Raw genomic sequence first — 111,899 nt, 5'->3', positions numbered from 1 at the left:
TTTAGGCAGCAGGCCGGCGATGTTGACCCGGCCGGGCATCGGCACGGGCTGGGCGCCCGGCTTGGGCAGCGTGCGGAACAGCGTGGCCAGTTGCGGGTTGGGTTTGCCCATCCTGAACATGACCGCGACCACGGCGACGACGCGCCCTTTATCGTCCTGGTGGACAAAGTGCACGGACAGCGGGTAGGCCTTGCCGTTGAAGCGGGTCTCGCTGGGCGTGTGAAAGTGGAATTGCGCCAGCCGATAGGTGCCCGAAGCCGTGGTCAGCGTCTCGGCGCCAGCGGGCCGCACCTCGATCGTATGTCCGGTATTGGCGACCTTGACCCGCGTGGGCCGATAGTGAAACGCGAGCGCCGGAAGGTGCGCCGGTGTCGCACCATGGATATCCACGGGCGATTGCAGTTTGCCCGTCGCGCATCGGAAAAATCCGGGGTCCAATTCGCCCCAGTGAGAGGGGTCCGTCGCGCCTTCGTAGGACCAGGCGTGAGGGTCGTGGCCAGGCGGGTCGGCGGCGATTGCGCTGGCTGACCCCATGACGATGGCGCCGCAGAAGGCGGCTGCTCGTAGCGTGTGTGTCATTTGGCGAAGCTCCGATGGTCGAGCGTGTCCGCGCGCAACATGCGCGGGGATGGCTCGGGCCAGTCTACGAAGCCGCCATCGATGCCGAAATGGCGCTCCTACGAAAGCGAGTCGGCCCTGGGACGTTTCCTTGACTTGGTTGACAGTGCCGGCTCGGCGAGGGGCTTTACGGAACGCCGTTCCGCACCCGGGAACCGCAGCGGGCAACGCAGAAACAGAAACGCCCGGCACATGGTTCACATGGGCCGGGCGTTTTTCCGGATGCTTGGCGTACGCGCTTGGCGCGTGCCCCGGACTGGCATTGCCAGCCGTGGCACTGGATCCCGTTCCGAAGGAAGTTTCCCCCCTTCACATCCGCATTGGCCGACGCCGCTCTGTATGGCGTGTTCGGCCGCGGCGCACTTTACTGGGCGGCGTCCTGGATGTTCGTGGCTTGCTTGCCCTTCGGGCCTTGCACCACCTCGAACGAAACGCGCTGGCCTTCCTTCAGCGTCTTGAAGCCCGCCATCTGGATTGCCGAAAAGTGCGCAAACAGTTCTTCCTCGCCATCGTCCGGCTTGATAAATCCGAAACCCTTGGCGTCATTGAACCATTTGACGATACCGCTTGCCATAAACTCCCCCAACGAAAAAGCTGATTTCAAGCGGGGAAACCAATGGCCAGCTGAAAACCACCCTGGCGGGCCCAGCGTGCCGTTCCTGACGGACCGGCCGCGTAAAGCGCCGCGCAAATGAAATTCGCGTGGCCAGCCGCCGCGCCCCTCCGGAAACGAAACCGCCTCCGGAAACGCGCCGCAAATGGCTGACCTACGCCGGTCGTGGGCCTCCCTGCTCACGGATACATCCGGTCTGGACTTTTTGCTTCGGCTCGCTGCCCAGGCCCCGATGTGCAAACGATTTTTCTGGCAAACCTACATACTGTCAAGCTGGCAGATTCCCCACTGGGCGTGGGGTGTGGCGGGATTGAAACGGCGCCAGATGGTACCTTTGTCGCCGTGGTGCATGGATTTTTGAAAATGCCGTCTGGCGGCCCGTCAGGTGCCCCGGCAAGGGTCGGCGGGCGCGTACCATGCACCGAGAACGTGCGCCGGGCGCCCTTTGTGCGGTTGCCCACGCCAGGATTTTTCCGAAGGGCTGCCCTTGAATACCGGGCCAGTTCCCCAAATTGCAGACTTGTGAGTAAGGGTTAGAATAAAAGCCATGGCGACACGGCTGGCGAACACCCCCCAACGCGAAGCAGGCACAGTCATCGAGCGGAAAGAGCAGCAGCTCAAGCCGCCGGCGATGTACAAGGTGCTCCTGCTCAATGACGACTACACTCCGATGGAGTTTGTCGTGATGATCCTGCAGCAGTATTTCAGCAGGGACCGGGAAACGGCGACGCAGATCATGCTCACCGTCCACCGGGAAGGTAAAGGCGTTTGTGGTATCTACACGCGGGATATTGCGGCGACCAAGGTCGAGCTTGTATCAACCCATGCGCGGCAGGCGGGCCACCCCCTGCAGTGCGTGATGGAGGAAGCATGATTGCGCAAGAATTGGAAGTAAGTCTGCACATGGCCTTTGTCGAGGCTCGCCAGGCACGCCACGAATTCATTACGGTGGAGCACCTGCTGCAGGCGCTGCTCGACAACCCCACAGCAGCTGAAGTGCTGCGCGCCTGCGCGGCCAATATCGAGGACTTGCGCACCAGTCTGAAGAATTTCATCGCAGACAACACGCCTGTCGTACCGGGCACCGATGAAGTGGACACGCAGCCCACACTGGGCTTCCAGCGTGTGATCCAGCGCGCCATCATGCACGTGCAGTCGACGTCGAATGGCAAGAAGGAGGTGACCGGCGCCAACGTGCTGGTGGCCATCTTCGGCGAAAAGGACTCCCACGCGGTGTACTACCTGCAGCAGCAGGGCGTGACGCGCCTGGACGTGGTCAACTTCATCAGCCATGGCATCCGCAAGGACCAGGCCGAACCGGCCAAGCACGGCGAGGGCAACCCCGAAGGCGAGGGCGGCGACGGCAAGGAAAGCCCGCTCGAGCAATACACCCAGAACCTGAACGCGCTGGCCAAGGCCGGCAAGATCGATCCGCTGATCGGCCGCGACAGCGAGGTGGAGCGCGTGGTGCAGGTGCTGTGCCGCCGGCGCAAGAACAACCCGCTGCTGGTGGGCGAAGCCGGCGTGGGCAAGACCGCCATTGCGGAAGGCCTGGCCTGGCGCATCACCAAGAACGAGGTGCCCGATATCCTGGAAAAGGCTACCGTGTACTCGCTCGACATGGGCGCGCTGCTGGCTGGCACCAAGTACCGCGGCGACTTCGAACAGCGGCTCAAGGGCGTGCTGAAGTCGCTCAAGGACAATCCGCACGCGATCCTGTTCATCGACGAAATCCACACGCTGATCGGCGCGGGCGCCGCATCGGGGGGCACGCTGGACGCCAGCAACCTGCTCAAGCCGGCGCTGTCGTCGGGCCAGCTCAAGTGCGTGGGTGCCACCACGTTCACGGAATATCGCGGCATTTTCGAGAAGGATGCGGCCCTGTCGCGTCGTTTCCAGAAGATCGACGTGGTCGAGCCGTCGGTGGACCAGACCGTGCAGATCCTGCGCGGTCTGAAGTCGCGCTTCGAAGAGCACCATGGTGTCAAGTACGCGGCGTCGGCGCTGACCGCGGCGGCCGAACTGTCCGCCCGCTTCATCACCGACCGCCATCTGCCTGACAAGGCCATCGATGTGATCGATGAGGCAGGTGCCGCGCAGCGTATTCTGCCGAAGTCGAAGCAGAAGAAGACCATTGGCAAGGGCGAGATCGAGGACATTGTGTCGCGCATTGCCCGCATCCCGCCGCAGAGCGTGAACCAGGACGACCGCAGCAAGCTGCAGACGCTGGAGCGCGACCTGAAGTCGGTGGTGTTCGGCCAGGACCCGGCCATCGAGGCGCTGGCATCGGCAATCAAGATGTCGCGCGCCGGCCTGGGCAAGACCGACAAGCCCATCGGCTCGTTCCTGTTCTCGGGCCCCACGGGCGTGGGCAAGACCGAAGTGGCCAAGCAGCTCGCGTTCATCATGGGCATCGAACTGCTGCGCTTCGACATGTCGGAATACATGGAGCGCCATGCGGTCAGCCGTCTGATCGGCGCGCCGCCGGGCTATGTCGGGTTTGACCAGGGTGGCCTGCTGACCGAGGCCGTCACCAAGAAGCCGCACTGCGTGCTGCTGCTTGATGAGATCGAGAAGGCACATCCGGATATTTTCAATATCCTGCTGCAGGTGATGGACCACGGTTCGCTGACCGACAACAACGGTCGTCGTGCCGACTTCCGCAACGTGATCATCATCATGACCACGAACGCGGGGGCCGAGACGATGAACCGGGCCACCATCGGCTTCACCACGGCACGCGAACAGGGCGACGAGATGGCCGACATCAAGCGCATGTTCACGCCGGAGTTCCGCAACCGTCTGGATGCGACCATCAGCTTCCGGGCGCTGGACGAGGAAATCATCCTGCGCGTGGTGGACAAGTTCCTGATGCAGCTGGAAGAGCAGTTGCACGAGAAGAAGGTGGAAGCCAGCTTCTCGGAAAAGCTGCGCAAGTACCTGGCCAAGAAGGGCTTCGATCCGCTGATGGGCGCGCGTCCGATGCAGCGTCTGATCCAGGACATGATCCGCAAGGCACTCGCGGACGAGTTGCTGTTCGGCAAGCTGGTCACCGGTGGCAAGGTGGCCGTGGACCTGGACGAAGCGGACCAGATCAAGCTGACCTTCTCGGAAGCCGATCCGGAGCCGCCCGAGGCGCCGGAAAGCGAGCAGCGCGCGGAAGTCTGAGCGCGCCCCGATTGCGCCACGCCGCAACGCAAAAATGGCCGGGTTTCCCCCGGCCATTTTTTTGTCCGTTTTCCGGCAAATCGGGGTGCGATTGTTCCATTTTTGGGCGATAAGCGAAGGGCAATCCTGCAAGTTGCGCGATCATCGGGCAAAATACGCGGCTGGTGGCATGCCGCCTTTTCCTGATTCCGCGGCCATCCGGCCGCCCAGCCCGAGTCTCTGATGTCTTCTCCCGACCGCATGCGGCTGCGCCGCCTGCTGCTCAAGTCCCTGCCGATGGGCGCCATGCCCGTGGCGTCATTCGCGGGCCTCGCCCAGGTTTCCCATGCAGCCGAGCCCTCGGCAACCAGCCGGCCGATTTCGATGGTCCTGCCGTTCCCGCCCGGGGGCAGCGTCGATATCGTGGCCCGACAGCTGCAACCGGGATTGAAGACGATCCTGGGACAGACCGTGGTGGTGGACAACAAGCCCGGCGCCGGCGGCCTGATTGCCAGCAGCACCGTGGCGCGGGCCAAGCCGGACGGCAACACGCTGTTGATGGCTTTCGACACGCACGCCATCAACCCGTTTGCGTACAAGAACCTGCCGTACGATACCTTCAAGGATTTCACGCCGATCACCCAACTCGTGCGCTTCCCGCTTGTTATCGCCGCCAACCCGGCGCTATCGGCTTCGAACGTGCGTGAATTGATCGAGCTGGCGAAGTCGAACCCGAACGCGGTGCGCTTTGCGTCGTCGGGCATCGGCAGCCTGAACCAGCTGGCCGCCGAAGCCCTGGCCACCGAGGCCGGCGTACATTTCCTGCACGTGCCCTACAAGGGCGGCGGACCGGCTGTGCAGGCCGTGCTGGCAGGGGAGGTAGACCTGTTCTTCAGCAGCTACGCGGCCGTACAGGCCCACGTGGCGGCCAGGACGATCAAGGTGCTTGGCGTCACCGGGACGAGCCGGATCAAGCAGATGCCGCAGGTGCCGACCGTGGCCGAACAAGGCTACAAGGGCTTTGAAGCCTATTCGTGGATTGGCGTTTTCGGGCCGGCGCAGATGCAGCAGGACACCGTGATGCGCCTGCACGACGCGTTGGGCGCATCGATCAAGCAGCCCCGCGTGGTGGAGGCGCTGACCGCGCAGGGATTCGAAATCGCCGTGGGGTCGCCGGCCGACCTGGGCAACCTGGTCCGTCACGAGCACGACAAGTGGCAGGCCGTGGCCCGCAAGGCCAACATCCAGTTCGACTGATCCGATGCCGACGTTACCCGAACCGTTCGACCACGCCGTCATCGTCTGCGCAGACCTGGACGCTGCCGCAGACCGCTGGCGCGCGCTGGGTTTCACGCTGACGCCGCGCGGCTATCACACGCTGGGATCGCAGAACCACTGCATCATGCTGGCGCGCGACTACCTGGAATTGCTGCATGTGACGGCGCCCAGCCCGAGCCGCCAGTATTACTGGAATGCCCAGCAGCGCGGTGGCGGTTGCGCAGCCATGTCGTGCAAGAGCCGCGATGCGTTTGCCACGGCCGACCGGCTGCGTGCAGCCGGCTTTCATCCTTCGGACCCCATCGAATTCTCTCGCCCGGTGCGTCTGGACGATGGTTCGGAGCACCCCGCCACGTTCCGCGTGACGGCGTTGGACCAGGCGCCAGGCGCCCGCTATTTCGTCTGCGAGCATCGCACGCCGGAACTGCTGTGGCGGCCGGAATGGCTGACGCACGCGAATGGCGCAACGGCGATTGCGGCGACGTATCTGGTGGTGGAAGCGGATCGGGTGGCGGCCACGGCCGAAGCCTATGCCACGCTGACCGGCGCGACGATTGCGCGTGCCAGTGGCGAAACGGCGATGCTCGATATCGATGGTGCATCGTTCGTGGTCACGGCGCCGCAGGCGCTGGCCGATGCTGCCGACGTGCCGGGGCTCCGGCATGGCGCCACGGGCTATGCAGCGATCCGGCTTGCCACTGACGATCTGAAGAAAGCCCGCGCGCACTGGCGGGCCAATGGGGTGCAGGCCACCGACCTGTCGCCGTCCATCACGTGGATCCCGGCCGCGCAGGCCAATGGTGTGGCGCTGATCTTCGAGCAGCGCTGATTCTTGCTCCCCTCTCCCATTTCACGGGAGAGGGGAGAACACCGATCTGGCCTTACGCCTTCGCGTGTGCCACGCCGGTCGAGCCGAAGCCGCCGGCGCCGCGCGCGGAATCTTCCGAAAACGCTTCCACCGTTGTGAACACCGGACGCAGTACCGGCACAAACATCATCTGGGCAATGCGTTCGCCGGGCTGGATCACGATCGGCTCGGTGCCCGGCGCGTTGCGGTTCCACACGCTCACCATGATCTGGCCCTGGTAGTCGGCATCGATCACGCCGATCGAGTTGCCCAGGACCAGGCCCTTCTTGTGACCCAGGCCCGAGCGCGGCACGATGGTCGCGCACATGAACGGGTTGGCCATATGCACCGCGAAGCCGGCCGGCACCAGTTGCGCCGGCGTGCCGGGTTCGATGGTCACCGGGCCGTCCACGCAGGCGTGCAGGTCGATGGCGGCGGCCATGTCGCTCTGGTAGGCGGGCAGGCCCCAGTCGTTCAGGCGGGCGTCGAGCACCTTGATTTCGACAGTCGGATTCGCGGCTACGGTCATGGATGTGGATTCGTACGAGGGGACAAAGGCGGCATGATACCGCGCCGCCTTTGCTGATCCGCCACTTCGATCCGCCACGTGATGTCGCGCCCCGCGATCAGCCTTGCAGGTCGAAGGCCTCGGCCAGCAGTTCATACGTGCGCATGCGCGCCTGGTATGACGCCGTCACGCTCAGCACCACCAGTTCGTCGGCCGCGAAGCGGTCCTTCAGCGCCAGCATGCGCTCGGCCACCTGCGCGGGCGTGCCGCAGATCGTCCGGGGCCGCTCGCGTTCGATGATCAGGCGGTCGCGCTCGGTGGGCGTGAAATCGGCGGCCTGGGCCAGCGACGGAATCGGCGCGTTGACGCCATAGGCCATCTGCAGCCGGCGGATATCGACGGCGCGCTCCAGCGCCGAGGCCTCGGCCTCGGTATCGGCGCAGATCACGAACACCGCAGCCGCGCTGTATGGCTTGTCTTCGTACCCGGCCTCGAAATCCTCGCGGTACTGCCGCGCCACCATATCGCCGCCATGGGCGTTGATGAAATGAGCGAAGGCGAATCGCAGCCCCAGCCGTGCGGCCAGCGCGCCACCGAAGTCGCTGGAACCGAGCACCCAGATCTCGGGCCGGGTATCGATGGCCGGCTGCAGCAGCACGCCTTCGGCCAGATGGTCGGGCGGCACCTCGCCGCGCAGCAGGAAGGCCAGGTCCTGCACCTGCTGCGGGAACCGGTCGCCCCGGTTGTACTGGCCCATGGCCACCGCCTGCGCGGTGCGCATGTCGCCGCCTGGGGCACGACCCACGCCAAGGTCGATCCGGTTCGGAAACAGCGCCTCGAGCATGCGGAACTGCTCAGCCACCTTGAACGGGCTGTAGTAGGGCAGCATCACGCCCCCCGACCCCAGCCGGATGCGCCGGGTCACGCTGCCCAGCCGCGCCAGCATGACTTCGGGGGCCGGGTTGCACACGCCTTGCAGGCCGTGATGCTCGGCGCACCAGTAGCGGGTGAAGCCGAGGCTGTCGGCCATCTGGGCCAGGTCGACGGTGGCCGCGATGGCGTCGCGGGCCGTATGGCCGTGGATGACCGGGCTCTGGTCCAGCACGGACAGGCGCAGCTTGGGACGGGTATTACTCATGGCTGTGGGTGCGGCGGTGTGACACGGACTTGTGCGGCAGGCGCTGGCCGATGGCGGCCACCAGCTCGCGGGCCAGCGACAGCTTGTCGGCACGCGGCAGGCGCGTCATGCCGTTGGCATCGAACAGCACGATCTCGTTGTCGTCGAGGCCGAAGGTGTGGTGGCCGATATTGCCCACCAGCAGCGGCACGCCCTTGCGCTGGCGCTTCTGCTCGCCGTACTGCTCCAGGTTCTCGCTTTCGGCCGCGAATCCCACGCAGTAGGGCGCATCCGCGCGGGCTGCCACGGCGGCCAGGATGTCGGGGTTCTGCACGAACTGCAGCGTCGGCGTGTCGGTGTCGTTGGCCTTCTTCAGCTTCTGCTGGGCCACGTCGGCCGGGCGCCAGTCGGCCACGGCGGCCACGGCGACGAACACATCGACATCGCGCAGTTGCGCCATGACCGCATCGTGCATCTGCTGGGCGCTGCGGATATCGGTGCGCGCCACGCCGCGCGGCGTGGGCAGCGATGTGGGTCCGGCCACCAGCAGCACGTCGGCACCGGCTTCGCGGGCCGCGCGGGCGATCGAGAAGCCCATCTTGCCCGACGACAGGTTGGTGATGCCGCGCACCGGATCGATGGCCTCGAACGTCGGGCCGGCGGTAATCAGCACCCGCTTGCCCTGCAGCGGCTTGGGCTGGAAGAACGCGATCAGGTCTTCCACCAGTTCCTCGGGCTCCAGCATCCGGCCGTCGCCGATTTCGCCGCAGGCCTGGTCGCCGGTGCCGGGGCCCAGGATCGCCACGCCATCGGCGCGCAGCTGGGCCGCATTGCGTTGCGTCGGCGCGGCGGCCCACATCTGGCGGTTCATGGCTGGTGCCACCAGCAGCGGGCACTCGCGCGCGATGCACAGCGTGGTGAGCAGATCGTCACAGAGGCCGTTGGCCACCTTGGCCAGGAAGTCGGTGGAAGCCGGGGCGATCAGGATGGCGTCGGCCTCGCGCGAGAGGTCGATATGCGCCATGTTGTTGTCGATGCGCGCGTCCCATTGCGACAGGAACACCGGGCGCCCGGACAGCGCCTGCATCGTAACCGGGGTGATGAAATGCGTTGCCGCTTCGGTCATGGCCACCTGCACGGTGGCACCTGCCTTGGTCAGCAGCCGTACCAGCTCGGCCGACTTGTAGCAGGCGATGCCGCCGGTCAGGCCAAGGACAATGTGCTTGCCGCGCAGATCCATGGGGAAGGCTCTTCAGGGAACGGGAATCTGTGCATGATACCGCCGGGTGAGGGGGGGCGCTGGGAGGATGCGACAGGTTTGCGCCCCTCTCCCACTTCTGAGAGAGGGGCCGGGGGAGAGGGGCGGGCGGCTCAAACTGCAACGAGTGGCAAGCAGAGCCTCCGAGCCCTCTCCCCCAACCCCTCTCCCGCGGCCGGGAGAGGGGAGTACGACGAGCCCTCAGTGACGTCGCACGCGTCGCAATTCGTCCACGATCAGCAGGATCGCGCCGACCGTGATTGCGCAATCGGCCACGTTGAAGGCCGGAAAATGCGTGTTGCGCCAGTGGAAGTCCAGGAAGTCGATCACATGGCCGTGGATCACGCGGTCCACCACGTTGCCCACCGCGCCGCCCAGGACCAGCGACACGGCCAGGCAGAACATCTTCTGCCCGGTATGGCGATACAGCAGCCAGACGATGAAGCCGCCCACCGCCACGCCCAGCACCGTGAAGAACCAGCGTTGCCAGCCGCCGGCGTCAGCCAGAAAGCTGAACGCCGCGCCCTTGTTGTAGACCAGCACCAGGTTGAAGAAGCTGGTGACGGGCCGCGATTCGGCGTACTGGAACGACCGGGTGATCACGACCTTGAAGAACTGGTCGATCATCACCACCAGCAGCGCAAACGCCATCCACAGCCACGGCGTGACGTTGGCGCTGGGCTTGCCGCCGGACTTGCTCTTGCTGCGCGGCGAGGACGAACGCGACGAACGGGTCGAGGACGATGCCATCAGGCGTGGCTCCTGTGTTCACCGGCGCCGAACAGGTTGCTGTCGCAGCGGCCGCAAAGGGTGGGATGCGCCGGGTTGTGGCCCACGTCGGCGCGATAGTGCCAGCAACGTTCGCACTTGGCGTGCTGCGACGGCGTGACCGTCACCAGCAGGTCGCCGCCTTCCGGCGCCGGTGTGACCTTGGCCGCCGACGTGAGCAGCACGAAGCGCAGGTCGTCGGACAGGCTCTGCAGCGCGGCCAGCACCGGACCGCCGGCGGCGATCGTGACCTCGGCCTGCAGCGACGAACCAATGTCGCCTTCCACGCGCACCGCTTCCAGCTGGCGCGTGACTTCGGCGCGCACCGCGCGGATCTCGTGCCACTTCTGCAGCAGGTCGTCGGCTTCGCTGACCGGGGGCAGGTCGTAGTACGTGCTCGTGAAGATCGTGTCGGTGTGCTCGGTGCCATGCGCGAACACCTGCCAGGCTTCCTCGGCCGTGAACGACAGGAACGGCGCCATCCAGTGCAGCATCGCCTGGGTGATGTGGTACAGCGCGTTCTGCGCGGCACGGCGCGCCTGCGAATCGGGGGCCGTCGTGTACAGGCGGTCCTTCAGCACGTCGAGGTAGAAGCCGCCCAGGTCTTCCGAGCAGAATGTCTGCAGCTTGGCCACCACCGGGTGGAACTCGTACGCCTGGTAGTGCGACAGCACTTCCTTCTGCAGGCGGTCGGTCAGGGCCACCGCGTAGCGGTCGATTTCCAGCCATTCCGCGGCCGGCAGCGCATGCTTCGCGTGGTCGTAGTCGGTCAGGTTGGCCAGCAGGAAGCGCAGCGTGTTGCGGATGCGGCGATAGCCTTCCACCACGCGCTTGAGGATTTCCTCGGAGATCGACAGCTCGCCGGAATAGTCGGTCGAAGCGACCCACAGGCGGATGATTTCCGCGCCCATCTTGTTCGAGATGTCCTGCGGCGCCACCGTGTTGCCCACCGACTTCGACATCTTGCGGCCTTCGCCGTCCACCGTGAAACCGTGCGTCAGCAGCGCCTTGTAGGGCGGCTTGCCGTACAGCATCGAGGCGGTCAGCAGCGACGAATGGAACCAGCCGCGGTGCTGGTCCGAGCCTTCCAGGTAGAGGTCGGCCAGACGGCCATCGGGCGTGTCGGCCGACGGATCGTAGAGTTCGTCGCGATGCGAGCCACGGATCACGGTCCAGTGCGTGGTGCCGGAGTCGAACCAGACGTCCAGCGTGTCGCGGTTCTTCTCATAGAGCGCGGCTTCGTCGCCCAGCAGGTCCTTCGGGTCCAGCGACTGCCAGGCCTCGATGCCGTGCTGCTCCACGCGCCGGGCCACTTCTTCCAGCAGCTCCGGCGTACGCGGATGCAGCGCGCCGGTTTCCTTGTGGATGAAGAAGGCCATCGGCACGCCCCATTGGCGCTGGCGCGACAGCGTCCAGTCCGGGCGGTTGGCGATCATGTTGTGCAGGCGCTGCTTGCCCCACGACGGGTAGAACTCGGTGCCCTCGATGCCGGCCAGCGCGCTCTCGCGCAGCGTCGGGCCGTTGTCGGCCGGGTCCACGTCCATGCCCGCGAACCACTGCGACGTGGCGCGGTAGATGATCGGCGTCTTGTGGCGCCAGCAATGCATGTAGCTGTGCTCGTACTTGTGCGAGTTGAACAGGTTGCCCGACTCACTTAGTACTTCGACGATTTTCGGGTTGGCATCCCAGATCGACAGGCCGCCGAACAGCGGCAGCGTGCTGGCATAGACGCCATCGCCCATCACCGGGCTGATGATTTCCGAATCCGGCATGCCGTGCGCCTTGCACGACTGGAAATCCTCCACGCCGTAGGCGGGGGCCGAGTGGACGATGCCGGTGCCGGTGTCGGTGGTCACGTAGTCGCCCAGGTACACCGGCGACGTGCGCGCGTAGCCGGCGTCCATCCTGGACAGCGGATGGTGGAAGCGCACCTCGGTCAGCGCATCGCCGCGCGCGGTAGCCACGATCCGGCCTTCCAGCGCATAGGTCTTCAGCTGTTCCTCGACGCGATCCTTTGCCAGGATCAGGAAGCCGCGCGGGGTCTCGACCAGCGCGTATTCCACTTCCGGGTGCATGTTCAGCGCCTGGTTGGACGGGATCGTCCATGGCGTGGTGGTCCAGATCACGATCCAGCCCGGCTTGCCTTCGAGCTGCGCCAGCGGCACGTGGAACGCGTGGGCGATCTTGTCGGTCTCCGCGAACGGGAAGCCCACGTCGATCGACAGGTCGACCTTGTCCTTGTATTCGACTTCGGCCTCGGCCAGTGCCGAACCGCAGTCGAAGCACCAGTTCACCGGCTTCAGGCCGCGGAACACATAGCCTTTTTCCATGATCTTGCCCAGCGCACGCAGCTCGTCGGCTTCGTTGCTGAAGTTCATGGTCAGGTACGGATTGTCCCAGTCGCCCAGCACGCCCAGGCGCTCGAAGTCCTTCTTCTGGCGGGCGATCTGCTCGGTGGCGTAGGCGCGTGCCTTGGCCTGGACTTCCTGCACCGGCAGGCCCTTGCCGAACTGCTTCTCGATCTGGATCTCGATCGGCATGCCGTGACAGTCCCAGCCCGGCACGTAGACGGCGTCCAGGCCGGTCAGGCCGCGCGCCTTGATGATCATGTCCTTCAGGACCTTGTTCACCGCATGGCCGATGTGGATGTCACCGTTGGCGTACGGGGGGCCGTCGTGCAGCACGAACTTCTTCGCCCCCTTGCGCGCGGCGCGGATCTTCTTGTAGAGCTGCTTGTCCTGCCATTGCTTGACCCACAGCGGCTCGCGCTTGGGCAGGTCGCCGCGCATCGGGAACGGGGTATCCAGCAGGTTGACCGGATACTTGCTTTTTTCAGGCTTGGCGCGTTTGTCGTCGGACATGGTTGATTCTCGGGGCAATTCGTTTGGGCGCGGACCGGGGGATGACCGCCGCGCGCGTGTCATTTCGGGGCAAGGCAGGGCGGGTCCCGGCGGCGCGCATGCATGGGCGCGCCGCCGGCCGCTAGCTAATTCGGTCGGTGGCGGAGGTGGCGAAGTCGCGCCGGTCGCCGGCCGGATTGGCGGCCTCCAGGCCGAAGAACGCCCGGGCTTCGCGGGCATCCTTGGCGATGGCCTCGGTCAGCGCCTCGAGCGTGTGAAAACGCTCTTCGTCGCGCAGCTTCTTCATGAATTCCACGCGCACCAGCTTGCCGTAGAGGTTCGCGTTGAAGTCGAACAAATGCACCTCCAGCAGCACGCGGCCGGCGTCTTCCACGGTGGGTCGCACGCCAATGCTGGCCACGCCTGGCAGCGGGTGGTCGGCAATGCCATGGACCTGCACCACGAAGATGCCGTTCACGGCCGGGCGCTTGTGCGTGATCCGCAGGTTCAGGGTCGGAAACCCCAGGTTGCGGCCCAGCTTGCGGCCGTGAATCACGTGGCCGCTGATGGCATAGCCGTGGCCCAGCAGGCGACGCGCGTGTTCCAGGTCGCCATCGGCCAGCGCCTGGCGCACGGCCGAACTCGAAATGCGGATGCCGCCTTCGGAGACCGAGCCCATCTGCTCCACATCGAAGCCAAACTGGCCGCCGGCCTGCTGCAGGTAGCCGAAGTCGCCGGCGCGCTTGGCGCCAAAGCGAAAATCGTCGCCCACCAGCACCCAGCGCGCATGCAGGCCGTGCCAGAGCACGTTCTCGACGAACTGCTGCGGCGACTGGGCGGCAAAATGGGCGTTGAAGTGTTCCACCACCACGCGGTCCACGCCGTTGCGGCGCAGGGCATCGAGCTTGTCGCGCAGCAGGGCAATGCGGGTGGGGGCGTGCTCCGGCGCAAAGAATTCGCGCGGGTGCGGCTCGAACGTCATGACGCATAGCGGCAGGCCGCGCGCGTCGGCGGCCGCACGGGCGCGCGCGAGCAGCGACTGGTGGCCGCGATGCACACCGTCGAAATTGCCGATGGTGAGCGCGCAGGGCGCCCGGCTTTCGGCGTTGGGCAGGCCGCGGAAGACTTTCACGAGGACGGCGGACGAGCTTTTCAGGGAAAGCGAGCATTATAAGGCGAATGGCCCCGCGTGCCGCCGGATTGCCTCTTTTGACGGCACCGGCCTTGTGCCGTTGTAGGCAAGCTGCCCACAAATGGCGAATTTGTGGGCCTATCCGCCACTCCGCCATGGCGCAGCGCCGCAAAAGGCGGCATGATATGCCCAATTCAGAACAAGAACCGCGCGATTCCTGCAACAGTCGCCGCTCCCCGGGTCTGTCGCAGCGGAATGTCGTCGCCTTACATGCCAGGCCACACTTGAACGCGCTGCTTAACAAGATATTGCCGCCCCCCGGGCCGCAACTGGACACCGAGACGCGGGCCAAGCTGCTGGCCACGGTCCATCGCGTCTCCCCCACCGCCATTGCCTCGTCCGTGCTCCTGCCGGGCCTGACCGCCTGGGCGTTCTGGAACGAAGCCAGCCATGCCGCGCTACTGGTCTGGTGCGCAATCATGCTGCTGCTGACGGCTGGCGGCAGCTGGTTCTACCTCGGATACCAGCGCGACAGCGGCAAGATGAGCCGTTCGGCGCACACGCGCAAGTGGTGGAACAACATGCGGGCGATAGCCTTCCTGACAGGCCTGACCTGGGGAAGCTCGGCGCTGCTGCATTTGTATACAGGCTCGGTGGTGTTTTCCAGCGTGCTGTACCTGCTGACGCTGGGAGTGCTGGCGGGCGGCGCCACGTCGCAGTCGCCGATCCCTTCGAATCTGGTTTTTGCCGGCGTGCCGATCCTGGTGCCCAATATCCTGCTGGCCGAGATCGCCTTTCCGGCCCATGGCGGCTACGTGCAGCTGCTGCTGGTGGTCTATGCGCTGATGCTGGCGCGCCATTCGCTGAACCTGCAGCATACGCTGGTGCGCGCCATCCAGCTCGAATCGGAAAGCCGCCGGCTGGCCAAGCAGTTCCAGGAGGAAAAGGAGCGGGCGCTCCATGCCAGCGAGGAAAAATCTCGCTTCCTGGCTGCCGCCAGCCACGACCTGCGCCAGCCCGTGCACGCGCTGGTGATGCTGGTCGAGGCGCTGCGCGCGCGCAACCAGTCCAGCGCGCTGCATCCGCTGGTGGAGCAGGTGGCGGCCGGCACGCAGACCATCGACCTGCTGTTCCGCTCGCTGCTGGACTTGTCCAAGCTCGAAGGGCGCAAGGTGCTGCCCACGCTGGAGCCATGCGAGCTGCACTCGTTGATCCACGACGTCATGAGCCAGTTCGCCGCCGATGCGCGCGAGAGCGGTCTGACGCTGACGCCGCGCGTGCCTGACGAACTTTACGCGATGGCCGAACCTGTGCTGCTGCGGCGCGCGCTGTTCAACCTCGTGCAGAACGCGCTGCGCTATACCAGGCGCGGGGGCATCCTGGTCACCGCGCGGCAGCGCCGCAAGCATGTGCGCGTGGAAGTCTGGGACACCGGCGCGGGTATCACGCCGGAACACTTGCCCGAGATTTTTTCGCCTTATTACCAGGTGCATAACCCCCAGCGCGATCCGTCGCAGGGCCTGGGGCTGGGGCTGGCCATCTTCAAGGAATGCGTGCGATTGATGCGCGGCACCTATGGCGTGCGCTCGGTGCCGGGCAAGGGTTCGGTGTTCTGGTTCGCGCTGGCGCCGGTGCCGGCCGAGACCGTGGCCAACGTCCGTGCCATGCGCGCCAATGCGCAGGCCGAGGAAGCGCGGCAGGATCGGCTGCGCGGCACGGTACTGGTGGTGGACGATGACAGCCAGATCCGCAAGGCGTGGATCGCGCTGATGGAGGCATGGGGTATCCGCGTCGCCTGTGCCGCGCACGGGCAGGAGGCCGATGCACTGTTCGCCAAGGGCCTGAAGCCGGACATCATCTTCTGCGACTTGCGCCTGCCGGGCAACGAGAACGGCCTGGACCTGCTGGAACGCTGGCAGACCACGCAGCCGCAGGCGCGCAGCGCCTTGCTGACTGGCGACCTGAAATCGGCGGCGCTGCTGGCGGCCGAGGATGCCGGCTATTTCGTGCTGCCCAAGCCGGTGGACCCGGCCAATCTGCGCATGCTGCTGCGCCGCTGGCTGCAGGTTGGCTGAAGCGGTCGCCGTCTGTTCCGTCTATCTGTCTGTCCGGTCCGTTCAACGACGCGTCGAAAGGCATCATCCAGACAAAAACGCCGCCCTGGATACCAGAGGCGGCGTTTCCTTATTGTGGCTGGCAGGGCAGGGCGCTTACTGGCGCAGGCGGAAGCGCTCCATGCGCGACATCACCTGCATGCGCGTACGCACGCCCAGGCGCTGCAGAATGGCAGACACGTGTTCCTTGACCGTGTTTTCGGTCAGCCCCAGCTTGCGTGCGATGACCTTGTTCGGCAGCCCTTCCAGCACCAGTGCCAGCACCGAGCCCTGGCGCGGCGTCAGGCCCAGTTCGGCCGGGGTGACGGGGATGCCGTGCGCCGGGCCGAACGACTGCGAGCGACCGGACAGCGCTTCGTCCGACGGAAAGCTCGTATCGCCGGCCAGCACCTTGCGCACGGCGGCCGTAAAGGCATTGGCATCGAGATGCTTGCCGACGAAGCCGCATGCGGACAGCGCACGCGCACGGCCCACGATCTCGGGCGTGGCCTCGGCGGACATGAAGATGAAACGTGCGCCCGGAATCACGGTCTTGAACGCCTGCATGGCATCGAAGCCAGTGCCGTCATTCAACCAGATATCGAGCAGCACGATATCGGGACGAAGTCCCTGGTTCAGCGAGTGGAGAGCCTCCTTGGCGCTCCCGGCAGCGTGGACAGCAACGTCGGGCATCACCTCCGCCAGGAAGGCGGTGGTGCCGGAAAGAGCCATAGGATGATCATCGACCACCAACAAAGTCGGTGCAGCGTTCGACATGCGTATTCCCGTCTAATTTCCCGTTTCGTCCTTGTTGTCACCGTTTTCCGAGAAAGCGGCGCGTGGACGTAGGACCCACTCTAACAGAGCGGGGTGCGCGTCACAATCGGTGGCACTTGGGTATTTCTTCTTGCAGGCGTGCCCAAAAGCGTTGTGGGAGGCGCGTTTCGCGGTAATTAAGTACCTATTGAGCACGGATTGCAAGCGTTTGCACCACAGCTTGGTAGAATCGCGGCGATGAAAAATATTGTCATATTGATTTCCGGGCGCGGCTCCAATATGGAAGCCATTGTCCGGGCCTGCGCGGCCGAGCGGTGGCCGGCGCGCGTGGCCGCAGTGCTGTCGAACCGGCCCGATGCCTCGGGCCTGCAGTTTGCCGCCGATCACGGTATCGCCACGGGCGTGGTGGATCACAAGCAGTTTCCCGATCGTTCCAGTTTCGACGCGGAGATGCGCGACGCCATCGACGCGTACCAGCCCGACCTGGTGGTGCTGGCCGGCTTCATGCGTATCCTGACCGACGACTTCGTCGAGCATTACGCGGGCCGGATGCTGAATATCCATCCGTCGCTGCTGCCGAGCTTTCCGGGCATGCATACGCACCGGCAAGCCCTGGAGGCGGGCGTCAAGCTGCATGGCGCGACCGTGCATTTCGTCACGCCCGAACTCGATCACGGCCCGATTGTGGTACAGGCTGCGCTCGACGTTCTGCCTGGCGATACGCCAGACTCCCTGGCCGATCGTTTGCTCGATAGCGAACATGTCATTTACCCGCGCGCCGTGCGCTGGTTTGTCGAAGACCGCCTGCATGTGCAGGACGGCGTAGTTCAAGTTCAACCGGCCGAACCCCAATGGTTCATGGCCATCTCGCCCGCAGCGGCAGGAAAACAGCCATGAGTCGCCAACAAGAAAACACGACCTCCCGCGACAACCGCCAGCGTTCGCGCGGCAGCAAGGGCAAGGCCAGCCCGATCCGCAGGTCTCAGGGTGACCAGGCCAATCACGCGCCGCGTACGCCGGGCGCGCTGCAGGCGTTTCACCTGCAGCACATCGACCGCCTGATCGGCAAGGTGCTGCTGTTCGCGCGTCCGGCCGATGCCGTGGTGAGCCACTACTTCCGTGAAAATAACAAACTTGGCCATCGTGATCGCGGAATCATTGCCGAAGCAGTTTTCGCAGTGTTGCGCCGACGCGTCGAATTTGGTCAATTTGCCGAAAGCGGCACCGGCGCGGCCACGCGCCGCCTGGGCCTGCTGGGCCTCGCCGCCACGCTGGGTCGCGACACGCTGACGCCGTTCCTGTATCCCGACGAAGCCGAGTGGCTGGACCGCCTGACCACGATCGAGCGATCGAGCCTGGCGCCGCGCGTGCGTGCCAACCTCCCGGAGTGGCTGTACGACGACCTGGTGGCGCATCATGGCGAAGCGTTCACGGCCGCCCTGGGCGATGCCTGGCTGCGCCCGGCACCGCTGGACCTGCGCGTCAACACGGCCAAGCTCTCCCGCGAGGAGGCGCTGGCCGAACTGCAGACCGCTGGTATCGCGGCCGAACCGGCGCCGATGGCCCCCGCCGGTATCCGCCTGAAGGGCAAGCCCGCGCTGAACCAGCTGCCGCTGTTCATCAACGGCGGCGTCGAAGTACAGGACGAAGGCAGCCAACTGCTGTGCCATCTGCTGGCACCGAAGCGTCGCGAAATGGTCGTCGACTTTTGCGCGGGTGCAGGCGGCAAGACGCTGGCGCTGGGTGTGGCCATGCGTTCGACGGGCCGCCTCTATGCGTTCGATGTGTCGGAAAAGCGCCTGGCCAACCTGAAGCCCCGCCTGGCACGTAGCGGTTTGTCCAACGTTCATCCGGTGCTGATCGACTCCGAGCGCGATGTCAAGGTCAAGCGTCTTGCCGGCAAGATCGACCGCGTGCTGGTCGATGCACCGTGCAGCGGCCTGGGCACCCTGCGCCGTAATCCGGACCTGAAGTGGCGTCAGACGCCCGAATCGGTGCTGGAACTGACCGCCAAGCAAGCGGCGATCCTGGAGGCTGCTGCCAAGCTGGTGAAGGGCGGCGGACGTGTCGTGTACGCCACTTGCAGCGTGCTGGAGGCCGAAAACGAAGCCATCGTCCGTGATTTCCTGGCCAGGAACGAGAACTTCCGCCTCGTGCCGGCGGCGGAGGTTTTCGCGGAGCAGAAGATCACGGTGCCCGATTTGCCGGCAGAAGGCGGCATGTTGGCGCTGTATCCGCACATCCACCAGACCGACGGCTTCTTCGCGGCCGTGCTGGAACGCACGCGCTAAGGGAGTAAAAGGTTGAAGCGGGAGATGCGCAAAACCATGCAGAAGGCGGCACGATGAACCCCGATACGCTCGCGGCGCTGACCCGCTCGCATTCGGTCATGGGCAAGATGCTCGACGACCTGATCCACGATGCAGGCGGGCAAGGGTTCTTCTGGCAGATCGGCATCCTGGCCGCGTGCCTGCTGGTGGCGTGGCCGCTGGCGCGCAACGTGGTCAAGCGGCTCGAAGCGCGGCACCAGACGTCGAGCTTCGCGCTGCGCCTGGCGGCCGTCAGCCTGGAGCGGGCCATGTTCCCGCTGTTCGCGTGGCTGCTGGTGCTGATGGCGCGGTACGCGCTGGCGCCGTTCGCGTCGATCAGCGTGCTGCGGCTGGCGCTGGTGCCGTTGTTCGGCATCACGGGCCTGTATTTCACCTTCTATATCCTTCGCCGGGTGATGTCCGCCAACGGACAGCTCCACGGCATGCTGGTGCTGGTGGAGAAGGTGCTGACCACGCTGGTGTGGATCGGCATGGCGCTGTATGTGGTAGGCCTGCTCCCAGACGTGGTGCGGTGGATGGAGTCCGTGCGGTTCTCGGTGGGCGGCAAGCACCCGATCAGCATTGCCGACGCGCTGATGGGTGTGGTCTGGATCCTGCTGACCGTGCTGGTGGCGATGTGGTTCGGCTCCTGGCTCGAAGACCGCCTGATGCGCGCCCAGACCCTGGACGCCAATCTCAAGGTGGTGCTGACGCGGATCACCAAGGCGCTGCTGTTGCTGGTATCGCTGCTGGTGAGCCTGTCACTGGTGGGAATCGACCTGACCGTGCTGTCGGTGTTCGGCGGCGCGCTGGGCGTGGGCCTCGGCCTGGGCCTGCAGAAGATCGCCAGCAATTACATCTCCGGGTTCATCATCCTGCTGGACCGCTCGATCGCGCTCGGGGACCAGATCACCGTGGACAAGTACACCGGGATCGTGTCGCAGATCCGCACGCGCTACACGGTGCTGCGCAACGGCGACGGCGAAACGCTGCTGCCAAACGAGCAGCTGGTGGCCCAGTCGGTGCAGAACCATTCGTTCTCGGGCACCAATGTGCGGGTGGCGGTGCGGGTGCAGGCCGACTACAACACGGACCCCGAAACGGTGATCGGGCTGCTGCAGGAATGTGTGCGCGATATTCCGCGTGTGCTGGATGCCCCGGCGCCCGCCGCCTTCCTGGTGGCGTTTGCCGATAGCGGTATCGAGTACGAAGCCGCCGTCTACATCGCCGATCCGCAGAACGGCAAGCTGGGCGTGCAATCGGCGATGAACCGCGCCATTTGGCGAACTTTCCAGCAACATGGCGTGTCCATACCGTTCCCGCAGCGAGAATTGCGGGTGCTGAACCCCACTCCGGGTGCCTTGTCCGTCACCGCAGCCAACGCCGAGTAAGTTCCTCGCGCATCACCTGCGGAACAAAGGCCGCTGGCAGGTATCGAAGTCGGGGAAAAAGCGGATGTCCCTCTCGCGCCGATCCGGTAGAATGCCGGGTTGTCGCGGGGTATACGGATGACCCGCAGCCCCACACCAGACAACCGCCAGATTGCAGCGGTTCGTGCCTCGGCCAGGCTCCCTCAGGGATACAGCCCGCGCCAGAAAGCTATCGCAATCGATAAATTTGCAGTCTTTTTTCTGCGCGACAGGTGCGCCGCACGGTGGTGCCGCGCTGCAAACACTCGTTTTACGACGGAGAACATAGTTTGTTCGACACAATTCTTGACTGGGCCGCCAACGGCCTCGCCAACTGGTCCTGGTGGGAGATCGTGATCTACACGCTCGTGGTGACGCACATCACGATTGCCGGTGTCACGATCTTCCTGCACCGCTGCATGGCGCACCGGTCGCTGGACCTGCATCCCATTGCCCAGCATTTCTTCCGCTTCTGGCTCTGGCTGACGACGGGCATGGTGACCAAGGAATGGACCGCCATTCACCGCAAGCACCACGCCAAGTGCGAAACCGAGGACGATCCGCACAGCCCGCAGACTCGCGGCATCCGCAAGGTGCTGCTGGAAGGCGCGGAGCTGTATCGCGCCGAGGCCAAGAACAAGGAAACCATCGCCAAGTTCGGTCACGGCACGCCCGATGACTGGGTCGAGCGCAATGTGTATTCGCGCTTTGGCTGGCAGGGCGTGGGCCTGATGCTGATCATCGACCTGGCGCTGTTCGGCGTGGTCGGCATGAGCGTGTGGGCCGTGCAGATGCTGTGGATCCCGATCCACGCCGCCGGCATCATCAACGGCCTTGGCCACTGGTGGGGTTATCGCAACTACGATTGCGAGGACGCATCGACCAACGTGTCGCCGTGGGGCTTCATCATTGGTGGCGAAGAGCTGCACAACAACCACCACACGTATCCGACGTCGGCCAAGTTCTCGATCAAGTGGTACGAGATCGACGTGGGCTGGTGGTACATCCGCGCGATGCAGTCGGTCGGCCTGGCCAAGGTCAAGAAGACCCCGCCCAAGGCTCGCCTGGTGGAAGCGCGTCCGGTGGATCACAACACGCTGGAAGCGATCATCGCCAACCGCTACGACGTGATGGCGCGCTACGCCAAGGCGCTCAAGAACGCGTACAAGGCCGAGCTGCGCAAGCACAAGGAAGGCAATTCGCCCGAGTACAAGAGCTACAAGCCGGCCCGCAAGTGGATCCACCGCGAGGAAGTGAAGCTGGGAGCGCCGCAGCGCCAGCAGCTGGCCAGCATCACCGAGAAGAACAAGATGCTGCACACCTACGTGGAAATGCGCCGCGAGCTGGCCGTGATCTGGGGCCGCTCGAACATGACGCGCGAGCAACTGCTGGCCCAGCTGCAGGCGTGGTGCCATCGCGCCGAAGCCAGCGGCATCCAGGCACTGCAGGAGTTTTCGCTGCGCCTGCGCCGGTACGCCTGATACAATCGCCGACGCGCCCGTCATGGCTAAAAGCCCCGCCCCAGGCGGGGCTTTTCTTTTGGCTACACTCCCCCATGTTCGCGGCATAGATCGCGCGCTCAAGCGCGGCGGCCACCGGGTGCCCCGAGGAGTACTGCACAGATGACCCCACAATCGATCAAGACCGTCGAGTTCGAAAAGCCGAACCTCGCGGATGCCGACAACGCCGCCGGCGGTAGCTGCGTGGCCCATGCCTGGGCCAAGGTGCCGCCGGCACTGACGCCGGATGAGCGCGGCGCCCTCAAGGACCGTATCCGCAAGCTGCTCAAGGAGCGCAACGCGGTGCTGGTGGCGCATTACTACGTCGATGCCGACCTGCAGGACCTGGCCGAGGAAACGGGCGGCTGTGTGTCCGATTCGCTGGAAATGGCGCGTTTCGGCCGCGATCACGCGGCGCAGACGCTGGTCGTGGCCGGCGTGCGCTTCATGGGCGAGACGGCCAAGATCCTGAGCCCCGAAAAGACCATCCTGATGCCGGACCTCGACGCGACGTGTTCGCTCGACCTGGGCTGCCCGGCCGACGAATTCACCGCGTTCTGCGACGCGCATCCGGACCGGACCGTGGTGGTCTACGCGAACACCAGCGCCGCCGTGAAGGCGCGCGCCGACTGGATGGTGACGTCCAGCATCGGCCTGAAGATCGTCGAGCATCTGCACGCGCGCGGCGAGAAGATCCTGTGGGCACCGGACAAGCACCTGGGCAGCTATATCCAGAAGCAGACTGGCGCCGACATGCTGCTGTGGCAGGGCTCGTGCCTGGTGCATGACGAGTTCAAGGGCATCGAACTCGACCTGCTGCGCCGCGAACACCCGCAGGCGAAGATCCTGGTGCATCCGGAGTCGCCCGCGAACGTGGTCGAGCAGGCCGATGTGGTGGGCTCCACCAGCCAGCTGATTGCCGCTGCCCAGCAGCTCGATGCGAACGAATTCATCGTGGCCACCGACAACGGCATCCTGCACAAGATGCGCATGGCCGCGCCGGGCAAGCTGTTCATCGAGGCGCCCACGGCCGGCAACAGCGCCACCTGCAAGAGCTGCGCGCACTGCCCGTGGATGGCCATGAACGCACTGACCAATCTGGCCGAAGTGCTAGAGACCGGCCGCAATGAAATCCACGTCGATGCCGATATCGGCCGGCGTGCCGTCACCTGCATCGACCGCATGCTCGATTTCGCTGCGCAGCAGAAGACCAATGTGCGTCCTGCCGCAGACCTGGCCAAGGCGGCCGCGCTGTTCCAGGGGGTGGGCCCGGCATGAGCGTGAATCCGGTATTCGACAGCTACGGCCCGGCACTCAAGGCGGCGCTGGAAGCCAATGTTCGCGCCGCCATTGCCGAGGATGTGGGCACCGGCGACCTGACCGGCCTGCTGGTGCCGGCCGACAAGCCGGTGCAGGCGCGCGTGATCGTGCGCGAAGCCGCCGTGCTGTGCGGGCGCCCGTGGTTCGAGGCGTGCATGAAGGCCGTGGACGAGCGCCTGCAGGTGACGTGGCGCAAGGAAGAGGGCGCGCGCATGGCGCCCGACGACGTGGTCTGCGAGATCACGGGCCCGGCCCGGGCGCTGCTGACCGCCGAGCGTCCGTCGCTGAACTTCCTGCAGCTGCTGTCGGGCGTGGCCACGGCCACGCGCCGCTACGCCGATCTGATCGCCGATACGCGCGCACGCGTGCTCGATACGCGCAAGACGCTGCCTGGCCTGCGGCTGGCGCAGAAGTATGCGGTAAAGGTGGGTGGCGGAGAGAATCAGCGCCTGGCGTTGTACGACGGCATTTTGATCAAGGAAAACCACATTGCCGCGGCGGGCAGCATCACGGCGGCGATGGAGGCCGCGCTGGCGCTGCGTACCGAGGCGTCGATCCAGATCGAGGTGGAATCGATCGCCGAACTTGAAGAAGCCCTGGCAGCGGGCGCGAAGTCGGTGCTGATCGACAACTTCACGCTGGAGATGATGCGCGAGGCCGTGGCGCTGAACCACGACCGTGCGTTGCTGGAAGTCTCCGGCGGCGTGAACTACGAGACGATCCGCCGGTCCGCCGAAACCGGTGTCGACCGCATCTCGGTGGGCGCGCTCACCAAGGATGTGCGCGCGACCGACTACTCGCTGCGCATCATCGGCTAAGGGCCAACCAGGGGCCGAGCCTCGGCCCTTTGGTCAGCGCCGGTGCTGACGGTGGCGGGCCGCCCGGCCCGTTTCCGGCTGCAGCACCGTGGGCAGCGCCTTCGGCAGCGTTTCCGGATAGTCCCGGCTGTAGTGCAGCCCGCGGCTCTCGTGGCGCGAGTACGCGCCATCGACGATCAGCGATGCCACTTCCACCAGGTTACGCAGCTCCAGCAGGTCGCGCGTGACGCGGAAGTTCGCGTAGTACTCGGCGATCTCCTCGCGCAGCAGGCCGATGCGGTGCTGGGCGCGCTCCAGGCGCTTGTCGGTGCGCACGATGCCCACGTAATTCCACATCATCCGGCGCAGCTCATCCCAGTTGTGCGATACCACCACTTCTTCGTCCGCATCCGAGACCCGGCTTTCGTCCCAGGCGGGCAGCGCGATATCGGGCGCGCCGGACTTGCCCTGTGACGCGATGTCCAAGGCTGCGGCCTGGCCGATCACCATGCATTCGAGCAGCGAATTGGATGCCAGGCGGTTGGCGCCATGCAGGCCCGTGCAGCCGGTCTCGCCGACCGCGTACAGGTTGCCGATATCGGTGCGACCCGCGGTATCCGTGACCACGCCGCCGCAGGTGTAGTGCGCGGCCGGCACCACCGGAATCGGCTCGCGCGCGATGTCGATGCCCAGTTCCAGGCAGCGTGCGTGGATGGTGGGAAAGTGCTCCTTCAGGAACGACTCGGGCTGGTGCGTGATGTCGAGATAGACGCAGTCGATGCCGCGCTTTTTCATTTCGAAGTCGATGGCGCGGGCCACCACGTCGCGCGGCGCCAGTTCGGCACGCTCGTCGTGTTCGGGCATGAAACGGGTCCCGTCGGGCAGCTTCAGCAGGCCGCCTTCGCCGCGCACCGCCTCGGAGATCAGGAACGACTTGGCGTAGGGGTGATAGAGGCAGGTCGGGTGGAACTGGATGAATTCCATGTTCGCCACACGGCAGCCCGCGCGCCAGGCCATGGCGATGCCGTCGCCGGTGGCCGTGTCGGGATTGGTTGTATAGAGATAGACCTTGCCCGCGCCGCCGGCCGCCAGCACCGTATGCGTGGCCGTGATGGTGCGCACCTCGTCCGTGGTCACATCCAGCACGTAGAGGCCGTAGCAGCGGTTGCCCGGCAGTCCCAGCTTGGCCGACGTGATCAGGTCGATCGCGAACTGGTCTTCCAGGATCGTGATGTTCGGATGCTTGCGCGCCTGCTCGGCCAGCGTGGTGACCACGGCGTGGCCCGTGGCATCGGCCGCGTGGATGATCCGGCGGCGGCTGTGGCCGCCCTCGCGCGTCAGGTGGAAGCCCAGTTCCGCCTGCTCGTCGCGCGTGAACGGCACGCCGCGATCGATCAACCACTGGATTGCCTCGCGCCCATGCTCCACGATGAAGCGCGTGGCTTCCTCGTCGCAGAGTCCGGCACCGGCGACGAGCGTGTCCTGCGTATGCTCGTCGTGGCTGTCACCGGAATCGAGCACTGCCGCAATGCCGCCCTGCGCCCAGTCGCTGGCCCCCGTTGTCATGGCGCGCTTGCTGAGGATGACAACCCGGTGGGTGTCGGCCAGTTGCAGCGCGACGGTAAGGCCGGCCAGACCGCTGCCGACAATCGCGACATCGAAGTTCATGGTGCAGGGGGATCGCTTCGGGGGCGAAAGCGTGATGGGGAAAGCTGGCAAGTCTACACCGGCTTGCCACGAAACTGACATCTTTCCCTTGTCTGACAAGGGTTGGCGGGGCGTGGGAAGGCAGGGGCCACAACGCCGGCGGCGCCCAAGCCCGGTGCAGGCGGATGCCCCAAAGCAAAAAGCCCCGCGAGGGCGGGGCTTTCGGCTGAAGACCAGGGATCAATTACTTGATCTTGGTTTCCTTGTAAGGCACGTGCTTGCGGGCGATGGGATCGAACTTCGAGATCTCCATCTTTTCCGGCATGGTGCGCTTGTTCTTGGTGGTCGTGTAGAAATGACCGGTACCCGCGGTCGATTCCAGCTTGATCTTGTCGCGTCCGCCTTTGCTGGCCATGATTTACTCCTTATTAGACTTCGCCGCGTGCGCGCAGGTCTGCGAGCACGGCGTCGATGCCTTTCTTGTCGATCAGGCGCAGACCGGCGTTCGAGACGCGCAGGCTCACCCAGCGGTTTTCCGATTCAACGAAGAAGCGGCGGTTCTGCAGGTTGGGCAGAAAACGGCGCTTGGTCTTGTTGTTTGCGTGGGAAACGTTGTTGCCGACCATCGGCGCTTTCCCGGTCACTTGACAGACGCGTGCCATGAAGCACTCCTAAATCTTATTCGTGGACAATGTTCGCAACAGATCAACAAAAGGCGCACGGGCCCGGACTGCAGCGGATTGGTACTTCAGCGAAACGAACATTATAGACCGGAATCGAGCGGCGAATCAATGCCTTCCGGCAGATTCGGAAGGGGGCTGTTGCGCCGTGCCGCCTGCGTCACGTGGGATGACGCCCGGAAGCCGGTCCTGCTCTGGACGCACCACGGACGAACAGTGGTGCGGGCCACACTGTAATGGGGCTGGGGCGGCCTGTCCAGCGCGGCGACGGCGGAACAACTTCGTCGATTTCCGACACAGGGGCGCGGCCGTACCCGGCGGCGGACGGTCCAGTCGCATACAATGGCGGCTGTTGACCGGTTGACTCCCATGACTTTGCAAACTTCTTCGGCGCAAGCCGCCGCTGGTGGCGCGTCCGCGCGCAAGACCGTCCAGGCCGATTCCTTCCTGACGCTTCATTACAGTATCGCCCTCGAAAACGGCACCGAAGTGGTGAGCACGTTCGAGGAAAAGCCCGCCACGCTGCTGCTGGGCCAGGGCCAGCTGGCCCCGACGCTGGAGCAGGCGCTGCTGGGCATGCCCGAGGGCGACCGCATGACGTACCGGCTGGATGCCGAGCACGCATTCGGCCCGCGCAATCCTGAACTGCTGCAGTGGGTCTCGCTGGCCACGCTGCGCGAGAACAGCTCGTTCGAAGAGGAATACACCCCCGGCGATCTCGTCGAATTCAACGCGCCCGGCGGCGGCAAGTACGCCGGCGTGCTGAAGGAATACGGCGACACCGCGGCGCTCTTCGATTTCAACCACCCGCTGGCCGGACAGACGATCCTGTTCGACGTCCAGCTGATCGGAATTCTCTGATGTCCGCCGTGGCGATGGAACGCAGCATGACCGAACTCACTACCTCTGCAGACGCCGAAATCCTGATGGCGCAGCCGCGCGGCTTCTGCGCCGGCGTGGACCGCGCCATCGAAATCGTCGAACGCGCGCTGTCGCGGTTCGGCGCACCGATCTACGTGCGTCACGAGATCGTGCACAACGCCTACGTGGTGGCCGACCTGCGCAAGAAGGGTGCGATCTTCATCGACGAACTGGACGAAGTGCCAGCCGGTTCGACCGTTATCTTCAGTGCGCACGGCGTGTCGAAGGAAGTGCGCGCCGATGCCACGCGCCGTGGCCTCACGGTATTCGATGCCACCTGCCCGCTGGTGACCAAGGTCCACGTCGAAGTGGGCAAGATGCGCGCCGAAGGCTGCGAGATCATCATGATCGGCCACAAGGGGCACCCCGAGGTGGAAGGCACGATGGGCCAGTCCGAGCAGGGCATGCTACTGGTGGAATCGGTGGAAGACGTGAACCGCCTTGAGGTTGCCAACCCGGCCCAGCTGGCGTACGTCACGCAGACCACGCTGTCGGTGGACGAGACGGCCGAAATCGTGGCCGCGCTCAAGTCGCGCTTCCCGCAGATCCGCGAGCCCAAGAAGCAGGACATCTGCTATGCCACGCAGAACCGCCAGGACGCCGTGAAGTTCATGGTGCCCCAGGTGGAAGTGGTGATCGTGGTGGGCAGCCCGAACAGCTCGAACTCGAACCGCCTGCGCGAACTGGCCGACCGCCTTGGCGTGCCGGCCTACATGGTGGACGACCCCGAGCAGCTCAAGCCCGAGTGGGTGGCCGGCAAGCGCCGGATCGGCCTGACCGCCGGCGCGTCGGCGCCCGAGGCGCTGGCCCAGGCCATCGTCGAACGCCTGCGCACGTTCGGCGTCAAGAGCGTGCGGGCCCTGGAGGGCGTGGAAGAGAACATGTCGTTCCCGCTGCCGCGCGGCCTGGCGAGCGTGTCGGTCCAGTCCTGACGACCCCGCCTGCTTTCTGACTTTTCCGAACGCCGCTGGCCAGCCGCCAGCGGCGTTTTGCGTTTCCAGGGCACCTCCTCCCGACCGCGCCCCCTTTCTGGCGCGCTTCTCCGTATTCCATCGCCACCGGTTGCACCGCGCCGGTGCGTCGAGCCGTATCTTCGCGAATACATTGCAATACGCCTTGCGCGGCGCAATGCCTTATTTTGCGTGATTATCCGGGGGTACCTGTACGAACACGCAGACAATATCAGGGTAATCCCGGGGAATGGGGTTTTCCCTATTATGGTGCGGCGCTACATTCTGCACATTAGAGCAGGCGTCCGGTAAATCGAATGAAATGCCTAATTAATAGCACGGCATTATGGGTGGCGCCGGGACGGCTTAATTCGTGCCCTGTGCGGCGCCACAGGCGCTGCAGGCATGATTCTTGAAAGGGAAGGAGACGGGTCTGCCAAGTGGGCGGAGATTGCCCCAATCTGTGCATTGGGGAAATTCCCTAGCTCATTTGGCGGGTAAATGGTTCAGGTTGTTGCGTCGCGTATTGCATCCGCAAAGAAAGGGGATACAATGCGCGCGTTTCAAATTGAAACTAAACAAAGGCGGTCCAGGGAATACGTCCGGGAGGCGTAGTTATTTCCCTGTTTTTGTGAATCCTAGGAGATCACTCATGCAATTCACGTTTGCCAAGATTCTGCCGATCGCGGCCGCTGTGGCGCTGGTCGCTGCATGTGGCAAGAAGGAAGAAAAGCCGGCTGATGCGGCAGCATCTGCACCGGCGGCCGCCGCGGCGCCTGCCGCCGCCGGTGGCGGTGAAACCGTCGTCAAGATCGGCCACGCCGCTCCGCTGACGGGCGGCATCGCCCACCTTGGCAAGGACAACGAAAACGGCGCGCGCCTGGCCGTCGAGGAAGTGAACAAGACCGGTCTGGAGATCGGCGGCAAGAAGATCAAGCTGGAGCTGGTGGGCGAAGACGACGCCGCCGATCCGAAGACCGGCACCGCCGTGGCCCAGAAGCTGGTGGATGCCAAGGTCGTGGCCGTGGTGGGTCACCTGAATTCGGGCGTGTCGATCCCGGCCTCGAAGATCTACAGCGACGCCGGCATCACGCAGATCTCGCCGTCGTCGACCAACCCCGACTACACCAAGCAAGGCTTCAAGACCACGTACCGCGTGGTGGCCACCGACGCCCAGCAGGGCCCGGCACTGGCCAACTACGCCGCCAAGAGCCTGCACGCCAAGAGCGTGGCGATCGTCGACGACGCCACCGCCTACGGCAAGGGCCTGGCCGACGAGTTCGAGAAGACTGCCAAGGCCGCCGGCGTGAACGTGGTGGCACGTGAAGCCACCAACGACAAGGCCACCGACTTCAAGGCCATTCTGACCAAGATCAAGGGCAAGAAGCCGGACGTGATCATGTACGGCGGCATGGACGCCACCGGCGGCCCGTTCGCCAAGCAGGCCAAGGAACTGGGCATCACGTCCAAGATCGTTGGCGGCGACGGCGTGTGTACCGACAAGGTGGCCGAACTGGCTGGCGACGCAGTGACCAACATCATCTGCTCGGAAGCCGGCCTGGCCCTGTCGAAGATGGAAACGGGCGCCGATTTCGAGAAGCGCTACCAGGCCCGTTTCAACTCGCCGGTGCAGATCTACGCACCGTTCACCTATGACGCCGTGATGGTGATCGTGGATGCGATGAAGCGCGCCAACTCGACCGAACCGGCTGCCATCCTGGCCGAAATGCCCAAGACGAACTACAAGGGCGTGATCGGCAACATCGCCTTCGACGAGAAGGGCGACATGAAGGAAGGCACCATCACGCTGTACGAGTACAAGGACAAGAAGAAGTCCGTCCTCGACGTCGTGAAGATGTAATCCGGGGCTTACCGTCCCAGACGAACGGCACCGTGAGTACCTTGCGGTGCCGTTCTTTTTAGTCTCGCCAACGTGTTATGAGCATCCTTACCATGGGTGGAACAGGGCGGGCAGCACACCAGCAAAACTGATTACCAACCTACCCGACCTATCCAACATTACCGTCCCTTCCGCGGCATCCACACCATGCCGGCCGGAGCGGGGCTGAAGCAGGAGTTTTCATGGATATCTTTATCCAGCAGATCGTGAACGGTCTGGTGCTCGGCAGCATCTATGCGCTGATCGCACTGGGCTACACCATGGTCTACGGCATTCTGGGCATCATCAACTTCGCGCATGGCGACGTCCTGATGATTGGCGCGCTGACCGCTTTGTCGGCAATCATGGGGCTGCAGAAATTCGCCCCCGGCCTGCCCGAATGGCTGACGCTGGTGATCGCCACGCTGATCGCCATGCCCGTCTGTGCAGTGCTTGCCTATACCATTGAACGCGTGGCCTACCGGCCGTTGCGCAACGCGCCGCGCCTGGCCCCGCTGATTACCGCGATCGGTGTCTCGATCATCCTCCAGACCATGGGGATGCTGATCTGGTCGCGCAACCCGCTGACGTTCCCGCAACTGCTGCCTTCGGACCCGATCGACATCGGTTCCACCGGCGCCACCATTACCGGCAAGGAAATGGTCATCATCGGCCTGGCCGTGATGGTCATGGCAGGCCTGCTGGCCCTGGTCAACCGCACCAAGCTCGGCCGCGCCATGCGCGCCACCGCCGAGAACCAGAAGGTGGCGGGCCTGATGGGCGTGAACCCCAACTTCGTGATCTCGGCCACATTCATGATCGGCGCCACGCTGGCGGCGCTGGCAGGCGTGATGATGGCCACCAACTACGGCAACGCCCACTTCTACATGGGCTTCATCCCCGGCCTGAAGGCGTTCACCGCCGCCGTGCTGGGCGGCATCGGCAACCTGGCGGGCGCCATGGTGGGCGGCATGCTGCTGGGGCTGATCGAGGCACTGGGCGCCGGCTATATCGGCGACCTGACCAATGGTGTGTTCGGCTCGAACTACCAGGACGTGTTTGCCTTCATCGTGCTGATTACCGTACTTGTGTTCCGTCCGTCCGGCATCATGGGCGAACGCGTGGCCGACCGGGCCTGAGGGGAGAGAATCCATGAATACTCCGATTCCATCCACGGCCGTGGCGGCACCGTCGCGTGTCCCGGCCAAGACCCTGGCGGCCTTGCTGGCCTTCCTGGTGGTGGCGCTGTGCGCGCCGTTCTTCGTCCAGACCTTCGGCGGCAACTACTGGGTGCGCGTGCTCGACTTCGCGCTGCTCTACATCATGCTGGCGCTGGGCCTGAACATCGTGGTGGGCTTTGCCGGCCTGCTTGACCTGGGCTACATCGCGTTCTACGCGGTGGGGGCCTACAGCATGGCGCTGCTCGGTTCGCCGCACCTGGCCAACCAGTTCGAGTGGATCCACCAGCTGTTCCCGAACGGCCTGCACCTGACGATGTGGCTCGTATTGCCATGCGCGGTGCTGATCGCGGCTACCTTCGGGGTGCTGCTGGGGGCGCCGACGCTGAAGCTGCGCGGCGACTACCTGGCCATCGTGACCCTGGGCTTCGGCGAGATCATCCGGATCTTCATGAACAACCTGGACCGTCCGGTGAACATCACCAACGGCCCCAAGGGCATCACGGCGGTGGACCCGGTGCATATCTTCGGCTTCGACTTCTCGAAATCGCACGAGATCTTCGGGATGAAGTTCACGCCGGTCTTCATGTACTACTACCTGGTGGTGTTCCTGGTCATCGTGATCGTGTTCATCTGCCTGCGCCTGCAGAACTCGCGCATCGGCCGGGCCTGGGTGGCCATCCGCGAAGACGAGATCGCGGCCAAGGCCATGGGCATCAACACCCGCAACATGAAGCTGCTGGCCTTTGCTATGGGTGCGTCGTTCGGCGGCGCCTCGGGTGCGGTGTTCGGCGCGTTCCAGGGCTTTGTCTCGCCGGAATCGTTCACGCTGTGGGAATCGATCTACATCCTGGCCATCGTGGTGCTGGGCGGCATGGGCCATATCCCGGGCGTGATCCTGGGCGGCGTCCTGCTGGTGGGTTTCCAGGAACTGCTGCGCGTGGTGGCGGAGCCGATCCAGACCGGCCTGTTCGGCCACGTGATCGTCGATGCCGAAGTGCTGCGTCAGCTGCTGTTCGGCCTGGCCCTGGTGGCGGTGATGCTGTACCGCCCGGCAGGCATCTGGCCATCGCCGCGCAAGGAAGATCGCCCGGTGGTGCGCCGCGCGGGCAACGTCGGCCGTTTCTGAACAGGAGGACAACATGAGCAATTCCGAATTCCTCCTGTCCGTACAGGGGGTCAACAAGCGTTTCGGCGGCCTGCAGGCGCTGTCCGATGTGGGCCTGCAGATCAAGCCCGGTGAGATTTACGGCCTGATCGGCCCGAACGGCGCGGGCAAGACCACGTTCTTCAACGTGATCACGGGCCTGTACACGCCCGATTCGGGCGAGTTCGTGCTGGGCGGCAAGCCGTACCAGCCGACCGCCGTGCACGAGGTGGCCAAGACCGGTATCGCGCGGACGTTCCAGAACATCCGCCTGTTCGGCGACATGACCGCGCTGGAAAACGTGATGGTGGGCCGCCATGTGCGGACCAAGGCCGGCCTGTTCGGCGCCGTGTTCCGTCCGCCTGCGGTGCGCCGCGAGGAAGAAGGCATCGAGGACATGGCGCACGACCTGCTGGACTACGTCGGCATTGGCAAATACGCCAATTTCACGTCGAAGAACCTGTCGTACGGCCACCAGCGCCGTCTGGAGATCGCCCGCGCGCTGGCCACCGAGCCCAAGCTGCTGGCCCTGGACGAGCCCGCGGCCGGCATGAACGCCACCGAGAAGGTGGAACTGCGCGGCCTGCTGGAAAAGATCAAGAACGATGGCAAGACCATCCTGCTGATCGAGCACGACGTGAAACTGGTGATGGGCCTGTGCAACCGCCTGACCGTGCTGGACTACGGCAAGGTCATCGCGCAGGGCCTGCCGCATGAAGTCCAGAGCAATCCTGCCGTGATCGAGGCCTACCTCGGCGCGTCGGCGCACTAAGGCGGGAGAGAAGCAATGCCACAAACGATTCTGAAGATTGCGGGCCTGAAGGTGGCCTATGGCGGCATCCAGGCCGTCAAGGGTGTCGATCTGGAGATCCAGGACGGCGAACTCGTGACGTTGATCGGTGCCAACGGCGCCGGCAAGACCACGACCATGAAGGCCATCACCGGCCTGCAGGGCTGGGCCGGCGGCGACGTGCAGTACATGGGCAAGTCCATCAAGGGCGTGCCCAGCTACACGCTGCTCAAGCAGGGCCTGGCGATGGTGCCGGAAGGCCGCGGCGTGTTCGCGCGCATGACGATCACCGAGAACCTGCAGATGGGTGCGTACACGCGCAACGACGAGGCCGGCATCAAGGCCGACATCGACCGCATGTTCGAGACGTTCCCGCGCCTGAAGGAACGCGCCAACCAGCTGGCCGGCACGATGTCCGGCGGCGAGCAGCAGATGCTGGCCATGGCGCGTGCGCTGATGAGCCAGCCCAAGCTGCTGCTGCTGGACGAACCGTCGATGGGTCTGTCGCCGATCATGGTCGAGAAGATCTTCGAGGTGGTGCGTACCGTGTCGGGACAGGGCGTGACCGTGCTGCTGGTCGAGCAGAACGCGCGCCTGGCGCTGCAGGCCGCCCACCGCGGCTACGTGATGGAGTCGGGCCTGATCACGATGAGCGGCGACGCCAAGCAGATGCTGGACGATCCGAAGGTGCGTGCCGCGTATCTGGGCGAGTGAGGTAGTCGCCCCTCTCCCGCGCGCGGGAGAGGGGCGGGGGAGAGGGCCCGCGGTTCAAATTGCAACAGACTGCAAGCAGAACCGCATTACCCTCTCCCCCAACCCCTCTCCCGCGCGCGGGAGAGGGGCGCAAACACCTGCTGCTTCCAACGAAAAAGCCTCGCTTTCGCGAGGCTTTTTTGCTTACGCCAGCTTCTTCAGCAACTCGCGCAGCATGCCGATCATCTGGTCGATCTCTTCGTGCGTTACGTTCAGGGCCGGCATGAAGCGCAGCAGGTTCGGCCGCGGGGCGTTCAGCAGCAGGCCGGTCGGGTTCATCTCGCGCGCTTCCTCCACGATCTGCGGGCCGATGTCCTTGCCCAGCACCAGCGCGCGCAGCAGGCCTTCGCCGCGTTCGCCGCCCAGGCCGAACTCGGCCGACAGCGCCAGCAGCTGCTCGCGCAGGTATTCGCCCTTGGCCTTCACGTCGTCCAGGAAGCCCGGCGCGGTCAGCTGCGAGATCACCGAGCTGCCCACGGCCGTCATCAGCGGGTTGCCGTTGTACGTGCCGCCCTGGTCGCCGGCCTCGAAGCTGGCCACGTCGGCCTTGCACAGCAGCGCCGACAGCGGTACGCCGCCGCCAATGCCCTTGCCCAGCGTCATGATGTCCGGCTCCACGCCCGACAGTTCGTACGCGAACAGCGTGCCGCAGCGGCCGCAGCCGGTCTGTACTTCATCGACGATCAGCAGCAGCTTGTGCTTGTCGGCCAGCGCGCGCAGGCCCTGCATGAACTCGCGGCTGGCGGGGATCACGCCGCCTTCGCCCTGCACCGGTTCCAGCATGATGCCGACGGTCTTGTCGTTGATCAGCTTTTCCACCGAAGCCAGATCGTTCAGGTTGGCCTTCGGGAAGCCCGGCACCTGCGGCGCGAAGATGGTGTCCCAGCCGGCCTTGCCCGATGCGCTCATGGTCGCCAGCGTGCGGCCGTGGAAGCTGTGGTCCATCGTGATGATCTCGAACGCGCCGTCCTTGTGCTTGCGGCCCCATTTGCGCGCCAGCTTGATCGCGCCTTCGTTGGCTTCGGCGCCGCTGTTGGCGAAGAACACCTTGTCGAAGCAGCTGTTGTCGGTCAGCTGCTGCGCGAGCTTGAGCATCGGCTCGTTGTAGAAGGCCGGGCTCGGGTTCAGCAGCTTGCGGGCCTGCGTCTCCAGCGCCTGGATCATGCCCTCGTTGGAATGCCCCAGCGCGTTGACTGCCCAGCCCTGCACGAAATCGAGATAGCGCTTGCCGTTATGGTCCGTCAGCCACGAACCCTTGCCTTCGGTGAAGACCAGTTCGGGGCGGTTGGTGATGTACATCAGCGATTGGACGGGAAACTCAGCAAATGCCATGGCGGACTCCTGGGATCGGCACGAAAAGAGGGACGGAGAAAAGCAAAAAGCCACGGGGGCTGCCCGTGGCTTGTTGACCTGAACAAACGCTGTCTGCGGTCAGCCGCGCGGCACCCCGGAGGGGAGCAACGTACGTGCGCGGCGTCGGATCATGGCGGTGTTCATGGCGGCCAATATAAGACGCATGCGCCCGGGTGTCAAAGCGAAATTTGGCAGACCCGGGTGGCATTGTTGTGTCGACGCCAACGGCGGCGGGGCCGGTCAGGCGCTGCCGGCCGCGTGCAGATCGGCCTCGGACGTGAACGAATCGGCGAAGAACGCGTCCTCGTGCAGGCGGCACTGGGCCGTGAAATCGGTGCGCGCGGCGTTGACCATGACCGGCGCGCCGCAGGCGTAGACCTCGTGGCCCGACAGGTCCGGATGGTCGGCCATCACGGCCTGGTGGACAAAGCCGGTACGGCCCGTCCAGTTGTCGCCGGCCTGCGCGTCGGACACCACCGGCACGTACTTGAAGTTCGGCAGGTCGCGCGCCCACTGCTCGCACAGCGCGTGCATGTACAGGTCGGCCGGACGGCGGCCGCCCCAGTACAGCGTCATCGGGCGCGTGATGCCGGTGTAGGCGGCATGCTCGACGATGGCCTTGATCGGCGCGAAGCCGGTGCCCGATGCCAGCAGGATGATCGGCTTGTCCGAATCCTCCCGCAGGAAGAAGCTGCCCAGCGGGCCCTCGAAGCGCAGGATGTCGCGTTCCTTCATGGCCGGCATGCCTTCCTTCGCGCCGAACACGTAGTCGGTGAACGCGCCGCCGGGCATGTGGCGGATATGCAGTTCGATCGGGCCTTCCTCGTGCGGCGGCGTGGCGATCGAATAGCTGCGGCGCTTGCCGTCGCGCAGCAGGAATTCCACGTACTGGCCGGCCAGGAACTGCATGCGCTCGGTGGCGGGCAGTTGCAGCCGGACCGAGATCACGTCGTCGGCCAGGCGCTCCATGGTGGCCACGCGGCACGGGATCTTCTTGATGGGGATGTCGCCGGCGCCATGCACCTCGCGGCATTCGATCGTGATGTCCGACGTGGCGTTGGCGCAGCAGAACAGCGCGCGGCCCTCGGTCTTTTCCTGGGCGGTCAGCGCCGATGCGGCATGGTCGCCCTGGTGGATCGTACCCTCGACCACGCGGCCCTTGCACGACCCGCAGGCGCCGTTCTTGCAGCCGTAGGGCAGGCCGATGCTATGGCGCAGCGCGGCGCCCAGGATGGTTTCGTCGGCGGCCACTTCGAACTTGTGGCCACTCGGCATGACGGTAACTTGATAAGCCATAATCGGGTCTATGAACCAAATTCTGTCGCCGCAAGCGGCGTTGTCTTCCCCACGGGGCGTCCGGCGTCGGCGGCTGGGCCGTCCGCGCCTGCTGATCGTTGGCTGCGGCGATGTGGGCACCCGCATCCTGCGCGTGCTGGCCACGCGCATGCGCGTGTTCGCCGTGACTTCGCAACCATCGCGCCAGGCGGCACTGCGCGAAGCCGGCGCGATACCGCTGGTGGCCAACCTGGATCAGCCGGCCACGCTGGCACGGCTGTCGCGGCTGGCCAGCCGGGTCATCGACCTGGCGCCGCCGCCCGGTCAGGGCGATGGCGATCCACGCACGCAAGCGTTGCTGGGTGCGCTACGGCGCACCAGCTGGCGTCGCACGCGCGCCCTGCGGCCCGGTGTCAGCGAGGCCGCCATTCTACCCGAGCGGGGCTGGCACCGCGCGTTTGAGGCGTCGGCGCGCCACCGTGCCCCGGGGGCCTTCATCTACGCCAGCACCACCGGCGTCTACGGCGACCGCGGCGGCGCGCGCGTGCAGGAATTTCATGCGGTGCGTCCGCAGACTGCACGGGCCCGGCGGCGCGTGGCGGCGGAAGCGGCGGTGCGCGCCTTTGGCCGCGACGCCGGCTGGCGGACCGGCATTGTGCGCATTCCAGGCATCTATGCCGAAGACCGGCTGCCCGTGGCGCGCCTGAACAAGGGCACGCCTGCGCTGGCGCCGCAGGATGACGTCTACACGAGCCATATCCATGCCGACGACCTGGCGCGGGCGATGATCGCCGCGTTGTGGCGCGGCCGCCCGCAGCGCGTGGTGCACGCCAGCGACGACACCGAACTGCGCATGGCCGACTATTTCGACCTCGTGGCAGACCGCAAGGGCCTGCCGCGCCCGCCGCGCATCACCCGCCAGCAGGCGCGGGACACCATCGACCCCACGCTCCTGAGCTTCATGAGCGAATCGCGCCGGCTCGACAACCGCCGGCTCAAGCGCGAACTGCGCCTGCGGCTGCGTTATCCCACGGTCAGCGCGTTTTTTGATCGCTGACGCGGCCAAGGTGCCAATTTCCGGCTCCCCTCTCCCGCCTTGCGGAGAGGGGAGCAACCATCACGTAGCGGACACCTCTTCCATGCCAGGCACGCCCATTGCGTCACCCTCCGCCTGCGTCACCTGTATAGACAAGTTGGTGCATCGCGCGGCACTCCATGCCAATCTCATGCGCCGCTGCGGTGCATTGCAGCATGATCGGGCACCGCAATTGCGCGCCATCACTGGGGTTCAGCAAGACGTACTTGACGGATGACTCAGGTAAACCCCGGGTTTGACTTGTATATACAGGATTGATAGATTGCCTTCACCCCACGACTGATGGAGCCGACAGCATGAAGCTGCCCCTGCCGTTCCGTTTTGCCGCCGTTGCGTCCACCCTTGCCGCCGCAGTCCTGGCCGCGCCCGCCCACGCCCAGAACACGCCGGTCACGATCGGCATGAGCGGCTGGACCGGTTTCGCGCCGCTGACGCTGGCCGACAAGGCGGGCATCTTCAAGAAGCACGGCGTGGATGTGGATATCAAGATGATTCCGCAGAAGGACCGCCACCTGGCGCTGGCCTCCGGGGCCATCCAGTGCGCGGCCACCACCGTGGAAACCCACGTGGCCTGGAACGCCAACGGCGTGCCCATCACCCAGATCGTCCAGCTCGACAAGTCGTACGGCGCCGACGGCCTGGCTGTGCGCAGCGACGTGAAGACGTTTGCGGACCTCAAGGGCAAGACCATCGGCGTCGATGCGCCGGGCACCGCGCCGTACTTCGGGCTGGCGTGGATGCTGAAGAAGAACGGCATGTCGCTCAAGGACGTGAAGCTGACCACGCTGTCGCCACAGGCGGCCGCGCAGGCGTTCGTGGCGGGCCAGAACGACGGCGCCATGACCTACGAGCCGTATCTGTCCACCGTGCGCGCCAATCCGGAGCGCGGAAAGATCCTGGCCACCACGCTCGACTACCCGATGGTGACCGACACGCTGGGCTGTGTGCCGAAATGGCTCAAGGACAATCCCAAGGCCGCCCAGGCGCTGGTCGACAGCTACTTCGAGGCGCTGGAGATGATCCGCAAGGAGCCCGAGAAGTCCAACGACATCATGGGCGCGGCCGTCAAGCAGACCGGCGAGCAGTTCGCCAAGTCGTCGGCCTACCTGCGCTGGCAGGACAAGGCGGCCAACCAGAAATTCTTCTCGGGCGAGCTGGCCAGCTTCAGCAAGGAAGCGGCCGATGTGCTCAAGGACATCGGCGTGATCCGCCAGGTGCCCGACGTGACGGCGCTCTATGACGCCCGATACCTCAAGTAAGCCGGAGTCCGTGATGTCGTCGTCCGTGCAAGCTCCCGCCACGGCGCGCCCGCCCGCGCCCATCGCCGCCCAGCCGGCGGACCGTGCGCCGCGTGCGCGCCATCCGTGGCTGTCGCCGCTGGTGCCGGTGTCGTCGCAGGCCCGCTGGATTCTTGGCCTGTCGTTCTTTGTCGCATTCTTCGGCGTCTGGGCCGTGGTGACGCTGGGCGGCTTCGTCCCGCGCACGTTCCTGGCCGATCCGGTGACGATGGCGCACGAGGGCTGGCTGCTGTTCACGCAGTACGGCTTCATCGGCGATATCGGCATGACCGTCTGGCGCGTGGTCGGCGGCTTCGTGCTGGCCGCCGTGCTGGCCGTGCCGCTGGGCATTTTTATGGGGTCCTACAAGGCGGCCGAGGCGTTTTTCGAGCCATTCGTGTCGTTTTGCCGCTACCTGCCGGCGTCGGCGTTCATCCCGCTGCTGATCCTGTGGGCCGGCATTGGCGAGACGCAGAAGCTGCTGGTGATCTTCATCGGCTCGTTTTTCCAGATCGTGCTGATGGTGGCGGTCACGGTGGGCGGCGCGCGCAAGGACCTGGTGGAGGCCGCCTACACGCTGGGCGCCACGCCGCGCGGCATCGTGCGCCGCGTGCTGATTCCGGGCGCGGCGCCCGAGATTGCCGAGACGCTGCGGCTGGTACTGGGCTGGGCGTGGACGTACGTGATCGTGGCCGAGCTGATCGGCTCGTCCTCGGGCATCGGGCACATGATTACCGACAGCCAGGCGCTGCTGAATACCGGGCAGATCATCTTCGGCATCATCGTCATCGGCTGCATCGGGCTGGTGTCCGACCTGGTCTTCAAGCTGGCCAACCAGCGCCTGTTTCCGTGGAGTTCGATCAAATGAGCGCGCTGTCGATCCAGCAGGTATCCCGTACCTTCGCGAATCCGCGCGGCGGCAGCACGCAGGCGTTGCTGCCGGTCGATTTCGAGGTGCGCGACAACGATTTCGTGACGATCCTGGGCCCGTCGGGCTGCGGCAAATCCACGCTGCTGCGCATCGTGGCCGGGCTCGAGACCCCCAGCGGCGGCCGCGTGCTGCTCGATGGCCAGCCGGTGGCCGGACCGGGCGCCGACCGCGGCATGGTGTTCCAGTCGTACACGCTGTTCCCGTGGCTGACGATCGAGCAGAACGTGCGCTTCGGGCTGCGCGAACGCGGCATGAGCCTGGCCGAGCAGAAGGAACGTAGCGATTTCTTTATCGCCCGCGTGGGGCTGCGCGGCTTCGAGCAGCACTACCCCAAGCAGCTGTCGGGCGGCATGCAGCAGCGCACGGCGATTGCGCGGGCGCTGGCCAACGATCCGAAGATCCTGCTGCTGGACGAGCCGTTCGGCGCGCTGGACAACCAGACGCGCGTGCTGATGCAGGAGCTGCTGCTGGGGATCTGGGAGTCGCACCGCAAGACGGTATTATTCGTCACGCACGATATCGACGAGGCCATTTTCATGGCCAACCGCGTGGCGGTGTTTTCCGCGCGGCCCGGTCGGATCAAGAGCGAGATCGCGGTGGACTTTGCCCATCCGCGCCATTACACGATCAAGACATCGCCCGAGTTTTCCGTGCTCAAGGCGCGGCTCACCGAAGAGATTCGTGCCGAAGCCATGGCATCGGCCGAACACTGAACCGGCAATCCGGCATTCCGCAACAGGTCATGAATCCGTCCGCCAACCCGGCACCTTCCCCGTCCAACGCTCCGGCCGCGCTGTACCAGCAGGTCAAGGAGTACATCGCGCGCCAGATCCAGAGCGGCGCGTGGCAGCCCGGCGATCGCGTGCCGTCCGAGCAGGAACTGGTGAACCGCTTCTCGGTGTCGCGCATGACGGTCAACCGGGCCTTGCGCGAACTGTCGGAGCAGGGCAGGGTGGTGCGCGTGGCCGGCGTGGGCACGTTCGTGGCCGAACACAAGCCGCAGTCCACGCTGCTGTCGGTGGTCAACCTGCAGGACGAGATCCGCATGCGCGGCCACGACTACGCCTGCGACGTGATCCTGGTGGAGCGCGTGTCGGCGTCGATCGAGGTGGCAGCCGCGCTGGAACTGCGCACCGGCGAATCGGTGTACCACTCGATCTGCATCCATCGCGAAGACGGCTTGCCGGTGCAGCTGGAAGACCGCTACGTGAATCCGCGCGTGGCGCCCGATTTCATCACGCAGGATTTTGCCGATACGCAGCCGGGCGAGTACCTGCTGCGCAACGTGCCGTATGACCAGGTGGAGCACGTGGTCGATGCCATCGCCGCCACGGCCGAGCAGGCCGCGCATCTGGAGATGCCGCCCACGCAGCCCTGCCTGCTGCTGACCCGCCGCACCTGGACACATGGCGTGCCGGTCACATTTGTTCGCTGCCTGCACCCGGGCAACCGGTATCGGCTGGGCAGCCGGTTTCGCGCCGACGGCAATCCCGCCTTCGGCTAGAACAGATTCCCGAGGCCAGCCAAAAGCGGGCCATCGGGTTTATTTTTCGACTAACCTGTATAGACAGGCTCATACAACAAAGACGTACGCAGATGACCAACGATTCCCGCTCCCTCCTGACCCTGAACCCTGGCCACGTCTCGCTGGACGACCTGCGCCGCATCTACCGTGGCGAAGTGCGGCTGGCGATGGCCGAATCGGCCTGGGCCGGCGTGCGTGCCGCGCAGGCCACGGTGCAGGACATCATCGACGCCGACGCCGTGGTCTATGGCATCAACACCGGCTTTGGCAAGCTGGCGCAATCGCGCATCGCCCACGACAAGCTGGCCGAACTGCAACGCAACCTGGTGCTGTCGCACAGCGTGGGCACCGGTGCCGACCTGCCGGCCGATACCGTGCGGCTGATCCTGGCGATCAAGGCCGTCAGCCTGGCGCGTGGCCATTCGGGCGTGCGTCCGGAACTGATCGATGCCCTGCTGGCGCTGGCCAACCACGGCGTGTCGCCGTGCATCCCGGCCAAGGGATCGGTCGGTGCCTCGGGCGACCTGGCGCCGCTGGCGCATATGTCCTGCACGCTGATTGGCGTGGGCGATGTGATGATCGACGGCCGCCGCGTGCCGGCCGCGCAAGGCCTGGCCCATGCCGGGCTGGACGTCTTCACGCTGGGCCCCAAGGAAGGGCTGGCGCTGCTGAACGGCACGCAGGTGTCCACGGCGCTGGCGCTGGCCGGGCTGTTTGCCGCCGAGGATGCCTTCGCGGCGGGGCTGGTGGCAGGCGCGCTGTCGCTGGAAGCCATCAAGGGATCGGTCAAGCCGTTCGATGCCCGCATCCACGCGGCACGCGGGCAGGCGGGCCAGATTGCCGTGGCCGGCGCCGTGCGCGCGATGCTCGATGGCAGCGAGATCGTCGATTCGCACAAGACCTGCGGGCGGGTGCAGGACCCGTATTCGATCCGCTGCCAGCCGCAGGTGATGGGCGCGTGCCTGGACAACCTGGCCCACGCCGCGGGCGTCCTGCGCATCGAGGCCAACGCCGCGTCCGACAACCCGCTGGTGTTTTCCGAACAGGGCGACGTGGTGTCCGGCGGCAACTTCCACGCCGAGCCGGTGGCCTTTGCCGCCGACATCATCGCGCTGGCCATCGCCGAGATTGGCGCCATCTCCGAGCGCCGCCTGGCGCTGCTGCTCGATACGGGGCTGTCCGGCCTGCCGCCGTTCCTGGTGCGCGATGGCGGCCTGAATTCGGGCTTCATGATCGCGCAGGTCACGGCGGCGGCGCTGGCGTCCGAGAACAAGTCGCTGGCGCATCCGTCCAGTGTGGACAGCCTGCCTACGTCGGCCAACCAGGAAGACCATGTGTCGATGGCCACCTACGGCGCGCGCCGCCTGGGCGACATGGCCGCCAACACCGCCGTGATCGTCGGCATCGAGGCCATGGCCGCTGCGCAGGGCATCGAATTCCATCGGCCGCTGAAGTCGTCGCCGCTGGTGGAGCAGGAACTGGCCCGCATCCGCAGCCGCGTGGCCTTTGTGGAATCCGACCGTTATCTGGCGCCCGATATCGAGGCGATGAAGCAGTGGGTGGTGCAGGGCGACGCCGGCGCGGGCTGGCCCGAGGCCGTGAGGGAGATCTTGCCGACGAACGTAGCCGCCTGAGACGCTGGCCATCTCCCCCCCTCCCGCAACGGGAGACAAAATCGGTGGTTGAAACGCCGTCGGTTTGCAGGGTTGGGGGAGCGGGCAAGCGCATCCAGATCCGACCAGTCAACAAACATACCGGGACACACCATGAACGCCAACGAACACCAATTCACCGACACCCCGCGCGGCCAGCGCGAAATCCGCGCCCCGCGAGGCAGCCAGCTGCACTGCAAGAACTGGCTCATCGAAGCGGCCTATCGGATGATCCAGAACAACCTGGACCCCGATGTGGCCGAACGCCCCCAGGACCTGGTGGTCTATGGCGGCATCGGCAAGGCCGCGCGTAACTGGGAGTGCTTCGACGCCATCCTGGACAGCCTGCGCCGCCTGGGCGAGGACGAATCGCTGCTGGTGCAGTCGGGCAAGCCGGTGGGCGTGTTCCGCACCCATGCCGACGCCCCGCGCGTGCTGATCGCCAACTCCAACCTGGTGCCGCACTGGGCCACCTGGGACAAGTTCAACGAACTCGACCGGGCCGGCCTGATGATGTACGGACAGATGACGGCGGGGTCGTGGATCTACATCGGCACGCAGGGCATCGTGCAGGGCACGTTCGAAACGTTCGTGGAAGCGGGCAACCAGCACTACAACGGCGACCTGACCGGCAAGTGGATACTGACTGCCGGCCTGGGCGGCATGGGCGGCGCGCAGCCGCTGGCCGGCGTGCTGGCCGGCGCTTGTGTGCTGGCCATCGAATGCCAGGAATCGCGCATCGACTTCCGCATCCGCACGCGCTACCTGGACAAGAAGGCCACCACGCTGGACGAGGCGCTGGCCATGATCGCGGACGCGACCCGGCAGGGCCAGGCGATCTCGGTGGGCCTGCTCGGCAATGCCGCGGAGATCGTGCCCGAACTGGCGCGCCGTGCGCAGGCGGGCGGCATGCGGCCCGATATCGTGACCGACCAGACCTCGGCGCACGACGTCATCAACGGCTACCTGCCCGAAGGCTGGACCGTGGACCAGTGGGAAGACCTGCGCGTGCGCGACCCCAAGGCCGTGGAAGCCGCCGCACGCCAGTCGATCGTCAAGCATGTGCAGGCCATGCTGGCGTTCCAGCAGATGGGGGTGCCGACGGTGGACTACGGCAACAACATCCGGCAGGTGGCGTTCGAGGAAGGCGTGAAGAACGCGTTCGATTTCCCGGGCTTCGTGCCGGCGTATATCCGCCCGCTGTTCTGCCGCGGCAAGGGCCCGTTCCGCTGGGTGGCGCTGTCGGGCGACCCGGAGGATATCTACAAGACCGACGCCAAGATGAAGGAACTGTTCCCGGACGACAAGCCGCTGCACCGCTGGCTGGACATGGCGCGCGACCGCATCGCGTTCCAGGGCCTGCCGGCGCGCATCTGCTGGGTGGGCCTGGACGAACGGCACCGCGCCGGCCTGGCCTTCAACGAGATGGTGAAGAATGGCGAGCTCAAGGCGCCGGTGGTGATCGGGCGCGATCACCTCGACTGCGGCTCGGTGGCATCGCCGAATCGTGAAACCGAGGCGATGCGCGATGGCTCCGATGCGGTGTCCGACTGGCCGCTGCTCAACGCGCTGCTGAACACGGCCGGCGGTGCCACGTGGGTCAGCCTGCATCACGGCGGCGGCGTGGGCATGGGGTTTTCGCAGCATTCGGGCGTGGTCATCGTCTGCGACGGCACCGACGCGGCGGGCAGGCGGATCGAGCGGGTGCTCTGGAACGACCCGGCCACGGGCGTAATGCGCCACGCCGACGCAGGCTACGACATCGCCATCGACTGCGCCCGTGAAAAGGGCCTGAACCTGCCGATGGTGAAGCGCTGATGTCCGTCACGCGGTTCGCGCTCGACGCCATCGCCCCCACGCCGTGGAAGAACGGCGGCGGCACCACGCGCGAGATTGCCGTGTGGCCGCCGGGCGCCGGCATGGACACGTTCGACTGGCGCATCAGCGTGGCCGATATCGCCGCGGACGGGCCGTTCTCGGCCTTTCCGGGCATCGACCGGCAGATCGTGCTGATCGACGGCGCCGGCGTGCATCTGCAGGCCCACGACGATTCGTTCTGCCACAAGCTCGTGCGCGTGGGCGAGCCATACGCGTTTTCTGGCGATACGGCGATCCATGCCGCGCTGGTCGATGGCCCGACACGCGATCTCAACGTGATGACGCGCCGGGGCCGCTGCCGCGCCGAAGTCCGCCTGATGCGCCAGCCGTTCACGGCGGTGCCCACCTTCGCCACCGTGCTGGTCCTGGCGCTGCGCGGCGACTGGGACGCCAGCGACAGCCGCGGCGGCGACGGCCAGCACCTGTCGGCGGGCGAGGGCATACTGATGCCGGCCGGTTCGCCGGCCGTCACATGCGCCCATACCGAACTTTCCGCGCTGTGCCTGCGCGTGATACTGCATAGGGAGCCGGACCGATGAACTTCCACGACGCGCCTTCTGCCGATGGCGTCTGGCATCACTGCCACCTGCTGCCCGACGCGGACCCCGAACGGGCCGTCCGCGACGGCGCGCTGGTGATCGAACAGGGCCGCATCGCCTGGCTCGGGGCGCTGGCCGATCTGCCGGACAGCTATCGCCATCTCGACCGGCACGATGCCGGCGGCGCGTGGATCACCCCCGGCCTGATCGACTGCCATACGCACCTGGTGTACGGCGGCCAGCGTGCCGACGAATTCGCGATGCGGCTGGCGGGCGCCAGCTACGAGGACATCGCGCGCGCCGGGGGCGGCATCGTGTCCACGGTGCGGGCCACGCGCGAGGCCGACGAGGCCACGCTGTTCGCGCAGGCGGCCGTGCGGCTGGAGGCGCTGCTGGCCGAGGGCGTGACCACCATCGAGATCAAGTCCGGCTATGGCTTGTCGCTCGACGCCGAGCGCAAGCAATTGCGCGTGGCGCGCCGGCTGGGCGAGGCCTATGGCGTGACGGTCTACACGACGTTCCTGGGCGCGCATGCGCTGCCGCCCGAATACGCGGGCCGCGCCGACGACTATATCGACCTGGTCTGCCATACGATGCTGCCGGCGCTGGCCGAGGAAAAACTGGTCGATGCGGTCGATGCCTTCTGCGAGGGCATCGGATTTTCGCCAGACCAGACCGCACACGTATTCGCGGCCGCCGCACGCCACGGCCTGCCCGTGAAGCTGCATGCCGAGCAACTGAGCAACCTCGGTGGTGCGGCACTGGCGGCGCGGCACAAGGCGCTGTCGGCGGATCACCTCGAACACCTGGACGAGGCCGGCGTGATGGCGATGGCCGAGTCCGGCACGGTGGCCGTGCTGCTGCCCGGCGCCTACTATTTCCTGCGGGATACCCATCTGCCGCCGCTGGCCCTGTTGCGCCAGCATGGCGTGCCGATTGCCATTTCCACCGATCACAACCCGGGCACAGCGCCCACCACATCGTTGCTGCTGATGATGAACATGGCCTGCACGCTGTTCCGCATGACGGTGCCCGAGGCGCTGGCCGGCGTGACCACGCACGCGGCGCGCGCGCTGGGCGCGGCGGACCGCCACGGGCGGCTGGCCCCGGGCCGCGCCGCCGACTTCGCGCTGTGGCGCGTGGCGTCGCCGGCCGAACTGGCCTACTGGTTTGGCCGCAACCCGTGTGCCGGGGTGGTGCGGCAGGGCAAGGTGTTCCGATGAGCGCCGGCCAGCTGTTTGCGCGCCATGCGCTGCTGCCCGACGGCTGGGCACGCGATGTGCTGCTGGAGTGGGGTGCCCACGGCGCTTTCACGGCCATCACGCCTGGCGCCGCGCCGGCGCCATCGGTGCCCGAGGCGGCCGGCCCGGTGCTGCCGGGCATGCCGAATCTCCATTCGCACGCGTTCCAGCGCGGCTTTGCCGGGCTGACCGAATACCGCAGCGTGTCGCCCGACGCCGATCCTGCCGGCGGCGATTCGTTCTGGAGCTGGCGCACGCTGATGTACCGCTTTGCGCTGCGCCTGTCGCCGGACGCGCTGGAGGCCATTGCCACGCAGCTCTATATCGAGATGCTGCGCGCCGGCTATACCAGCGTGTGCGAATTCCATTACGTCCATCACGACCCCGACGGCAAGCCGTATGCCGACCGCGCCGAGATGTCGCTGCGGCTGCTGCGCGCGGCGCAGGCCGCCGGCATCGGCATGACGCTGCTGCCCGTGCTGTACCAGACGGCCGGGTTTGCCGGCAAGCCCGCGCAGCCCGACCAGCGCCGCTTCCTGAACGATACCGATGCCATGCAGGCGTTGCTGGAAAAGCTGGCGCCGCATTGCACCGCCTACGGCGCACGGCTGGGCCTGGCTCCCCATTCGCTGCGCGCGGTGCCGCCGCACAGCCTGACGCAGGCCGTTGCCGCGCTGCACGCGATGGATGCGACCGCGCCGGTGCATATCCACATCGCCGAACAGCAGAAGGAAGTGGACGACTGCCTGGCCACCCACGGCGTGCGGCCCGTGCAATGGCTGCTGGACCACGCGCCGGTGGACGCACGCTGGTGCCTGGTGCATGCCACCCACATGGACTGGGACGAGCGGCGGCGGCTGGCCCATAGCGGCGCCGTGGCCGGTATCTGCCCGACCACCGAAGCCAATCTGGGCGATGGCGTGTTCGAGGCCGCGCCGTACCTGGCGCAGCACGGGTGGTGGGGCGTCGGGTCGGACAGCCACGCCAGCGTCAGCGTGGCCGAGGAACTGCGCACGTTCGAATACGGCCAGCGGCTGGGCCTGCAGCGGCGCAATGTGCTGGCGTCGGACCGGCATCCGCAGGTGGCCGACCGGCTCTGGCTCGAAGCCGTGGCGGGCGGCGCGCGGGCGGCGGCGCGCCCGGTGGCGGGCCTGGCGGCCGGACAGCGGGCCGATTTCCTGGTGCTGGACGGCCAGCATCCCGCGCTGGCAGGGCTCGACGGGGCCCATGCGCTGGCCACGTACGTGTTCGCCAGCCACGGACATGAGACACTAGCGGAAGTCCGCACGGGCGGCACGCGCCGCTTGCAGCACGGCGTGCATCCGCTTCAAGGGGATGCGGGCCGGTTGTTCGCCGAGGCGCGCGCCCGCCTGCTGGCGGACTGAAGGGTTCCGAACCCGCCCCATACCAAGCAGCCCCGAGACAAGATGTCCTCCTCCTTCACCACCGATATTCCCGCTTTCACGCTGCATCGCGGCACCCGCCCGTTGCTGGTGTCGATGCCGCACGTGGGCACCTATGTGCCCGCCGGCCTGGCCGAGCGTCTGACGCCCGAGGCGCGCACCGTGCCCGATACCGACTGGCACATGGACCGCCTGTACGACTTTGCCCGCGAACTGGGCGCGTCGATCCTGATGGCCACGCACTCGCGCTACGTGATCGACCTGAACCGTCCGCCCGACAACGCCAACCTGTACCCGGGCCAGGACACCACGGGCCTGTGCCCGGTCGATACGTTCGACAAGACGCCGGTGTACGCCGACGGCGCCAGCGGCCCCGACGACGCGGAAATCGCGCTGCGCCGGGGCGCGGTCTGGCACCCGTATCACAACGCGCTGCAGGAGGAACTGGCGCGCCTGCGCGCCGAGCATGGCACGATCGCCCTGTGGGACGCCCACTCGATCCGCTCGGTGCTGCCGCGCTTTTTCGAAGGCAAGCTCACCGACTTCAACCTGGGATCGGCCGACGGCAAGAGCTGCGACACCGGCCTGGCAGCCGATGTGGTCAAGATCGCGCAGGCGGTGCCCAACCATACGGCCGTGCTCAACGGCCGTTTCAAGGGCGGCTACATCACGCGCCAGTACGGCAACCCGGCGGACGGCGTGCATGCCATCCAGCTGGAACTGACGCAGTCGTCGTACATGGAAGAGGTGTACCCGTTCGCGTACGACCCGGCGAAGGCCGTCAACGTGCAGCCGGCCATCCGCCAGATGCTGGAAACCGTGCTGGCGTTCGTGGAAGCGCGCTGACACATCGGCGTTTCGGCAAAAGAACGGCCCGTGGTGGCACTTCGGTGTCACAGACGGGCCGATTTGCTGCGGTGACGCTCCCCTTGCAGTTCGTAGTGGTCCCTTCGGCGGCAGACGTCAGACAAGGCCGACGACGAGCGGGCCGAGCAGCGTCAGCAACACGTTGGCCAGGGCATAGGTGATGGCGAACGGCACGGTCGGCACGGGGCTTTCGGCCTTGTCCAGGATGCCGCCGAAGGCCGGGTTGGCGCTGCGCGAGCCGGCCAGCGCGCCGGCCAGCAGCGCGGCGTTGTCGTACTTGAGCACGTAGCGGCCAAACAGCATCGTCAGGAACAGCGGCAGCAGCGTGACCACGGCGCCGAGCAGGAAAATCGTCAAACCGCTATGGCGCAGGGTGTCTACCGCCTGTAGTCCCGAGTTGATGCCCACGATGGCCACGAACGCGGCCAGCCCGAAGTCCTTCAGCAACTGGCAGGCTGCCGTCGGCATCGCGCCATACATCGGATGCTTGGACCGAGCCCAGCCGAACACCAGGCCCGACAGCAACGCGCCGCCGCCCGCGCCCAGCGTCAGCGGAATCGATCCGATGCGCACCACCAGCAGCCCGATCAGCAGGCCCACCAGCACGCCGGCGCCAAAGTAGACGAAGTCGGTCTTCTCGCTCGGTACCAGCTCATAGCCGGCGCGCTCGGCGGCACGCCGGGTGTCCGCGGGGGTGCCGTAGAACGTGATGATGTCGCCATGCTGGAGCTTCAGGTCGGGCAGGATCGGCAGCGCATGGTCGTATCGCTCGATCCGTTCCAGGTAGACGCCATGGCGCATCTCGCGGCTGATATTGGCCACGATCTCGCCCAGCGGCTTGTTGTTCAGGCCGGAGCGCGTGAACACCGCGCGGCGCGTCTGCATGACCATGCCCATGCCTTCGGCGTCGGCCACTTCGTCGCCGATCACCAGCGCGGTGGGTACCATGGCATCGCGCCGGCCCACCAGCAGCACCAGGTCGCCGGCTTCGAGCACGGTGTCCTGCGTGACGTCGATCGGCTTGCCGCCGCGCTGGAGCTTTTCCACGGTGACCAGGTCTTCGCCGCCGATCTCGATGTCCTTGATGGTCTTGCCCGCGGCAGCCGTCACGCGGAACAACCGGCCCACCAGGCGGGGCAGCGCACCGGCCTGGCCCGGGCCGAACTGCGGCAGGCCGCCGTGCATGGCCGCCTCCACCTTCTTCGCGTCGGACTTCAGGTCCGCGCGCATGAAGCGCGGCAGGATATTCACGCAGACGATGATGGCGCCGAGCGATCCGAACACGTACGTCACCGCGTAGCCGATGGCCACGTTGGCCTGCAGCGTCTTCACCTGGTCCGGCGGCAGGCCGAGCTTGGTGATGGCGTCGCCGGCCGTGCCGATGATGGCCGACTGCGTCATGCCGCCGGCGGCCAGGCCTGCCGCGATCCCCTTGTCGAGCTGGAAGATCTTGGCCAGGACCACCACGGTCACCAGCCCGGCCACGGCCATGAAGACGGCCATCGCGATCTCGCGCAGCGAATTGCGGTTCAGCGAGTTGAAGAACTGCGGGCCGCTTTCGTAGCCCACCGCGTAGATGAAGACCGCGAACATCACGGCCTTCACGCCGTTGTCGATCTCGACGCCGACCTGGCTGATGATCACCGCCGCAAGCAGCGACCCCGCGACGCCGCCCAGCTGGAACTTGCCGAAGGTGAGCTTGCCGATGGCATACCCGATGGCCAGCGACAGGAACAGCGCCGACTCGGGCGATTTCTGGAAGATGGCGTGCAACCAATCCATATGGAACTCCTGTAAGGCGTGACACAGTTGACAGCGGCCGCGCGCGGGCATTGCCCAGCGGCGAGCCGGACAAAAGCTACTGCGGTGCCGAGGCCAGCGCGCTGGCCATCGCCACGGCGATCGGCCCCAGCAATGGCAGCAGGACGTTGGAGATGGCGTAGGTAATCGTGTAGCCGATGACCGGCGTGCCGTTGCCGGCGGCGTTGGTGAGCGCCATGATCGTGGGGGTGCTGCAATGCTGGCCGGCCACCGCGCCAAGCAGGATCGGCATGTCGAGCTTCAGCCAGCGATGACCGATATACAGTGAGATGGCTGCCGGGATGATCGATATCAGCACGCCCGCGACGGGCAGGATCAGGCCGAACTTCTGCACCAGCCGCAGCGCGTCGGGGCCGGCCGAGAGGCCCACGGCGGCGATGAACGTGGCCAGCCCGAAGTCCTTGAGGATTTCGGCCGCGGGCGCCGGCAGCGAGCCCATCACCGGCAGCCGTGCGCGCAGCCAGCCGAAGGCCAGGCCCGACACCAGGCATCCGCCGCCCACGCCGAGCGTCAGGTCTGCCTGGCCCACCTTGACGCTCCACGAGCCGATCAGCATGCCAAGCAGCACGCCGATGCCCAGGAAAACGAAGTCGGTGCGGATCGTCGGGATGACCGGATAGCCCAGTTCGGGCACCACGCGCCGCACGGCCTCGTCGGGGCCGGACAGCGTGACGACATCGGCGCGCTCGAGCACGGTCTCGGGCAGGATCGGCACCGCATGCTGCATGCGTGTGATGCGCGACACATAGACGCCGCGGCCCATGCCCACATCCACGCTCTGGCGCAGCCGCGCCAGCGACACGCCGATGACCTCGCGGCGCGTCAGCAGCACCGACAGCTCGGCCTGCACCACGGCGTCCATGCCGGGCTCCTCGGGCATCTCGGGGCCGAGGGCGGCGGCAAACGGCACCATCGCGTCACGCCGGCCCACGGCCAGCACGATGTCCCCGGCGCGTAGCACTTCTTTGGGTGTGGGACGAAAGGTATTGCCGTCGCGGCGAATGCGCCGGATCGTGACACCGAGCGCCACTTCGTGCTCGGCTTCCACGACGGTCTTGCCGGCCATATGGTCCACCCGCAGTACGCGCGCCACGATCATCGGCAGCGCCGTCATCTGGTTGTCGGCCATGTCGTTCTGCCCGCCCAGCTTCTGCCAGAGCTGGTGGGCCGATTCGCGCAGATTCTGACGCAGCAGGATTGGCGCCAGCTGGCTGGTGAACAGCACGATCGCGATCAGCCCGAACAGGTAGGTCACGCTGTAGGCCGTGACGATATTGGTCTGCAGCACGCGGATGGCATCGGCCGGCAGGCCGAGCCGCGCGATGGCCTCGGACGCCGTGCCGATCACCGCCGATTCCGTGGCCGCGCCGGCCAGCAGCCCCGATGCCGTGCCGGGGTCCAGATGCAGCAAGGGCACCGCCACGGCCAGCAAGGCGAGCAGTACGAACACTTCGACCAGCGACAGCACGCCGATCCGCCATTCGCGCGCGACGTTGGCGAAAAACTGAGGTCCGCCCGTGAACCCGAGCGCAAAGATGAACACGGCGAAGGCCACGTTCTTGACGTCGTTGTCCAGCCGCACACCGCTCTGGCCAATGATCAGCGATGCAATCAGCGTGCCGCAGATGCCGTCAAGCTGAAACGGTCCGAAGCGGATCGCGCCCAACGCATGGCCGACGGCCAGTGCCAGGAACAGCGCAATCTCCGGTTGTCCGGCAAGCAGGGCGGAAACGGACTCCATGACGCGGCGCAAGCCTCCCTATGGCTCATGGCAAGCCAGCGGAGGGCCCGCAGGCGTGAGGCATTATCCGCACGGCGCGCGTTGGCGCGTACTGAAAGCTTTTGAATGCGTATTAAACGCAATCAAGCAAACGGCTATGTCTGAAAGTGGGGAGAAAGGGAGGGGAGGCGAGCCTGGCGCAGGGGGAGCCCGCAGGGCGTGAGCGGCTGCCGCACATTGCGCGCGGCAGCCCGGGTAACGTGTTCGCCACGATACCGCCGTGCGGCGTTACTTGCCGCTGTTGATCCGGTCCTGGATATGCTTTGCCCGCGCGTCGGAGCCGGGGTGCGAACTGAGCAGGCCAGACTGCCCGCCATCGAGCTTGGCCAGCTTCTGGAAAGCGGAGACCAGCGCCTGCCGGTTGGCGCCATTCTTTGTCAGCAGGTTGTACGAGTAGTCGTCCGCCTCGCTTTCCTGGCGCTGCGAGAATTGCGCGTTGACAAAGGTCTCGCCAAGTTCGCCGATCTGCGATGTCGATAGCGCCGTCAGCGTGGCGTAGCCGGTGGACCCCAGCGCGCCGCGCGCGGCCGCCGTGGCATAAGCCACCTGCATGGCCTTCTTGGTGTGCCCCAGCGCCACGTGGCCGATTTCGTGGCCCAGCACGCCGCGCACCTCATCGTCGGTCATCAGGTCCATCAGGCCGCTGTAGACGCGCACGCAGCCGTTGGCCATCGCCCAGGCGTTGACGTCCTTGGTCAGGTAGACCTTGGCATCGAGCGGCAGCCCGGTGTTCTGCAGGCCGCTCATGATGTTCACCAGCCGTTTTGCGTACGTGCTGTCCGCCGCGGCGACCGTGTTCTTCTTGTCCATGTCAGCGCAGGACTGGTCAGACAGTTGCTTGACGTTGGCGTCGGTGAGCGCGGCGGCGCTGAACAGGCTGCCACCCGCCTGGCTCAGGCTGTTCATGTCGGCGCCGGCACAGCCAGCGAGCAGCGTTGCGCAGCCGATGGCGGCCGCCGTAGCAATATATCGATGCATCTTCGGTTCCCTGATGGTCGGTCGTTGTTATGGAGGCGCAGGCAAGAAGCATAAGCAAGCGATTGCGTGGCCGCCAGTGGAGGACGTCTGACAGGGGGGAGGGCGGGGGAAAGCCGCTGGCGGAAGGTGCCAGGAATGACGAATCTGCAGAAAATCTGGTGCCCGGGGTCGGACTCGAACCGACACGCCTTGCGGCGGGGGATTTTGAGTCCCCTGCGTCTACCTGTTTCACCACCCGGGCATGGGCGTGGGCGATGGGCAGAAATCCACATCGCGCGCTGATGAACCGCCGATTATGCCGCAATTCCACAGTACGGACAACCAGCGGCCGCCCTGTCGGATGGGGCGGCCGGGCGGCCGTCTAGCGTCCGCGCCGGGCGTTGGTGGTACGGCTGCGGTCATAGAAGCCGGGTGGCTTGCGGGCGATCCAGCGGATGAAATCGGCCATCGTCGGGTGGGTGCGCAGTGCGTCCCAGTCGTGGTAGGTCGTGGCCAGTTCGATTTCGGTAAAGACCGAATGGATCTTCTGATGGCAGACGCGATGCATGGCGATGACCGCGCGCCCGCCGCGGCTGCGGGGTACGGGGTGGTGCAGGTCGGTGCTGGCGTCGTCGAGCAGCGGCCGTCCGCACAGCGGACAGCGCGCCGGGTCCTGACCGGCCGCCTGATCGAGCGTGACATCGGGTGGCCCCAGCTGTGGAGCCTTGCCGGCGCGCAGCCGGCGCTTGACGACCATACGCAATTTCGCTGAAAAGTGGGTGCCCTGGCAGTTGCGGTAGGATAGCGCGCAACCGTCCCATGCCGTGTCGCCGCGACTTCACCGGAGCCGAGAGCCATGTCTGCCCAGCCGACCCTCGATGCCACGCCTGCCGCCAGCCTCGCCTCGCTGGCGGCCTTGCCCTCGCAAGACCCCGCCTTCTATGCCCAGGCCTACAACAACCGCGCCAATGTGCCGGACAATGCCGTCCACATGGCGCGCTGGGCGGCGGATTCGGCATTCGTGCGGGCCGGCATGGTGACGTATTTCGAGAACCTGGCCTATGGCGATGCGAATTCGCCACTTGCCGATACGGAAACGCTCGATTACTTCCCGGCGTCGCTGCGCGATGACGATGCGCCGCCGCTGCTGGTGTTCCTGCACGGCGGTTACTACCGGGCGCTGGACAAGCGCGACCACAGCTTTGTGGCCAGCGTGCCCACGCGGCGCGGGGTGTCGGTGGCCGTGGTCAACTACGCGCTGTGTCCGGCGGTCACGGTGGAAACCATCGTGTGGCAGGTCATGCAATCGGTGGCGTGGCTGTATCGCGAGGCCGACCGGCTTGGCCACGACCGCCACCGCATTTTCCTGGCCGGCCATTCGGTCGGCGGGCACCTGGTGACGATGCTGATGGCCGCGCTCTGGCCGCAGTTCGCGGACGACCTGCCGATCGACCTGATCAAGGGCGGGCTGTCGATCAGCGGGCTTTACGATCTGGAGCCGCTGCGCCGCGCCGATTTCCTGCAGGCCGACCTGCAGCTCAGCGAAGCCGATGTGGCGCGCCTGTCGCCGGCGTTCATGGTGCCGGCGACCGACGCGCCGCTGATCACCGCCGTGGGCGAGCTGGAATCCAGCGAGTATCAGCGCCAGCACGCGCTGATCCGTGCGGCATGGCCGAATAACGCGCGTGACGATATCGCGCTGCCGGGCCGTCATCATTTCAATGTGATGGATGACCTGATGCGGGACGACAGCCAGTTGTCGCGTGCGCTGCTGGGGATGATCGCGGGCGTCTGACCGGCGTCCGCCAGCCCGCACCCCGCGCCTACGCTTGCGGCTTCTTCAGCTCCAGCACCTTCAGCAGCGACGACGTATCGTCCTTGCCCCAACCCTGATCCATCAGTTCTCCCAGTTGCGCGGCCGTGGCGCGCATGGCAGGCAGGTCCAGGCCGATTTCGCCGGCGATGTCGGCGGCCAGGCCAAAGTCCTTGGCGTGCAGCCGCGATTCGATCCCCGCGGAAAAATCGCGCGACACCATCTTCGGACCCAGCAGGTCCAGCATGCGGCTGCCGGCGAAGCCCGTGGACAACGCCTGGAAGACCTTGCCCGTATCCACGCCTTGCGCGCCGGCAAAGCGCATCGCCTCGGCAATGCCTTCGATATTGACCACCTGGGCAATCTGGTTGCACAGCTTGGCCACCTGGCCGGCGCCGTGATCGCCGATATGGGTGATCGTCTTGCCCAGGCATTCCAGCAGCGGCCGTACTTTCTCCAGATTCTCGGCCTTGCCGCCGACCATGATCGTCAGCGTGGCGGCCTGGGCGCCAATGGTGCCGCCCGATACCGGGCAGTCGAGCGCCTCGATGCCTTTGGCGGCCAGTGCCTGGGCGATCTCGCGTGTGACGATGGGTGAAATCGTGCTGTGGTCCACGCAGATGGTGCCGGGCGCGGCGCCTTCGATCACGCCTTGCGGGCCCAGCAGCACCTGGCGCACGTCTTCAGACGACGTCACGTTGGTGAAGACCACCTCCGCGCCGCGTGCCGTCTCGGCCGGCGTGAAGAACGGTTCGGCGCCCAGCGCGCGCGCGGCGTCGGCCGCTTCGGGGCGGCGTACGAAGGCGCGCACGGTATGGCCGGCGCGGATCAGGTGTCCGGCCATCGGCGCGCCCATCGCGCCCAGGCCGATAAATGCTACGGTAGTCATGCGTGCTTCCTGGTTTCGAGAGCCCTTACTTCGCGGCCAGCCGCCACAGCGACGTGACCTCGGCCTTGCGCGCGGCGAACAGGGGATCGTCGGCATCGGTGGCCTTTGGGTGCCGCGGCCGGATGTCGGAGCGGCCGAGGACCTTGAGCCCCGCCGCATCGATCCAGCCCAGCAGTTCGTCGCGCGAACGCAGGCCCAGATGCTCGGCAAAGTCCGACAGGATCAACCAGCCCTGGCCGCCCGGTTCCAGGTGCGCGGCCAGGCCGTTCAGAAAGCCGCGCAGCATGCGGCTGTCGGGATCGAACACGGCGTGCTCGATGGGCGAACTGGGCCGTGCCGGCACCCAGGGCGGGTTGCAGACGACCAGCGGGGCGCGGCCTTCGGGGAACAGGTCGGCCTCGATGATCTCGACCTGCTTGGCCAGGCCCAGCCGGTCGATGTTCTCGCGGGCGCAGCCCAGCGCGCGCGGGTCCTGGTCGGTGCCTACCACGCGCCTGACGCCGCGCTGTGCCAGCAGGGCGGCCAGCACGCCAGTACCGGTGCCGATGTCGAAGGCCAGCGCCGTGGTCGGCAGCGGTTCCTTCGCGACCAGTTCGATGTATTCGCCGCGCACCGGCGAGAACACGCCGTACCAGGGGTGGATGCGCTCGCCAAGCACCGGGATCGCGACGCCTTTCCTGCGCCACTCGTAGGCGCCGATCAGGCCCAGCAGTTCGCGCATCGATGCCACATAGGGGGTGTCGCTCTTGCCGTAGACCTGCTCGCAGGCTTCGTGGACGTCCGGGGCGCGGCGCAGCGGCACCACGTGACCGGCCTCGAACGGCAGCAGCAGCATGCCCAACGTGCGGGCGCGCTGCGACTGCGCCAGCCGGTGCTTGTGGAACGACTCGGTCAGGCTGGCCGGGGCCTGGGCGGCGGCGCGCGCCTTGCGCTGGGGTTTGCGGTCCACGCGCCGCGCCATGGCCTGCAGCAGCTGGCGGGCGTTCTGGAAGTCGCCGCGCCAGAGCAGGGCCGTGCCTTCGCTGGCCAGCCGGTAGGCGGTGTCCGCCGGCGTCTGGTCGTCGGCGATCACCACGCGCTTCGGCGGCGGCAGACCGGCTTCGGAACGCCACAGCGCGCTGCGCTCGGCGCCGTCCTCGGTCCAGTGGAGGGTGGGTAAGGAATCGGATACTGACATATATATAGGGGGGCTTACAGTTCGTAAGCTTCGTGGTCGCCGGACATGGCCTGTTCCACAAGCTTGCGGTTCAGTGTCGGCGAGAACAGTTCGATGAAGGTATAGACGAAGCTGCGCAGGTAGGCGCCCTGCTTGACGGCCAGATGGGTCACATTGGTGCCGAACAGATGGCCGGCGGGGATGCCGCGCAGGTTGCGGTCGCGTTCGGGATCGAAGGCCAGGCCGGCCACGATGCCGATGCCGAGTCCGACTTCCACGTAGGTCTTGATCACGTCGGCGTCGATGGCTTCGAGCACGATGTCCGCTTCCAGGTGGCGCAGCGCGAACGCCTTGTCGATCTTCGGGCGCCCGGCAAAGTTCACGTCGTACGTGATCAGCGGATAACCGGCCAGGTCTTCCAGCGTCAGGTGCTTCTTTTCCAGCAACGGATGGTCAGGTGGCGTAATCACCATATGCTGCCACTGGTGTCCCGGCAGGGATACCAGGCTCTTGTCGCTGCTGATGCCTTCCGTGGCGATACCGATATCGGCCTGGTCATGCAGGATCATGTCGGCGATCTGCGCCGGCGTGCCCTGCTGGATCGACAGGCGCACCTTGGGGTAACGCTTGGTGAACTCGGCGATCACGCGCGGCAGCGCGTAGCGGGCCTGGGTATGTGTCGTGGCAATGGTGAAGTTGCCCTGGTCCTGCGCGGCGTAGTCCTTGCCCACGCGCTTCAGGCTTTCCACCTCCTGCAGGATCTTTTCGACCGACAAGAGGATGCGGCGGCCCGGTTCCGTGAGGCTACGGATCCGCTTGCCATGCCGCGTGAAGATATCGACACCCAGCTCTTCCTCGAGCTCGATAATCGCCTTGGAAACGCCAGGTTGTGATGTATAGAGCGCTTTTGCAGCCTCGGTGAGGTTGAAATTCTGGCGGACGGCCTCGCGCACGAAGCGAAACTGGTGAAGATTCATATAACTTCGCTCGTATAAACAAACAACTTCTTATTAGTTTGAGATATGAGGCGAGTTTATTACGATTCTCGAACTTTGTTAAACGTTCGCCTGCCCGACTTGCGTCCGCGCCCAGCCTGAAGAGGTGGCGCGGGGACCACCGGACAAGCAGGCGGCAGTCGAGAAGCCCCCGATGTCCCTTGCCTATACCGTATCCGGTCTGCTGGTAGGCCTCCTGGTCGGTCTGACCGGGGTAGGCGGGGGTTCGCTCATGACGCCGCTGCTGACGCTGCTGTTCGGCTTTTCGCCGGCCACGGCGGTCGGTACCGACCTGGCGTTCGCTTCCATTACCAAGGGGTTCGGCACCATCGCCCACCGCGCCCACGGCCATGTGCAGTGGCACGTGGTGCGCCGCCTGTGCCTGGGCAGCCTGCCCGCCGCGCTGGCCGCCATCCTGGTGCTCAAGAGCGCCGGTGAGCTCGATGCCCGGTGGATGCACGCCATCCGCGTGACGATCGGGGTCTCCGTGCTGCTGACCGTGCTGTCCCTGCTGTGCCGCAAGCAGATGCTGGCGTGGCTGGAGCGCAACCCGCGCTTCCAGCTCGAAGGCCGCGCGCAGGCGGTGGCCACGGTGGTCGTCGGCGCCGTGCTTGGCGTGCTGGTGACCGTGTCGTCGATTGGCGCGGGTGCCGTAGGCGCCACCCTGATCCTGCTGCTGTATCCCCATATGAAGCCGGCCGAAGTGGCGGGTACCGATATCGCCTACGCCGTGCCGCTCACGGCCGTGGCCGGGCTGGGCCACGTATGGCTTGGCACTGTCGACTGGAATTTGTTGCTGGCGCTGCTGGTGGGGTCGATCCCCGGCATCTGGCTCGGTGCGCAACTGTCGCGGGCACTGCCCGAACGGCTCGTGCGCGCCGCACTGGCTACCACGCTGACGCTGGTGGCCATCAAGCTCGTTTCCTAAGCATTCAACGAATACTGAACGGACCCACACCATGTATCAGTACGATCAATACGACCAGCGCATCGTCCAGGAACGTGTCGCGCAATTCCGCGACCAGGTGCGCCGCCGCCTGTCGGGCGAGCTGACCGAGGAAGAATTCCTGCCGCTGCGCCTGCAGAACGGCCTGTACATGCAGCGTCACGCGTACATGCTGCGCGTGGCCATTCCGTACGGCCTGCTGGCCTCGAAGCAACTGCGCATGCTGGGCCACATCGCCCGCAAGTACGACCGAGGCTATGGCCATTTCTCCACGCGCCAGAACATCCAGTACAACTGGATGGACCTGGAGCGGGTGCCCGACGTGCTGGCAGACCTGGCCAGCGTGGAAATGCACGGCATCCAGACGTCGGGCAACTGCGTGCGCAACATCACCACCGACCAGTTTGCCGGCGTGGCGCCGGACGAATCGGTGGACCCGCGCGTGCTGGCCGAACTGCTGCGCCAGTGGAGCACGTTCCAGCCGGAATTCGCGTTCCTGCCGCGCAAGTTCAAGATCGCGATCTCGGCCAGCCAGGACGACCGCGCCGTGGTGCAGATGCACGACATCGGCATCTATGCGTACAAGAACGCACAGGGCGAAACGCGCCTGCGCATCCTGGCCGGTGGCGGCCTGGGCCGTACGCCGATCCTGGGCACGATCATCAAGGAAGACCTGCCGTGGCAGCACATGCTGACCTACGTGGAGTCGGCCATCCGCGTGTACAACCGCTACGGTCGTCGCGACAACAAGTACAAGGCCCGCATCAAGATCCTGGTGAAGGCCATCGGCGCCGACAAGTTCGCCGCCGAAGTGGAAGAAGAGTGGAAGTTCAGCAAGGACGGCCCGGGCACGCTGACGCAGGCCGAGTTCGACCGCGTGGCGCAGTACTTCGCGCCGCCCGCCTACGAGAAGCTGGCCGACACCGACGCTTCGTTCGAAAAGCACCTGCTGGAGAACAAGGCATTCTCCCGCTGGGTCAGCCGCAACGTGCGCGCGCACCGCGTGCCGGGCTACGCTTCGGTCACGCTGTCGACCAAGCCGGGCCCCGCGTCGCCCCCGGGCGACGCCACGGCCGAGCAGATGGATGCGGTGGCCGACTTTGCCGATCGCTACGGTTTTGGCGAACTGCGCGTGGCGCACGAGCAGAACCTGGTGCTGCCGGACGTGAAGAAGCGCGACCTGTTCGCGCTGTGGGAAGAGGCGAAGAAGGCCGGTCTGGCCACGGCCAATATCGGCCTGCTGACCGACATCATCGCCTGCCCGGGCGGTGACTTCTGCTCGCTGGCCAATGCCAAGTCGATTCCGATCGCGCTGGCCATCCAGGAACGCTTCGACGACCTGGACTATGTCCATGACCTGGGCGAAATCTCGCTGAACATCTCCGGCTGCATCAACGCCTGCGGCCACCACCATGTGGGCAACATCGGCGTGCTCGGCGTCGACAAGGACGGTTCCGAGTGGTACCAGGTGACGCTGGGTGGCGCCCAGGGCAATGACTCGGCGATCGGCAAGGTCATCGGCCCGTCGTTCAGCGCCGAGGAAATGCCCGAGGTGGTGACCCGCATCATCGACACGTTCGTGGCCAACCGTGCCGGCGACGAGCGCTTCATCGAAACGTTTGCCCGTATCGGCATCGCCCCGTTCAAGGAGCGCGTGTACGCCGACAAGCAGCGTGAAGAGCGCGCCGAAGCCTGACGAACGAGAGAGATTGAACATGGCAAAGATCATTCAACTGCAACGCGACGACGCTGGCCAATTCCGTCCCGTGATCGTCGAAGACAACTGGACCGTGCTGCGCGCCACCGAAGCACAGCCGCTGGACGAGGCGCATGTCGCCGCCGTGGCGCAGGGCACCGACGCCGTGCTGTTCCCGCTGTCGGTGTGGAAGGCCCACGCGGCGCTGCTGGCCGGCCGCGACAAGGCCATCACCGGCGTGTGGCTGGCGCCGGAAGACGAACCGGGCGATGCCGAGGCGCTGTTCGACCGCGTGTCGGCCATTGCCGTCGATTTCCCGGTGTTCCGCGATGGCCGCGGCTTCTCGTCGGCCTACCTGCTGCGCACGCGCTACCACTGGGCCGGCCAGCTGCGCGCCGTCGGCGACGTGCTGCGCGACCAGCTGAACTTCATGAAGCGGTGCGGCTTCGACACGTTCGCCGTGCGTGCGGACAAGAACATCGAGGACGCGATCAAGGGCTTTACCGAGTTCACCGTGGCCTACCAGGCGTCGGTGGACGAGCCGCTGCCGCTGTTCCGCCGCGCACGTGCTGACGTGACCGACGCAACGGCACGGGGCGCCGCATGAGTTCCGTGATTTCCGAGATCCCCGTGGTCGATGCGTCGGCATCGGCATCGGCCTCGCCGCTGCGCCCCCCCGCGCTGTGGACGAAGCCGGCGTACACGGGTTCGATCGAGGCGCTGGAGGCCAAGGAGCGCGAGCTGGCCGAGCGCCTGTCGGGCATCGCCGCCCGGTTCTTCCGCGCGCGCTTTGCCACGAGCCTGGCCGCCGAGGACATGGTGCTGACCGACGCGATCCTGCGCGGCGGCGAAGCGGTGCGCGCCGGCATCCGCGTGTTCACGCTGAACACGGGCCGCCTGCACGCCGAGACGCTGGCGGTGCTGGACCAGGTGAAGGACCACTATGGCTACTCGATCGAGCAGTTCACGCCCGACCAGGACGCGGTGGACAACTACCTGCGCAACCACGGCCTGAACGCGTTCTACGACAGCGTGGACCTGCGCAAGAGCTGCTGCGGCATCCGCAAGGTGGAGCCCCTGAACCGCGCGCTGTCCCACGCCGATGCCTGGATGACCGGCCAGCGCCGCGAACAGGCCGTGACGCGTGCCGAGCTGCCGTTCGAGGAAATGGACGATGCGCGCGGCATTCCGAAGTTCAATCCGCTGGCGGACTGGACCGAAGCCGAAGTGTGGGCCTACCTGACGCGCCACAACGTGCCGGTCAACGCGCTGCACGCCAAGGGCTACCCCAGCATTGGCTGCGAGCCGTGTACGCGGGCAGTCAAGGCCGGCGAGGATGTGCGCGCGGGCCGGTGGTGGTGGGAAAGCCGGGACACAAAGGAATGCGGACTGCACGAAGGCAATCTGCGTTCCGCCCCGGTTTCGGCGAAGGCTAACTTTGCGCAGCAAAGTTAAGGTCGAAGACCGGCCGGAGGCAACCGCAAGGATTCGAAAGCGTGCGGGCTCCACGAACAGAACATCAAGCACTGAACAGCATTAGTAGAGGCCAGAACGACATGGGCATCATGAACGACATCGCAGACGCAGGCGTGGCCGCCAACGTGGAACATCTGCTGCAGGTCCAGAACGACCACCTCGACCGGCTCGAAGCCGAGTCGATCTACATCATCCGCGAGGTGGTGGCCGAATGCCGCAACCCGGCGCTGCTGTTCTCGGGCGGCAAGGATTCGATCGTCATGCTGCACCTGGCGCTGAAGGCCTTCCGGCTGGGCGACCGCAAGGTGGAACTGCCGTTCCCGCTGGTGCATATCGACACCGGCCACAACTATCCGGAAGTGATCACCTTCCGCGACCAGCGCGTGGCCGAACTGGGCGCGCGCCTGGTGGTGGGCCATGTGGAAGATTCGATCAAGCGCGGCACCGTGCGCCTGCGCAAGGAAACCGACTCGCGCAACGCCGCGCAGGCGGTGACGCTGCTGGAAACCATCGAGGCGCACAAGTTCGACGCGCTGATGGGCGGCGCCCGCCGCGACGAAGAGAAGGCCCGCGCCAAGGAGCGCATCTTCTCGTTCCGCGACGAATTCGGCCAGTGGGACCCGAAGGCCCAGCGCCCGGAACTGTGGAGCCTGTACAACGCCCGCATGGCGCAGGGCGAGCAGATGCGCGTGTTCCCGATCTCGAACTGGACCGAGCTTGACGTGTGGCAGTACATCGCCCGCGAGAATCTGGCTCTGCCGCCGATCTACTACGCGCACCAGCGCGAAGTGGTGCGCAAGAACGGCCTGCTGGTGCCGGTCACGCCGATCACGCCGAAGCAGGACGGCGATGTCAGCGAAGTGCTGTCGGTCCGCTTCCGTACCGTGGGCGACATCAGCTGCACCTGCCCGGTGGCCAGCGTTGCGGCATCGCCGGTGGAGATCATCGCCGAGACCGCGGTGACCGAGATCACCGAGCGCGGCGCCACGCGCATGGACGACCAGACGAGCGAAGCGTCGATGGAACGCCGCAAGAAGGAAGGCTATTTCTGACACCGGACGCATATACGGGCACATCGCGTCGTTGCGCGAGTGCTCGTGTACCAATGTACACGTCGCCCTCGCGCGCCTAGCGCTGTATCCCGTCTATGCGCCGGACCAAGCGGCGTGAGGCGAAAGAAAAGGATTTCTCGAATGTCTCACCAATCCCAACACCAAGGCCTGCTGCGTTTCATCACTGCGGGTTCCGTCGATGACGGCAAGAGCACGCTGATTGGCCGCCTGCTGTTCGACAGCAAGGCCGTGCTGTCCGACCAGCTGACCGCGCTGGCCAATGCCAAGAACAAGCGCACCGCCGGCGAGGAGATCGATTTCTCGCTGCTGACCGACGGCCTGGAGGCCGAGCGCGAGCAGGGCATCACGATCGATGTGGCATACCGCTACTTCTCGACCGCGCGCCGCAAGTTCATCATCGCCGACACGCCGGGCCATGAGCAGTACACGCGCAACATGGTCACGGGCGCCTCGACGGCCCACGCCGCCATCGTGCTGGTGGACGCCACGCGCGTCACGGTGACCGACGGCCGTGCCGAACTGCTGGCCCAGACCAAGCGCCATTCGGCGATCCTGAAGCTGCTGGAACTGCAGCACGTGATCGTGGCCGTGAACAAGATGGACCTGGTCGAATACAGCGAGCAGCGTTTCAACGAAATCCGCACGGCCTATACCGCGCTGGCCGGGCAGCTGGGCCTGAAGGATGTGACTTATGTGCCGGTGTCGGCGCTGCGGGGCGACAACATCGTCCACGCCAGCGACGCCATGCCGTGGTACCAGGGCGAGCCGCTGCTGCCGCTGCTGGAAGCCCTGCCGGTGGAAGACGTAGCCCCCGAGGGCGACGCTGCGCTGCGCTTCCCGGTGCAGCTGGTGGTGCGCCAGGATGGCTCGGCCGCCGACGATTTCCGTGGCTACGCCGGCCGCGTGGAAGCGGGTACGGTGCGCGTGGGCCAGAAGCTGCGCGTGTTGCCCGCCAATCGCGAAGCCGTGGTGGCCGAGGTGCTGACGCCGAATGGCTCGGCCGACGCCGCCAACGCCGGCGACACGGTGACCGTGCGCCTGTCGGAGGACGTGGATGTATCGCGGGGTGACATGTTCGTCGCCGCCGACGCCACGGCCGCTTCGGCCAAAAAGCTGACGGCCGACCTGTGCTGGTTCGACGACGAATCGCTGAATCCGTCGCGCAAGTACGTGCTCAAGCACACCACGGCCAGCGTGTTCGCCCGCGTGTCAACGGTGGATCGCGTGCTGGACGTGCACACGCTGTCGCACGAGACCGGCCGCCACGAGATCAACCTCAACGACATCGGTTCGGTGCAGATCTCGCTGCAGAAGCCGATCGTCTGCGACACCTACGGCGACAACCCCGCGACGGGTGCATTCGTGCTGATCGACGAAGCCACCAACCATACGGTGGCGGCGGGCATGATCCGTGCGTTTGCCTGATATCGTCCACGCTGGACAGATCGGATAACGGTGGCAGAGATGAACGCACAGAAGGCAACGTCGACCGGAAAGGTGTACCTGATTGGTGCAGGCCCCGGTGCGGCAGACCTCATTACGGTGCGGGGTGCACGGCTGCTGGGCGAAGCCCAGGTCGTGCTGCACGACGCGCTGGTGTCGCCGGAGATGCTGGCCTGGTGTCCCCAGGCCGAGCTGATCGAGGTGGGCAAGCGATGCGGCCAGCGGTCGACCGCGCAGTTGTTCATCAACCGTCAGATTGTCGATCTGGCCACCAAGTACGAGCGGGTGGTGCGCCTCAAGGGCGGCGATCCGATGCTGTTCGGCCGTGCCGACGAGGAACTGCAGGCGCTGGAAGCGGCCGGCATCGAATATGAGGTGGTGCCCGGCATTACCGCTGCCCTGGCGGCCGCCAGCGCCATTGCCCGGCCGCTGACCAAACGCGGCGTGTCGCGCAGCGTGGCGTTTGCCACGCAGGCCAAGGCGGCCGATGCCGTGGACGTCGAGGCTGACGTCAAGGCCGATACCATCGTCTATTACATGGGCCGCGACCAGGCCGCCAATATTGCCGCGCAACTGATGGCGCGCGGCAAGCCGGCATCCACGCCCGCCTGGGTGGTGGAGGCCGCAACCACGCCCAATCAGCGCAGCCGGCAGTTCACGCTGCGCCAGATGGCTGCAGGCGAGGCGGCGCGCTGGATGGACCCGGTGCAGCCGAGCCTGCTGATGATTGGCGAGGCGTTGGGCACCCGCGCAACCGAGCATGTCGAAGCACACGCAAAGGGCGAGCGGGCGGCGTGATCCGGTAGCCTGTGGAAATGCGAAAAGGCCAGAGTGTGAGCTCTGGCCTTTTCGCATTTTGAACCGCTGGCCCTCTCCCTAACCCTCTCCCGCAAGCGGGAGAGGGGACCGGCTCACGGCCGCTCAAACACTGCGGGTTTGCTTCCCTCGCCGACAGCGGGAGAGGGGACTGGCTCGCAGCCGCTCAAACACTGCCGGTCTGCTCCCCTCGCCGACAGCGGGAGAGAGGACCGGCTCACGGCCGCTCAAACACTGCCGGTCTGCTCCCCTCGCCGACAGCGGGAGAGGGGACCGGTTCACAGCGGTTCAAACACTGCCGGTTTGCTCCCCTCGCCGACAGCGGGAGAGGGGACTGGCTCGCAGCCGCTCAAACACTGCCGGTCTGCTCCCCTCGCCCGCTTGCGGGAGAGGGGCTGGGGGAGAGGGCCAGCGCGCAATATGCCGCGATGGCATCCAGCACGCCATCCACCTCGCCCACGGCCGTGGCGGCCTGAATCGTCACGCCCGGATACTTCGCCCGGCATTCCTCGATCAGCACCGGGAAATCGCGCCGCAGATGACCACCCTGGCCAAAGAACACCGGCACCACGGTGATCTCATTGACGCCAGTTCCGGCCAGCTCATCGATGGCTTCCGCCAGCGACGGCGCCATCAGTTCCAGAAAGGCCAGCCGGACCGCACAATCGGGCAGCAACGCCACGAGCTTGCCGTGCAGCCGGTCGAACGGCTCGCGCCAGCGGGCGTCGCGGGCGCCGTGGCCGAACAGGACGATGGCGGGTTTCGATGCAGCCATCGTCAGTGCCGATCCACCCACCGCAACGATGTCAGTGCGATGGTCAGGTACAGCGTGCCCGGCACCAGCGCCGAGACGATCGGCGGCCATGTGTGCAGCAGGCCCACGTGCGAGAACAGCGTATTGGCCAGGTGGAACGACAGGCCCAGCATGATGCCGCCGAACACCTTCACGCCCACCGCGCCGGCCCGTGCATGCAGGTAGGCGAACGGCAGGGCCAGCGCCACCATCACGAACAGCGTCAGCGGATAGACCACCTTCTTCCAGAACGCGATCTCGTATCGCTGCGTGTCCTGCTTGTTGTCGCGCAGGTGGCGGATATAGCGGAACAGGTCCAGCGTCGACATCCGCTCCGGCGTGACCAGCAGCACCGACAGGATCTGCGGGGTCAATTCGGAATGCATCACCATGTTCGGGAACAGTGCCTGCTCGGCGCGGAAGTCGGGCGCCAGTGCGTCGCGCTTGGCGGCGGGCTGGCCGGCTTGCGCCGGTCGGGCCGGCTGGGCGGCCTGGCCTGCCGGAAGATCGCGCAGTTCGGCGAAACGGGTCTCGTTGACGTCGTTGAGCTGCCATTGCTGGCCGCCCTGGTACCGGCCTTCCTTGGCCACGCGGATCACGCGCAGGCGATAGTCGCGGTCGAACTCGTAGATCGTGATGCCGTTGATGGTCTGATCCGCCTTCAGGCCCTGGACATTGACAAAACGGGTGATCTCGCCGCCACCCGCTGCGTCGCGATCGCGGTCCTTTACCCAGACACCCGACCGGAAGCCCGACGACACCGTGGCGCCAATCGCCTCCAGCTTGATCTTCTGCGCGTACTGCTCGGCGGCTGGGCCGATGAATTCCCCGAACACGAAGGTGACCACCGCCAGCGGCACGGCCAGCTTGAACAGCGAGAACAGCGCCTGGCGCGTGTTCAGGCCGGCCACGCGGAAGATCGTGTACTCGGACTGGCTGGCCAGCTGCGAGAACACGTAGATGGCGCTGATCAGCACCGCGATCGGCAGCACCTCGTAGATCCGCGTCGGCGCTTGCAGCATGACGTGGAAGAACGCCACCATCGACGTGTATTTCCCCTGCACGCTCTCCAGTTCGCTGAGCATGTCGAAGAAGATGAACAGCGCCAGCACCGCAAACAGGATGAACGAGAAGACCCCGTAGATCAGTCGCGCGAAATAACGCTCATAGACGGCCAGGATCCTCATGCCTTGCCCCCGCCGGTCTTGCCGTTCGTGCCATTGGCCCGTTTGCCGAGCCGGTGCAGGCCGAACACCGCCCGCCAGCCGCCCAGGCTGCGGTTTGCACGGTAGCGGAACATCAGCAGCGCGCAAAGGAACACGAAGACGTGGATCGGAACCAGCGCCGTCCAGAACGAGAGCGACCCCGAGCGCACCCAGGCCTGGGCCAGGTTGATCATGTTGCTGTACGTCAGGTAGATCAGCACGGCGAACACCAGCGGCGTATAGCGACCCAGGCGCGGGTTCACATAGGCCAGCGGGATGGCGATCATCACGAAGTTGAAGGCCAGGATCGGCAGCGACACGCGCCACAGCAGTTCGCCGAGGTTTTCACGCGTGGGATTGCGCAGCAGGTCGATCGTGTCCCGGCTCTTGGCCGGCTGGTCGGCTTCGGTCTCGGGCGGCTTGTTGTCGACCCTGACGGCGTATTTATCGAATTCGATGATCCGATAGTTAAGCTGACCCGGGATGCCGGCGTAGCGGCGGCCATGCTCCATGACCACCAGGCGGTCACCGTTGGGCTGGGTTTCGAACTGGCCCTGGTGCGACAGCGCGACCCCGATCTTGCCAGCCTCCGAATTTGCAACAAACACGTTACGGGCGTGCTTCATGTCGGCGTCGATGCCCTCGATGAACAGCACGTAGTTACCGTTGGCGGGCTCGATGAAGCGCCCGGAGGCGATCATCGACAGCACGCCGCGCTGCTGGAAGCGGTCGCGGAACAGCGCGCTCTGCTGGTTGGCCCACGGCCAGGCGAAGGTGCCCAGCAGCAGCGCCATGATGAAGAACGGCGTGGCGAACTGCAGCACCGGCTTGACCAGGTCGCGCAGCGAAATGCCGGCCGAGAACCACACCACCATCTCCGAGTCCTTGTACCAGCGCGTCAGGACGATCAGGGTCGAGATGAACAGCGTGGCCGACAGCAGGATCGACAGGTAGCCAATGGTGGCCAGGCCGATCAGCATCAGCACGTCGTTGGGGCTGGCCTTGCCGTTGGCGGCCATGCCCAGGATGCGGATCACGAGCGACGTCAGCATGAACGTCAGCATCACCAGGAACACCGCACCGGCGGTGTAGGCGAGCTCGCGTCGCAGGGCTTGTTGAAAAATCATGCGTGAATCGCTTCCGGCTTCCGGCCGGCGCGGGCGATATGCCGGGGGCCGAGGGACTGGCAGGACCGCGGGCTGTCAGCTTGCAGGATCGGCGGCGGCAGATCGCGGATGAAAATCGCGGATAATGGGGGCTTTCTTTTCGACGAGCCCCTGGAAGGAAGCGCGATGGAATTTAGCACAAAAGCCCTGGATCTGAGCAAAGCCGGCCAAAATGGTTTCCTGGCCACCAAGACCGACTGCCTGGTGGTAGGCCTGTTCGAGGGCCAGAATCTTGCCGGTGTGGGCAAGGCGTTGGACGTGGCCACCAAGGGGCTGGTGGCGCGCCTGGTCAAGCAGGGCGATTTCGAGGGCAAGCGCGGCAGCCATCTGATGTTGCACGAAGTGGCCGGCATCGGCGCGGCCCGCGTGCTGCTGGTGGGCCTGGGCAAGGAAGTCGAATTTACCGACAAGGCCTTTGCCGAGGCCGTGCGCACGGCCATGCGTGCGCTGGGCGGCACGCGTGCCGCATCGGCACTGTGGTGCCTGGCACAACAGGTGCCGCAGCAGCGCGACGTGGCCTGGGCCGTGATCACCACGATCAGCATCGTGCGCGAAGCCGGCTATCGCCTGCTGGAGCGCCACCCCGAACTCAAGCGCGCGGCCAAGGGCGCCGGCGCGGCCGACAAGCCCACGCTGCGCAAGATCGTGCTGGCCGTGGACGGGGCCGATGCCAAGGCCGCCACCCAGGCCGTGGTGCGCGGCACGGCCATCGCCAACGGCATGGAACTGACCCGCGACCTCGGCAACCTGCCGTCGAACATCTGCACGCCGACCTACCTGGCCAACACCGCCCGCGGCATCGCCAAGAAGCACAAGCTCAAGGTGGAAATCCTGGGCCGCAAGCAGATCGAGGCGCTGAACATGGGCGCCTTCCTGGCCGTGACCAAGGGCAGCGTGGAGCCGCCGCAGTTCATCGTGCTGCGCTATGACGGCGCCAGCGCCAAGGCCGCGCCGGTGGTGCTGGTGGGCAAGGGCATCACGTTCGACACCGGCGGCATCTCGCTGAAGCCGGGCGAGGGCATGGACGAAATGAAGTACGACATGTGCGGCGCCGCGTCGGTGCTGGGCACCATCCAGGCCGTGGCCGAGATGGGCCTGAAGCTGAACGTGATCGCCGTGGTGCCCACCTGCGAGAACATGCCGGCCGGCAATGCCACCAAGCCGGGCGACGTGGTGGTCAGCATGTCGGGCCAGACCATCGAGATCCTGAACACGGACGCCGAAGGCCGCCTGATCCTGTGCGACGCGCTGACCTATGTGGAGCGTTTCAAGCCGGCCGCCGTGGTGGACGTGGCTACGCTGACCGGCGCCTGCATCATTGCGCTGGGCCATGTGAACAGCGGCCTGTACGCGCGCAGCGACGTGCTGGCCGACCAGCTGCTGAACGCCGGCCGCAAGGCCATGGACACCGCCTGGCGCCTGCCGCTGGACGATGACTACCAGGACCAGCTCAAGTCGAACTTTGCCGACATGGCCAATATCGGCGGCCGCCCGGCTGGCAGCGTCACGGCGGCGTGCTTCCTGGCGCGTTACACCGAGAAGTACGACTGGGCCCACCTCGATATCGCAGGCACCGCCTGGAAGAGCGGCGCGGCCAAGGGGGCGACGGGCCGTCCGGTGCCCCTGCTGACGCAGTTCCTGATGGACCGTGCCGGGTAACCGGCCAATCGAAGGCAGCACAGGATGACGCGCATCGACTTCCACAGCAACGTGCCGGATACGCTGGCCTACGTCTGCCGCCTGGTCCGCAAGGCCTATGGGGCAGGGCAGAAGGTGGTGGTGTTCGGCGCCCCGCAGCAGCTGGCGCAGCTTGACGCGCGGCTGTGGTCGTTCTCGCCGCTCGACTTCCTGCCGCATTGCGGGCTGGACAGCCCCAATGCGGCGGTGACGCCGATCATCCTGGCCGCCACGCTGGATCAGGTGCCGCACCATCAGCTGCTGGTGAATATCGCGCCGGAAGCCCCGGCGCAGTTCGCCAGCTTCGAGCGGATGATCGAGGTGGTGGGCGCCACCCCCGACGCCCGCGACGCCGGCCGTGATCGCTATCGTTTCTATCGTGAGCGCGGGTATCCGCTCACGCACCATGACATCGGGCAGGCCAAAGGAGAATCGGCATGAGCGAACGCACGACATCGCGGGTGATTCCGCGGCTGGGGCCCAATGACAGCGTGCCGTTGCTGACCGAGATCGTCGAATTGCCAGACGCGGCGTTCGAGGCGCCCACGCAGCCGCTGGATCAGCCGGCGTTGCAGCCAATGGCCGCACGGCCCGGCGCCACGGTCATCGATACCGCCGACATGCCCGAGTCTGGCGTGGTCACGGCAGTCGGCGACACCGATTCGCTGGCCGACGCCGCCACGGCTGCGGACACGCAGCCGCCGATGGTGGACGCTGCGGCCTTCCTGCCCGGCGAGGACGACCTGCGCGCCGTGCGCACCGAACTGCTGACGCGCGTGATGATGCGCTTCCGGACCGAATGGCCGCAGGTGGTGGAAGCCCATACCGAGGCCACGCTGCAGTCGCGCCTGGCGCCGCTAACGGCCCAGTTGGCCAGCGAACTGACGCAGGCGCTGGAGGCCCGCCTGGTGGAGTGGCTCGACGCCACGCTGGAAGAGATCGAACGCGACCCGGGCGGGATGTAGACGGTTTTCTCCCCTCTCCCAATAGAGGTCGAACGGGACCCGGGCGGGATGTAGACGGTTTTCTCCCCCTCTCCCAATGGAGGTCGAACGGGACCCGGGCGGGGATGTAGACGGTTTTCTCCCCTCTCCCATTGATGGGAGAGGGGCGGGGGAGAGGGCGGGCGGTTCAATACACGACAAGTCGCAATTTGAACCGCTATGCCCTCTCCCCCAGCCCCTCTCCCGCCGTGCGGGAGAGGGGAGCGGGTCAGCGGTATTTCAGCCTCAGTCCGTCACCGCGCCCTTGCTGGCCGTCGATGCCAGTTTCGAGAACTTCGCCAGCACCCCGCGGGTATAGCGCGGCGCCGGCTGCTTCCACGCGGCACGCCGCCTGGCCAGTTCGTCGTCCGGCACATTCAGCTGCAACACCAGCTGGTGCGCGTCGATCGTGATCGAATCGCCTTCCTGCACCAGCGCGATGGTGCCGCCGACGTAGGCTTCCGGTGCCACGTGGCCGACCACCATGCCCCAGGTGCCGCCGGAAAAGCGGCCGTCGGTAATAAATCCCACCGATTCGCCCAGCCCCTTGCCGATGATGGCCGAAGTGGGCGCCAGCATTTCCGGCATGCCCGGGCCGCCCTTGGGGCCCAGGTAGCGCAACACAAGGACATCGCCGGCATTGATCTTGTCGCCCAGGATGGCCTCCATCGCGCTCTGTTCGTCCTCGAACACGCGTGCCGGGCCGGTGATGACCGGGTTCTTGAGCCCGGTGATCTTGGCCACGGCGCCTTCCTCGGCCAGGTTGCCCTTCAGGATGGCCAGGTGGCCCTGCTTGTAGAGCGCGCGATCGAGCGGCATGATCACGTCCTGGTCGGCGCGCGGGTGGTCGGGTACGTGCTCCAGTTCCTCGGCCAGCGTGCGGCCCGTGATGGTCAGGCAGTCGCCATGCAGCAGCCCCGCGTTCAGCAGGATTTTCATGACCTGCGGAATGCCGCCGGCCCGATGCAGGTCGGTGGCCACGTAGTCGCCCGACGGCTTCAGGTTGCAGATCACCGGCACGCGGCGGCGGATGCGCTCGAAATCGTCGATGGTCCATTCCACTTCGGCCGAGTGGGCGATGGCCAGGTAGTGCAGCACGGCGTTGGTGGACCCGCCGGTGGCCATGATCAGCGTGACGGCGTTTTCGATCGACTTGCGCGTGATGATGTCGCGCGGCTTGATGTCCTTCTTGACCGCCTCCACCAGCACACGGGCCGATTCGGCGGCGCTGTCGACCTTTTCCTGGTCCGGGTTGGCCATGGTGGACGAATACAGCAGCGACATGCCCAGCGCCTCGAACGACGAACTCATCGTGTTGGCCGTGTACATCCCGCCGCACGAGCCGGTGCTCGGGCAGGCGTTCTTTTCCACGCCCTCGAAGTCTTCCTGGCTCATGCGGCCGGCCGTGAACTCGCCCACGGCCTCGAACGACGACACGATGGTCAGGTCCTTGCCCTTCCAGTTGCCCGGCTTGATGGTGCCGCCGTACACGTATATGCCCGGCACGTTGGTGCGCGCCAGCGCGATCATGCCGCCCGGCATGTTCTTGTCGCAGCCGCCGATCACGACCACGCCGTCCATCCACTGGCCCTGCGCCGCGGTTTCGATGCAGTCAGCGATCACTTCGCGCGAGATCAGCGAATACTTCATGCCTTCGGTGCCCATCGACATGCCGTCTGAGATGGTGGGCGTGCCGAAGATCTGCGGATTCGCGCCCGACGCACGCACGGCTTCCACGGCGGCATCGGCCAGGCGCTGCAGGCCGGCATTGCACGGGGTAATCGTCGAATGGCCATTGGCGATGCCCACCATCGGCTTGTCGAAGTCTTCCTTCTTGTAGCCGAGCGCGTAGTACATCGAGCGGTTGGGGGAGCGCGCCACGCCTTGCGTGATGTGCTGGGAGCGTTTGTTGAAGGCCATGAAGTCTCTCCGGGGGATGCCGGGCCCGCGCTCGATACGCCGCTGCGCCGGCCGTGTTCTTGGTGTGGTGCCGGCAAGCATGCGCTTGGCGTTTTAGCGTGTCAAATATATTATTCGAGCGTTATTGGGTCGAAAAACATATCAACCGGAAAGGACAGCGCCGTTGGATCTACGCCAGTTGCGTTACTTCGTCACAGTGGCCGAAGAGTTGCATTTCGGGCGGGCGGCCCGTCGCCTGGCCATGACGCAGCCGCCGCTGTCTCAACAGATCCAGGCGCTGGAGGAAGAGATCGGCGTGCAATTGTTCGTGCGCACGCGGCGGTCGGTGATGCTGACGCCGGCGGGCCAGCAGTGGCTGCCCGAGGTGCGGCGCGTGCTGGCCGACGCCGGGGCGCTGCCGGGGCTTGCCCAGCGGCTGGCCCGCGGCGAGGTGGGGTCGCTGGCGCTGGCCTTTGTCAGCACGGCCGATTACGGCATCCTGCCTGAGCTGCTGCGGCATTTCCGCGCGCAACACCCGGACGTGCAGCTGCAACTGCGCGAAGCCACCAGCGATGTCCAGTTCGAGGCCCTGGCCGAAGGCACGATCGACGCCGGGCTGGTCATCCGCCCGCAACTGCCCGTGATGCCGCATGGCCTGTCCTACCTGCCGCTGGTGCGCGAGCCGCTGGTGCTGGCCGTGCCCGATGGATGGCGGCCCGCCGGCCGCGCCACGGTGCCGCAGGCGGTGGCGCTGCGCGATGCCGCGCGCGAGCCACTGGTCATCTTCCCGCGCCGAAGTGCGCCAGCGTTTTATGACATCATTACGGGCTACTATGCGCGCGACGGCCTGACGCCGGTGATTGCCCAGGAGGCCATCCAGATGCAGACGATCGTGAGCCTGGTCTCGGCCGGCATGGGCGTGGCGCTGGTGCCCGCGTCGCTGCGCAACCTGCGGCGCACGGGCGTGTCCTACCTGACCTTGCTCGACGCCGGCCCGGAGATCGAGACCGGCCTGGCCTGGCGCGAGGGCGCGGCCGGGGTGGCACCGGTGCTGCGGTCGTTCATCGACATCGCCTCCGGGCTGGCCGGCGCCATCGGGCTGACGCATGACCATGGCATAACGACATAGAACATCGCGCAGCACGCCGCGCTCCAACTTACCGCTACTCTCCCGCTACTCCATGCTCGTTCATCCGCAATTCGATCCGGTTGCCATCCACCTGGGGCCGCTGGCCATCCGCTGGTACGGACTGATGTACCTGGCCGGCTTCATCATGTTCCTGTGGTTCGGCCGGCTGCGTATCAGGCAGCCCCATGTCGCGGCGCGCGGCTGGGTGGCGCGCGATCTCGACGACATGCTGTTCTACGGCGTGCTGGGCGTGATCCTGGGCGGCCGCCTCGGCTATGTGCTGTTCTACAAGCCGAGCTACTACCTGACCCACCCGCTGGAGATCTTCAAGGTATGGGAAGGCGGCATGGCCTTCCACGGCGGATTCCTGGGCGTGCTGGTGGCGATGTGGGTGTTTGCCAAGGTGCGGCGCCGCCACTGGATGGAAGTGACCGACTTCATCGCGCCGCTGATCCCGTGCGGGCTGGCCGCCGGCCGCATCGGCAACTTCATCAACGGTGAACTGTGGGGGCGTGCCACCGACCTGCCCTGGGGCATGATCTTTCCGCAGGCTGGCGACAACATTCCGCGTCATCCGTCGCAGCTGTACCAGTTTGCCGGCGAAGGCGTGGCGCTGTTCATCATCCTGTGGCTGTTCGCGCGCAAGCCCCGGCCGATGGGCGCCGTGTCGGGCGTGTTCCTGATCGGCTATGGCACGTTCCGCTTCCTGGCCGAGTTCACGCGCGAGCCGGACAGCTTCCTGGGCCTGCTGGCGCTGAAGCTGTCGATGGGCCAGTGGCTGAGCCTGCCGATGATCCTGGTCGGCGTGCTGATGGTGGTGTGGGCGTATCGCCGCCAGGCCAACGGCGCGGCGGCCGGGGCGGCGCGTTAGGCTGGCTGTCTCCCTGATCCTGCTCCCCTCTCCCGCACGCGGGAGAGGGGCGCACAAAACTACCGCGCATTCCGGATCGTGTCGATCCGTTCCCTGGTCAGCGGGTGCGTCGAAAAGAACCCCGCCTCCTCATCGTCCCCGGCTTCCTTGCCGCCCCGCTTGCCTGGCTTGCCGCGCCGGCCGTGGGCGTCTTCGAGCTGCTGTAGCGCGTCGGCCAGCGCCGACGGCGGCAGCCGGTTTTCCCGCAGGACTTCCACCGCAAACGCATCGGCCTCGCGCTCGTGATCGCGCGAGTAGCGCATGGCCAGCATCGCCGTGGGCACCGTGGCCAGCAGCGACGACACGTCGCCCAGGAAGTACGCGGTCAATGCGCCCACCGCCGACGCCTGGAACACCTGCTGCAGCCCGTGGCGTTGCGTGACGTGGCCGGCCTCGTGCGCCAGCACGCCCATCATGGCCGGGCCGGTGCCCAGCAGCTTCACCAGTTCGTCGGTCACGACGATGGTGCCGCCGGGCAAGGCCAGCGCATTGGCGCCGATGCGGCCGCCGTGGCGGAACAGGATCTGGTAGTCGTGGCCGGGATCGGCTGGCCGGCGCAGCGCCGCGAAGTTGTCGCGGATGCGTTGCTGGTCGGCGGCCGGCAGCGTGCTCGGCTTGACGATGCCCTGGTCCAGGCTGTCCAGCGTGGTGCGGCCCAGTTGCGCTTCGAGCGATGCCGGTATCGTGCGTGCAACCAGAACCGCGGACCACGGCAGCAGGTAGAAGTACGAGACCGCCACGAACAGCACCAGCCCCAGCATCGACAGCCCGACCAGGCGCCAGCTGTTCTGCGCGCGCGACACCCAGCCTTCCCGATGGCCGGTGGCGGCCAGCATGGCGTCAAAGCCGGCGTGGTCGGTGATCTCGCAGTACGCCCCGTCGTCGAACGTCACCAGACGCGGGCCGCGCCGGATGCGTTCGGAGACGCGCAACGACGCCAGCGGCGCGCGGCGCAGTTCGTCGCCGCCGGCATCCTGCAGCACGGCGTGGCCGTCCCGGACGTGCAGCACGACCGGGTGCGCGCGCGACGTACGGCCATCGAAGTATTGCGCGGCAATCATGGTGGCCCGCTCCTTCGCTTACAGCGCGATGTCGATGTCGTACCAGTCCGCCGCGGCATCGCCCAGCGCGCCCACGTGCTGCTTTTCGCCGACCACGAACGCGTCGAGCGCGCCCACGGCGACCATCGTCATCGATTCGACGCGATAGCGCACCGACCGGACGCGCGCGAACGGGTAGAACAGCCCCAGCGTCAGCGCCGTGAGGATCAGGTTCGTGAGCGAGATCAGAAACAGGTTGCGGGCCTTGACGTCGCTGCGGAAGTGGTGGGGCGCCAGGGTGGTGTGATTCCACACCGCATTCTGCAGCCTGGCCTGAAAGAACGGGCCGATCAGCAGGAAACCCGCATACATCGCCAGCGCCATCAGCATGACCACCAGGACAAAGCCCGCCTTGCCGCCCGCCGCGGCTGCCAGCGCACCCCCGGCAAGGCCGCCCGCCACCAGGCACAGCAGCACCACACCGGCCGTGACCAGGTAGACGCGGTAAAAATCGCCGGCCGTGCCGTCGAAGGCGAATTGCGCGGTCCCGAAGCGCGTGTTGTTGTGCTGGTAGCGTTTGAGGCGCTGGTGAGCCATCGGCGCCAGCAGCCACAGCGTCAGGCCGGTCAGCAGCGGCCACAGCAGGAAGACCGTATAGCCGTCGCGGTCGGTGCCCGTGAACGCGAACCGCAGGCCCCGATAGCTGGAATTGGCCATGCGGAAGCGCAGCGACCGCACCAGCAGGAGCGGAAACACCACGGCCAGCGCAAGCGCCAGCACCGCGCCCAGCGCCGGCGAGAATTCGAGGACCAGCTGATACACCGCAAACAGGCCGAAGACGATGCCACGTCCCTTGAGGATCGCCTTGGCATTGCCGTGGTAGTCGAAGGTGGCCCCGTCCAGTTGCGTGCTGCGGTAGAAATATTGCTGCGTGCGCACCTTGGCCCATGCGGAATAAATGCCCAGCGTGACAATGGTCAGCAGCGTGTTGACGATCCAGATCCGAAAATACTCGGACCCCGACCCGGTAAATGCAAATTTCAGGTGGCGCGGCACATGGCGGTCCGGCGCGACGACGTCGGCCTTCCGCCCGTCTTGATCTTCCCAGTTCATTGAATCGACCTCTCCAGTTGTTACGGGGCGCTTTTTTTTGGTGGCTGGCGCCTGTTTCAGGTTTGCAACCAGTTGGCACGTGGCTTTCGTGCGCGTTTCAGCACATTCTCTCACCCGCTTGTATCGCTGTGGCTACAAATGCTTGGGGCGCCTCGCGTTCGCTACGAGGGCGAGGGTAACTGGGCCGTAACGACAAAGAAACATCCTGTTACATCATCGGCCGACTGTCACAAGTCGTGTTTTGTCCTCCCCAATGAAATCAATGACTTAGGGCTGGTGGCACGGTCCTCGCTATGCAGCCTGTTACAAGATCGCTCGGGACACGCCATGTACGGCCCGACACGGCCCGAAGGGGAGGGTGCGCACGACCATGCGCCGGCGCCGTGGCAACGACAAAAAGCCGAACGGGAAAAGGCACGGGAACCATCCGCACTCCACGACGAGTGCTTTAACGGGGTAGGCGCGGGGCCAGCGCCGGCAAATGAATCTGACCCGCAAGCGTCCGGCATATCTCGCGCCCGGCGCCCAAGTCGAAGACCAAAGCGGTTCTTTCATGCGCGGGCAATCTTTCTGCAGGGAGGCAGGAGGATTGCCCGCCGCACCTCTCTATTTCCCGAAGTTTCCGATCCGCCACGCTTGCTGCCCCGCAGCATCGAAACCGCTTGCGGTCGCCGCCACAATCCATAATTATGAATTATTGCGGCGTAATCGCCTCTCGCGACGCCGCATCGGCATGGCATGTTCCCGTGTGGTTTCACCCCTCATCGCGAACGCAGGGAGGAGGCATGATGCGAATCGTCAGGCAGGCGCTGTACCTGGAGGTGGCAGACCGCCTGCGCGCGATGATCGACGATCGCACGCTGGTGCCCGGTGCCTGGATCGACGAGGTGGCGCTGGCGGCGTCGCTGGGCACGTCGCGCACGCCGCTGCGCGAGGCGCTGAAGGTGCTGGCCGCCGAAGGGCTGGTCCGGCTGGAGCCACGGCGCGGCTGCTTCGTCAACGCGCTGACCGAGCAGGACCTGGACGACATCTTCCCGCTGATGGCGCTGCTGGAAGGGCGTTGCGCCTACGAGGCCGCGCGCAATGCCACGCAGGCCGATCTTGCCGCGCTCGAAGGCCTGCACGCCGACCTGGCGCGCTACGCGCAGGCTGGCGATATCGATGCCTACTACGAAACCAACTACCAGATCCATGAAGCGATCCAGCGGCTGGCGGGCAATCGCTGGCTGTCGGGCGTGGTCAGCGACCTGCGCACGGTGCTGCGCCTGTCGCGCCACAAGAGCCTGCGGCTGCCGGGGCGCATTCACGAGTCGTGTGCCGAACACCTGTCGGTGTTCTCGGCATTGAAGGCCCACGACCCCGAAGGGGCCGAGGCATTGATGAAGACCCACGTGTTGCGCCAGCGCGGCGCATTGCGGATGCTCGACGCGGCCGAGCACACCCCTGCAGCCGCCGCCCCGCCGGCCGCGCCGCTGCGCCTGGCCGGGCAGGGCTGACGCCCGACCGGCCCGGCTTGCCCATCCTCCACCGACCTCGCAGGACACGACCATGACTGCCCTCGATCCCGCCGACCCACTGAAAGTCAGTGCTCCGCTCGATGCCAGCGAGCCCGTCAGCGACTCGCTGTTCTCGCGCTTTGGGCGCTGGTGGAACCGCAAGGACGACGCGCCCAGGCCCGCCGCGACGGACGCGCCGGACCCGGCGCAGCAGACGCTGTCCACGCGCGCCGTCAAACGCCAGCGCGAACAGCTGCGCCAGTGCTTCGAGGCGCGCCTGACCGACGGCGCCGCCAATGCCGCCGCACTGGCCTGGCAGGACGAATACCAGGCGGCGGCCGAGCCGCTGCGCCAGGCCATGCTGGGCGTGCTGGCCGACGTGGCGGCCGGGCGCGATACGCCGGGCGGCGCGTCCGGCAGCGGGCCGGCAGGCGCATCGGCGGGCGCGGCGTCGGGGCTGTCGCAGGCCCTGTCGAATGCGCGCATCCGCTTCTTCAAGCGCATTGCCGCGCATCACGGCAAGCGCGGCGACAGCGCCTGCGGCCTGCACTTCCTGATCCAGTTGCGTTCGGACATGTTGCGCTGGCAGAAGCGCATTCCCGGCCTGCGGGCGCTGGACGAAGACCTGGAGGCGCTGTTCTCGAACTGGTTCGACGTGGGCCTGCTCGAACTGCAGCCGATCACCTGGGATTCGCCGGCGTCGCTGCTCGAAAAGCTGATCCGCTATGAAGCCGTCCACGAAATCTCGTCGTGGAACGACCTGCGCAACCGGCTCGATTCGGACCGCCGCTGCTATGCGTTCTTCCATCCGCGCATTCCGCGCGAGCCGCTGATCTTCGTGGAAGTGGCGTTCGTGCCCGAGATGGCCGCCAACGTCCAGACGCTGCTGGACGAGGCCGCGCCGCTGGAAGATCTGCGCCGAGTGAAATGGGCCATCTTCTATTCGATCTCGAACACGCAGACTGGCCTGCGCGGCGTCAGCTTCGGCAATTTCCTGCTCAAGCGCGTGATCGAGGAACTGCAGCGCGAATTCCCGAAGCTCAAGCAGTTCGCCACGCTCTCGCCAATTCCGGGCTTTGCCGACTGGCTGCGCAAGCAGGACGGCGAGTCGGTTGCACGCATCCTGGGTGACAAGCGGGTGTCGCGCTGGCGCGAACGGCATGGCGAGACGCCGGCCGATGGCGCTGCCTGGTTTGCCGCGCTGCCGGCGGACGCGCAGGACCCTGTCATCCGCGATACGGCGCTGGCGCTGGTAGCGCACTACCTGGTGCGCCAGGGCGGCAAGGGCGTGCCGGCCGATCCGGTGGCGCGCTTCCACCTGGGTAACGGGGCATGTGTCGAGCGCGTGAACTGGGGCGCCGACCTGTCGCGAAAAGGCCGCGCACAGTCATGCGGGGTGATGGTGAATTATCTTTACGTGCCCGAGGCGCTGGATGACAATCTGGCTCGCCTTGGCGATGGCAACCCCCGCGTCAGCCGCGCGGTGGCCAAGCTGCTGTAGCCCTCGGGTCGGGCGCGGACGCCAGGCAGGTTTCTTGTCGGGTGGGTGGCAGTAGGCAGTACTTCGATTGACTTTCCACGCAGTGAGTAGAGAGAGGAGACAGTACATGAGTCGTCAGCGCAAACTGACCGCGTTCGCACGCGTCTTTGCAATCGCCGGCCTGGTGGCCGGCACCGGGGCCAGCCTCCATGCGCCGGCCGCGCAGGCCGCGGACCCCTGGCCGAACAAGCCCGTCACGGTGATCGTGCCGTTCCCGGCCGGCGGCGGCACCGACGCGTTCGCGCGGCCGTTGACCGCGCAGCTTTCCAAGCAGCTGGGCAAGCAGTTCGTGATCGACAACCGCGGCGGCGCGGGCGGCACGGTGGGCGCCAGCCTGGCGGCCAAGGCCGCGCCGGACGGCTACACGGTCTTCATCGGCGGTGCGCACCACGCCATCGCGCCGTCGTTCTACAAGAAGCTCGACTACGACATCGAGAAGGATTTCGTGCCGATCACGGTGATCGCGCAGCCGCCGCAGGTGATCGTGGTGAATCCGTCGAAGGTGCAGGCCAACACGTTGAAGGATCTGATCGCCTATGCCAAGGCGCATCCGGGCCAGCTCAACTATGCATCGGCCGGTAACGGCTCGGCGCACCATCTGGCAGGCGAGCTGTTCAAGCTGCAGACCCAGACCGATCTGGCGCATGTGCCATACAAGGGAGCCGGTCCGGCGCTGTCCGACCTGATCGCCGGCCAGGTGGACCTGATGTTCGACGGCCTCGGCTCATCGGCGCAACATATTCGCGCCGGCCGTATCAAGGCCCTGGCCGTGGCGTCGAAGACGCGCTCGGCGGCGTTCCCGAACGTGCCGACGGCAGCCGAGGCGGGCGTGCCGAACTACGAGGTGTCCACCTGGTACGCGCTGTGGGCGCCCAAGGGCACGCCGAAGGAGATCGTCGACAAGCTCTACGCCGAAACCACCAAGGCGCTGAACAGCCCCGAAATGAAGGCCATCTGGCTGCAGAACGGTTCGGACATCCCGCAGTTCACGCAGGAACAGTTCGCGCAGTTCCAGCGCGCCGAGATCAAGCGATGGGCCGAGGTGGTGCAGCGTTCGGGCGCCAAGATCGACTGATGGGCGGCACCGTCACGTTCGCCCGCGATGGCCAGGTGGTCACCGTCACGCTGTCGCATCCGGGCAAGCTCAACGCGATATCGGCCGGCATGTGGCAGGCGCTGGCCACCGGGTTTGACGCGCTGGCGGCCGAGGTGGCCAGCGCGGCCGACCCGGCGGCCCGTCCGCCGCGCTGCGTGGTCGTGCGCGGCGCCGACGGCAACTTCGCCGCCGGGGCCGACATCGCCGAATTCCCCGTGGTGCGGGGCGACGCGGCCGCGGTGCGCCGCTATCACACGGCCATCATCGCGCCGGCGTTGCGGGCCATCGCCGAATGTCCATTGCCGACGCTGGCGGCCATCGAAGGCGTCTGCGTGGGCGGCGGGCTGGAAATCGCGTGCAACTGTGACCTGCGCGTCGCTGCGGCGGGCAGCCGCTTCGGCGTGCCGATCAACCGGCTGGGGTTTCCGATGGCGCCCGGCGAACTGCAGGGCCTGCTGGCCCTGGCAGGGCGCGCGGTAACGCTGGAAATCCTGCTCGAAGGCCGCGTGTTCGACGCCGCCGAGGCGGCCGCCAAGGGGCTGCTGACGCGCGTCGTGCCCGAGGCGGCCCTGCACGACGAGGTGGCCGCCACGGTGCAGCGTCTCTGCGCCGGGGCGCCGCTGGCCGCGCGCATCAACAAGGCAACCATCCGCCGCCTGGCGCCGGCGCCGGCGCCGCTGACCGCCGCGGAACTGGACGCCCACTTCGCCTATGCCGGCAGCCGCGACCACGCCGAGGGCGTGGCCGCCTTCCTGGCACACCGGCCTCCGGATTTCACCGGGGAGTAATATGTCGGCCGGCCGGCTATCATGGCCGGCTGCCTCGGCGCATTCGCCTGCCATCCCCGGGCATGCCATTCCCTTTTGCTCAGTACCATGAACGCCAATCTGTTCGCCCTGTTCGAATCCCGTTTTCCTGCCGACCGCAGCGCCTGCTGCATCGAAACGCATGACGGCCTGTACTACACGTGGGACGACCTGGACCGCGCCACGGCCAAGCTTGCCAACCTGCTGACCGCGCTGAAGCTGCCAGCCGGCGCGCGCGTGGCCGTGCAGGTGGAAAAGTCGCCGGAGGCGCTGTTCCTGTACCTGGCCACGCTGCGGGCCGGCTATGTGTACCTGCCGCTGAACACCGCGTACCAGGAAGCCGAAATCGATTATTTCGTCGGCAATGCCGAGCCGGCGGTGGTGGTTTGCAGCAGCAGCAACTTCGGCTGGGTGTCGAAGGTGGCGTTTGCGCACAACACGGCGCACGTGTTCACACTGGACGACAACCGTACCGGGTCGCTGCTGCAGCGCGCGGCGGCACAGCCGGATACGTTCGAGACCGTGCCGCGCGCGGACGACGATCTGGCGGCCATCCTGTACACATCGGGCACCACCGGCCGCAGCAAGGGCGCGATGCTGACGCATCGCAACCTGGCCTCGAACGCGCTGACGCTGAACGAATACTGGGGCTGGCGCAGCGACGACGTGCTGCTGCACATGCTGCCGATCTTCCACGTCCACGGGCTGTTCGTGGCGTCGCACGGCGCACTGCTGGCCGGTGCCAAGATGATCTGGGCGCCCAAACTGGACATGGGCCAGATCCTGAAATTCATCCCGCGCTGCACGGTGATGATGGGCGTGCCGACCTACTACGTGCGCATGGTGCAGGAGTCGCGTTTCGACAAGGATCTCTGCAAGAACATGCGCCTGTTCGTGTCGGGGTCGGCGCCGCTGCTGCTGGAAACGTTCGACGCCTTCCGCGAGCGTACCGGCCATACTATCCTGGAACGCTACGGCATGAGCGAAACCGTGATGCTGGTCTCGAACCCGTACGACACCGCGCTCGGTGAACGTATCGGCGGCACCGTGGGCATGCCGCTGCCGGGCGTCTCGGTGCGCGTGATGGACGGCGAGGGCAACCTGTGCCCGCCGGGCGTGATCGGCAATGTTCAGGTTCAGGGCCCCAACGTATTCAAGGGCTACTGGCGCATGCCGGAAAAGACCGCCGAGGAATTCACCGCCGATGGCTGGTTCAAGACCGGCGACGTGGGCCGCTTCGGGGGCGCCATCGTCAGCCAGGCTGGCGAGCGCAAGGTGCCGGACAACTACCTGACCATCGTCGGCCGCAGCAAGGATCTGATCATCTCTGGCGGCTACAACGTCTACCCGAAGGAAATCGAGAGCTTTATCGACGAGATGCCCGGCGTGGTGGAATCGGCCGTGATCGGCGTGCCCCATGCCGATTTTGGCGAGGCCGTGGTGGCCGTGGTGGTGCGCAAGCCCGGCGCGGATATCGACGAGGCGGGCATGATCGGCACGCTCAAGGGCCGCATCGCCAACTTCAAGGTGCCCAAGCGCGTGCACGTGGTCGACGAACTGCCACGCAACACGATGGGCAAGGTACAGAAGAACGTGCTGCGCCAGCAGTTCGCGGCGCTGTAATCCGAAGCCATCCGAGAAAAAGCCCCGCCCCATGAAAATGGGAGCGGGGCTTTTTCTTTGTTGCGTTGTCGCTTACTTCACCATCTGCACGGACCCGTTGACCGACACGGTCACCTGGGTCTTGCCGCCTTCCACCGGAATCGGCGTGCCGGCATCGGCTGACATGGCCTTGGCCGCGTACATGCGCGGCACCGGCGGCATCACGCCGCCCGACTCATTGACCGAGACTTCGCGGATCGTGAAGCTGCTGAAGCCGAACAGCTTGGTCGTGGCCTGCGCCTTGTCGCGGAATGCCGCCACGGCCTGGTCGGCCAGTTTCTGCTCGGCGGCGCGGCGGGCCTCGCGCGACAGCGAGAATCCGACGTTCTGCACCTGCATGTGGTTGGCCAGTTCGCCGGCCAGCTTCGACACGGCGGCGAAGTCCTTGGACTTGAGGATGATCTCCGAACGGCCGCGCCACGTGCTGATCTTGCCGTTGCGGTCGGTATTCGGATGAATCGTGAAGCCGCCGGATTGCGCTTCCACGCCCGACACGCGCTTGGCTTGCGTCAGTGCCGCCTGGGTGCGCGACGACAGCGCGTTCGAAATGGCGGAAGGCTCGGGGCCTTCCTGCTCGGTGGCCAGGACCAGCGTGACCACGTCGGTCGGCACCTCGGTCACGGCTTCGGCGGACAACGACAGCACGCCCGAAGGCTGCGGCACGGCAACGGTCTGGGCCGAGGCCACGGCGGCGGCAGTGCCCAGCAGCGAGGCGACCAGCAATTTCTTCATATTGTTCTCCGATCAATGTGATGGCTATCAGATGCGAAGCCTCGCATTTCGTTCCATGCGGGCCCCTGCATGAAAGCTCTAACGGCCGGGCGGCCGGATCGGGGTTAAGGCGGGCAAAAAAAAATGCGGCGCGGCCAGAAGACTGCAGCCGCAGATGCTACTTCATCAGCTTTTCGGTGATGAAGCGCCATTCGGCCGGCGTGACGGGCGTGATCGACAGCCGGTTGCCCTTGCGCAGCACGACCATGTCGGCCAGCGCGTCATGCTCGCGCAATGCCGGCAGCGGGATCAGCGCGCTCTTCTTGACGAAGCGCACGTCCACCAGCGACCAGCGGGGCTCCTCCTGCCGGGATGCCTTGTCGTAGTAGTCGCTCTTGGGGTCGAACTGCGTGGGATCGGGATAGGGCTGCGAGCAGACCTCGGCAAGGCCGGCGATGCCGGGTTCGGGACACGACGAGTGATAGAACAGCACGCCGTCGCCGATGCGCATCTGGTCGCGCATGAAGTTGCGCGCCTGGTAGTTGCGCACGCCGGTCCATGGCAGCGTGCCTTCACGGGCCAGATCGTCGATGCTGGCTTCATCCGGTTCGGACTTCATCAGCCAGTACTGGCGGGCGCGCGCGTCGGGCATGGATCCGTGACAGGTCAGGCGTTGAAATGAAAAAGGCGGTGGTTCGTTGAAACCACCGCCTCTTCACCACTTGAAGGGGGTCCCCGCCTCGGCCGCTGGGTCGGCATCCTGAACCCAAGTGAGGTTCAGAGTGGCTGCGGAAGTCGTATTTCGGGTACATCGCCCACTCAGGGAGTCCGGACCGAAGCCAGGACTATGAATGCGGTAACGCGCTCGCCCACACGACATGATCCCGCACCATGCAATGCATATCGGTTCAAGGAGTTTATGACCCTCACGAACCAGGCAGGGAAACTGTCAAACGTCTGACTTGAGTTCCTGTGCGTGCAACACGCTTGGGATGTCAGACGTTTGCCGTTTCAAACTAGGATGGGATGGAAACGGCGGCCAGGCCCGATAACCCGACCATCCAACTGCGTCGGTCAGTCTCGCCGCGCAGTGGCTCCACTATACACCGCGACGTCAGTGATACCAAGCCGGATACGTCGGGACGTTACATTTTCCACAACAACCGGCATATCCATGCACATCATGCGGCCGGGCGCGGCATCGGCTTCACATGGACGACATATCTGGCCGACGCTGCGCAATTCAAGTGTTGCCGTCAGGGTTTTTTTGGCGGCTCAGCGCGTGCCCACGTGCGCGTACTGGCGCAGCGCCTCGTCGGCGCGGTCGTTCAGTTCGCGAATGCGCGCGCGCACCGCGTCCACCGGAATCGTGCCGTCCTCTTCCTGCTTGCGGCGCATGGCCAGCAGGTCCGACGCAATGCTGATGGCCGCCATCACGGCCACGCGCTCCACGCCCTTGGCCGACACGCTGCCCTTGAGCTTGTTCATCTTGTCGTCGACCAGCGCCGCGGCTTCCAGCAGCGCGGCCTCGTTCTCCGGCGAGATCGCGAAACGGTAGGGCTGGCCTGCGATGTTCAGTTCCACTTGCTTGTTGCTCATGCGTGTTCTCCGGGGGCTTGCTGCGAACCTTCCGATGCGGCGCGGGACTGGCCGTCGCCGAGCAGGTCGAGCTGGCGCGCGTCGCTGGCGGTGGGCAGCTTGTCGAGGATGGACTGGATGCGCAGTTGCGCCTCCTCGATCTTGATGTTGAGCAGCTCGCGGTCGGCCGCCATGGCTTCGCGGTCCGCGCGCAACGTGCTCGCCTCGGCCTGCAGGCGGTCGATCTCCGCGCGCAGCCGCTGGTTTTCCGCCGCCAGGGTGTCCGCATGATGCAGCACGCGCCCGATCTTGGCGGCCAGTTGTTCGAGTTCGTTGAGCATAGTGCCTGTCGTGTCCGGTAGGAGTAAGGGTCAGGTTTGGGGATTCTAGCCGATGCACACGCGGGGGCTACCGTCAATGCGACCGGTGAGACTTTGCTGCCGCACGGAAGTTGCACCGATCTGCGGCGAACGGCGCGATTTCGCGTGTCAATCACGGATATCGGCAACTTGACCCCTCGCATTGACGCCAACTTTGAAACTCCCTACACTCGCGCACGTTCCAGGTGCTCGCGGCCGCCTTACGCAGGGGCTGCAGTTCAACGGGAAACAGGGAGCCGGGTACCGCCCGCCAGCCCGGCGCGACGTCGATCGGCCAGGCTGGACGCGAGCGGGGCAGGCCAACCTGTGCTGCCCCCGCAACGGTAAGCGACCGCGAACACGCCAAGCGTCGTTCGCAGGGCGGGCCAAGGCCACTGATACGGACTCGCCGGAAGTTGCGGGGAGCCCATCGGGAAGGCGGCCTGCCTGATGTCGTCAGCCCGGATACCGGCCTGAAGAACGCGGGCGTCCGCACCCCATGCGGCACGCCCATTCGCCATCAGGTCCGCGGGGGAACGGGCCCGGCCGTTCTCATCCATCCTGCTCATGCGTTCCACGCCATCCAGGTCGACCGTCGCGGTGAAGCCGCCGGTTGGCCCGTCCGTGCCCGCCATCATGGCGGCCGTTGCCGTTCTTTGCGCGTCCCATATCCCGGCGTTTGCCCAGGAGGCCCCCGCCGAGGCGGCGCCCGTCGCGCCTGCCGCACCCGCCGAAGCCACATCCCCCGCACCCGCCGCACAGCCGGCGGCGGCCCAGCCCCAGTCGCTGGCACCCGTTGTGGTCACCGCCTCGCGCACCGCGCAGCGTGTGACCGAGGCGCTGCCGCACACCACGGTGGTGACCCAGGAGGACATCGTCGATTCGCAGGCGCCCGACCTGCGCTCGCTGCTGCGCGGCCAGGCCGGTGTCGAATTCGCCGCCAATGGCGGCATGGGCGCCAATACGTCGCTGTTCATGCGCGGCGCCAATTCGAACCAGGTGCTGATCCTCATCGATGGCGTGCGCGTGGCCGGCGTCAGCGGCGGTACGGCCCAGCTGGCGAACATCCTGCCCGACCAGATCGACCATATCGAGGTGGTACGCGGCAACGTGTCTGCGCTGTACGGATCGGACGCCATCGGCGGCGTGGTGCAGATCTTCACCAAGAATGGCGCCGGCCAGGCCCCCGCGGCCAATGCGCAGGTGGAGTACGGCAGCAACAACACGCGCCAGGGCACCGTCGGCTACGGCGGCCAGATTGGCGATACGTCGTTCAACCTGACCAGCTCGATCTTCAAGACCGACGGTTTTTCGTCGATCAACTATAACCAGTGGGCCGCCGCGAATGCCGCGGCAGTCCGGCGCGGCAACGGGCCGAACCCCGGCGACAACCCGTACGAGAACAAGAGCGTGTCGGGCCAGATCCGCCACAAGTTCACGTCCGACTGGGATGCCGGCTTCGCCGCGTACTACTCGAAGAGCGACCTGTCGTACGACAGCACCAGCGGCAAGCCGACCGACGATTTCCGCATGAACAGCGAGCTCTACACGCTGTCGGCGTTCGTCAATGGCAAGGTGACCTCGGCGTGGACCACGCACTTCAAGATCGCGCAGAGCGAAGACCGCAGCGAAGGCACGAAGAACGGCCTGTTCGACAGCCTGTTCAGTACGCGTAACCGCCAGTTCAACTGGCAGAACGAATACGCGCTGACGCCCGACCACAAGCTGCTGTTCGGCACCGACTGGCTGCAGCAGACGCTGGCGTCCAGCGCGTACAACGCGCCGTCGCGCAACGTGTTTTCGGTGTACGGCGGCTATGAAGGCCGGATTGGCCGGAACCAGCTGCAGCTGAACGCCCGCAACGACCACTATTCCGACTTCGGCAACCAGGGCAGCTTCTTTGCTGGCTATGGCTTCAACGTGACCGATCAGGTCAAGCTGATCGCCAACGTCAGCAATGCGTTCCGCGCGCCGACCTTCAACGAGCTGTATTACCCGGGCTTCGGCCAGCCGAACCTGCAGCCCGAACGCGCCAAGTCCGCCGAGGCAGGCGTGCAGGTCGACACGGCCAGCGCCGGCCTGCTGCGCGTGACCGCTTTCGAAACCCGCTATGACGACCTGATCGTGTCGACCGCAGTGGGCAGCGGCGTGTTCCTGGCACAGAATGTCAACAAGGCCAAGGTGCAGGGCATCGAGGCCTCGTGGCGCGCCACGATCTGGGGTACCGACCTGGGCGCCGCCGTGACCTTCCAGAATCCCGTGGACCAGAGCAGCAACACCCAGCTACTGCGCCGGGCGCGGCGGCATGCGTCGTTCGACGTGGGCCGCAACTTCGGCAACTGGCGCTTTGGCGGCGAATGGCTGCTGTCGTCGGAGCGGCTCGACAACAGCGCGCGCGTCCTGGGCGGATACGGTATCGTCAACCTCAATGCCCGCTACAACATCGACAAGCAATGGTTCGTGGCTGCCCGTGTGGAAAACCTGTTCGACAAGAACTACCAGCTTGCCTGGCCCTACAACACGCAGGGCCGCGCCGGGTTCATCACGCTCGGCTGGCGCCAGAAGTAGGGCCTGACGTCACGTCATGACCGAACTGCGCCGCGCGCTGACCGTCTGGACCGTCCTGGCCTTGGCCGGGGCGGCGGTGTTCGCGCTGTCGCTGGCGGCCGGCAGCGTCGCGCTGGACATCGCGCAGGTCTGGCAGGCGCTGACCGGCGCCGATACCGGCACGGCCGGCGCCATCGTGCGCGAACTGCGGCTGCCGCGCGCGGCGGCGGCGTTTGCCTGCGGCGGCCTGCTGGCGCTGTCCGGCGCGCTGATGCAGGTGCTGCTGCGCAATCCGCTGGCCGAGCCCTATGTGCTGGGCGTGTCCGGCGGCGCCTCCACGGGCGCGCTGCTGGCGATGCTGCTATCGCTGCCGCTGTGGGTTGTCCAGTCCGGCGCGGCGGGCGGCGCGCTCTGTTCGATGCTGCTGGTGGCCACGCTGGCGCGGCGCGACCTGCTGCATCCGCAAGTCCAGGGCGGCCACCACGAGGCCGGCGCGCGGCTGCTGCTGACTGGCGTGATCCTGGCGGCCGGCTGGGGCGCGCTGATCACGCTGATCCTGGCCATCGCGCCGGAATCGCGGCTGCGCGGCATGCTGTTCTGGCTGACCGGCGACCTGGGCGGCACGGCCAGCTACGGCTGGGCGCTGGCCACGCTGGTCGTGGCGCTGGGGCTGGCGATGCCGATGGCGCGTGCGCTGAACGTGATGCTGCTTGGCGAGACCGTGGCGCAGTCGCTGGGCGTGCGCGTGGGTCGCGTCAGGCTGGCCACTTTCCTGATTGCCTCGTTGGCCATCGCTGCGGCCATCACCACGGCCGGGTCCATCGGCTTTGTCGGACTGGTGGTGCCGCACATGGTGCGCCTGGCGTGGGGCAACGACCAGCGGCAGCTGCTGCCCGCGTCGGTGCTGCTGGGCGGCACGCTGCTGATGGCGGCCGATCTGATCGCCCGCACGGTGATCGCGCCGGCGCAGTTGCCGGTGGGGGTCATCACCGCGCTGCTGGGCGTGCCCACCTTCCTTTACCTGCTGCTGCGGAGGCCGCGATGAACGCATGGTCCGAGCCGCTGGCCCCGTGTCCCGTCTTGTCGCTGCGCGACGTGCGCCTGCGCGCGGGCCAGCGGGTGCTGGTCGATGGCCTGTCGCTGTCCATCCAGGCGGGCCAGCTCTGGTGCGTCGTGGGTCCGAACGGCGTGGGCAAATCCACGCTGATGGGCGTGCTGGCCGGCTTGCACGCGCCCGATGGCGGGGCCGTGGAAATCGACGGCGTGGCCGCCGCGCAGGTGGCGCCGGCCACGCTGGCCCGCCAGCGCGCCTATCTGCCGCAGGCCGTGCATGACACGTTCTCGATGGTGGTGGAAGATGCGGTGCGCATCGGCCGTCATCCGCACATGAGCGGCTGGGGCTGGGGCAAGCGCGACGACGACCGCGTGGTGCGCGATGTGATGGCCCAGTGCGATCTCGACGCGCTGGCCGCGCGCGATGTGCTGACCCTGTCCGGCGGGGAGCGCCAGCGCGTGTCGCTGGCCGCGGTGCTGGCCCAGCAGGCGCCGCTGCTGATGCTGGACGAACCGGTCTCGCACCTGGACCTGCGCCACCAGATCCTGGTGCTCGACCTGCTGCGACGCCTGACCCGTGCCGGCCGCCACGCCGCCGTGGTGATCCTGCACGACCTGACGCTCGCGCGCCGGCACGCCACCCATGCGTTGCTGATGGCAGAAGACGGCGTCGCGCTGCACGGCCCGGCGCACGAGGTCCTGACGCCCGCGCGGTGCTCGCACGCACTGCGCACCCCCATTATCAGCATCAGCGACGGCATCCATACCGCGCTGATCCCCGACGGAAAGACACCATGAGCGATACCGAACACCCGAGCCCGAGCGACGACGGTCGCGACGAGCGCCACAAGAACCGCATGGTCCGCAAGAAGGAGGTGGTCGATGCCAGGATTGCCGCCGCCCAGACCGAGCGCGGTGTGATCGTCATCACCACCGGCAACGGCAAGGGCAAGTCCAGCTCGGGCTTCGGCATGGTGGTGCGCGCGATGGGGCATGGCATGCACACGGGCGTGGTCCAGTTCATCAAGGGTGCCATCCCGAGCGGCGAGGAAATGTTCCTGCGGCGCTTTCCGGACCAATGCGAATTCCATGTGATGGGCGAGGGCTACACCTGGGAAACCCAGGACCGCGCCCGCGACGTGGCCAAGGCCGAGGCCGCGTGGGAGGTGGCCCGGCGCATGCTGCGCGACCCGTCGATCGGCCTGGTGCTGTTCGATGAACTGAACATTGCGCTGAAGTTGCACTATCTTGATGTCGAGACCGTGATCGCCGATCTGCGTGCGCGTCCCGCGATGCAGCATGTGGTGATCACGGGCCGCGGCGCGCCGCCCGCACTGGTGGAAGCGGCCGACACGGTGACCGACATGACGCCCGTCAAACACGCGTTCCAGCAGGGCATCAAGGCCCAACGTGGCGTAGAAATGTAGGAGAACGCCGGCCAGCGCCGCTTCCGCTTCGCCGGGCTGGCGTTCCCCGAGGATCGAAAGAAGACTGATGACCCATATTTCCGACTTTGCGCTGACCCTGCCGCCGATCGCGCCGCTGGACGAATCGCTGCGCGACGCGCTGCAGGCGGCCATCGACGACAAGACCAAGCCGCCCGGGTCGCTGGGCCGGCTGGAATCGCTGGCGCTGCAGATCGGCATGATCCGTGGCGAAACCGTGCCCGACCTGAACCGGCCCGCGATCATCGTGCTCGCGGGCGACCATGGCGTGGCCGATGCCGGCGTCAGCGCCTTCCCGGCCGAAGTCACCGCGCAGATGGTGCTGAATTTCCTGAACGGCGGGGCCGCCATCAACGTCTTCACGCGCCAGCATGGCATGGTGCTCGAAGTGGTCGACGTGGGCGTGCGTGCGCCGCTGCCGGCGTCGCCGGGGCTGGTCAACAGCCGCGTGGCCAATGGCACGCGCAATTTCGTCGAGCAGCCGGCCATGACCCCGGCCGAGGCCGGTGCGGCCATCAACACCGGCATCGCGCGGGTGCTGCGCCACGCGCAGCAGGGCACCAATGTGATCGGGTTTGGCGAGATGGGCATTGCCAATACCTCGGCGGCGGCCTGCCTGATGAGCCGGCTGACCGGCCTGCCGCTGGAAGCCTGCACCGGGCGCGGCACGGGGCTGGACGACGCCGGCGTGGCGCGCAAGCGCGAGATTCTGGCGCAGGCGCTGGCGCGGCATCCGGACGCCACCGATCCGCTGGACGTGCTGGCCACGTTCGGCGGCTTCGAGATCGCGGCGATGACCGGCGCCTACCTGGCGGCGGCCGCCAGCCGCATGGTGATCCTGGTGGATGGCTTCATCGCCTCGGCGGCGCTGCTGGTGGCCGCGCGCATCGACCCAAACGTGCTGCAGTACTGCGTGTTCTCGCACTGTTCCCACGAGCAGGGCCACCGCGCGCTGCTGGCCGAGTTCAAGGCCGAGCCGCTGCTGGCACTGGACCTGCGTCTGGGCGAAGGCACCGGCGCCGCGCTGGCCTGGCCGCTGGTGGCGTCGGCCGTTGCCTTCCTGCGCGAGATGGCCACGTTCAGCGGCGCCGGCATCAGCAACGCTTCGGCCTAGACCGCAGACGCCATGGCCGACGAACTCCGCTTCTTCCTGACCGCCGTGGGCTACTTCACGCGCGTGCCCATGCCGCAGCGGCTGGCGGTGTGGGTGGGGTTCGCGCCGCACTACCTGAACGCCGCCGCACGCTATTTTCCGGCGGTGGGCCTGCTGGTGGGCGTGGCGGGGGCATTGGTGACGGGCCTTGCATGGCAGCTCTGGTCGCCGTCGGTGGCCATCGTGCTGGGCATGGCTGCCACGCTGCTGCTGACGGGCGCGTTCCACGAGGATGGGCTGGCCGACTGCGTGGATGCCTTCGGCGGCGGCTACCGGCCCGAGGACGTGCTGCGGATCATGCATGACTCCCGCGTGGGCGCCTTCGGTGCCATCGCCATCGTGGTGGCGCTGCTGCTGAAATGGCAACTGCTGGTGTCCGTCGGCGAAACCCACGGCGGCGCGATGCTGCTGGCGGTGCTGGTGGCAGGCCACGGCGCCAGCCGCGCCATGGCCATCACGTTCCTGGCCACGCACGACTACGTGCGCCACGAAGGCAAGGCCAAGCCGGTGGCCCAGCGGCTGGAAACGCGAAGCCTGCTCTTTGCGCTGGCCTGTGGCGTGCTGCCGCTGCTGTGGGTCTCGCCGTGGTTCACCATGGTGACCGTGCTGGGGCTGGCCGGCCTGCGCGCCGCGCTCGGGGCCTATTTCGTGCGGCGCATCGGCGGCTATACCGGCGATTGCCTGGGCATGTCCCAGCAGCTTGCCGAGCTGTCGATCTACCTGGTCGCCGCGGCATGGAAGTTCTACTAATTCGCCACGCGCAGCCCGAGGTGGCGGCGGGCATCTGCTACGGCAGTCTCGACCTGACGCTGACGATGCCTGTCACGCCCGCCCCGATGCGGATCGTGGCCGGTCTGGCATCGCCGCATCGCATCGTGACCAGCCCCGCGCTGCGCGCGCGCGACACGGCCGCACAACTGGTGGCCTGCCTGCCGGAACTGCGCGTTGCCGATGTGGAGCCGCGCCTGCGCGAGATGGATTTCGGCACGTGGGAAGGGCAGCCCTGGGCCGAGATTCCGCGCGACGCGCTGGATCTGTGGGCGGCCGATCTGATGGGCGCCCGCCCGCACGGCGGCGAAAGCCCGGCGCAGGTGTCGGCGCGCGTGGCCGAGTGGGCCGATGCGCTCGATGTCGAATCGGATACGCGGTTGTGGGCGGTGACCCACGCCGGGCCGATGCGCATGCTGGCCGCCCATTGGCTGGGGATGGCACTGGCGCAGACGCTGAACTGGCCGCTCGGGTTCGGCGCCACCTGCAAGTTCAGCCTGGGCGATGGCGCGCCGAGGCTGGAGTGGTGGAATCGCGTGGCCGGCTAGTTGCCGCGCCGCGAGCGCGCGAGTTCGAGATCCTTGCAGATTTCGGCCGCGCCCTGCACCACGCGCGGGCCTGCGCGGTTGACCAGATCGCCGTCGATGATGAACAGGTTGTTGCGCGCCACGGCGGTGACCTGCCTCCATTTCTCCCACATCGAAAAATCCGCCAGCGGCTTGTCCGGGCGCGTGGCGCCCATGCCGGCCGTCAGCATGACCTCGGGATTGCCGGCCACCACGGCCTCCACCGACACCGTGGGCACCAGCGGCGCCTCCCGGGCGAACAGGTTGCGGCCGCCACACAGCGTCAGCAGGTCGCTGACCAGATGCTGGCCATTCAGCGTCATCAGCGGCTGCTGCCATACCTGATAGAACACCGTCACCGGCGGGCGATCGGCATAGGTCTTGCGCAGCGTCGTGACCTGCTGGCGGAAGTCGGTGGCGGCCCGGTTGGCCACGGCCTCCGTTCCCATCAGCGTGCCAAGCTTTTCAAGATTTTCCGGTATCGATTCCAGGCGGCGCGGCTCGCTGAAGAACAGCGGCATGCCCAGCGCGCGCAGGCGGTCGGTCTGCTTCTGGGCGTTGCCATGGCGCCAGACCACGATCAAGTCGGGCTTAAGCGCGGCGATGCGTTCCAGGTCCAGCGCCTTGTTGTCGCCCACGCGCGGGATGTCGCGCGCCTGCGGCGGGTAATCGCTGTAGCTGACCGTGCCGACGATGCGATCGCCACCGCCGGCCGCGTAGATCAGCTCGGTCACGTGCGGGGCCAGCGAGACGATGCGCCGCGCGGGCTGGGCCAGCGTGACGGTCTGGCCGGCGTCGTCGGTGACGGTGACGGCGGCATGGGCACAGGGGCTGGCGAGCAGCGCCGTGGCGAGCAGGAACGAGGGGGCCTTCATCGTGGTCCGGTGAGGATGGGGTGGTCTGTGGCGCCGGCTTGCAGGTCGGATCGTGCCGCGCCCAGTGCCGTATCGAGGCGCTGCCAGGCATCCTCGGCATCGGGCGGCAGGCCCAGACGCAGGCTGACCGGGCAGCCGCCAGCGGCATCGAACAGGCGCGTCCAGACACCTTGCCGGGCGAGCGCCTCATGCAGGGCAGGTGCGCGGGCATCGGGCACCCAGCTGAACAGCGGCTGCGATACCGGCGTCAGCCCGTGGTCACGCAGCAGCATCGCCAGGCGCTGGCCCTGTCGATGCAGCGCCGTGCGGGTGGCGGCCTGCCACGCGGTATCGGTCAGCGCCAGCCGAGCCACGGCGCGGGCCGGCCCGGAGACGGTCCAGTGTCCAAGCCGGCGCGACAGGGCATCGAGCAGGCCGGATTCGGCCAGCACGAAGCCGCAGCGCATGCCCGCCAGCCCGTAGAACTTGCCGATCGAGCGCAGCACGACCAGTCCGGGCTGGCCGGTGTGCGCGGCCAGCGATGGCGCGGTGGTGCTGTCGAGGAACGCCTCGTCGACGATCAGCGTGTCCAGCTGCGCATGCCAGCGCAGCAGCCGGTCGGGCGAGAGCAGCCGTGCGGTCGGATTGTTCGGATTGACGACGACCAGATGATCGAGCCAGGCTGGCAGGTCGTCGCGGGCGAAGTCCTGCTCGTCGAGCGGCACCACCGTATGGCCGGCCAGCGCGAATGCGGGCGCATATTCGCTGTAGCCCAGCGCGGCGATGCCCACGCGCCCCGGTCGCAGCAAGGTGGGCAGCGTGCGGATGGCCGCCTGCGAACCCGCCACGGGCAGCGCGTGCGGCGCGCCATAGGCCTGCGCGGCGATCTCCGCCAGGCCGTCGTCGTCCTGCGGCAGCCGCTGCCAGGCGTCGGCAGGCAGCGCTGGCACCGGATAGCCGGCCGGATTGATGCCGGTGGACAGATCGAGCCAGTTTTCCGCCGCACGGCCGTAGCGGCGCACGGCGGCCAGCAGGTTGCCGCCATGACGGATCGGGGCCGGGGCGCCGCTCACGCCGATCCCCATTTCGCAACCAGCACTGCCACCAGCGGCACGCTCAGCATCGCCACACCGAGCCACAGCCACAGCGTGCGCTGCACGAGCCGCAGACAGGCGTGGACGTGCGCGGCGCCCGGGGCGGCGCCGATGCCCAGCGGCGGGCGTTCTTCCCACTCGCCGTGGTAGCGCGCGCCACCGCCCAGCGCCACGCCCACCGCGCCGGCACCGGCCGCCATCACGGGGCCGGCGTTCGGGCTCGACCAGGCCGGGGCCTGCGTGCGCCAGCAGCGTATCGCCTGCGCGGTGGCGCCCAGCAGCGCGTACGACAGCGCGGTCAGCCGCGCCGGCACCAGGTTCAACCCATCGTCGATGCGGGCAGCAGCCCAGCCGAACATTTCCCAGCGCGGCGTGCGATAGCCCCACATGGCATCGAGCGTATTGGCCAGCCGGAAGACGATCACGGCTGGCGCGCCGCCGACGAGGAACCAGAACAGCGCACCGAAGATGGCATCGTTGCCGTTTTCCAGGGCCGATTCGCAGGCGGCCCGCGCCAGCGCTTCGGCGTCGGCATCGGCCGTGTCGCGCGACACGATGCGCGCCGTCAGCGTGCGCGCGGCGGGCAGGTCGTTGCGGCTCAGTGCATCGGCAATCGGGGCGATGTGCTGCGTCAGGCTGCAGGCGCCCAGCGCGAAGTAGAGCGCGACGGCGTGCAGCGCCCAGGCCAGCATCGGATGGACCTGGGCCGCCAGCGAGACCAGCCATGCGGCCAGCGCAGCCGGCCCAAGCACCACCAGCGCCCACGCGAGCAGTCCGGCCAGGCGCTGACGCGCGGCGCTGCGTTCGGGGCGATTGAGACGGTTGGCGACGGCCGACGCGAGACGGCCAAACCCGACCAGCGGATGCCAGCGGCGCGGCTCGCCAAGCCAGCGGTCCAGCAGCACGCCGGCAAGTGCGGCCGCCACGCAGGCAGGCCAGGACAGCATGATCATCGTGTGTGGGCGCCGCGAGCCTGGGACGGAGCGGGGTCCTTGATCGATACCGGGATGCCGGCGACCAGCAGCCGCACGCGATCGGCGGCGGCGGCCAGCTTCTGGTTCAGCCGGCCCAGCTCGTCCACGTAGAAACGCGTGATGGCGCCCATCGGCACCACGCCAAAGCCGATTTCATTCGACACCAGGATCACATGGCCGGGCAGCATCGGCAGCGCCGTCATCAGCGCGTCGATCTCCTCGGTAAAGGCTGGCGGCGGCGTGATGACGCCGTGTTCGGGATACTCGCGGTTCTCGCCGAAGACAAGGTTGTTGAGCCACAGCGTCACGCAATCGACGAGGATGCAGCCGTCGTGGCGCGCATGCGCGTAGAGCGCGTCGGCCAGATGCACCGGCTCTTCCACCAGCGTCCAGTCGGCCGGCCGGCGCGCGCGATGCAGCGCGATGCGGACTTCCATTTCCTGATCGGCCGCTTCGGCGTCGTGCCGGGCCGTGGCGATGTAGGTGACCGGGCCGCGCGTCAGGGCCGCATGATCGGCGGCGAGCTGTTCGGCGAAATGGCTCTTGCCCGAGCGCGCGCCGCCCAGCACCAGCGTCAGTTCGCGCGGCGCGGCGGTGCCGGCCTGCGGCTGCGGTTCCGCCTCGGTCACCGGATTGGCGTCCGTGACCGCACCTGCTGAAGCCGGTTCGGAAATGGCCGAGAGATTGAGCGCCTGGGGCGGGGCTTGGGTCTTCATCCGGCGTATTGTAGCCGTCGCATCCCCCGGCCGCATGCAGGAATCTGCAGAGTTTTCCGGCCGAAGGCGCTGTGCGGATGGCCGGCCGCTGCTGCCATAATCGCGCGATGCGAAACGATCCGTCTGCCAATCCCTGTCCGTTTGCGCCGCGTGGCTTGCGCGGCACCCTGATGGTTCAGGGCACCACGTCCGATGCGGGCAAAAGTACCGTCGTGGCCGGCCTGTGCCGCGTCCTGGCGCGCGCCGGGGTGGCCGTGGCCCCGTTCAAGCCACAGAACATGGCGCTGAACAGCGCGGTCACCGTCGATGGTGGCGAAATCGGGCGCGCCCAGGCGCTGCAGGCGCAGGCGGCCGGCCTGCAGCCCCATACCGACATGAATCCGGTGCTGCTCAAGCCGAGCAGCGACATCGGCGCCCAAGTCATCATCCACGGTCGCGCGCGCATGGATCTCGACGCCAAGGCCTATCACGCCTACAAGCCGCAGGCGATGGCCGCCGTGCTGGAAAGCCACGCGCGCCTGAGCCAGGCGTACGGCGTGGTGCTGGTGGAAGGCGCGGGCAGCCCCGCCGAAGTGAATCTGCGTGACCGCGACATCGCCAACATGGGCTTTGCCGAACGCGTCGACTGCCCGGTGGTGCTGGTGGCCGATATCGACCGCGGCGGCGTGTTCGCCCATTTGGTGGGCACGCTCGATTGCCTGTCCGAATCCGAGCGGGCGCGCGTGAAGGGCTTCATCATCAACCGCTTTCGCGGCGATATCGCGCTGCTGCAGCCGGGCCTGGACTGGCTTGTAGCCCGCACCGGCAAACCCGTGTTCGGTGTGCTGCCGTACCTGCACGGCCTGCATCTCGATGCAGAGGACGCCATCGCCAGCGCGCAGGTGGCCAGCCGTGATGGCGATGTGCTGCGCGTGATCGTGCCGGTGCTGCCGCGCATCTCGAACCATACCGATTTCGACGCGCTGCGGGCGCACCCGAACGTCGACCTGCAGTTCATCGGCCCTGGCATGCCGATTCCGCCGGCGGACCTGGTGATCCTGCCGGGCAGCAAGAGCGTGCGCGCCGACCTGGCCTTCCTGCGCGCCAATGGCTGGCAGCCGGCGCTGCTGCGGCACCTGCGCTACGGAGGCAAGCTGATGGGCATCTGCGGCGGCATGCAGATGCTGGGGCGGCGGATCCACGACCCCGACGGCCGCGAAGGCCCGGCCGGCACCAGCGATGGGCTGGGCCTGCTCGACTTCGACACCACGCTGGCGCCCGAGAAACAGTTGCGGCGCGTCGCCGGCCGGCTCGATGCGTCAACTGGCGGGGCAGCGGTGGAAGGGTACGAGATCCATCTGGGTATCACCTACGGCCCGGCACTGGCGCGCCCGGCGCTGTGGCTGGACGCGGCGGACGGTTCGGATGATGCGAGTGATGCGGCTTATGCGGGCGGCAATCCCAGGCCCGATGGCGCCGTATCGGATGACAACCAGGTGATGGCCACCTATGTCCACGGCCTGTTCGACCATCCGGACGCCTGCGGCGCGCTGCTGCGCTGGGCCGGTCTGGCGCGGGCCGAGGGCATTGCGCTCGATGCACTGCGCGAGGCGTCGATCGACAGGCTGGCCGACAGCATGGCCGCGCACCTCGACCTGCGCGCGATGTTCGGGCCGCTGGCGGCTACGGCCCCGGCGCCAGCCGACTGACCAGCGCGTCCACGTCGTCCCAGCTGACGCGGCGGATGGGCACCATGAGGTCCGTGCCCGGGAACGGGTCATCGAAGGCCTCCGATTCCACGCCGCCCAGGCGCCGGTAGAACGCGCGCGCCTGTGTGTTGCCGTCGAGTACATAAAGAAACAACGGCTTGCCGGGCCACTGGCTGGCCACCCGCGCGGCACAGTGGGCCATCAGCGTTCTGCCATAGCCACGACCGTGAAACGCTTTCATCACATGGAGATTGTCCAGATAGATCCCATAGCCGGGTTCGGCCAGCGGCATCAGGCACGAGAATCCGGCTGGCTGCCCGTTCACACGCAGGATGGTGGCTTCCAGCGGGGCCTCGGCGCCTTCGAGCATCCGGGCGCGCCAGGTGGCCAGCCGTTCGGCCGGCGCATAGGTTTCCAGGTAATCGGCGGGAATCAGCCCGCCATAGGCATCGCGCCAGCTTTCGGCGTGCATGGCGGCTAGCAGATCGGCGTCGGCCGGAGTGGCGGGAACCAGTTCGATCAGGGGCATGGCAGGGCAGGGCGGGGGCGGACCGGATGGCGCAAGGGGTGGCGCGCCCACGATCTTAACGGCACGCTGCTAGAATCGCGAATTCTTCGCATTTGCATTTGGGCGGTGGCGCACAGATACGTTGCGAAAGCTTACCAAATGTGCGTCAAGCGCTGCATTTCAAAAGAAAGAGTCCCATGGTCTCCGGTCGTCTGCGTACTGTCTTTGTCAAGCTGCATCGCTATATCGGGCTGGTCTTCGGCCTGCTGTTCGTCATGATGGGCCTGACCGGCACGCTGATTTCCTGGCGGGACGACATCGACAAGTGGCTCAATCCAGACTTGCTGCAAGGGGTGTCGGCCACGCGCATTCCGGTGGGTGCCGCCACAGTGGAATCGGTCACGGCCAGGCTGATGGCCGATCCGAAGTATGGCAAGCCCAACCTGCTGATGCTGCCGGTCGACGAACACGACGTGTTCATCGCCTACTACCCGATCAAGGGGCCGGAGGCGATGCCGGGCCGCTCGCGGCAGGTCATGATCGACCCCGTCACGCTGGCCGTGAAGGGCGAGCGCCTGTTCGGCGTGCCGGGGCTGTCGCGCCAGCAGATCATGCCGACGCTGTTTCACCTGCATCGCTACCTGCTGTCCGGCGACACGGGCAAGACCATCATCGGCGTGACCGGGATGGTGCTGTTCTTCACGGTGCTGATGGGCGTCGTGCTGTGGTGGCCCAAGATGAAGCTACGGGCGCTGAAGCAGTCGGTGCGCATCGCGCACGGCGGTTCGTGGTCGCGCTTTGTCTATACCTTCCACCGCGCGGGCGGCATCTTTGCGGCGCCCGTGCTGGCCACCATCGCGTTTTCGGGCTGGTATCTGAACCTGCCGAAGTGGGTGACGCCGATCATCAGCACGGTCATGACCGTGAGCCCGCAGGTGAAGCACCAGTCCGATACGCCGCCGGCCGGCGCCCACGCCATCACCCCGGCCCAGGCCATGACGGCGGCGCAGCAGCAGTTCCCGGGGGCGCAGGTCACCCGTATCAGCCTGCCGCGCAAGCCCGGCGATGCCTACGAGGTGCGACTGCGCCAGGAGGGCGAACTGCAGGAAGACAGCGGCGCCACGCGGCTCTGGCTCGACGCCTATACCGGGCGGCCGCTCGGCGCCCGCGATCCGCGCGATGCCCGGTCCGGCGACGCATTGATCCTGTGGCTGTTCCCGCTGCATACCGGCGAGGCGTTCGGCACCTACGGCCGCGCGTTCATCACCGCATTCGGCCTGATGCCGCTGGCCTTCGCCGTGACCGGCGTGCTGATCTGGTGGAAACGCCGCAGCGGCCACAAGCGCCATCTGGAGCGGGAAAAGGCGCGGCTGAAGCGGGCCTGAGGATGTGAGGCGGGAGAGGTTTTCTCCCCTCTCCCGCTGGGCGGGAGAGGGGCGCAAAACTATCGGGACGCGACTTAGATTTCGAGGTTGTCGATCAACCGCGTATTCCCCAGCTTGGCCGCGGTCAGCACCACAAGCGGTTCGCCGGCGGCGAATTCCTCGCGCGTCGGGGCCTGCAGGTTGCTGCGCTTGCGGATCGACACATAGTCGGGCTTCCAGCCGCGTGCCTGCAGCCGGCCCAGCGCGTCGGCCTCCACGGCCAGCAGATCGACGTGGTCGTTGCCCAGCACGGCGTCGCGCACCTCGTGCAGCGTCTTGTACAGGACCGGCGCTTCCTTGCGCTCGGCTTCGCCGAGATAGCGGTTGCGCGACGACAGCGCCAGGCCGTCTTCGTCCCGCACGGTCTCGGCCGGGATGATGTCCACGGGCAGCGCGAACTGCTGCGCCATGCGCCGCACGATCATCAGCTGCTGGTAATCCTTCTTGCCGAACACGGCCACGCGCGGCTGCACGCAGCAGAACAGCTTCATCACCACGGTGCAGACGCCCTTGAAGAACCCGGGGCGGAACTCGCCTTCAAGGATGTCGCCCAGGTCGTGCGGCGGTTCCACGCGGTATTCCTGCGGCACCGGGTACATGTCGGCCTCGGTCGGCGCGAACAGCACGTACACCCCTTCGCTCTGCAGCTTCTCCACGTCGTCCTGCAGCGTGCGGGGGTACTTGTCGAAATCCTCGTTCGGGCCGAACTGCAGGCGGTTGACGAAGATCGACGCCACCACGGGGTCGCCATGCTGGCGTGCCAGGCGCATCAGCGACAGGTGGCCTTCATGCAGGTTGCCCATGGTGGGAACGAACGCCACGCGGTTCTGGCCGCGCAACTGGTCCCGCAATTCCTGGATGGAAGGAATGACTTTCATGAATGTGGTGTGCCGTCGTGGTTGGAGCGTGCCGCTGCGTGGCAGCTGGCGTGCCGGCTCTCTGGGATTGCATTGGCCGGCTGTCGGCGGATTGTAGAGCATCCGCGCCGGTTCGGGCCCGGCGCCGGCGGGGAATTGTTCCGCGGGGTGGAAGGATCAGGCTGGCGTGTACGCCAATCGCACATAAATGGGTGCGAATGGCTCGGCCTGGGTGATCTCGACCAGCGCCTCGCGCGACAGTTCGAGCATGGCGATGAAGTTCACCACCACCACGGGCACGCCCTTGCCGGAGCGGATCGCGTCCTCGAACAGCTCGCTGAATTCCATGAAGCGGGCGTGCTGCAGGCGGCGCAGGATCTGGCTCATATGCTCGCGCACGGACAGCTCCTCGCGCGAGATCTTGTGGTGCTGGTTCAGTTTGGCGCGCTTGAGCACGTCGGCCCAGGCGGACTGCAGGTCCACCGTTTCCACATCGGGGAAACGCTGCACCAGGCTCTGTTCGATATAGACCTGCGATCGCAGGAAATCGCGGCCCAGCTGCGGCACGGTGTCCAGGCGCTGGGCAGCCAGCTTCATCTGCTCGTATTCGAGCAGGCGGCGCACCAGTTCGGCACGCGGGTCCTCGGCTTCCTCGTCGCTGTCGGCCTTCTTGACCGGCAGCAGCATGCGCGACTTGATCTCGATAAGCATCGCCGCCATCAGCAGGTACTCGGCCGCCAGTTCCAGATTGGTCTGGCGGATCTGGTCGACGTACGAAAGATACTGACGCGTCACCTGGGCCATCGGGATGTCCAGGACATTGAAGTTCTGCTTGCGGATCAGGTACAGCAGCAGGTCAAGCGGGCCTTCGAAGGCTTCCAGGAACACTTCCAGCGCATCGGGCGGGATGTACAGATCCTGGGGCAGCTTGAACAGCGGCTCGCCGTAGAGGCGGGCGAATGCCATCCCGTCGACCATGTCGGCCGGATTGGCGCTGGCGCCGACAGGCTGCGCCACGCTGGGCAACTCGACGGGCAGCGTCAGTTTTTCCTGCGCGCCGGGGTCCAGCGGATCGCTCGGATGCATCGGGATGGTCGTCGGCGTGGCCGGATGGCCGATCAGTTGTCGGACGAGTAGACGTACGGCTTCTGCGCCACGCGCGAGGCGTTGGCCTGGGCGCGTTCCTCGAGGTCGATCGGGGCCTTGTCCCACAGCAGGCCGCGGCCTTCGCGCTGCTCCGCTTCCAGCGACGGGCGCTCCTGCTTGAGCGTCTTCAGGAACTGGGTGATATCCGATTCGTACATGGCCATGATGAAACCTGTGCCCTTTGGGCGGGGTTGGGGATGACGGGGCAAGATTTTACCGTATCGGCAAGCCTGGCTGCCGGTGCGGACCCTGGAAACCCGAATTTTGGCGTCGGGATGGCCTTGCGGCGCCGGTGGTGTGGTCAAATAGCGACTTGATTCGGGAGCCACCAGGACGGATGACGATTGCTTTGGGCCGCTTGGCCGCACAGCCCGCCCCAGCCAAGGCGCCAGGCACCTCCGGCGGTGCCGGATGGCTCTCGCGTATAGTCGCGGCCGATGTTGCCAGCCGTGTCGCCACCCAGGCCGTCGCCCTGGCCATCGCCCTGCTGCTGCTGCTGGCCCCCTGGCAGCCCGCCCATGCCGCCAAGGCCCAGTACAAGGTCGAGATCGACGCGCCCAAGGCGCTGAAGGACATTCTCGAAGAACACCTCGACCTGTCGCGCTACGCCACGCGCACCGATATTTCCGACGACCAGTTCCAGTACATGGTGGAAACCGTGGGCGACCAGGTGCGCCAGTTTGCTTCCACCGAAGGCTGGTTCGACCCGGTCACCAAGGCCACGGTGGAAGGCGAGGGCGACCATCGGGTCGTTCATATCAGCGTGGACCCCGGCGCACGCACGGTGATCCGGCGCGCGGATGTCGAGGTAAGTGGCCCCGCCGCCACGCTTTCGCCGGAGCAGGTGGAGCAGATGCGCCAGAAATGGGGCCTGCCGGTGGGTCAGCCGTTCCGGCAGGCAGACTGGGACAAGGCCAAGGAAGACGCCCTGGTGCAACTGCAGAGCAAGAGCTACTACGGCGCCAGGCTGGCGTCGTCGCAGGCGCGCATCGAACCCGACGAGCAGGCCGCCGACCTGCGGGCAAAGTATGAGAGCGGCCCGGCCTATGTGCTCGGGCCGCTCGAGATCGAAGGCACGCGCCGCTATCCGGCCCAGATCATCCGCAACGTAAATCCGCTGAACGAGGGCGAGCCTTACCGGGTGGAACGGCTGCTGGAATTCCAGCGGGCGGTCCAGAACCAGCCCTATTTCTCGAACGTGCAGGTCGAACTGCAGGAGCCGCCCGCCGCCACGTCGGCCGAGGCCGCCGCGCAGCAGCAGACCGTGACGGCGCCGGTCAAGGTGAAGGTGCGCGAATATCCGACGCACCGGCTCAGTTCCGGCGTCGGTTTCACCACCGATACCGGCGCCCAGGTGGAAGGCCGCTATTCGTACTACAACCTGTTCAACCGCGCCTGGGTGCTCGACTCGCAGGCCCGGATCGAACAGAAGCGTCAGTACGGGTTTGTGGAAATGGCGATGCCGCCAGATCCGCACACGTACCGCAACAGCATCTATACGAGCTACGAACGTCTGATCGACGTCGAGAGCACCGACACCAAGAGCTGGCGCGCGGGTCTGAAGCGTTCGCGGTCGCGCGAGAAGTACGACACCACGGTGTCGCTCGACTTCTACTACGACGTGCTGACGCCGTACGGCGAGCCGTCGCAGTATTCGAAGGCGCTGGTGCCGGCATTCGCGTGGACGCGCCGCGACGTGGACAACCCGGTCTTCCCGCGCCGGGGCAACGTGATCAACACCCAGATCGGCGTGGCCGCCAAGGGCGTGCTCAGCGACGCCACCTTCCTTCGCATGTATGGCCGGATCCGCCAGTACGTGCCGGTGGGCAACCGCGACCTGTTCGTGGCGCGGCTGGAACTGGGCGCTGACATGACGTCGAACGATCCGTCGCTGATTCCGGCCACGCTGCGCTTCCGCGCGGGCGGCACCGATTCGATCCGCGGCTATAGCTACCAGTCGATCGGCACGCCGTCCGGCCAGAGTGTGCTGCCGGCGCGCTACCTGGGCACGGGCAGCCTGGAATACCAGTACTGGTTCAAGCCCGAATGGGGCGCCGCCGTGTTCTGGGACATGGGTACCGCCACCAACAACCTGAACGGCATCAAGATCTACCACGGCGTGGGCGTGGGCGCGCGCTGGCGCAGTCCGGTGGGGCCGGTGCAGCTCGATGTCGGCTACGGCATCCAGCAGAAGCAGTTCCGGCCGCATATCTCGCTGGGGGTGGCGTTCTGATGAACATGCCGGACATGCCACCCGTGCCGCGCGAGGGCCGCGACACGCCGGCCAAGCCTCGCCGCCCCCGCCGGCGCGTGTGGAAGGTGCTGGCCTGGCTGCTGGGCATCCTGCTGGTGCTGCTGATCGCGCTGGTCGCCACGGCCGTGGCGGCGCTGCGCACCGAGACCGGCACGCGCCATCTGTGGAACGTCGCCACGCGGCTGTCGGCGGGGATGCTTGCCGGCCAGCTTGACGGCGGCACCGTGGCCAGCGGGCTGCGACTGCACGACGTGGTATTCGCCACAGGCGACACGCGCGTGACCATCGACCGGATCGACGCGAGGTGGGACGTGTCATGGTCGCCCACGCGGGTGCATGTGGCATGGCTGAAGCTGGGCAGGATCGACGCGCGCCTGCCGGCTTCCCCGCCGAGCACCGAGCCGGCAAGGATGCCGCAGTCGCTGGAACTGCCGCTGGCTGTCGATGTGGACACGCTGACCGTCGGCGAGCTGTCGCTGCTGCAGGGGCCGGCCGCCACGTCGACCCCGCTGGTGCTGTCGGACCTGTCCGGTGCGCTGCATAGCGACGGCCAGCGCCATCGCGTGGTCGTGGACAAGGTCGTCACGCCGTACGGCAAGCTGCAGGCCAACGCGCAGATCGGCGGCAAGACGCCGTTCCCGCTGACGGCCGAGGCGCTGCTGGAGGGCCGCTGGAAGGAAGAGACCTACGCGGTGTCCGCCACGGCCAGCGGATCGCTGGAACAACTGCGGGCCGAACTGGAAGCCAGCGGCGACCGTATCCGGGCGCGCGGCAATGCCGACGTGACGCCTTTCGGCAAGGTGCCGTTCACGCACCTGATTGTCGATGGCGAGCGCATCAACCCGCGCCTGTTCAGCCCCACCGCGCCGCAGGCCAACCTGACGGTCCATGCGGAACTGCGCCCGGTGGAATCGGTGCCGCCCCCGCCCGAAGTCGCCAAACCGAAGCCAGGTGAATCGACCGCCAGCGCCGTGGCCGCCGCATCGGCCGCGTCGGCATCGGCGCCCGTGCCTACACCGGCGGCCCCGACCAGGAACCTGCTGGCCGTGGCCGGCGACGTCAGCGTGCGCAACCTGGAGCCGGGCCCGATCGACAAGGAACGCCTGCCCGTGCATGCCGTGCAGGCGCGCGTCGAGCTGAGCGAATTGACGCAGACGCTGCGCGACCTGCGGATTCAGCTGCCGGGCCGCGCCGAGATCGTCGGGCAGGGCACGCTGCGCGAAGGGCGGGGCGGCTTCGATCTCGATGTCCGGCACCTCGATGCCGCCGCGCTGCATACCGGCATGGTGGCCACGAACCTGTCCGGCCCGGTGATCCTGCGGCTGGAGCCCGGCCGCCAGAGCGTGGCGCTGGATGTGTCCGGCGGCGAGATCAAGCTGTTCGCCGATGCCCGGATCGACGAAGACGCGGTCACGCTCAAGGCGCTGCGGGCGGGCCTGGGCAGCGGCACGCTGACCGCCGACGGCAAGCTCGGGCTCAAGGACGAGCAACCCTTCGACTTCAAGGGCAAGCTCGCCAATTTCGACCCGGCGCGGCTGGCCAAGGTGGCGCCGGGCCGGATCAACGCCGAGTTTTCGACGAAGGGCTCGTTGGAGAAAGTGCTACGTGTGGCGCTCGACTTCGCGCTGGGCGAGAGCGAATACGCAGGGCTGCCGATGACCGGCAACGGCAAGGTGCGGCTGGAGGGTGAGCGCCTGCTGCCCAGCCAGGCATCGTTGCTGATGGCTGGCAACCAGGTGAACCTGAATGGCAGCTTCGGCGCGCGCGGGGACAGCCTCAAGGTCAATATCGACGCCCCGCAGCTGGACCGCCTGAAGTTCGGCGTCGGTGGACGTGCGAAGGTGGACGCGGTGGTCACGGGCACGCTGAAGAAGCCCGAGGTGGTGGGCGACTACAGCGCGCAGTCACTGGTGGTGGGACCGCACAAGGTGGCCAGCGCCAACGGCCATGTGGAACTGCGCGGCGGGCTGAACGGCACGCTGTCGGCGCAACTGGCCGCGCGCGACTATCACGGGCCGCAGGCCACGGTGCGCACGCTCGACGCCAACCTGAGCGGCACCCAGGCCGATCACACATTCGACGCCAGGGCGGCCGGCACGATGCACGAACGCCCGCTGCAGCTGTCGCTGTCGGGGCAGGGCGCCTGGCGCGGCGACAAGGGCTGGACCGGCACCATCCGCACGTTGGAGGAAAGCGGCACGGCCAAGGTCCGGCTCGTCTCGCCCACGCAGCTGATGGTGGCGGACCGCCATATCCGGCTGGGCCAGACGCGGCTGCAGTTCGAGCGCGCGACGATGAGTATCGAAGGCTTCGAGTTCGATCACGGCCGTATCCGCACGCAGGGTGCGTTCAACGGCGTGGAGGTGGGCAACATCATCAGGCTGGTGGAGACGTTCACCGGCGAATCGCAGCCGGTGCGCTCGGACCTGGTGCTCGATGGCGGCTGGAACCTGACGCTGGCCGAAACCGCCGCCGGATTTGCCGAAGTCCGGCGCCGCAGCGGCGATGCGTCGGTCAATGCAGGCCGGGGCTGGACCACGCTGGGCCTGAGCGAAACGGCGCTGCGGGCCGAGTTCGGCGGCAATCGCGTGACGCTGCGCGGCGGCAGCACGTCGCAACGGATCGGCAAGGTGACCGTCGATGCATCGGCGGGGCTGGTCAGCGAACAGGACCTGTTGACGGTGGGTCCGGGATCGACGCTCGCCGGCACGATTACGGCCGACATCCCGCGCCTGAAATCGCTGGAGGCGCTCAGCGGCCCGCAGTACGCGCTCGAAGGCAAGCTGGCCGCGGCACTGCAACTGGCCGGCACGGTGGGCAAACCGCTGCTGACCGGAGCCATCGACGGCAACGGGATCGGCGTCACGCTGTACGACCTGGGTATCCGGCTGACCGACGGCGAAGTGCACGTGGTGCTGGACCAGAACACCGTGGAACTGAAGCAGGTGCGATTCCGGGGCGGCGACGGCACGCTGACGGCCACTGGCGCGGTGAAGCTGGGCGAGACCGATCCGAACCTGACCGGCCGCATCGTTGCCGACAAGCTGCAGCTGTTTGCCAGCCCCGAGCGCACGCTGATCGTGTCCGGCGAGGCCGGCATCGCCAACGAGAACAAGCTGATCGCCATCCGTGGCAAGTTCCGCGTGGATCGCGGCCTGTTCGACCTCCCCAAGGCCAGCGCGCCAGTGCTGGGCGACGACGTGGTCGTGGTGCGCCGCAAGGACGAGCGTGCACTGAAGACGGCTGCCACGCCGGTGGTGCCCGAGTCCAGGCCGGCCAGCCGCTTCAGTCCGCTGATCGATGTGACGATCGACCTGGGCGACAACTTCCGCTTCCGGGGGGCCGGCGCCGACATCCTGCTGGCCGGGCAGCTTGGCATCAAGAGCGAGCCGCTGGCGCCGATGCGGGCCACGGGCACGGTGCGCGTGGTGGAAGGCACATACGAGGCCTTCGGTCGCAAGCTCGATATCGAACGGGGCACGATCAACTTCAACGGCCCGGTGGACAACCCGAACATGTTCATCCGCGCCCTGCGCCGCAATCAGGAGGTGGAAGCGGGCGTGGAAGTCACGGGCACGGTACGGCTGCCGCGCGTGCGGCTGGTGTCGGAGCCGAACGTGCCCGACGAGGACAAGCTGTCGTGGCTGATGTTTGGCTACGGCGCGGAGAGCGCGGGGTCCAGCCAGCAGCGCCAGCTGAGCGGCGGCGCCATCGGCGGCGCGGCGCTGGGCATGATCGGCGGCAAGGCTGGCAAGAGCGTGGTGTCGCATTTCGGCATCGACGAATTCTCGATCGGCCCCAGCACGGCCGGGCTGAACGACCAGCAGGTGGTCAGCATCGGCAAGGCGGTGTCCGACCAGATTTCGGTCGGCTACGAGCAGAGCCTGACGTCGGCATCGAACGTGGTGAAGCTGACCTGGGCGTTTTCGCGGCGCTGGTCGCTGATTGCCAAGGGCGGATCGATCAATGGCCTGTCGGTGCTGTTCAACCGCCGGTTCAACAATTGGGATACGCTGTTTGCCGGCGATTCGGGCCGGCGCCGGAATGCGGCGGCCGGCGCCGCTGCGGACGGCGCCAGCGCACCGGCCGGCGATCCCGTCGAAGCCATCAAACGATGAAGCCAATCCTTGCGAGGCTTGCGATGCCACCTTTCCACCACGCGTCTCGCCGACGCCTTGCCGCCATGGGACTGATTGCCAGCCTGCTTGCCCTGTTCGGATGCGACCAGCAGAAGGTCGACGAAGCCATGAAGAAGGCGAAATCGGTGGCCACCGACACCTGGAACAGCGTGAAACCCGACAGCCAGCTGTTCAAGGGCATCGAGATCGGCAAGTCCACCGAGGACGATGTGCGGCGCCAGGCCGGCAAGCCCGAGATCGTCTGGGAAGAACCGGACGGCGGCCGCCGCCTGGAATACCCGCGTGGCCCCGAAGGCGCCACCACATGGATGGTGACGACCAACGCCGACGGCACCGTGCGCGCCATCGAACAGGTGCTGACGGCAGACAATTTCGCAAAAGTACGACCCGGCATGAACAAGGACCAGATCCGCCGGACGCTCGGCAAGCCGACCAAGGTCGAGGCGTTCCGCCTCAAGCAGGAAGAGGTGTGGGGCTACCGCTGGTTCGAAAGCCCGACGGACCGGGCCTTCTTCAACGTGCATTTCAACAACGACGGCACAGTGACCACGACGTCGCGCAGCGACGATCCGTCGAAGATGGGTGGAGGTTGATGCCGCGTGGGTTGTCTCCCCTCTCCCGCGCAGTGGGAGAGGGGCGGGGGAGAGGGCAACGCGGCTATGCTTGCCGACCTGCCGCAATTTGAACCGCTGCACCCTCTCCCCCAACCCCTCTCCCGCCCGGCGGGAGAGGGGAGCGGTGGGGGGAGTTTGATGCCGCGTTGGTTGTCTGTAGTGGTCAAGTTTTTTCAGACAGGTGTTAGGGTGGTCTGTTGGAACTTGTCCTCGTAGTCTGTTGGCGACGCGTAGCCCAGTGTCGAATGCAAGCGCACCGGGTTGTAGAAGCCCACGATGTACTGTGTGATGTCGCGCCGGGCTTCGGCGCGGTCGGCGTACCGCCTTTGCCAGACGCGCTCCATCTTCAGGTTCAGGAAGAAGCGTTCGGCTACGGCGTTATCCCAGCAATCGCCCGACCGGCTCATGCTGCAAACCAGGCCGTGGCGCGCCAGCAATCCCTGGTACTCCTCGCTTGCATACTGGCTGCCCCGGTCCGAATGCACGATCAGCCCAGGCGCCGGATTGCGCTGCACGATGGCCATCTTCAAGGCCGACGCCACCAGCGCGGCGGGCATGGCCGCTGCGCTGGCCCAGCCCACTACCTTGCGCGAATACAGGTCCAACACCACCKCCAGATACAACCAGCCTTCCCCCGTGCGCACATACGTGATGTCCGACACCCAGGCCCGGTTGGGCTGTGCGGGCCTGAACTGCCTGCTCAGCACGTTCGGCGCCATCGGCCTGCCATGCCGGCTGTCAGTCGTCGCCACGAACTTGCGCT

General features: G+C 66.6%; 99 protein-coding genes, 1 tRNA gene, 1 other RNA gene and 1 riboswitch (1 of these 102 running past the window's edge). Of the genes, 59 read left to right on the top strand and 42 right to left on the bottom strand.

Translation table 11 applies throughout. The features are described from left to right. Window positions 1–579 carry the 5' portion of a carbonic anhydrase gene (locus D9X30_RS00505; protein WP_228770865.1) on the bottom strand. It extends 189 nt beyond the left edge of the window, so only the first 579 of its 768 coding nucleotides appear in the window; the start codon lies at window positions 577–579; the stop codon falls past the left edge of the window. Between the two features lie 403 nt (window positions 580–982). Beyond that, entirely contained in the window at window positions 983–1,192 is a 210-nt protein-coding gene (locus tag D9X30_RS00500) for a cold-shock protein (protein WP_029051623.1), read from the bottom strand. A gap of 586 nt (window positions 1,193–1,778) precedes the next feature. Here D9X30_RS00500 and clpS point away from each other — a divergent pair. From clpS to D9X30_RS00480, 4 genes are all read left to right on the top strand, one after another. Beyond that, the gene (gene clpS, locus D9X30_RS00495) at window positions 1,779–2,105 is read left to right on the top strand and encodes an ATP-dependent Clp protease adapter ClpS (protein WP_049815983.1); all 327 of its coding nucleotides are present in this window, start codon (window positions 1,779–1,781) and stop codon (window positions 2,103–2,105) included. Further along, window positions 2,102–4,399 (top strand): ATP-dependent Clp protease ATP-binding subunit ClpA, encoded by a 2,298-nt coding sequence (clpA, locus tag D9X30_RS00490; protein WP_153947338.1) that lies wholly within the window; start codon window positions 2,102–2,104, stop codon window positions 4,397–4,399. The genes clpS and clpA overlap by 4 nt, the downstream gene beginning before the upstream one ends. 222 nt (window positions 4,400–4,621) lie before the next feature. Continuing rightward, entirely contained in the window at window positions 4,622–5,635 is a 1,014-nt protein-coding gene (locus tag D9X30_RS00485) for a Bug family tripartite tricarboxylate transporter substrate binding protein (RefSeq protein ID WP_194946494.1), read from the top strand. A gap of 4 nt (window positions 5,636–5,639) precedes the next feature. Further along, window positions 5,640–6,485: a VOC family protein gene (locus tag D9X30_RS00480; protein WP_153947339.1), complete on the top strand. Its 846-nt coding sequence runs from the start codon at window positions 5,640–5,642 to the stop codon at window positions 6,483–6,485. A 52-nt stretch (window positions 6,486–6,537) separates the two neighbouring features. On the opposite strand, the gene dut is transcribed toward D9X30_RS00480, so the two are convergent. The 6 genes from dut to D9X30_RS00450 all read right to left on the bottom strand — a co-directional run bounded on the left by dut (window position 6,538) and on the right by D9X30_RS00450 (window position 14,126). Next, the gene (gene dut / locus D9X30_RS00475; RefSeq protein ID WP_092601756.1) at window positions 6,538–7,032 is read right to left on the bottom strand and encodes a dUTP diphosphatase; all 495 of its coding nucleotides are present in this window, start codon (window positions 7,030–7,032) and stop codon (window positions 6,538–6,540) included. A 97-nt stretch (window positions 7,033–7,129) separates the two neighbouring features. Next, the gene (locus D9X30_RS00470; RefSeq protein ID WP_153947340.1) at window positions 7,130–8,149 is read right to left on the bottom strand and encodes an LLM class flavin-dependent oxidoreductase; all 1,020 of its coding nucleotides are present in this window, start codon (window positions 8,147–8,149) and stop codon (window positions 7,130–7,132) included. Then, window positions 8,142–9,368 (bottom strand): bifunctional phosphopantothenoylcysteine decarboxylase/phosphopantothenate--cysteine ligase CoaBC, encoded by a 1,227-nt coding sequence (gene coaBC, locus D9X30_RS00465; protein ID WP_153947341.1) that lies wholly within the window; start codon window positions 9,366–9,368, stop codon window positions 8,142–8,144. The genes D9X30_RS00470 and coaBC overlap by 8 nt, the downstream gene beginning before the upstream one ends. A 219-nt stretch (window positions 9,369–9,587) precedes the next feature. Continuing rightward, window positions 9,588–10,136 (bottom strand): signal peptidase II, encoded by a 549-nt coding sequence (lspA, locus tag D9X30_RS00460; protein ID WP_153947342.1) that lies wholly within the window; start codon window positions 10,134–10,136, stop codon window positions 9,588–9,590. After that, complete coding sequence (gene ileS, locus D9X30_RS00455) at window positions 10,136–13,015, bottom strand: isoleucine--tRNA ligase (RefSeq protein ID WP_153947343.1); 2,880 nt, start codon at window positions 13,013–13,015, stop codon at window positions 10,136–10,138. The genes lspA and ileS overlap by 1 nt, the downstream gene beginning before the upstream one ends. Window positions 13,016–13,136: 121 nt before the next feature. Further along, a complete protein-coding gene (locus tag D9X30_RS00450) occupies window positions 13,137–14,126 on the bottom strand; it encodes a bifunctional riboflavin kinase/FAD synthetase (protein WP_249640845.1) in 990 nt (329 codons plus the stop codon). Window positions 14,127–14,410: 284 nt separating this feature from the next. Here D9X30_RS00450 and D9X30_RS00445 point away from each other — a divergent pair, with 284 nt between their 5' ends. Further along, complete coding sequence (locus tag D9X30_RS00445; RefSeq protein ID WP_153947345.1) at window positions 14,411–16,201, top strand: ATP-binding response regulator; 1,791 nt, start codon at window positions 14,411–14,413, stop codon at window positions 16,199–16,201. A 135-nt stretch (window positions 16,202–16,336) separates the two neighbouring features. Here D9X30_RS00445 and D9X30_RS00440 read toward each other — a convergent pair whose 3' ends face one another. Then, window positions 16,337–16,996 (bottom strand): response regulator, encoded by a 660-nt coding sequence (locus D9X30_RS00440; protein ID WP_029051234.1) that lies wholly within the window; start codon window positions 16,994–16,996, stop codon window positions 16,337–16,339. 237 nt (window positions 16,997–17,233) lie between these two features. On the opposite strand from D9X30_RS00440, the gene purN reads away from it, so the two are divergent. The 6 genes from purN (at window position 17,234) to nadC (ending at window position 24,351) form a co-directional block, all read left to right on the top strand. Continuing rightward, window positions 17,234–17,893 carry a phosphoribosylglycinamide formyltransferase gene (gene purN / locus D9X30_RS00435; RefSeq protein ID WP_153947346.1) on the top strand — a complete coding sequence of 220 codons (660 nt, stop codon included), beginning with the start codon at window positions 17,234–17,236 and terminating at the stop codon, window positions 17,891–17,893. Continuing rightward, window positions 17,890–19,287, top strand: coding sequence for an RsmB/NOP family class I SAM-dependent RNA methyltransferase (locus D9X30_RS00430; protein ID WP_153947347.1), 1,398 nt, complete (start codon window positions 17,890–17,892; stop codon window positions 19,285–19,287). The genes purN and D9X30_RS00430 overlap by 4 nt, the downstream gene beginning before the upstream one ends. A gap of 53 nt (window positions 19,288–19,340) precedes the next feature. Then, window positions 19,341–20,696 (top strand): mechanosensitive ion channel family protein, encoded by a 1,356-nt coding sequence (locus D9X30_RS00425; protein ID WP_153947348.1) that lies wholly within the window; start codon window positions 19,341–19,343, stop codon window positions 20,694–20,696. 308 nt (window positions 20,697–21,004) lie between these two features. Further along, window positions 21,005–22,195 carry a DesA family fatty acid desaturase gene (locus D9X30_RS00420; RefSeq protein ID WP_153947349.1) on the top strand — a complete coding sequence of 397 codons (1,191 nt, stop codon included), beginning with the start codon at window positions 21,005–21,007 and terminating at the stop codon, window positions 22,193–22,195. A 141-nt stretch (window positions 22,196–22,336) separates the two neighbouring features. Continuing rightward, entirely contained in the window at window positions 22,337–23,491 is a 1,155-nt protein-coding gene (gene nadA, locus D9X30_RS00415; protein WP_153947350.1) for a quinolinate synthase NadA, read from the top strand. Continuing rightward, on the top strand, window positions 23,488–24,351 hold the full coding sequence (nadC, locus tag D9X30_RS00410; RefSeq protein ID WP_153947351.1) for a carboxylating nicotinate-nucleotide diphosphorylase: 864 nt from the start codon (window positions 23,488–23,490) through the stop codon (window positions 24,349–24,351). Before nadA ends, nadC begins: the two co-directional genes overlap by 4 nt. A 33-nt stretch (window positions 24,352–24,384) precedes the next feature. Here the strand turns inward: nadC and nadB are convergent, their stop codons facing one another. The 3 genes from nadB to rpmB all read right to left on the bottom strand — a co-directional run bounded on the left by nadB (window position 24,385) and on the right by rpmB (window position 26,639). Next, window positions 24,385–25,998: an L-aspartate oxidase gene (gene nadB / locus D9X30_RS00405; RefSeq protein ID WP_153947352.1), complete on the bottom strand. Its 1,614-nt coding sequence runs from the start codon at window positions 25,996–25,998 to the stop codon at window positions 24,385–24,387. A gap of 223 nt (window positions 25,999–26,221) precedes the next feature. Beyond that, window positions 26,222–26,392 carry a 50S ribosomal protein L33 gene (gene rpmG, locus D9X30_RS00400; protein WP_029051226.1) on the bottom strand — a complete coding sequence of 57 codons (171 nt, stop codon included), beginning with the start codon at window positions 26,390–26,392 and terminating at the stop codon, window positions 26,222–26,224. 13 nt (window positions 26,393–26,405) lie between these two features. Next, window positions 26,406–26,639 carry a 50S ribosomal protein L28 gene (gene rpmB / locus D9X30_RS00395; RefSeq protein ID WP_008644908.1) on the bottom strand — a complete coding sequence of 78 codons (234 nt, stop codon included), beginning with the start codon at window positions 26,637–26,639 and terminating at the stop codon, window positions 26,406–26,408. Between the two features lie 387 nt (window positions 26,640–27,026). On the opposite strand from rpmB, the gene D9X30_RS00390 reads away from it, so the two are divergent. From D9X30_RS00390 to D9X30_RS00360, 7 genes are all read left to right on the top strand, one after another. After that, window positions 27,027–27,518 carry an FKBP-type peptidyl-prolyl cis-trans isomerase gene (locus D9X30_RS00390; RefSeq protein WP_029051225.1) on the top strand — a complete coding sequence of 164 codons (492 nt, stop codon included), beginning with the start codon at window positions 27,027–27,029 and terminating at the stop codon, window positions 27,516–27,518. Then, window positions 27,518–28,510, top strand: a complete 993-nt coding sequence (ispH, locus tag D9X30_RS00385) for a 4-hydroxy-3-methylbut-2-enyl diphosphate reductase (protein ID WP_153947353.1) — start codon at window positions 27,518–27,520, stop codon at window positions 28,508–28,510. Before D9X30_RS00390 ends, ispH begins: the two co-directional genes overlap by 1 nt. A 670-nt stretch (window positions 28,511–29,180) precedes the next feature. Further along, window positions 29,181–30,389, top strand: a complete 1,209-nt coding sequence (locus D9X30_RS00380; protein WP_153947354.1) for a branched-chain amino acid ABC transporter substrate-binding protein — start codon at window positions 29,181–29,183, stop codon at window positions 30,387–30,389. Between the two features lie 221 nt (window positions 30,390–30,610). Beyond that, window positions 30,611–31,546 carry a branched-chain amino acid ABC transporter permease gene (locus D9X30_RS00375; RefSeq protein WP_092601748.1) on the top strand — a complete coding sequence of 312 codons (936 nt, stop codon included), beginning with the start codon at window positions 30,611–30,613 and terminating at the stop codon, window positions 31,544–31,546. 13 nt (window positions 31,547–31,559) lie between these two features. Continuing rightward, window positions 31,560–32,714 (top strand): ABC transporter permease subunit, encoded by a 1,155-nt coding sequence (locus D9X30_RS00370; RefSeq protein WP_153947355.1) that lies wholly within the window; start codon window positions 31,560–31,562, stop codon window positions 32,712–32,714. A 13-nt stretch (window positions 32,715–32,727) separates the two neighbouring features. Beyond that, on the top strand, window positions 32,728–33,504 hold the full coding sequence (locus D9X30_RS00365; protein ID WP_153947356.1) for an ABC transporter ATP-binding protein: 777 nt from the start codon (window positions 32,728–32,730) through the stop codon (window positions 33,502–33,504). Between the two features lie 15 nt (window positions 33,505–33,519). Further along, window positions 33,520–34,236 carry an ABC transporter ATP-binding protein gene (locus tag D9X30_RS00360; RefSeq protein ID WP_153947357.1) on the top strand — a complete coding sequence of 239 codons (717 nt, stop codon included), beginning with the start codon at window positions 33,520–33,522 and terminating at the stop codon, window positions 34,234–34,236. A 183-nt stretch (window positions 34,237–34,419) separates the two neighbouring features. Here D9X30_RS00360 and D9X30_RS00355 read toward each other — a convergent pair whose 3' ends face one another. Both D9X30_RS00355 and D9X30_RS00350 read right to left on the bottom strand, forming a co-directional pair. Continuing rightward, the gene (locus D9X30_RS00355) at window positions 34,420–35,607 is read right to left on the bottom strand and encodes an acetylornithine transaminase (protein WP_153947358.1); all 1,188 of its coding nucleotides are present in this window, start codon (window positions 35,605–35,607) and stop codon (window positions 34,420–34,422) included. Window positions 35,608–35,868: 261 nt separating this feature from the next. After that, window positions 35,869–36,924 carry a CDP-6-deoxy-delta-3,4-glucoseen reductase gene (locus D9X30_RS00350; protein WP_153947359.1) on the bottom strand — a complete coding sequence of 352 codons (1,056 nt, stop codon included), beginning with the start codon at window positions 36,922–36,924 and terminating at the stop codon, window positions 35,869–35,871. Between the two features lie 10 nt (window positions 36,925–36,934). Between D9X30_RS00350 and D9X30_RS00345 the strand changes: the two genes are divergently transcribed. From D9X30_RS00345 to hutG, 11 genes are all read left to right on the top strand, one after another. After that, entirely contained in the window at window positions 36,935–37,960 is a 1,026-nt protein-coding gene (locus D9X30_RS00345; RefSeq protein ID WP_153947360.1) for an NAD-dependent epimerase/dehydratase family protein, read from the top strand. Between the two features lie 335 nt (window positions 37,961–38,295). Next, a complete protein-coding gene (locus tag D9X30_RS00340) occupies window positions 38,296–39,258 on the top strand; it encodes an ABC transporter substrate-binding protein (RefSeq protein ID WP_194946496.1) in 963 nt (320 codons plus the stop codon). A 13-nt stretch (window positions 39,259–39,271) separates the two neighbouring features. Further along, entirely contained in the window at window positions 39,272–40,144 is an 873-nt protein-coding gene (locus D9X30_RS00335; protein ID WP_153947361.1) for an ABC transporter permease, read from the top strand. Then, window positions 40,141–40,920, top strand: a complete 780-nt coding sequence (locus D9X30_RS00330) for an ABC transporter ATP-binding protein (RefSeq protein WP_153947362.1) — start codon at window positions 40,141–40,143, stop codon at window positions 40,918–40,920. The genes D9X30_RS00335 and D9X30_RS00330 overlap by 4 nt, the downstream gene beginning before the upstream one ends. A 29-nt stretch (window positions 40,921–40,949) precedes the next feature. Continuing rightward, complete coding sequence (hutC, locus tag D9X30_RS00325; RefSeq protein ID WP_153947363.1) at window positions 40,950–41,711, top strand: histidine utilization transcriptional repressor HutC; 762 nt, start codon at window positions 40,950–40,952, stop codon at window positions 41,709–41,711. A gap of 92 nt (window positions 41,712–41,803) precedes the next feature. Beyond that, window positions 41,804–43,366, top strand: coding sequence for a histidine ammonia-lyase (gene hutH / locus D9X30_RS00320; RefSeq protein ID WP_153947364.1), 1,563 nt, complete (start codon window positions 41,804–41,806; stop codon window positions 43,364–43,366). 132 nt (window positions 43,367–43,498) lie between these two features. After that, on the top strand, window positions 43,499–45,202 hold the full coding sequence (gene hutU, locus D9X30_RS00315) for a urocanate hydratase (RefSeq protein WP_153947365.1): 1,704 nt from the start codon (window positions 43,499–43,501) through the stop codon (window positions 45,200–45,202). Beyond that, entirely contained in the window at window positions 45,202–45,801 is a 600-nt protein-coding gene (locus D9X30_RS00310; protein WP_153947366.1) for a HutD/Ves family protein, read from the top strand. Before hutU ends, D9X30_RS00310 begins: the two co-directional genes overlap by 1 nt. Further along, the gene (hutI, locus tag D9X30_RS00305) at window positions 45,798–47,024 is read left to right on the top strand and encodes an imidazolonepropionase (RefSeq protein WP_153947367.1); all 1,227 of its coding nucleotides are present in this window, start codon (window positions 45,798–45,800) and stop codon (window positions 47,022–47,024) included. The genes D9X30_RS00310 and hutI overlap by 4 nt, the downstream gene beginning before the upstream one ends. After that, window positions 47,021–48,427 (top strand): formimidoylglutamate deiminase, encoded by a 1,407-nt coding sequence (locus D9X30_RS00300; RefSeq protein WP_153947368.1) that lies wholly within the window; start codon window positions 47,021–47,023, stop codon window positions 48,425–48,427. Before hutI ends, D9X30_RS00300 begins: the two co-directional genes overlap by 4 nt. A 42-nt stretch (window positions 48,428–48,469) precedes the next feature. Then, a complete protein-coding gene (gene hutG, locus D9X30_RS00295; protein WP_153947369.1) occupies window positions 48,470–49,291 on the top strand; it encodes an N-formylglutamate deformylase in 822 nt (273 codons plus the stop codon). A gap of 117 nt (window positions 49,292–49,408) precedes the next feature. Here hutG and aspT (D9X30_RS00290) read toward each other — a convergent pair whose 3' ends face one another. The 5 genes from aspT (D9X30_RS00290) to D9X30_RS00270 all read right to left on the bottom strand — a co-directional run bounded on the left by aspT (D9X30_RS00290) (window position 49,409) and on the right by D9X30_RS00270 (window position 54,627). Next, complete coding sequence (gene aspT, locus D9X30_RS00290; protein ID WP_153947370.1) at window positions 49,409–51,094, bottom strand: aspartate-alanine antiporter; 1,686 nt, start codon at window positions 51,092–51,094, stop codon at window positions 49,409–49,411. Window positions 51,095–51,170: 76 nt separating this feature from the next. Then, window positions 51,171–52,874, bottom strand: a complete 1,704-nt coding sequence (aspT, locus tag D9X30_RS00285; RefSeq protein WP_153947371.1) for an aspartate-alanine antiporter — start codon at window positions 52,872–52,874, stop codon at window positions 51,171–51,173. 267 nt (window positions 52,875–53,141) lie between these two features. Continuing rightward, window positions 53,142–53,891 (bottom strand): metalloprotease LoiP, encoded by a 750-nt coding sequence (gene loiP, locus D9X30_RS00280; RefSeq protein ID WP_153947372.1) that lies wholly within the window; start codon window positions 53,889–53,891, stop codon window positions 53,142–53,144. A gap of 156 nt (window positions 53,892–54,047) precedes the next feature. Continuing rightward, a tRNA-Leu gene (locus D9X30_RS00275) sits at window positions 54,048–54,132 on the bottom strand. 120 nt (window positions 54,133–54,252) lie between these two features. Next, window positions 54,253–54,627 (bottom strand): HNH endonuclease family protein, encoded by a 375-nt coding sequence (locus D9X30_RS00270; protein WP_153947373.1) that lies wholly within the window; start codon window positions 54,625–54,627, stop codon window positions 54,253–54,255. Window positions 54,628–54,726: 99 nt separating this feature from the next. Here D9X30_RS00270 and D9X30_RS00265 point away from each other — a divergent pair, with 99 nt between their 5' ends. Continuing rightward, a complete protein-coding gene (locus D9X30_RS00265) occupies window positions 54,727–55,665 on the top strand; it encodes an alpha/beta hydrolase (protein ID WP_153947374.1) in 939 nt (312 codons plus the stop codon). 28 nt (window positions 55,666–55,693) lie between these two features. On the opposite strand, the gene D9X30_RS00260 is transcribed toward D9X30_RS00265, so the two are convergent. From D9X30_RS00260 to D9X30_RS00250, 3 genes are read right to left on the bottom strand one after another with little or no spacing between them, the layout of a single operon-like run. Then, the gene (locus D9X30_RS00260) at window positions 55,694–56,572 is read right to left on the bottom strand and encodes an NAD(P)-dependent oxidoreductase (protein ID WP_153947375.1); all 879 of its coding nucleotides are present in this window, start codon (window positions 56,570–56,572) and stop codon (window positions 55,694–55,696) included. 25 nt (window positions 56,573–56,597) lie between these two features. Next, window positions 56,598–57,749, bottom strand: coding sequence for a methyltransferase (locus D9X30_RS00255; protein WP_153947376.1), 1,152 nt, complete (start codon window positions 57,747–57,749; stop codon window positions 56,598–56,600). A 14-nt stretch (window positions 57,750–57,763) separates the two neighbouring features. After that, window positions 57,764–58,705 (bottom strand): CysB family HTH-type transcriptional regulator, encoded by a 942-nt coding sequence (locus tag D9X30_RS00250; RefSeq protein WP_153947377.1) that lies wholly within the window; start codon window positions 58,703–58,705, stop codon window positions 57,764–57,766. 172 nt (window positions 58,706–58,877) lie between these two features. On the opposite strand from D9X30_RS00250, the gene D9X30_RS00245 reads away from it, so the two are divergent. The 7 genes from D9X30_RS00245 (at window position 58,878) to cobA (ending at window position 66,155) form a co-directional block, all read left to right on the top strand. Next, window positions 58,878–59,651: a sulfite exporter TauE/SafE family protein gene (locus D9X30_RS00245; RefSeq protein ID WP_153947378.1), complete on the top strand. Its 774-nt coding sequence runs from the start codon at window positions 58,878–58,880 to the stop codon at window positions 59,649–59,651. A gap of 31 nt (window positions 59,652–59,682) precedes the next feature. Further along, entirely contained in the window at window positions 59,683–61,365 is a 1,683-nt protein-coding gene (gene nirA, locus D9X30_RS00240) for a nitrite reductase NirA (protein WP_153947379.1), read from the top strand. 19 nt (window positions 61,366–61,384) lie between these two features. Then, window positions 61,385–61,972 carry a DUF934 domain-containing protein gene (locus tag D9X30_RS00235; RefSeq protein WP_153947380.1) on the top strand — a complete coding sequence of 196 codons (588 nt, stop codon included), beginning with the start codon at window positions 61,385–61,387 and terminating at the stop codon, window positions 61,970–61,972. Continuing rightward, window positions 61,969–62,820, top strand: coding sequence for a phosphoadenylyl-sulfate reductase (locus D9X30_RS00230; protein ID WP_153947381.1), 852 nt, complete (start codon window positions 61,969–61,971; stop codon window positions 62,818–62,820). Before D9X30_RS00235 ends, D9X30_RS00230 begins: the two co-directional genes overlap by 4 nt. Window positions 62,821–62,921: 101 nt before the next feature. Continuing rightward, window positions 62,922–63,893: a sulfate adenylyltransferase subunit CysD gene (gene cysD / locus D9X30_RS00225; RefSeq protein WP_153947382.1), complete on the top strand. Its 972-nt coding sequence runs from the start codon at window positions 62,922–62,924 to the stop codon at window positions 63,891–63,893. A 141-nt stretch (window positions 63,894–64,034) separates the two neighbouring features. Next, a complete protein-coding gene (locus D9X30_RS00220; RefSeq protein ID WP_153947383.1) occupies window positions 64,035–65,339 on the top strand; it encodes a sulfate adenylyltransferase subunit 1 in 1,305 nt (434 codons plus the stop codon). Window positions 65,340–65,378: 39 nt separating this feature from the next. After that, the gene (gene cobA / locus D9X30_RS00215; protein WP_092601682.1) at window positions 65,379–66,155 is read left to right on the top strand and encodes a uroporphyrinogen-III C-methyltransferase; all 777 of its coding nucleotides are present in this window, start codon (window positions 65,379–65,381) and stop codon (window positions 66,153–66,155) included. A gap of 367 nt (window positions 66,156–66,522) precedes the next feature. On the opposite strand, the gene D9X30_RS00210 is transcribed toward cobA, so the two are convergent. Genes D9X30_RS00210 through lptF form a run of 3 tightly spaced genes read right to left on the bottom strand, consistent with a single transcriptional unit; the run spans window position 66,523 to window position 69,298 of the window. Next, on the bottom strand, window positions 66,523–66,948 hold the full coding sequence (locus D9X30_RS00210; RefSeq protein WP_153947384.1) for a sirohydrochlorin chelatase: 426 nt from the start codon (window positions 66,946–66,948) through the stop codon (window positions 66,523–66,525). Window positions 66,949–66,950: 2 nt separating this feature from the next. Then, window positions 66,951–68,153, bottom strand: a complete 1,203-nt coding sequence (lptG, locus tag D9X30_RS00205; RefSeq protein WP_153947385.1) for an LPS export ABC transporter permease LptG — start codon at window positions 68,151–68,153, stop codon at window positions 66,951–66,953. Continuing rightward, entirely contained in the window at window positions 68,150–69,298 is a 1,149-nt protein-coding gene (gene lptF / locus D9X30_RS00200) for an LPS export ABC transporter permease LptF (RefSeq protein WP_153947386.1), read from the bottom strand. Before lptF ends, lptG begins: the two co-directional genes overlap by 4 nt. Window positions 69,299–69,463: 165 nt before the next feature. Here lptF and D9X30_RS00195 point away from each other — a divergent pair, with 165 nt between their 5' ends. From D9X30_RS00195 to D9X30_RS00185, 3 genes are read left to right on the top strand one after another with little or no spacing between them, the layout of a single operon-like run. Further along, entirely contained in the window at window positions 69,464–70,996 is a 1,533-nt protein-coding gene (locus D9X30_RS00195) for a leucyl aminopeptidase (protein WP_153947387.1), read from the top strand. 24 nt (window positions 70,997–71,020) lie between these two features. Then, window positions 71,021–71,455 (top strand): DNA polymerase III subunit chi, encoded by a 435-nt coding sequence (locus D9X30_RS00190; RefSeq protein ID WP_153947388.1) that lies wholly within the window; start codon window positions 71,021–71,023, stop codon window positions 71,453–71,455. After that, the gene (locus tag D9X30_RS00185; RefSeq protein WP_153947389.1) at window positions 71,452–71,979 is read left to right on the top strand and encodes a hypothetical protein; all 528 of its coding nucleotides are present in this window, start codon (window positions 71,452–71,454) and stop codon (window positions 71,977–71,979) included. The genes D9X30_RS00190 and D9X30_RS00185 overlap by 4 nt, the downstream gene beginning before the upstream one ends. Before the next feature lie 264 nt (window positions 71,980–72,243). Here the strand turns inward: D9X30_RS00185 and ilvD are convergent, their stop codons facing one another. Continuing rightward, complete coding sequence (gene ilvD / locus D9X30_RS00180) at window positions 72,244–73,917, bottom strand: dihydroxy-acid dehydratase (RefSeq protein WP_153947390.1); 1,674 nt, start codon at window positions 73,915–73,917, stop codon at window positions 72,244–72,246. A gap of 163 nt (window positions 73,918–74,080) precedes the next feature. Here ilvD and D9X30_RS00175 point away from each other — a divergent pair, with 163 nt between their 5' ends. Together D9X30_RS00175 and lgt are read left to right on the top strand one after the other, a co-directional pair. Then, complete coding sequence (locus D9X30_RS00175; RefSeq protein ID WP_153947391.1) at window positions 74,081–75,025, top strand: LysR family transcriptional regulator; 945 nt, start codon at window positions 74,081–74,083, stop codon at window positions 75,023–75,025. Window positions 75,026–75,077: 52 nt separating this feature from the next. Continuing rightward, window positions 75,078–75,896, top strand: a complete 819-nt coding sequence (gene lgt / locus D9X30_RS00170; RefSeq protein ID WP_153947392.1) for a prolipoprotein diacylglyceryl transferase — start codon at window positions 75,078–75,080, stop codon at window positions 75,894–75,896. Window positions 75,897–75,955: 59 nt separating this feature from the next. Here lgt and D9X30_RS00165 read toward each other — a convergent pair whose 3' ends face one another. After that, a complete protein-coding gene (locus D9X30_RS00165) occupies window positions 75,956–76,996 on the bottom strand; it encodes a M48 family metallopeptidase (protein WP_153947393.1) in 1,041 nt (346 codons plus the stop codon). An 18-nt stretch (window positions 76,997–77,014) separates the two neighbouring features. After that, complete coding sequence (locus D9X30_RS00160) at window positions 77,015–78,088, bottom strand: YjgN family protein (protein WP_153947394.1); 1,074 nt, start codon at window positions 78,086–78,088, stop codon at window positions 77,015–77,017. Between the two features lie 788 nt (window positions 78,089–78,876). Here D9X30_RS00160 and D9X30_RS00155 point away from each other — a divergent pair. The 5 genes from D9X30_RS00155 (at window position 78,877) to D9X30_RS00135 (ending at window position 84,649) form a co-directional block, all read left to right on the top strand. Then, window positions 78,877–79,584 carry a GntR family transcriptional regulator gene (locus D9X30_RS00155; protein ID WP_153947439.1) on the top strand — a complete coding sequence of 236 codons (708 nt, stop codon included), beginning with the start codon at window positions 78,877–78,879 and terminating at the stop codon, window positions 79,582–79,584. A 52-nt stretch (window positions 79,585–79,636) separates the two neighbouring features. Further along, window positions 79,637–81,085: a malonyl-CoA decarboxylase domain-containing protein gene (locus tag D9X30_RS00150; RefSeq protein ID WP_153947395.1), complete on the top strand. Its 1,449-nt coding sequence runs from the start codon at window positions 79,637–79,639 to the stop codon at window positions 81,083–81,085. Window positions 81,086–81,191: 106 nt separating this feature from the next. Further along, complete coding sequence (locus D9X30_RS00145; protein ID WP_153947396.1) at window positions 81,192–82,199, top strand: Bug family tripartite tricarboxylate transporter substrate binding protein; 1,008 nt, start codon at window positions 81,192–81,194, stop codon at window positions 82,197–82,199. Further along, entirely contained in the window at window positions 82,199–83,008 is an 810-nt protein-coding gene (locus tag D9X30_RS00140) for an enoyl-CoA hydratase/isomerase family protein (RefSeq protein WP_153947397.1), read from the top strand. Before D9X30_RS00145 ends, D9X30_RS00140 begins: the two co-directional genes overlap by 1 nt. A gap of 87 nt (window positions 83,009–83,095) precedes the next feature. Continuing rightward, the gene (locus tag D9X30_RS00135; RefSeq protein ID WP_153947398.1) at window positions 83,096–84,649 is read left to right on the top strand and encodes a malonate--CoA ligase; all 1,554 of its coding nucleotides are present in this window, start codon (window positions 83,096–83,098) and stop codon (window positions 84,647–84,649) included. Window positions 84,650–84,721: 72 nt separating this feature from the next. On the opposite strand, the gene D9X30_RS00130 is transcribed toward D9X30_RS00135, so the two are convergent. The 5 genes from D9X30_RS00130 to D9X30_RS00110 form a co-directional block, all read right to left on the bottom strand. Beyond that, complete coding sequence (locus D9X30_RS00130) at window positions 84,722–85,420, bottom strand: SIMPL domain-containing protein (RefSeq protein ID WP_153947399.1); 699 nt, start codon at window positions 85,418–85,420, stop codon at window positions 84,722–84,724. 157 nt (window positions 85,421–85,577) lie between these two features. Further along, window positions 85,578–86,051, bottom strand: coding sequence for an EVE domain-containing protein (locus tag D9X30_RS00125; protein ID WP_153947400.1), 474 nt, complete (start codon window positions 86,049–86,051; stop codon window positions 85,578–85,580). A gap of 76 nt (window positions 86,052–86,127) precedes the next feature. After that, a non-coding RNA gene (gene ssrS, locus D9X30_RS00120) (6S RNA) lies at window positions 86,128–86,346 on the bottom strand. A gap of 328 nt (window positions 86,347–86,674) precedes the next feature. Next, on the bottom strand, window positions 86,675–86,998 hold the full coding sequence (locus D9X30_RS00115) for a cell division protein ZapA (RefSeq protein WP_153947401.1): 324 nt from the start codon (window positions 86,996–86,998) through the stop codon (window positions 86,675–86,677). Further along, window positions 86,995–87,318, bottom strand: a complete 324-nt coding sequence (locus D9X30_RS00110) for a hypothetical protein (RefSeq protein WP_101680841.1) — start codon at window positions 87,316–87,318, stop codon at window positions 86,995–86,997. Before D9X30_RS00110 ends, D9X30_RS00115 begins: the two co-directional genes overlap by 4 nt. Window positions 87,319–87,523: 205 nt before the next feature. Beyond that, a riboswitch (cobalamin riboswitch) is annotated at window positions 87,524–87,827 on the top strand. 76 nt (window positions 87,828–87,903) lie between these two features. Here D9X30_RS00110 and D9X30_RS00105 point away from each other — a divergent pair. From D9X30_RS00105 to D9X30_RS00075, 7 genes are all read left to right on the top strand, one after another. After that, window positions 87,904–89,904, top strand: coding sequence for a TonB-dependent receptor plug domain-containing protein (locus D9X30_RS00105; RefSeq protein WP_153947402.1), 2,001 nt, complete (start codon window positions 87,904–87,906; stop codon window positions 89,902–89,904). A 16-nt stretch (window positions 89,905–89,920) separates the two neighbouring features. Beyond that, entirely contained in the window at window positions 89,921–90,928 is a 1,008-nt protein-coding gene (locus tag D9X30_RS00100) for a FecCD family ABC transporter permease (RefSeq protein WP_153947403.1), read from the top strand. Beyond that, the gene (locus D9X30_RS00095; protein WP_153947404.1) at window positions 90,925–91,734 is read left to right on the top strand and encodes an ABC transporter ATP-binding protein; all 810 of its coding nucleotides are present in this window, start codon (window positions 90,925–90,927) and stop codon (window positions 91,732–91,734) included. Before D9X30_RS00100 ends, D9X30_RS00095 begins: the two co-directional genes overlap by 4 nt. Then, window positions 91,731–92,363, top strand: coding sequence for a cob(I)yrinic acid a,c-diamide adenosyltransferase (gene cobO, locus D9X30_RS00090; protein WP_153947405.1), 633 nt, complete (start codon window positions 91,731–91,733; stop codon window positions 92,361–92,363). Before D9X30_RS00095 ends, cobO begins: the two co-directional genes overlap by 4 nt. A gap of 67 nt (window positions 92,364–92,430) precedes the next feature. Beyond that, complete coding sequence (gene cobT / locus D9X30_RS00085; protein WP_228770866.1) at window positions 92,431–93,495, top strand: nicotinate-nucleotide--dimethylbenzimidazole phosphoribosyltransferase; 1,065 nt, start codon at window positions 92,431–92,433, stop codon at window positions 93,493–93,495. Between the two features lie 12 nt (window positions 93,496–93,507). Then, entirely contained in the window at window positions 93,508–94,284 is a 777-nt protein-coding gene (locus D9X30_RS00080) for an adenosylcobinamide-GDP ribazoletransferase (protein WP_153947407.1), read from the top strand. After that, window positions 94,269–94,850 carry a histidine phosphatase family protein gene (locus D9X30_RS00075; protein ID WP_153947408.1) on the top strand — a complete coding sequence of 194 codons (582 nt, stop codon included), beginning with the start codon at window positions 94,269–94,271 and terminating at the stop codon, window positions 94,848–94,850. Before D9X30_RS00080 ends, D9X30_RS00075 begins: the two co-directional genes overlap by 16 nt. On the opposite strand, the gene D9X30_RS00070 is transcribed toward D9X30_RS00075, so the two are convergent. The 4 genes from D9X30_RS00070 to cobU are packed head-to-tail and all read right to left on the bottom strand — an operon-like array spanning window position 94,847 to window position 98,506. After that, window positions 94,847–95,743 (bottom strand): cobalamin-binding protein, encoded by an 897-nt coding sequence (locus D9X30_RS00070; RefSeq protein ID WP_153947409.1) that lies wholly within the window; start codon window positions 95,741–95,743, stop codon window positions 94,847–94,849. The two genes, D9X30_RS00075 and D9X30_RS00070, sit on opposite strands and share 4 nt — an antisense overlap. Further along, the gene (cobD, locus tag D9X30_RS00065) at window positions 95,740–96,807 is read right to left on the bottom strand and encodes a threonine-phosphate decarboxylase CobD (RefSeq protein WP_153947410.1); all 1,068 of its coding nucleotides are present in this window, start codon (window positions 96,805–96,807) and stop codon (window positions 95,740–95,742) included. Before cobD ends, D9X30_RS00070 begins: the two co-directional genes overlap by 4 nt. Further along, window positions 96,792–97,769, bottom strand: a complete 978-nt coding sequence (cbiB, locus tag D9X30_RS00060; RefSeq protein WP_153947411.1) for an adenosylcobinamide-phosphate synthase CbiB — start codon at window positions 97,767–97,769, stop codon at window positions 96,792–96,794. The genes cobD and cbiB overlap by 16 nt, the downstream gene beginning before the upstream one ends. After that, window positions 97,766–98,506, bottom strand: a complete 741-nt coding sequence (cobU, locus tag D9X30_RS00055) for a bifunctional adenosylcobinamide kinase/adenosylcobinamide-phosphate guanylyltransferase (protein WP_153947412.1) — start codon at window positions 98,504–98,506, stop codon at window positions 97,766–97,768. The genes cbiB and cobU overlap by 4 nt, the downstream gene beginning before the upstream one ends. A 170-nt stretch (window positions 98,507–98,676) precedes the next feature. On the opposite strand from cobU, the gene D9X30_RS00050 reads away from it, so the two are divergent. Further along, the gene (locus D9X30_RS00050) at window positions 98,677–100,194 is read left to right on the top strand and encodes a cobyric acid synthase (protein WP_153947413.1); all 1,518 of its coding nucleotides are present in this window, start codon (window positions 98,677–98,679) and stop codon (window positions 100,192–100,194) included. On the opposite strand, the gene D9X30_RS00045 is transcribed toward D9X30_RS00050, so the two are convergent. After that, window positions 100,169–100,723, bottom strand: a complete 555-nt coding sequence (locus tag D9X30_RS00045) for a GNAT family N-acetyltransferase (protein ID WP_153947414.1) — start codon at window positions 100,721–100,723, stop codon at window positions 100,169–100,171. The genes D9X30_RS00050 and D9X30_RS00045 overlap by 26 nt on opposite strands. A 176-nt stretch (window positions 100,724–100,899) precedes the next feature. On the opposite strand from D9X30_RS00045, the gene D9X30_RS00040 reads away from it, so the two are divergent. Next, window positions 100,900–102,087 (top strand): PepSY-associated TM helix domain-containing protein, encoded by a 1,188-nt coding sequence (locus D9X30_RS00040; protein ID WP_153947415.1) that lies wholly within the window; start codon window positions 100,900–100,902, stop codon window positions 102,085–102,087. Window positions 102,088–102,161: 74 nt separating this feature from the next. On the opposite strand, the gene panC is transcribed toward D9X30_RS00040, so the two are convergent. The 3 genes from panC to D9X30_RS00025 all read right to left on the bottom strand — a co-directional run bounded on the left by panC (window position 102,162) and on the right by D9X30_RS00025 (window position 104,293). Then, on the bottom strand, window positions 102,162–103,004 hold the full coding sequence (gene panC / locus D9X30_RS00035; RefSeq protein WP_153947416.1) for a pantoate--beta-alanine ligase: 843 nt from the start codon (window positions 103,002–103,004) through the stop codon (window positions 102,162–102,164). A 156-nt stretch (window positions 103,005–103,160) separates the two neighbouring features. Further along, the gene (locus D9X30_RS00030) at window positions 103,161–104,069 is read right to left on the bottom strand and encodes a segregation and condensation protein A (protein WP_066731933.1); all 909 of its coding nucleotides are present in this window, start codon (window positions 104,067–104,069) and stop codon (window positions 103,161–103,163) included. A gap of 32 nt (window positions 104,070–104,101) precedes the next feature. Continuing rightward, window positions 104,102–104,293, bottom strand: coding sequence for a DUF3460 family protein (locus D9X30_RS00025; protein ID WP_153947417.1), 192 nt, complete (start codon window positions 104,291–104,293; stop codon window positions 104,102–104,104). A 173-nt stretch (window positions 104,294–104,466) separates the two neighbouring features. Between D9X30_RS00025 and D9X30_RS00020 the strand changes: the two genes are divergently transcribed. The 3 genes from D9X30_RS00020 to bamE all read left to right on the top strand — a co-directional run bounded on the left by D9X30_RS00020 (window position 104,467) and on the right by bamE (window position 111,115). Next, complete coding sequence (locus D9X30_RS00020) at window positions 104,467–106,362, top strand: autotransporter assembly complex protein TamA (RefSeq protein WP_153947418.1); 1,896 nt, start codon at window positions 104,467–104,469, stop codon at window positions 106,360–106,362. Next, window positions 106,362–110,501 (top strand): translocation/assembly module TamB domain-containing protein, encoded by a 4,140-nt coding sequence (locus D9X30_RS00015; RefSeq protein ID WP_153947419.1) that lies wholly within the window; start codon window positions 106,362–106,364, stop codon window positions 110,499–110,501. The genes D9X30_RS00020 and D9X30_RS00015 overlap by 1 nt, the downstream gene beginning before the upstream one ends. 65 nt (window positions 110,502–110,566) lie before the next feature. Further along, window positions 110,567–111,115 (top strand): outer membrane protein assembly factor BamE domain-containing protein, encoded by a 549-nt coding sequence (gene bamE / locus D9X30_RS00010; protein WP_153947420.1) that lies wholly within the window; start codon window positions 110,567–110,569, stop codon window positions 111,113–111,115. A gap of 194 nt (window positions 111,116–111,309) precedes the next feature. Here the strand turns inward: bamE and D9X30_RS00005 are convergent. Then, window positions 111,310–111,899: IS3 family transposase (locus tag D9X30_RS00005; protein ID WP_249640843.1), on the bottom strand; the 590-nt coding region annotated here is incomplete at its 5' end.

Source organism: Cupriavidus sp. U2 (assembly GCF_009663685.2).
In the GTDB taxonomy this organism is placed as follows: domain Bacteria; phylum Pseudomonadota; class Gammaproteobacteria; order Burkholderiales; family Burkholderiaceae; genus Cupriavidus; species Cupriavidus necator_C.
The sequence above is the reverse complement of the archived record's forward strand: the minus strand, read 5'-3'. Positions and strand labels throughout refer to the sequence as shown.

What these genes read in the sequence shown, in the direction of transcription:
- nirA (WP_153947379.1), top strand. Translation starts at nt 59,683, where the DNA reads ATGTATCAGTACGATCAATACGACCAGCGCATCGTCCAGGAACGTGTC.
- D9X30_RS00145 (WP_153947396.1), top strand. Translation starts at nt 81,192, where the DNA reads ATGAGTCGTCAGCGCAAACTGACCGCGTTCGCACGCGTCTTTGCAATC.
- D9X30_RS00250 (WP_153947377.1), bottom strand. Translation starts at nt 58,705, where the DNA reads ATGAATCTTCACCAGTTTCGCTTCGTGCGCGAGGCCGTCCGCCAGAAT.
- D9X30_RS00345 (WP_153947360.1), top strand. Translation starts at nt 36,935, where the DNA reads ATGAACCAAATTCTGTCGCCGCAAGCGGCGTTGTCTTCCCCACGGGGC.
- D9X30_RS00110 (WP_101680841.1), bottom strand. Translation starts at nt 87,318, where the DNA reads ATGCTCAACGAACTCGAACAACTGGCCGCCAAGATCGGGCGCGTGCTG.
- clpS (WP_049815983.1), top strand. Translation starts at nt 1,779, where the DNA reads ATGGCGACACGGCTGGCGAACACCCCCCAACGCGAAGCAGGCACAGTC.
- D9X30_RS00230 (WP_153947381.1), top strand. Translation starts at nt 61,969, where the DNA reads ATGAGTTCCGTGATTTCCGAGATCCCCGTGGTCGATGCGTCGGCATCG.
- D9X30_RS00470 (WP_153947340.1), bottom strand. Translation starts at nt 8,149, where the DNA reads ATGAGTAATACCCGTCCCAAGCTGCGCCTGTCCGTGCTGGACCAGAGC.
- nadC (WP_153947351.1), top strand. Translation starts at nt 23,488, where the DNA reads ATGAGCGTGAATCCGGTATTCGACAGCTACGGCCCGGCACTCAAGGCG.
- D9X30_RS00480 (WP_153947339.1), top strand. Translation starts at nt 5,640, where the DNA reads ATGCCGACGTTACCCGAACCGTTCGACCACGCCGTCATCGTCTGCGCA.
- D9X30_RS00365 (WP_153947356.1), top strand. Translation starts at nt 32,728, where the DNA reads ATGAGCAATTCCGAATTCCTCCTGTCCGTACAGGGGGTCAACAAGCGT.
- D9X30_RS00160 (WP_153947394.1), bottom strand. Translation starts at nt 78,088, where the DNA reads ATGAACTGGGAAGATCAAGACGGGCGGAAGGCCGACGTCGTCGCGCCG.
- lspA (WP_153947342.1), bottom strand. Translation starts at nt 10,136, where the DNA reads ATGGCATCGTCCTCGACCCGTTCGTCGCGTTCGTCCTCGCCGCGCAGC.
- lgt (WP_153947392.1), top strand. Translation starts at nt 75,078, where the DNA reads ATGCTCGTTCATCCGCAATTCGATCCGGTTGCCATCCACCTGGGGCCG.
- aspT (WP_153947371.1), bottom strand. Translation starts at nt 52,874, where the DNA reads ATGGAGTCCGTTTCCGCCCTGCTTGCCGGACAACCGGAGATTGCGCTG.
- D9X30_RS00165 (WP_153947393.1), bottom strand. Translation starts at nt 76,996, where the DNA reads ATGATTGCCGCGCAATACTTCGATGGCCGTACGTCGCGCGCGCACCCG.
- D9X30_RS00340 (WP_194946496.1), top strand. Translation starts at nt 38,296, where the DNA reads ATGAAGCTGCCCCTGCCGTTCCGTTTTGCCGCCGTTGCGTCCACCCTT.
- D9X30_RS00155 (WP_153947439.1), top strand. Translation starts at nt 78,877, where the DNA reads ATGCGAATCGTCAGGCAGGCGCTGTACCTGGAGGTGGCAGACCGCCTG.
- cobA (WP_092601682.1), top strand. Translation starts at nt 65,379, where the DNA reads ATGAACGCACAGAAGGCAACGTCGACCGGAAAGGTGTACCTGATTGGT.
- D9X30_RS00430 (WP_153947347.1), top strand. Translation starts at nt 17,890, where the DNA reads ATGAGTCGCCAACAAGAAAACACGACCTCCCGCGACAACCGCCAGCGT.
- D9X30_RS00125 (WP_153947400.1), bottom strand. Translation starts at nt 86,051, where the DNA reads ATGCCCGACGCGCGCGCCCGCCAGTACTGGCTGATGAAGTCCGAACCG.
- lptG (WP_153947385.1), bottom strand. Translation starts at nt 68,153, where the DNA reads ATGAGGATCCTGGCCGTCTATGAGCGTTATTTCGCGCGACTGATCTAC.
- D9X30_RS00500 (WP_029051623.1), bottom strand. Translation starts at nt 1,192, where the DNA reads ATGGCAAGCGGTATCGTCAAATGGTTCAATGACGCCAAGGGTTTCGGA.
- D9X30_RS00260 (WP_153947375.1), bottom strand. Translation starts at nt 56,572, where the DNA reads ATGACTACCGTAGCATTTATCGGCCTGGGCGCGATGGGCGCGCCGATG.
- D9X30_RS00105 (WP_153947402.1), top strand. Translation starts at nt 87,904, where the DNA reads ATGCGTTCCACGCCATCCAGGTCGACCGTCGCGGTGAAGCCGCCGGTT.
- D9X30_RS00370 (WP_153947355.1), top strand. Translation starts at nt 31,560, where the DNA reads ATGAATACTCCGATTCCATCCACGGCCGTGGCGGCACCGTCGCGTGTC.
- D9X30_RS00095 (WP_153947404.1), top strand. Translation starts at nt 90,925, where the DNA reads ATGAACGCATGGTCCGAGCCGCTGGCCCCGTGTCCCGTCTTGTCGCTG.
- cbiB (WP_153947411.1), bottom strand. Translation starts at nt 97,769, where the DNA reads ATGATCATGCTGTCCTGGCCTGCCTGCGTGGCGGCCGCACTTGCCGGC.
- D9X30_RS00185 (WP_153947389.1), top strand. Translation starts at nt 71,452, where the DNA reads ATGAGCGAACGCACGACATCGCGGGTGATTCCGCGGCTGGGGCCCAAT.
- D9X30_RS00235 (WP_153947380.1), top strand. Translation starts at nt 61,385, where the DNA reads ATGGCAAAGATCATTCAACTGCAACGCGACGACGCTGGCCAATTCCGT.
- D9X30_RS00310 (WP_153947366.1), top strand. Translation starts at nt 45,202, where the DNA reads ATGTCCGTCACGCGGTTCGCGCTCGACGCCATCGCCCCCACGCCGTGG.
- D9X30_RS00130 (WP_153947399.1), bottom strand. Translation starts at nt 85,420, where the DNA reads ATGAAGAAATTGCTGGTCGCCTCGCTGCTGGGCACTGCCGCCGCCGTG.
- cobO (WP_153947405.1), top strand. Translation starts at nt 91,731, where the DNA reads ATGAGCGATACCGAACACCCGAGCCCGAGCGACGACGGTCGCGACGAG.
- D9X30_RS00195 (WP_153947387.1), top strand. Translation starts at nt 69,464, where the DNA reads ATGGAATTTAGCACAAAAGCCCTGGATCTGAGCAAAGCCGGCCAAAAT.
- rpmG (WP_029051226.1), bottom strand. Translation starts at nt 26,392, where the DNA reads ATGGCCAGCAAAGGCGGACGCGACAAGATCAAGCTGGAATCGACCGCG.
- D9X30_RS00355 (WP_153947358.1), bottom strand. Translation starts at nt 35,607, where the DNA reads ATGGCATTTGCTGAGTTTCCCGTCCAATCGCTGATGTACATCACCAAC.
- cobD (WP_153947410.1), bottom strand. Translation starts at nt 96,807, where the DNA reads ATGGGGATCGGCGTGAGCGGCGCCCCGGCCCCGATCCGTCATGGCGGC.
- D9X30_RS00115 (WP_153947401.1), bottom strand. Translation starts at nt 86,998, where the DNA reads ATGAGCAACAAGCAAGTGGAACTGAACATCGCAGGCCAGCCCTACCGT.
- dut (WP_092601756.1), bottom strand. Translation starts at nt 7,032, where the DNA reads ATGACCGTAGCCGCGAATCCGACTGTCGAAATCAAGGTGCTCGACGCC.
- D9X30_RS00255 (WP_153947376.1), bottom strand. Translation starts at nt 57,749, where the DNA reads ATGTCAGTATCCGATTCCTTACCCACCCTCCACTGGACCGAGGACGGC.
- hutU (WP_153947365.1), top strand. Translation starts at nt 43,499, where the DNA reads ATGAACGCCAACGAACACCAATTCACCGACACCCCGCGCGGCCAGCGC.
- D9X30_RS00045 (WP_153947414.1), bottom strand. Translation starts at nt 100,723, where the DNA reads ATGCCCCTGATCGAACTGGTTCCCGCCACTCCGGCCGACGCCGATCTG.
- D9X30_RS00335 (WP_153947361.1), top strand. Translation starts at nt 39,272, where the DNA reads ATGTCGTCGTCCGTGCAAGCTCCCGCCACGGCGCGCCCGCCCGCGCCC.
- D9X30_RS00270 (WP_153947373.1), bottom strand. Translation starts at nt 54,627, where the DNA reads ATGGTCGTCAAGCGCCGGCTGCGCGCCGGCAAGGCTCCACAGCTGGGG.
- rpmB (WP_008644908.1), bottom strand. Translation starts at nt 26,639, where the DNA reads ATGGCACGCGTCTGTCAAGTGACCGGGAAAGCGCCGATGGTCGGCAAC.
- D9X30_RS00020 (WP_153947418.1), top strand. Translation starts at nt 104,467, where the DNA reads ATGACGATTGCTTTGGGCCGCTTGGCCGCACAGCCCGCCCCAGCCAAG.
- nadA (WP_153947350.1), top strand. Translation starts at nt 22,337, where the DNA reads ATGACCCCACAATCGATCAAGACCGTCGAGTTCGAAAAGCCGAACCTC.
- cobU (WP_153947412.1), bottom strand. Translation starts at nt 98,506, where the DNA reads ATGAAGACCCAAGCCCCGCCCCAGGCGCTCAATCTCTCGGCCATTTCC.
- coaBC (WP_153947341.1), bottom strand. Translation starts at nt 9,368, where the DNA reads ATGGATCTGCGCGGCAAGCACATTGTCCTTGGCCTGACCGGCGGCATC.
- hutI (WP_153947367.1), top strand. Translation starts at nt 45,798, where the DNA reads ATGAACTTCCACGACGCGCCTTCTGCCGATGGCGTCTGGCATCACTGC.
- clpA (WP_153947338.1), top strand. Translation starts at nt 2,102, where the DNA reads ATGATTGCGCAAGAATTGGAAGTAAGTCTGCACATGGCCTTTGTCGAG.
- D9X30_RS00330 (WP_153947362.1), top strand. Translation starts at nt 40,141, where the DNA reads ATGAGCGCGCTGTCGATCCAGCAGGTATCCCGTACCTTCGCGAATCCG.
- D9X30_RS00350 (WP_153947359.1), bottom strand. Translation starts at nt 36,924, where the DNA reads ATGGCTTATCAAGTTACCGTCATGCCGAGTGGCCACAAGTTCGAAGTG.
- ileS (WP_153947343.1), bottom strand. Translation starts at nt 13,015, where the DNA reads ATGTCCGACGACAAACGCGCCAAGCCTGAAAAAAGCAAGTATCCGGTC.
- D9X30_RS00150 (WP_153947395.1), top strand. Translation starts at nt 79,637, where the DNA reads ATGACTGCCCTCGATCCCGCCGACCCACTGAAAGTCAGTGCTCCGCTC.
- D9X30_RS00050 (WP_153947413.1), top strand. Translation starts at nt 98,677, where the DNA reads ATGGTTCAGGGCACCACGTCCGATGCGGGCAAAAGTACCGTCGTGGCC.
- D9X30_RS00080 (WP_153947407.1), top strand. Translation starts at nt 93,508, where the DNA reads ATGGCCGACGAACTCCGCTTCTTCCTGACCGCCGTGGGCTACTTCACG.
- D9X30_RS00265 (WP_153947374.1), top strand. Translation starts at nt 54,727, where the DNA reads ATGTCTGCCCAGCCGACCCTCGATGCCACGCCTGCCGCCAGCCTCGCC.
- D9X30_RS00360 (WP_153947357.1), top strand. Translation starts at nt 33,520, where the DNA reads ATGCCACAAACGATTCTGAAGATTGCGGGCCTGAAGGTGGCCTATGGC.
- D9X30_RS00140 (WP_153947397.1), top strand. Translation starts at nt 82,199, where the DNA reads ATGGGCGGCACCGTCACGTTCGCCCGCGATGGCCAGGTGGTCACCGTC.
- cobT (WP_228770866.1), top strand. Translation starts at nt 92,431, where the DNA reads ATGACCCATATTTCCGACTTTGCGCTGACCCTGCCGCCGATCGCGCCG.
- D9X30_RS00380 (WP_153947354.1), top strand. Translation starts at nt 29,181, where the DNA reads ATGCAATTCACGTTTGCCAAGATTCTGCCGATCGCGGCCGCTGTGGCG.
- purN (WP_153947346.1), top strand. Translation starts at nt 17,234, where the DNA reads ATGAAAAATATTGTCATATTGATTTCCGGGCGCGGCTCCAATATGGAA.
- D9X30_RS00075 (WP_153947408.1), top strand. Translation starts at nt 94,269, where the DNA reads ATGGAAGTTCTACTAATTCGCCACGCGCAGCCCGAGGTGGCGGCGGGC.
- hutG (WP_153947369.1), top strand. Translation starts at nt 48,470, where the DNA reads ATGTCCTCCTCCTTCACCACCGATATTCCCGCTTTCACGCTGCATCGC.
- lptF (WP_153947386.1), bottom strand. Translation starts at nt 69,298, where the DNA reads ATGATTTTTCAACAAGCCCTGCGACGCGAGCTCGCCTACACCGCCGGT.
- ilvD (WP_153947390.1), bottom strand. Translation starts at nt 73,917, where the DNA reads ATGGCCTTCAACAAACGCTCCCAGCACATCACGCAAGGCGTGGCGCGC.
- nadB (WP_153947352.1), bottom strand. Translation starts at nt 25,998, where the DNA reads ATGAACTTCGATGTCGCGATTGTCGGCAGCGGTCTGGCCGGCCTTACC.
- D9X30_RS00190 (WP_153947388.1), top strand. Translation starts at nt 71,021, where the DNA reads ATGACGCGCATCGACTTCCACAGCAACGTGCCGGATACGCTGGCCTAC.
- bamE (WP_153947420.1), top strand. Translation starts at nt 110,567, where the DNA reads ATGGGACTGATTGCCAGCCTGCTTGCCCTGTTCGGATGCGACCAGCAG.
- cysD (WP_153947382.1), top strand. Translation starts at nt 62,922, where the DNA reads ATGGGCATCATGAACGACATCGCAGACGCAGGCGTGGCCGCCAACGTG.
- D9X30_RS00245 (WP_153947378.1), top strand. Translation starts at nt 58,878, where the DNA reads ATGTCCCTTGCCTATACCGTATCCGGTCTGCTGGTAGGCCTCCTGGTC.
- D9X30_RS00220 (WP_153947383.1), top strand. Translation starts at nt 64,035, where the DNA reads ATGTCTCACCAATCCCAACACCAAGGCCTGCTGCGTTTCATCACTGCG.
- D9X30_RS00485 (WP_194946494.1), top strand. Translation starts at nt 4,622, where the DNA reads ATGTCTTCTCCCGACCGCATGCGGCTGCGCCGCCTGCTGCTCAAGTCC.
- loiP (WP_153947372.1), bottom strand. Translation starts at nt 53,891, where the DNA reads ATGCATCGATATATTGCTACGGCGGCCGCCATCGGCTGCGCAACGCTG.
- D9X30_RS00040 (WP_153947415.1), top strand. Translation starts at nt 100,900, where the DNA reads ATGGTCTCCGGTCGTCTGCGTACTGTCTTTGTCAAGCTGCATCGCTAT.
- hutC (WP_153947363.1), top strand. Translation starts at nt 40,950, where the DNA reads ATGAATCCGTCCGCCAACCCGGCACCTTCCCCGTCCAACGCTCCGGCC.
- D9X30_RS00015 (WP_153947419.1), top strand. Translation starts at nt 106,362, where the DNA reads ATGAACATGCCGGACATGCCACCCGTGCCGCGCGAGGGCCGCGACACG.
- D9X30_RS00025 (WP_153947417.1), bottom strand. Translation starts at nt 104,293, where the DNA reads ATGGCCATGTACGAATCGGATATCACCCAGTTCCTGAAGACGCTCAAG.
- D9X30_RS00210 (WP_153947384.1), bottom strand. Translation starts at nt 66,948, where the DNA reads ATGGCTGCATCGAAACCCGCCATCGTCCTGTTCGGCCACGGCGCCCGC.
- D9X30_RS00070 (WP_153947409.1), bottom strand. Translation starts at nt 95,743, where the DNA reads ATGAAGGCCCCCTCGTTCCTGCTCGCCACGGCGCTGCTCGCCAGCCCC.
- D9X30_RS00300 (WP_153947368.1), top strand. Translation starts at nt 47,021, where the DNA reads ATGAGCGCCGGCCAGCTGTTTGCGCGCCATGCGCTGCTGCCCGACGGC.
- D9X30_RS00425 (WP_153947348.1), top strand. Translation starts at nt 19,341, where the DNA reads ATGAACCCCGATACGCTCGCGGCGCTGACCCGCTCGCATTCGGTCATG.
- aspT (WP_153947370.1), bottom strand. Translation starts at nt 51,094, where the DNA reads ATGGATTGGTTGCACGCCATCTTCCAGAAATCGCCCGAGTCGGCGCTG.
- D9X30_RS00440 (WP_029051234.1), bottom strand. Translation starts at nt 16,996, where the DNA reads ATGTCGAACGCTGCACCGACTTTGTTGGTGGTCGATGATCATCCTATG.
- ispH (WP_153947353.1), top strand. Translation starts at nt 27,518, where the DNA reads ATGTCCGCCGTGGCGATGGAACGCAGCATGACCGAACTCACTACCTCT.
- D9X30_RS00100 (WP_153947403.1), top strand. Translation starts at nt 89,921, where the DNA reads ATGACCGAACTGCGCCGCGCGCTGACCGTCTGGACCGTCCTGGCCTTG.
- panC (WP_153947416.1), bottom strand. Translation starts at nt 103,004, where the DNA reads ATGAAAGTCATTCCTTCCATCCAGGAATTGCGGGACCAGTTGCGCGGC.
- D9X30_RS00375 (WP_092601748.1), top strand. Translation starts at nt 30,611, where the DNA reads ATGGATATCTTTATCCAGCAGATCGTGAACGGTCTGGTGCTCGGCAGC.
- hutH (WP_153947364.1), top strand. Translation starts at nt 41,804, where the DNA reads ATGACCAACGATTCCCGCTCCCTCCTGACCCTGAACCCTGGCCACGTC.
- D9X30_RS00390 (WP_029051225.1), top strand. Translation starts at nt 27,027, where the DNA reads ATGACTTTGCAAACTTCTTCGGCGCAAGCCGCCGCTGGTGGCGCGTCC.
- D9X30_RS00030 (WP_066731933.1), bottom strand. Translation starts at nt 104,069, where the DNA reads ATGCATCCGAGCGATCCGCTGGACCCCGGCGCGCAGGAAAAACTGACG.
- D9X30_RS00135 (WP_153947398.1), top strand. Translation starts at nt 83,096, where the DNA reads ATGAACGCCAATCTGTTCGCCCTGTTCGAATCCCGTTTTCCTGCCGAC.